Raw genomic sequence first — 112,489 nt, 5'->3', positions numbered from 1 at the left:
TCGCGTCTTCCAGCTGGGCGCGAATGTCGGCCGGCAAACCGTCCCAGAACTTCTTGTTCACGATCACGGCGTAGCCGAGGTAGCCATGGCCCGTCTGGGTCATGTACTTCTGCACCTCATGCATCTTCTGCGTGTAGAAGTTGGACGGCGGGTTTTCGGTGCCATCCACCACGCCGGTTTGCAGTGCCTGGTACACCTCGGAGAAAGCCATCACCTGCGGGTTGGCGCCAAGCGCCCGCATTTCCGAGTCGAGCACCTTGGACGACTGGATACGCATCTTGAGGCCCTTGAAGTCGGCCGGCGTCTTCAGCGGTTTGTTGGCCGAGAAGTCCTTGAATCCGTTGTCCCAGTAGGCGAGCCCGATGATGCCCTTGGGCTCCAGGCGCTTGAGCAGGTCCTTGCCGATCGGGCCGTTCGTCACCCGATGCAGCGCGTCATAGCCATCGAAGATGTAAGGAAGATCAAAAACCTCGAACTCCTTCACGCCGAGCGGGCCAAACTTCGCCAGCGACGGTGCCAGCATCTGGACCGCGCCCAGTTGCAGCGCCTCCATCTCTTCCTTGTCCTTGTACAACTGGCTGTTCGGGTACACCTCCACCTTCACGCGCCCGCCGGTCTTGGCCGCAGCAAGCTGGGCAAATCGCTCGGCGGCCTCGCCCTTCGGCGTGTTGCGTGCCACCACATGACTGAACTTGATCACGATCTGCTGCTGCGCCGCCACAGGCAGAGACCAGGTTGCAAGCGTGAGTAGCAGCGATGCGGCGAGTGTGCGACGTTGCATGGTGAAGTCTCCTTGGGCAATCTCGTGAAATCGGGCCGCGTGTTCAGGGCGGGCTGCGGATACTGGAGTTTTAGGGCCGCCGGCCCTATCGGGCCATTGTGGAGTTCCACAACCATGCGCGGTCCCGGGGAGCGGTGGCGGCTGCGCTAACATGCGCCTCCCGCGCCCCCAACGCCCCCAACGCCCCCGACGCCGAAAGCGATGCGATTCCGCGACACCCCGTTCATCCAGTGGCTCAGGTCATTGGCGCCCGCGCCAGTCACCGCCAACGCCACCGAGCGCCTGCGCGCCTGCGCGGGGGCCCTGCTGGGCATCCTGCTCACTGGCCTGATCACGCATGCGGTGTTGGGCAAAGGCAGCGATCTGCCACTGCTGATCGCACCAATGGGTGCCTCGGCCGTGCTGCTGTTCGGCGTACCGTCGAGCCCGCTTGCGCAGCCCTGGTCGATCATCGGCGGCAACCTTGTTGCAGCCTTGATCGGCGTATCGAGCTGGAAAATCTTCCACGACCCGCTGATGTCGGGCGCTTTCGCAGTGTGCATCGCGATCGGGGCGATGTTTGCGTTGCGCTGCCTGCATCCGCCGAGCGGCGCGGTGGCACTGACGGCGGTGCTGGGCGGCCCGGCAGTCCATGCGATGGGCTTCAGCTTTGCGCTGGCGCCTGTGCTGCTCAATTCCGCCGCGCTGCTGGCGGTGGCACTGGCCTTCAACAACCTCTCCGGCCGCCCCTATCCGCATCGACACCCGCCGGCGAAAACCCCTGAAGCGCCGCCCGATCGCCTAGGCTTCGTCGCCGCCGACCTCGACGCCGTGCTGCGTGAATACAACCAGGTGCTGGACATCGACCGTGACGATCTGCAATCGATGTTCCAGCAGGCCGAGGCACACGCCTACCGGCGCCGCATGGGCGAGATCACGATCGGCGACATCATGACGCGCGATGTCATCACCGCCGAGTTCGGCACCGAACTGCAGGACGCCTGGTCGCTGATGCGCGAACACCGCATCAAGGCGCTGCCGGTGGTCGATCGTGCAAACCGCGTGACCGGCATCATCACGCAGGTCGATTTCATGAAGCAGGTCGATCTTGACGCGTATCCAAGCTTCGACAAGCGGCTCAAGGCCTTGATCCGGCGCACCGCGAGCATGACGTCCGACAAGCCCGAAGTGGTCGGCCAGCTGATGAGCAGTCCGGTTCAGACTGCACACCCCGACATGCACCTCGTTACCCTGGTGCCGCTCCTGTCGGGTGGCGGGCACAGCCACATCCCGGTGATCGACGACGAACGCAGGCTGGTCGGCATCGTCACGCAGAGCGACATGGTCGCGGCGCTGTATCAGGGGCGGCTCGCCGAACCGGCCGCGCGAGCGAACTGAGCACCCAGGGAGTTGACGCGATGAGCATGCCGGCAGCCCCATCCCATCACAGCAGCGAGTGGTACTGGCGCTTGCCCGCACTCGCGCTGATCGCACTGGTGGCAGGCATCGCCGGCTTCGTCGCGCTCACGCTGCGGCAGGATCGAGAGGACCAGCGCGCAACACTCGTCTCCGATGTGCTCTGGATCGAGCAGAACCTGCGCTTCCAGCTTGAACGCAACGAAGGCGTGCTGCGCCAGCTGGCGCCCGACCTGTTCGCGGCCCCAGCGCCAAGCGAGCAAACGATCGCTCGGCTGCGCCAGCTCGCCGGCGGCGACAGCGGCGTGGTGCGTGTGCTGTGGGTGGACGCACGACTGTCGGCACGCGGCGCATGGCCGCCCGAGCTGCGGCCGGAAGACCCGGAGCTGGTGCAGGAAGCGGCGGACATCTCGCGCGCGTTCGGGCGCTCGGGCTACGCCTACCTGCCCGGCCCGCCAAGCGAGCCGAGCTTCGCCGTCGCCACGCCATGGCACGACGGGCGCAGCCTCGTCGGCTACGTCGTCGCCGTCTACAGCTTCCAGCAAATGCTGTCGACGCAGGTGCCGTGGTGGTTTTCGGAACGCTACCGGCTCTCCATCCTCGATCAGCGCGGCACCGTCGTTGCGGCCAAATCGCAGGTCGCCCCGCTCGCGGCGGAACTGAGCTACGAGATCCCCTTCGATCCGCCCGGCCACGGGCTCGCTTTGAAGGTTGAAGGCTACCGCAGCGGCACCCGGCTGGTGCCGCTCGCCTTCGCCGGCGCGGTCATCGCGTTCGCCGCCGCCACCGTGTGGAGCCTCTGGATGCTGCGCCGGCACATGCGGCGGCGGCAGTTGGCCGAACAGGCGCTGCGGCGCGAAATGGCGGTGCGCCAGGCGATGGAGGATTCGCTGCTGACCGGCCTGCGCGCGCGCGACCTGAGCGGCCGCATCACCTACGTGAACCCCGCCTTCTGCCGCATGTTCGGCTGGAGCGCCGAGGAACTGGTCGGCATGGCGCCGCCGATGCCCTACTGGGTGCCGGACGAGCTGGACCGCACCCGCGCCGTTCATGACAGCATCCTCGCCGGCGACGCCCCCTCGCAGGGCGTGGAGCTGCGCTTCCGGCGCAAGAACGGCGAAAAGTTCGACGTGCTGATCTACGAAGCACCGCTGATCGACGCCGACGGCAAGCACACCGGCTGGATGGGCTCGGTGCTGGACATCACCGAACGGCGCCGCGCCGAAGAACTGACCCGCCAGCAGCAGGAGAAACTGCAGTCCAACGCCCGCCTCGTCACCATGGGCGAAATGGCTTCATCCCTCGCGCACGAGCTGAACCAGCCGCTCGCCGCCATCACAAGCTACGCCACCGGCGCGCTCAACGCGCTGCGCAGCGGCAGCTTGCCGCAGAGCGAAATCGAAACCGCGATCGAAAAGCTCGCCCAGCAGGCCACGCGCGCCGGGCAGATCATCCGGCGGGTGCATGATTTCGTGCGCAAACGCGAATCCAACTTCCGCCCCGCGGTGATCAACGCCGCCGTGAAGGAAGCCTTCGAGCTGGTGCAATCGGAAGCACGCCGCCGCGCGGTGCTGCTGGTCAGTGAGCTGACGCCGGATCTTCCCCCCGTGCATGCCGACACCGTGATGCTCGAACAGGTGCTGGTGAACCTGATCCGCAACGGCTTTGATGCGATGCGCGACACCCCACCCGGCCGCCGGGCGCTGACGGTTCGCACGGCGCTGGTGGAGGGCTGGATACGCGTCACGGTCGCCGACCGCGGCAGCGGCATCGCACCGGAAGTCGGCGAGCGCATGTTCGAAGCGCTCTTCACCACCAAGGCGGAAGGCATGGGCATGGGGCTCAACATCTGCCGCTCGATCGCCGAACTGCACCACGGGCGGCTGTGGTTTGAAGCCAACCCGGAGGGCGGTACGCTCTTCCACCTGGCGCTGCCAATCAAGGTCTAGGATGGCAAGCAGCGCCGCATTGATCATCTGCAGTCCGGCCCTTATGCGGGCCGCCGGAGCCTGACATGGAACCGTTGGTACACATCGTTGATGACGACGAAGCCATCCGCGACGCGCTCGCGTGGCTGTTGAAAAGCCGCCGCCTCGCGTGCCGCACCTGGGCGAGCGGCGAAGACTTCCTCGCCGCGCTGGAGCCCTCGATGCGCGGCTGCGTGGTGCTCGATGTGCGCCTTGGCGGCATGAGCGGCCCGGAGTGTTTCGAGCAGATGCTCGCCCGTGGCGTGACGCTGCCGGTACTCTTCCTCACCGGTCACGCCGATGTGCCAACCGCGGTGCAACTCCTTCGGCGCGGCGCATGGCATTTCATGGAAAAGCCTTGCAACGACAACGAGCTGGTCGACCTGGTGCAGGAAGCGCTCGCCTTCGATGCCCGCAATCGCGCCGACCAGGGCTCGCGCGCCAACCTCGAAGCGCGGCTGGCTGCGCTGACACCGCGTGAGCAGGAAGTGATGAGCCGCATCCTCGAAGGCAAGCTCAACAAGCAGATCGCCGACGCGCTGGACATCTCGATGCGCACGGTGGAAGTCCACCGCGCCCGCATCTTCGACAAGATGGGCGTGCGCTCGGCGGTAGAGCTGTCGCAACTGCTGAGCCCGCTGCGCAAACCAACATGAGCACTGTCGCCCGCTGCCCCAACTGCGCCGCCGAGATGGCCCGGCTGTCACTCGCCGCGCACTACGGCGCCGTCGTCGAGATCGACCATTGCGCCGCCTGCCGGCTGCTCTGGTTCGACCAGATGGAAACCGCCAACCTCACGCACGACGGCTTGCTGGAACTCTTCCGCCTGATCGCTGCGAGCGAGGCGGCTGCCGAACGGCCGCTTGGCGAGCGCCTGCAGTGTCCGCGCTGCAGCGGCCCGCTCGAGCGCATCCACAACATGAGCCGCTACGGCCGCATGATCCACTTCCGTTGCCGCAAGGCGGACGGCCATGCGGTGACGCACGCGCAGTTCCTCGCCGAGAAAGGCCTGCTGCGCAACGTGGCCGAGGCGGATCTCGCACAGCCGAACCGACTGATGGCGGTTGCATGCCGGCAATGCGGTGCGCCGCTGCATGCCTTGCGCGACTGCAACTGCCCGTACTGCGGCGCGCCTGTGGTGATGCTGGACATCGAGCGTGCGGTCGAAAGCCTTGCTGGCCACGACCGTGAACGGCAGGACGTCGATGCACAGAAAAACGCCGAGCGCGACGCCCTCATCGAACGGCTGATGGCGACGCTCGACGGCCGCTGAAGCGCGGGCCGGGCGTTAACCGAGTCTCGCGATCTGCGCGTCGTGCAAACGGCGCAACAGTAACAGCCCCACTGCGGCACCGATGCCGGCGAGAAACATGTCGGACTGGGTATCCCAGGGGTCGCCCTGGGTGCCGAGAAACGCGTCTGCCCCCTGCCCGAGCGCCAGCGCGGTCCACCACTCGATCAGCTCGTACCAGGCGCTGATCGCCTCGGCCACGCACAGCGACAGGAAGGCCGCCATGCCGCGATGCGTCAGGTAGCCCTTGCGCAGCAGGATCTCGCGCGCCAGCAGCGCCGGCACCAGCCCCTGCATGAAGTGGCCCAGCTTGTCGTAGGGGTTGCGCGACAGCCCGAACCAGTCCTTCACCCAGAAACCGGCCGGCACCTCGGCGTAGGTCCAGGTTCCGCCCACGATCAGCACCAGCGCATGCAGCGCGATCAGCACGTAGAGCAAGGTCGTCAGCGGGAAGCGCTTGCGCGTGGCCCACAGCAGCGGCAGGGCGATCATCGCCGGCAGGGTTTCGAGCAACCAGGTCGGGTAGTCGTGCGGGTGGATCGCCGACGCCACGAAGGCCAGCATCACCCCAAAGTACAGCGCCGCCACGCCGCGGCCGCTTTGCATGCTCATGCCCATGGCTGCGGCAGCGCTTCCTGTTCGAACGCGCGGCGTACCGCCGGCCGCGCGAACATGCGCTCGATGAAGGGGCCCAGATGCGGCAGGCTGCGCGCAGGTCGCGCAAAGCCGCGCGTCCAGCGGCACAGCATCAGCGCGAAGAAGTCCGCCGCCGAGATGTGCTCACCGAGCAGCCAATCACCCCCATGGCGCGCGAATTCGGCATCCAGCAGATCGAGTTGGTCGCCGATTCGCGCCTCCGCATGCGCCTTCACCTGCGCCACCGCCTCCGGTGTGTCAGCCCAGCGTTCCGGGTAGTAGTAGATGATCAGTGCTGCCTGCAAGGTGTTGGTGAGCCAGCTCATCCATTTGTAGAAGTGCGCGCGCTGCGCGGTGCCCAACGCCGGTGCAAACCCGGCGCCCGGATGCGTATCAACGAGGTGAAGGCAGATCGCGGCGCTCTCGTACAGCACCAGATCGCCATCCACCAGCACCGGGATCAGACCATTCGGATTGAGCTTCAGATACTCGGGCGACTTGTGCGCGCCCTGCGTACGATCGACCAGCCGCAGCGCGTAAGGCACGCCAAGCTCTTCCAGCAGCATGTGCGGTGCCAAGCTCGCGTTGCTCGGGTAGTAATGCAGTTCAAGCATGAAACATCCTCACTGGGAATCCGGTTCAATTCAGTCTTGGTCGTGCTGGCGGCGGGATCGCAGGAAGCGCCATAGCAACCAGGCCGGCAGCAGCCAGACCAGCGCACCGGCAACGAAGGTAATCAGGGCGGACAGGCTGCCCGCGACGGTGTGCCCCACGCCAAGCAGCGCGTCACGCACCGGGTCCAGCATGCCGCGCTCCACGGCGCTGCGCTGTGAAAGGTAGTCGATCTCGAACAACTCGCGATCCGTCTCCAGCGCCAGCACCTTGCGTTGCGCCGCGAGGCTGTCGAGTTCGCCCTGGGTCTCGGCAAGCTGGCGCTCGATCTCAACCAGTTCCTTCACGCCGCTGCGCACATCGCCCATCAGCGCCCGCAAGCGTTCGCGAAGTTGCTGCAGGTTCGCAATACGGGCTTCGACGTCCACCACCTGCAGGGTGCGGTCTTCAGTGTCCGTAACCTGCCGCAGCACCCGTGCACCCGGCCCGGCCAGGCCCGCCGCGAAGGCCGACGCCTGCTTGCGAGCAACCCGCACCGCGATGCGGCCGCTGGGCAGCGAGTCGTTCGCCGGCGAACTGAAGCTCTCGCTTTGCACCACGCAGTCCAGCTCACGGCAGCGCTGAAGGTGTGCATCGATCACCGCCCGCATGCGCTGCGGTGCCGACTCGATCGTGTAGCGATGCGTCAGCGCGAGGTAACGCTGCTGCGCCGGCTCAGCCGATGCGGCCTCGCCCGCATCGGCGCGCTTGCTCAAGGCGGCGGGCGCCGCTGCCAGGTCGCCCGGCATCGGCGCCAATTCCTGCTTGCGACCACAAGCCGTCAGCACGCTCAGTGCAAGCAACAGATACAGGGGTAAAACGCGATAGGTCGGAGCCATTCGGCACGTCCGGGAGACGAAGCCCATGCGGGCAGGGCCGCCAGTTTGGCGCGCATGCGCCATCGCGACAAGACGGATCTCACAGTGCCACGGAGCGACTCATGCTAGCGTTCAGCGCTTTCCGCCTACGCCGACACCGCATTGGCGCAGGCGCTCTCTACACCATCAGATTCGATCGGGCTCCCTCAATGAAACGCATCCTCTCCGTACTGATCGCCAGCACGCTGGCAAGCCCTGTATTCGCCGCTGACCGCGTCGTGCTGCTGGCGCCGGTGACCTACACGCAAGACTCGAGCATCGTGCAGAAGGTCAAGGACGAGTGCCGCCCCGAAGAACAAGTCTCGCGCGCTATGACTTCGGCGCTTAACAAGAAGTACGGTGGCGGCAGCCCCATCAGCACCCAAGCCGAAGCGAATGGCGCTCAGGTCATGCGCATGCAGGTTTCGCATGTGCTGGGCGTTGGCGGTGGCGGCTGGAGCGGCCCGAAGGCAATCACGGTGTACGTCGAGTTGCTGGAGAACGGCAAGGTCGTCCGCAAGACGCGTGCGAACCGCTGGTCCACCGGCGGCATGTGGGGTGGTTTCAAGGGCACCTGCTCGATCCTGGATCGCTGCGCTGTGGCGCTCGCAAAGGATCTGACCCGCTGGGCCGGCGACCCGAGCTACAAGATCGAGGACGAAGCCGCACCCAAGGACGCAGCGCCGGAAGACAAGGCCGCAGCCGAGAAAACCAGCCTCTGAGCCCATGTCGGCATGCCGCGCCGGCCCTTCGCCGGTGTCGGCGTCCCGAAACCGGGGCGGACAGGTAGAATGGGCGGTTTAAATTTTCGCTGGAAGCTCGAACCGTGAGCATCAAATCCGATAAGTGGATCCGCCGCATGGCGGAACAGCACGGCATGATCGAGCCGTTTGCGCCCGAACTGGTGCGTTCGGTCAATGGCAACAAGATTGTCTCGTACGGCACCTCGAGCTACGGCTACGACGTGCGCGTGGCCAACGAATTCAAGGTGTTCACGAACATCAACTCGACGATCGTTGACCCCAAGGCCTTCGACGACAAGACCTTCGTGGACTTCACCGGCGACTACTGCATCATCCCGCCGAACTCGTTCGCCCTGGCCCGCACGGTGGAGTACTTCCGCATTCCGCGCTCGGTGCTGACGGTGTGCCTGGGCAAAAGTACCTACGCGCGCTGCGGCATCATCGTGAACGTGACCCCGCTCGAGCCCGAGTGGGAAGGCCATGTGACGCTGGAGTTCTCGAACACCACGCCACTGCCGGCGAAGATCTACGCGAACGAAGGCGTCGCGCAGATGCTGTTCTTCGAGAGCGACGAGATCTGCGAAACCTCGTACAAGGACCGCGGCGGCAAGTACCTCGGCCAGACCGGCGTAACGCTGCCGAAGATCTGAGCCCCGCGCTCGCGCACCCCGGACGGCCCTGCCTTTTCGCAGGGCCGTTTGTTTTGGATCAGCAGATATGTTCTCGGCGCCGTATCGACGAATTCCGCAAGCAATTGATCTGAAAGCGGTTTCCGCACGAGCACGACACGGTTTTCTGCATCTGCGACACAAGCCGCACCAAGCCACTTCCCCTGCAGCCTGACGCTGTTATCATTCGCGCCTTTCCGACGGGGGGTGCCACCGCACCGGCCCCGTTTTTCTCTTTTGGCTTCGCGGAGAATCCGCCATGCGTTTCGATTTCCCGATCATCATCATCGACGAGGACTTCCGTTCGGAAAACGCCTCGGGCCTCGGTATCCGTGCATTGGCGGAGGCGATCGGTAAAGAGGGCATGGAAGTGCTCGGCGTCACGAGCTACGGCGACCTGACCTCGTTCGCGCAACAACAAAGCCGTGGCTCGGGCTTCATCCTGTCGGTGGATGACGAGGAGCTGACCTCGGACGAAGCGGAAGAGACGATCGGCGAGCTGCGCGCCTTCGTGCAGGAGATCCGCTTCCGCAACCCGGACATCCCGATCTTCCTGCACGGCGAAACGCGCACCAGCCGCCACATCCCGAACGATGTGCTGCGCGAACTGCACGGCTTCATCCACATGTTCGAGGACACGCCGGAGTTCATCGCGCGCTACGTCGTGCGCGAGGCCCGCGCCTACCTCGACAGCCTGCCGCCGCCCTTCTTCCGCGCGCTGGTGCATTACGCCGCCGACGGCTCGTATTCGTGGCACTGCCCGGGGCACTCCGGCGGTGTTGCCTTCCTGAAGAGCCCGGTCGGCCGCATGTTCCACCAGTTCTTTGGCGAGAACATGCTGCGCGCCGACGTGTGCAACGCGGTCGATGAACTGGGCCAGCTGCTCGACCACACCGGCCCGGTTGCCGCGTCGGAACGCAACGCCGCGCGCATCTTCAATTCCGACCACCTGTTCTTCGTCACCAACGGCACTTCCACGTCGAACAAGATCGTGTGGAACTCGACCGTGGCGCCGGGTGACATCGTGGTGGTGGACCGCAACTGCCACAAGTCGATCCTGCACTCGATCATCATGACCGGCGCGATTCCGGTGTTCCTGATGCCGACGCGCAACCACTTCGGCATCATCGGCCCGATTCCGAAGAGCGAATTCAGCTGGGAGAACATCCAGAAGAAGATCGCCCGGAACCCCTTCATCACCGACAAGAACGCCAAGCCGCGGGTGCTGACGATCACGCAGAGCACCTACGACGGCGTGCTCTACAACGTCGAGGAAATCAAGCAGGAGCTCGACGGCAAGATCGACACCCTGCACTTCGACGAAGCCTGGCTGCCGCACGCCGCCTTCCACGACTTCTACGGCGACTACCACGCCATCGGTGCGGACCGCCCGCGCTGCAAGGAGTCGATGATGTTCTCCACGCAATCGACGCACAAACTGCTTGCCGGCCTGTCGCAGGCTTCGCAAATCCTGGTGCAGAACTCGGAGAACCGCCACCTCGATCTGGCGAGCTTCAACGAGGCCTACCTGATGCACACCTCCACCTCGCCGCAGTACGCGATCATCGCCTCGTGCGACGTCGCGGCTGCGATGATGGAGCCGCCCGGCGGCACCGCGCTGGTCGAGGAGTCGATCGCCGAAGCGCTCGACTTCCGCCGCGCCATGCGCAAGGTGGACGAGGAATGGGGCGCGGACTGGTGGTTCAAGGTCTGGGGCCCGGACTACCTCGCCGACGACGGCATGGCGCTGCGCGAAGACTGGATGCTGCGCGCCGAGGACCACTGGCACGGCTTCGGCAAGCTCGCCGAAGGCTTCAACATGCTGGACCCGATCAAGGCGACGATCATCACGCCGGGGCTGGATGTCGAGGGCCACTTCTCGGACTGGGGTATCCCGGCGAGCATCCTCACGCGCTACCTCTCCGAGCACGGCATCATCGTCGAGAAGACGGGCCTGTACTCCTTCTTCATCATGTTCACCATCGGCATCACCAAGGGCCGCTGGAACACCATGGTGACCGAGCTGCAGCAGTTCAAGGACGCCTACGACAGCAACCAGCCGCTGTGGCGCGTGATGCCGGAATTCATCGCCAAGCAGCCGCGCTACGAGAAGATCGGCCTGAAGGATCTGTGCCAGCAGATCCACGATTTCTACGCCACCAAGGACGTCGCTCGCCTGACGACCGAGATGTACCTGTCGGACATGGAGCCGGCGATGCGGCCGACCGACGCGTGGTCGAAAATGGCGCACCGCGAGATCGAGCGCGTGTCGATCGACGAACTCGAAGGCCGCATCACCGCGATGCTGGTGACCCCCTACCCGCCGGGGATCCCGTTGCTGATTCCGGGCGAGCGTTTCAACGCGACGATCTGCAACTACCTGAAGTTCGTGCGCGAATTCAACGAACGCTTCCCCGGCTTTGAGACCGATGTGCACGGCCTCGTCAGCGAAGTGGTGGACGGCAAGAAGAAGTATTACGTGGACTGCGTACGCCAGGGCTGACACCGCGCGAATCACCACACCCGAAAAGCCGCGCAAGCGGCTTTTCACATTTTTGCGGATACGATTCCGCCGGCGCGGGCGCAAAATTCGGCGATTGATCCAGCTGATTGGAGAGCCCCATGCAAATCACCCGACTGGCCTGCCTGCTCGCCGCAGCGAGCCTGACGCTAAGTGCCTGCGCGACCATGGACGAAAGCTCGCAGGAGAAAGCCAAGGGCACTGGCCTGGGTGCGCTCGGCGGTGCCGCAGCGGGCGCAATCATCGGCGCTGTCACCGGCAGCGACAAGATCGGCCGCGACGCCGCGATCGGCGCAGCGGTGGGCGCGGCGGGTGGCTACATCTGGTCTTCGCACATGGAAAAGCAGAAGCGCGAGATGGAAAAAGCCACCGCAGGTACGGGTGTGGCGGTTTCGCAAACTAGTGACAACCAGCTCAAGCTGGAAGTGCCGGGCGACTTCTCGTTCGACACCGGCCGTGCCGACATCAAACCGAACATGCGCCCGGTGCTGGACCGCTTCGCGACGACGCTGAACGAGAACCGCGCAACCCACATCCGCATCATCGGCCACACCGACAACACCGGCTCCGACGCGGTGAACGACCCGCTGTCGCTGAACCGCGCCGCCAGCACCCGCGACTATCTTGCCGACCGCGGCGTGGCCAGCAACCGCATCAGCATCGACGGCCGTGGCGAACGCAACCCATTGGCGAGCAACGACACCGCCGAGGGGCGCGCCCGCAACCGACGCATCGAAGTGTTCGTCGCGGAGCCGGCGGGCCGCTGAACACTCCGAGCATGTGCGGGGCGCTGCGTTGCGTACGCCCCGCCAGCACGGCAAACATGAGAAGGCGCTGAAAAGTTGCAGCTTTCCAGCTGGACTCGTAATTGCCTGAGCAGTAACGTGAGCGCTACCATGCGCTTCCGCTGAACCGAAAAAACACCGTGTTCAAACCCGCCAGCGCCCTCGCTTGCCGCCTTCTCCGCGCCCATTCCTTGCGCCCCGTCACCGCCCTGGTGCTGGGCGTCGGCCTCGCCTGCGCGCAGGCTGAGCCGATGAGTTTTGAAGCCGCCCAGCTGCGTCTCACCGACAAATCCGGCACGCTGCGCGCGGCACGCCTGAACCGCGAAGCCCGCGAACTCGAGGCCGAAGCCACGCGCTCGCTGTCACTGCCGCAGGTGAACGCGACCGTGGCGTACTCGAAGCTGGAGCGCGACTACGAAGTCGACGTCGCGCCGATTACCGGCGCGCTGAATCAGGCGGTCGGGGCGATCGGTGGCGCTACGGGTGTCAAGCTGCCCGCGCTGCCCGCCACCCTCGACTACAAGTACAAGAACGAAGGCGTGCGGCCGATCCTCGGCTTCAACTGGCCGCTGTTTACCGGCGGCAAGATCAGCGCCACGCAGGATCTCGCCACCGCGCGTACCGCCGAGGCTGGCGCCGAACTGCGCCACACCGAGGAAGCGCTCACCACGCAACTGGTGAAGTACTACTACGGCCTGCAACTTGCCGAACACGCGGTGGCGGTGCGCACTGCGGTGCTCGACGCCCTCACCCAGCACCTGCATCAGGCCGAGCGCTTCGAGAAGACCGGCCTGATCGCGCGCGCCGACCGGCTGCATGCGCAAGTCGCCTACGACGAGGCGCAGCGCAATCTGTTCAAGGCGCAGGACGATCGCACACTGGCGCAGATCGCGCTGAACCGCATGCTCGCCGCGACACAGGACGTGGTCCCCTCATCACCGCTGTTCGTACGCAGCACGCCGGTCGAGCCGATCGAGCGCTGGACCCAGCAGGGGCTTGCCGCGCATCCGGGGCTCGCGCTGCTCGACGCCAAGCGCCAGCAGACCACGCAACTCGAAACCATCGCCCGCTCGGCGCTGCTGCCGGAAGTGTTCGCATTCGGCAGCTATCAGCTCAACAAGGAAGTGCTGACACCGGTCGAGCCGGACTGGATCGTCGGCGTCGGCGTGCGCTTCACGCTGCTCGACCGCCTCGACCGCAGCAGCATGATCGCGGCGAGCCAGCGCCAGAGTGCAGGCGTAACCGCTTACACCGAGCAAGCGCGCGACGACATCTCGACGCTGATCGAAAAGCGCTGGCGCGAGCTGGAACAGGCACGCCAGCGCTATCTGCTGCTCGAGTCGAGCATCGCGCTCGCGAAGGAAAACGTGCAGCTGCGCGAACGCGGCTTCGGCGAAGGGCTCAGCACCTCGCTCGATCTGGTCGACGCGCGGCTGTCGCTGTCGCGTGCAGAGATCGACCGTGCCCAGGCCGCGCGCGATTACGTCGTCGCCCTCGCCGAACTGCTCGAAGCCAGCGGCCAGAGTGAGCGCTTCAACGAATACGCCGCCCACGCCGACATCCGTATCGAACGCCCCACCCTTACCGCGGGCCGCCAGCCATGAACGCCAGATCACTTGCCGCCACCACCGTCGGGCTCGCCGCGCTAGGCCTTGTTGCCTGGGGCGTATGGGCCGCCACCCACCCGGCCCCCTTGCCGATCCAGGGCCAGATCGAATCGCGCAGCATTGATGTCGCGAGCAAGGTGCCTGGGCGGGTCGCCCGCGTACTGGTGGAGGAAGGCCAGCGCGTCACCGCCGGGCAGGCACTGTTCGAACTCGAAAGCCCGGAACTCGATGCCAAGCTCGCGCAGGCCACCGCGGCGCACGATGCCGCAGAGTCCGTCAGCACCAAGGCGCAGACCGGCGCGCGCAGCGAAGAGATTCGCATGGCCGAGCTCAACTGGCAACGCGCGGTCGCCGCGGCGGAGCTGGCCGAGACCACGGCCCGGCGCATTGCGTCGCTGTACCGTGAGGGCCTCATCGCCCAGCAGAAGCACGACGAGGCACAAACGCAGGCCCACGCCGCCCGCGCGCAGGCCGACGCGGCACGGGCGCAGTACGACATGGCGCGCAACGGCGCACGCAGCGAAGACAAGGCCGCCGCCGCCGCGCAGGCCAGGCAGGCAGCCGGCGCAATGTCCGAGGTGCAGGCCTATCGGCGCGAGACACGCATCCTTGCGCCGGCCGCGGGCGAAGTGGCGAAAGTACAGATCCATGCCGGAGAAATCGCACCGCAGGGCTTTGCGGTGATCTCGCTGGTCGACCGCAGCGACAGCTGGGCACTGCTGAACGTGCGTGAAGACCAGCTCGCACGCTTCAAGCAAGGCGCCGAATTCGACGCGGAACTGCCGGCACTCGGAAAGACCCTGCGGATGAAAGTCACCTGGTTGGCGCCGCTGCCGGATTTCGCCACCTGGAAGAATGTGCGCGGCACGCAGGGCGTCGATCTGCGTACCTTCGAAGTTCGAGCCAAACCGCTTGTGCCACCGCCCGAGCTGCGGCCCGGCATGAGCGTGATCGTACGCCCCTGAGGCATGACGGCTCCGGCCTTCCGCCGCAGCTTGCGGCGTGAGCTATCACACCTCGCGCGCGACCGTTGGGACCAGGCGCTGCTGCTGTGGTTGCCGCTGCTGACCGGCCTTTTGATCGCCGCGATCTTCAGCGCAGGCCAGATCCGCGATCTACCGGTCGGCCTGATCGACGCCGACCACTCGCCGCTGTCACGCCAGCTCGCGCGTCTGATCGATGCCGCACCTGGGATGCGCATCACCGCAGCGCCCGCCGACCATGCGGCCGCCATGCAGGCAATGCGCACCCGTTCGCTGTACGGCGTGATCGAGATTCCGGAAGGCTTCGAGCGACGCATCAAACGAGGCGAACAGGGTGACGTGCTGTGTTTCTTCAACGCCCAGTTCGCCACCGCGGCCGGCATTCTGGCGAAGGATGTGCAGGCCGCAACGCTGACCTTCGGTGCGGGCATCCGCATGGTCGCGCGCGAAAAGCGCGGTGAATCCGCGATCGCGGTACGCGACAGCGCCCAGCCGATCAGCCTGCGGCTCACCAGCCTCTACAACGAATCGACCGACTACCAGACCTTTCTCGGCGGCGCGCTGGTGCCAGCGATCCTGCAGATCCTGATCATGGTGGTGGGTGCGAGCGTCGTCGGCCGCGAGATCCGCGACCGCAGCCTGCCAGCCTGGCTCGCTGCGGCGGACGGGCAGCACGCCAGCGCGTTGCTCGGCAAGCTGCTGCCTGCCTTTGCCGTGTTCAGTGCGTGGGGCGTCGCCTTCCTGCTCGCCTGGGGCCCCTTGCGGGGTGAGATGGCGAACACATCGCGGGTGATCCTGATCGCCGGCATGCTGGTCATGGTGGCGGCCTACCTGCTGCTGGGCGCGATGGTGGCCGCCGCAACCGCCAACCTGCGTAGCGCGCTCAGCGTGGTCGGCTTCTACACCGCGCCCGCCTTCGCCTACGTCGGCCAGGCTTTCCCCTTGATCGCAATGCCTGCCGCCGCGAAGGCGTGGGCGGCGATCCTGCCGCTGACGTGGTGGATTCAGTTGCAGAACCAGCAATGGTTGATGGGCGCACCGCTCGCCGCGTCCGCAACGCCGCTTGCGACTTTGCTGCTGATGCTGGTGGTAGGTGCAGTCGGCAGCCTGCTGGCGCTGCAACGCGTTGCCGTGCAACCGGAACGCTGGGGGGCGCGATGAGCTTCCTCCGCGCCATGCTCGCCACCTGGCGTGCGGTACTCGCCGACCTCGGCGCGGTGCTGCTCCTGCTCGGTGCCTGCGTGGCGTATTCGTTCTTCTACCCCTTGCCCTACGAACGTGAGAAAGTCGAACGGGTGCCGGTCGCAGTCGTCGATCTGGACGACTCACCGCTGTCGCGCCAGCTGGTCCGCTTCGCGATGGCGAGTCCGCAGCTCGACGTGCTGCAAGTGGGGCGCGACCTGCCGGCCGCCCAGGCGGCGCTCGCCAGCGGCCAAGTGATGGGCGTCGCGCTGATTCCTGCCGGCCTGAAGGCGGATGTGCAACGCGGCAAGCGCACCGAAGTGCAGATTGCCGGCAACGCCGCCTACGCGCTGATCAACAAGACGGTGCTGAGTGGCTTTGCGGCAGCAGCCGGCACGGTGTCGGCCGGCATCGACGTGCGCCGCTTTGCCAGCCACGGCGCTTCGACGCAACAGGCGATCGACGCCGCGCTGCCGGTGAACTACATCGCACGGCCGGTGTTCAACGTCGATGAGGGCTACGGCAGCTACGTGGTGCCCGGCGTGGCGCCGCTGATCGTGCAGCAAACGCTGGTGATCGGCATATCGCTGCTGCTCGGGCTGTGGGCCGAACAACGGCGCGCTGGGCAAGCACCGCTGCCGACACGTCTGCAGGCTCAACCGTGGTCCGGCTTCTTCGGGCTGTGGGCCGCATTTGCCCTGATCGGCCTGCTCAACGCCTTGTACTACTTCGGCTTCGTGTTCCACTTCCAGGGCTATCCGCAAGCACCCCGGCTGGCCGAGATGCTGCTCGTCGCCAGCCTGTTCGCACTCGCCTCCAGCGCCTTCGGCCTGTGCCTCGGGCAGTGTTTCGGCGTGCGTGAGCGGGGCATGCAGTTGCTGCTGTTCTCGTCGATTCCGATGCTGTTCGTGTCCGGCTTCCCATGGCCGGCCGAAGCCCTGCCCGAACCGATCGCGACGCTACGCTGGCTGCTGCCCTGCACGCCTGGCATCCAGGCATCACTGGCGGTGAACCAGCTCGGCGCGCCGTTTTCTGCGATCTCGGCCGAGGTGTTCGCGCTGCTCGCGCACAGTGTCGGCTGGGGCACGGCCGCCGCGTGGCTGTTCCGCCGCCGCTGGGCGCCGCAGTAAGGCGGCTTGCGGCACAATCGCGCTTTGCCTCACTGGCGCCGGCCCGATGCTCGATATCCTTCAGTACGCCGTCAAGAACACCGCACTGATCCTCGCGGCGCTGCTGCCGATCATCAACCCGCCCGGCGGCGCGCCGATTTTCCTGCTGCTCACGCGCGGCGCATCGGCCGACACCCGCCGCTACCTCGCCCGCCAGGTCGCATGGAATGCGTCGCTGCTGCTGCTTGCCGCGATGTTCATCGGCTCCTACGTGCTGGAGTATTTCGGCATCTCGGCCGCCACGGTGAGGGTGGCCGGCGGCATGCTGGTTGCCTCGATCGGCTGGAAGATGCTGCAGACCGACGACGCTCACCACGACGACGCCAGCTCGCATATTGAATGGACCCGCCCGGTGGCCGAGAGCCGCGCCTTCTATCCGCATACCTTCCCGCTCACCGTCGGGCCCGGTTCGATCGCGGTTGCGCTGACGCTGGGCGCAAGCGTGTACCAGGGCGGCAAACGCCCGATCGCCGCACCGCTCGGCGCGCTGCTCGCCGTGCTGATCGTCGCGATCATCATCTACCTCTGCTACGGCTTTGCGGATCGCATCGTCGGCCTGCTCGGCAAGACCGGCACCACCGTGATGCTGCGCCTCACCGCCTTCGTGCTGCTGTGTATCGGCATCGAGATCTTCTGGGGCGGCGCGTCCGATCTGCTGGAGCCATTGCTGCAGCAGCGGCGCTGACGAGACCAATAAAAAGGACCCGGCGGGTCCTTTTTTAATTGCTTGGCCACGCTCGCGTGGCGGCATCAGGTACGCACGTAGTCGACGAACTCGAACGCGTGATCATTGGCCTCGTCGGCCGGATGACCCTCACGGCGAACCTCCGTGAAGCCGGCGTCACGCCAGTCAGGGAAATGGGCATCGCCCTCGACCTCGGCCTGCACTTCGGTCAGACACAGCTCGTCCGCACGCGGGAGCGCCTCGGCGTAAAGCTGCGCGCCGCCGATGACGAAGGCACGCTCGACCTCGCCACACAGCGCCAACGCTTCGTCCAGCGAATGCACGATCTCGGCCCCTTCGAGCTTCAGATCGCGCTGACGCGTGACGACGATGTTGCGCCGCCCCGGCAGGGGGCGGCCGAGCGAATCCCAGGTCTTGCGGCCCATCACGATCGGGTGGCCGAGCGTGAGCGCCTTGAAACGCTTGAGATCGTCACGCAGGCGCCACGGCAGCGCGTTGTCGCGGCCGATCGTTCCGTTGCGGGCAACTGCGGCGATCAGGGCAAGCTTGGTCATTACACAGCCACCGGAGCGGAAATATGCGGATGCGGGTCGTAGCCTTCGAGCGTGAAGTCTTCGAAGCGGAAGGCAAACAGATCCTTCACGTCGGGGTTCAAGCGCATCGTCGGCAGCGGCCGTAATTCGCGCGAAAGCTGCAGGCGGGTCTGGTCGAGGTGATTCGAGTACAGATGCGCGTCGCCCAGCGTATGCACGAAATCGCCCGGCTCGTAGCCACAGACCTGCGCGATCATCAGCGTGAGCAGCGCGTAACTGGCGATGTTGAACGGCACACCGAGGAAGATGTCGGCGCTGCGCTGATACAGCTGGCACGAAAGCTTGCCGTCCGCCACATAGAACTGGAACAAGGCGTGGCACGGCGGCAAGGCCATCTTGTCCACCTCGCCCGGGTTCCATGCGCACACCAGATGGCGACGCGAGTCCGGATTCTTCTTCAAACCCTCTACGAGCTGCGTGATCTGGTCGACGGCGCGGCCGTCCGCGGTTTCCCAACGCCGCCACTGCTTGCCATACACCGGACCGAGTTCGCCGTTTTCGTCGGCCCACTCATCCCAGATAGAAACCCCGTTGTCCTTGAGGTACCGGATATTGGTGTCGCCCTGCAGGAACCACAGCAGTTCGTGGATGATCGAGCGCAGATGCAGCTTCTTTGTGGTGACAAGCGGAAAGCCTTCGGCCAGATCGAAACGCATCTGCCAGCCGAAGACCGAGAGGGTGCCAGTGCCCGTGCGGTCGGACTTGTGGTGACCGCGTTCGAGCACATGGCGCATGAGTTCGTGATACTGCCGCATGGGTAAAGCCCGGCCGAAAAAAGCCGTCATTGTACCGGTGGTGAGGCGTGCAAGCCGGCGCAAGAACAAGATAGTGAGCGCGCCGCCCGCAGCGTAGAATCGTGACGGAGTTCACATAGAGTTGGCATGCTCAAGCTATTCCCATCCAATCCGGAGCACCCCCTGGCCGATCTGCGCGAGTTGCAGCGCGCGGTCACGGAAATCGGCGCGCACACGCCCGATGATGCGTTGCGCGAGGCGACGGGCTGGCTGGAAACCGTCGGCGCCCCGGACGAAGGAAGCGACCCAACCGCCTTGCTGCGCCTGCTGGTCAGCTTCGACGAAGCGATGCAGCCGCACGCCCGCGCGCTGGCCGACCGCTATGTCGAGAGCCGCCTCAAATGGTCGCCGAGCTCCACCGCGCGCTGGCTCGCCACGCGCAGCTTCCTGCGCCTGCTGTGCGAACGCTACGAAGATCTGCTGCGGCTGCTCGGCAACGGCCGCAAACCCTATGTGCAACTGACGGCCGACGTGGCAGTACGTCTGTTACGTGCCGCAAGCGCCGCCCAGCGCTGGGACGCATTGCGTTATGGCCCCTACGATCCGGGCCACTGGCGGCGCTGTGGTCAGGCCTATCTGGCCGCCGCACAGCACGGCCTGCTCGACCAGCCGGTGCGGCTGCGCAGCAACCGCCAGACCGAAACGACCACGGCACGCGAGTACCTGCGCACAGTGGCCTTCGCCACCGCGGCAATGGATGAGCTCGACGAACGCCAGATCCTGCTCGCGGGCCATGTCATTCACTATGTGCTGGGCACCTTGCGCCTGACCGACACCCCGGAGCGCGACAGCGTGTTCTGGGTCGACCCGTCGCTCGGCCAGGCGCCGATGCGGATGGCGCGACCGCCCCAGGCCAGCCCGACGGTGCGTTACTTCAGTGGCGGCGCCACGCTGGACACCTTGTTCGAGATGGAACTGCTGGTCCGCGGCGGTACGCTGCCGCCCGCCCTAGGCATCGAAGCCGACGACGCGCCTTACCTTGCCCCCTTGCTGCGCCACATCGCGCGACACTGGTCCGAAGAGCCGCCAGTGCGGCGCCACCGGCGCCACGCCCTGCCCGGCCAGCTTCACGTGATCGAAGGGCTTGAGCCGCTGGCCGAGCTGCTGTCCGGCAACGCCAGCGCCCCCATGAGCCAGTGGGAGCAGCGCGACGCCAGCCTGCACGGTATCGGCCTCACGCTGCCGGTCGATGAACGCAGTCGCCTGCGCGTCGGCGCCCTGCTGGGCCTGCATTCGCACGACGGCACCCGCTGGCTGGCCGGCATCGTACGGCGCATGCAGCATCTGTCGGACAACACCCTGCATATCGGCGTGGAAGTGATGTCGTGGCACCCAATGGCCGCGCACGCCGACGACGGCGCTCAGCATGTGCGCGTGCTGCTGCTCGATCCCCTGCAGCGCGATGCCACGATCCGCCTTGCCGTGCCGCTGCCGGGCGTGAGGCCCGGCGCTCCGCTGTTCCTGCTGGGGCAGAACAAAGCGCTGAAGTTGCTGCCTGGCGAGCTGATCGAACGCGGTGCGGACCACGAAATCCGCTGCTATCAGGTCGCCACGTCCTGAGCGGGCGCCAAATCAACTGCTTCAGCAGTAACGGAATATCCCTGCGAGCCCATCGGGTACAATCGCCCACCTTTCAAAAAGCGGTATGGCATGAAAATCACTGCCCTCGACTTCGAGCAACCGATCGCGGAGCTGGAAACCAAGATCGAAGAGTTGCGCTTCGTACAGGACGACTCCGCGGTCGACATCTCCGAGGAAATCGCCCGCCTTGAAGTCAAGCGCCAGGCGCTGACCAAGGACATCTACGCCAAGCTCACGCCGTGGCAGATCGCGATGGTCGCGCGCCACCCCCAGCGCCCCTACACGCTGGACTATGTGCAGCACCTGTTCACCGACTTCAAGGAGCTGCACGGCGACCGCAGCTTCGCCGATGACAAGGCCATCGTCGGCGGCATGGCACGCTTCAACGGCACGCCCTGCATGGTGATCGGCCACCAGAAGGGCCGCGACACCAAAGAAAAGATCATGCGCAACTTCGGCATGCCGCGCCCCGAGGGCTATCGCAAGGCCGAGCGCCTGATGCGACTGGCCGAGAAGTTCGGCCTGCCGATCTTCACCTTCATCGACACGCCGGGCGCCTACCCGGGCATCGATGCGGAAGAGCGCGGCCAGTCCGAAGCGATCGGTCGCAACCTCTACGTGATGACGGAACTGAAAGTGCCGCTGATCGCCACCATCATCGGTGAAGGCGGATCGGGCGGCGCGCTCGCGATCGCCGTCGGCGACCAAGTGATGATGCTGCAGTACTCAACCTATTCGGTGATCTCGCCGGAAGGCTGCGCATCGATTCTGTGGAAGAGCGCGGACAAGGCATCAGACGCCGCCGAAACCATGGGCATCACCGCATCGCGCCTGAAGTCGCTCGGCCTGATCGACAAGGTGATCAACGAGCCGGTCGGCGGTGCGCATCGCGACCACCGTGCCATGGCGCAAAGCCTCAAGCGCGCACTGGCCGACGCACTGCGCCAGGTGGCCGATCTGCCGACCAACGAACTGCTCGAACAGCGCTATCAGAAGATCATGGGCTACGGCCGCTTCAAGGAGCAGGCGGTTGCCTGATCCAGAGCGGCCCACGGCGCCCGGCCAACCGGGCGCCGTGCCGCTTCTTGAACCACTTGTTGCGCACGTCCAAGCCCGGCTGGCGCGCATCACGCAGCCCGGCCAGACGCTCGCCGCCGCCTTCAGCGGCGGTCTTGATTCCACCGTACTCCTGCACCTGCTCGCCCGCGTCGCGCCTGCGCTCGGGCTAACGCTGCGCGCTGCGCATGTGCATCATGGCCTGCAGGCCGCTGCCGACGGCTGGGCCGCCCATTGCGCCGCAGTGTGCGAGGCGCTCGCGGTGCCGCTGACCACGCTGCAGGTCAGCGTCGATGTCACACACGGCGGCGGCGTCGAGGCCGCGGCGCGAGACGCCCGCCACAAGGCATTGCGCACCCTCGGCGGCGACTGGCTGGTGCTCGCCCACCACCGTGGCGACCAGGCGGAAACCCTGCTGCACCGGCTCTGCCGCGGCTGCGGCGTGCCCGGCGCAGCCGCCATGCGCGAAGCGGATCTACGCGGCGGCAGACCCGGCCTGCTGCGCCCGCTGCTCGACACGCCACGATCGGCGCTGCACGCTTGGGCCAAGGCCGCGGATCTGAGCTGGATCGAAGACCCAAGCAACGCCGACACACACTTCAGTCGCAACTTCATTCGCCACGAAGTGCTCGCAACGCTGAACGCCCGCTTTCCCGGCGCCGAGGCGGCTCTTGCCCGCGCCACGGGGCACTTCGATGAAGCGGCCAGCCTGCTCGACGAACTCGCGAGCATCGACCACACAGCACTCGCCCGAGAAGGTGGCTTGTCGCGTACGGGACTGCTTGCACTGAGCGATGCCCGACTTCGAAATCTGCTGCGGTCACGGCTCGCCGCCCACGGCTATGCGGCGCCCGATACCGATCAGCTCGCCGAGGCCCAGCGCCAGTTGCGCACCACCGCGGGGCCCTGGCGCGCAAGGTTTGGCGCCTGGGCACTGTGCGTCGAGGACGACAACGTGTGGTTCGAGTGCGCGAGCCTGCCGGCAGCCGGGCCCGCTTGCGTCTGGCAGGGCGAAGCCCTGCTTCGCTGGGGCGACGTCGAATTGCACTTCGCGCCGACGCCAAGCAACGGCCTGCAAGTACAACCCGGTTCCCTCATGCTCTCGGCCCGCCGCGGCGGTGAGCGGCTCCGGCCGGATCCGACACGCCCGGCGCGCGATCTCAAAACGCTCGCGCGCAGCGCCGGCATCCCGCCTTGGTGGCGCGCAGCGATGCCCGTGTTCCGTCAAGCCGGAAAAGTAGTTGGCTGGGGCGGAATATGGGACGCAGGTCTGCGTGGCAGTGACGGATGGCACATCACGATTCGTCGCCCCAACGCAAAATTCTGATTCGTCACACCAGCCGGGCAGCCAGGTCTGCGCTACCCGTCTATCATTCACGCTTTTCCGGCCCCCGCCGGCACAACCGACTACACCGAAAGGCCAGGTATCCCGATGGAAACGCGCTACCGGATCACATTCCGGGGTGAGGTGCTCGATGGGCATGTCCGTGAACAGGTCATGCAGATTGCCGCCGAGCGGCTGGGCGCCACAATCGAACAAGCCGGCCTGATGTTCTCCGGGCGTCTCGCGGTGCTGAAAAAGGGGCTCGACCCGGTCAGCGCGCAGCGCTATGTCGCGGTGCTCGCACGCATCGGCATGAAAGCCTATGCGGAGCCGATGCCTGAACCAGCGCGTGCACCGGCTGTCGCGGCGCCCGCAGCACCCGCTCCGGCCGTTGCGACGCCGCCTGCCGCACCCGCAGCTCAGCCAGCCGCCGCGGCCATCGCCAGCGCACCGGCCCCGCAAGCCGCGGATGATGTGCTGGCGCCGGTCAGTTTGCCGGACACACCCGCGCCGTCCTACATGGCCCCGCCGGAACCGGAACGCAGCGCGGGCCTTGCCGAACCGTTCGACCCCGAGCGCACGCATCTGGCGGGCCCGGCCATCGTCGGCGCTACGCAAGCCGGTTTTGAGCGCAGCGAAGGCATTCAACAGCCCTTCGACGCCCGCCATGTCGATACCGCCACGCACTCGGTGATGCCGACGATGATCGTGCCGCCTGCGGCACGCAAGCCGGTCGCGCCGCAAAGCGAGGTAGCCGAAGCCTTGGCCGACATGCCGACCGACGCGGCTGCCGAACACGGCATGGTCGCCACCTACCTGGAGTCGATCCAGTCGCTGACCGCTGAGCCGAACGACGAACCGGCCGCGGACGAAGCGCCGCCAGAGCTGCCGGACTACTATCGGCCGACGCCTCAGCGCGCCGCCGCGCGGATGCAGGAATTGCCGCGCCATACCACCGGCCCGGCAACGGTGACACCGATCGCGCCACCGCAGCGCGTCAACCGCCTGCCGGATCCGCCCACCGTGATGCCGAACCAGCATGCCGCGACAACGATCATGGTGATGGGGCCGGACAGCGACACCCCGGTACCATCGTCGGCACCGGTTGGTGACGGCGGCGCACGCATCCGCCTGATCGCGACCCTGCTGGGCGGCGCGGCGGTGATTGCGCTGATCGTCTGGTGGGTGTCAGTGCGCTGAGCTCGCCACGCCCACAAGAAAACGCCGGCTTGTGCCGGCGTTTTTCGTTTCAGGTGTTCTGCACCACGATGTTCGGGAATTTGAAGCGCATGTCGCGCTGCCGCTCTGCGATCGAAATCGCCACCTTGCGCGCGATGCCGCGGTAGGCATCCGCCAGCGGCCCTAGCGGATCGGCAACGACCGTCGGCGTACCGGAATCGGTCTGCTCGCGGATACGGATATCCAGCGGCAGGCCACCGAGGAAGGGCACGCCGTAGTCGGCGCACATCTTCTCGCCACCGCCAGCGCCGAAGATGTGTTCGGCGTGGCCGCAGTTCGAGCACACGTGGATGCTCATGTTCTCGACGATGCCAAGGATCGGGATGCCGACCTTCTCGAACATCTTCAGGCCCTTGCGCGCGTCGAGCAGCGCGATGTCCTGCGGTGTGGTAACGATCACGGCGCCGGTCACCGGCACGATCTGCGCGAGCGTCAGCTGGATGTCGCCGGTGCCCGGCGGCATGTCGATCACGAGGTAATCGAGCTCGTCCCAGTTGGTGTCCATCAGCAGCTGGCGCAGCGCCTGCGTGGCCATCGGCCCGCGCCACACCATCGGCTGCTCGACATCGACCAGGAAACCAATCGAATTCGCCTGCAGCCCATGAGCCTGCAGCGGAATCATGGTCTTGCCGTCTTCACTCTCGGGCCGCGCATCGTTCAGACCCAGCATCTGAGGCTGGCTCGGGCCGTAGATGTCGGCGTCCAGAATGCCGACCCGAGCGCCTTCACTCGCCAGTGCCAGCGCGAGGTTCACCGCGGTCGTGCTCTTGCCGACGCCGCCCTTGCCGGACGACACCGCAATGATGTTCTTCACGCCCGGCAGCAACTTTACATTGCCCTGCACCGTGTGCGGCACGACGAGGCTGGCGACTTCCACCGCGACCGATTCAACGCCCGGCAGCGCTTTCAGCGCCCCCTCGATCTGCGCGCGAATCGCCGCGAACTGGCTGCTGGCCGGATAGCCAAGTTCGATCACGACCCTGGCACGCCCGCCATCGAGCGATACCGCCTTGACGGCCTTGGCTGCGGCGTAGGGTTTGCCGGTGTTGGGGTCGGTCAGGCTGCCGACGTGTTCGAGAAGCTGTTGCTGGCTGAGACTCATCGATGCACTCGCTGGAAACGGAACAAACCCGGGCGCAAACCCGACTGATTTGCTCAAGTTTATCACGGCTAAACGGACGACTCTACGCGCGCAATCGCCAAAACCACGCCGCAGCGGCCGCCCCGCAGCACAAACAAGCGCTGACGAAGGCGCTGACCTCGCGCATGAAACCCACGAATTCCAGTGCTGGCGCGGCCGAAGCGCGCGCCGCTTGCTAGAATTCACGTTTTCCCCGCTGTACCGGAACGCACATGACCGCGCCACATCGCAAGCTCTTCGTCACGACCGCCCTGCCCTACGCGAACGCCGCCTTCCATATCGGCCACATCATGGAATACACCCAGGCCGACATCTGGGTGCGGTATCAGCGAATGCGCGGTCACGAAGTGCATTTCGTGTGTGCGGACGATGCGCACGGCGCGCCGATCATGCTGAAGGCCGAGGCTGAGGGCATTACGCCGCAAGCGCTGGTTGCCGGCATTGCGGCGGGCCGGCCGCAGTACCTCGACGGCTTCCACATCAGCTTCGACAACTGGCACTCGACCGATTCGCCGGAGAACGTCGAACTGTCGCAGGACATCTACGTGCGTCTGCGCGAAGCCGGCTTCATCGACCGCAAGGTGATCGAGCAGTTCTTCGACCCGGTCAAGGCGATGTTCCTGCCCGACCGCTACATCAAGGGCGAGTGCCCGCGCTGCGGCGCGAAGGACCAGTACGGCGACAACTGCGAGAGCTGCGGCGCGGTGTACGCACCGACCGAGCTGAAGAACCCGTACTCGGCGCTGTCCGGCGCGACGCCGGTGATCAAGCAGTCGGAGCATTTCTTCTTCCGCCTGTCGGACCCGCGCTGCGTCGAGTTCCTGCGCGGCTGGACACAGGACGGCCGACTGCAACCGCAGATCGCCAACAAGGCCAAGGAGTGGCTGGAATCGGGCGACGGGCTCGCGGACTGGGATATCTCGCGCGACGAACCCTATTTCGGCATTCCGATCCCGGATGCGCCGGGCAAGTATTTCTACGTTTGGCTGGATGCGCCGATCGGCTACCTCGCGAGCCTGAAGAATCATTTCCACAAGCTCGGCGGTGACATGGCGGCCTTCCTCGCCGACAAGCAGACCGAGCAGATCCACTTCATCGGCAAAGACATCGTCTACTTCCACTGCCTCTTCTGGCCGGCGATGCTGCATTTCGCTGGCACGCCCTACAAGGTGCCGAACAACGTCTTCGTGCATGGTTTCATGACCGTGTCGGGCGAGAAGATGAGCAAGTCGCGCGGCACCGGCATCTCGCCGCTGCGCTACCTGGAACTCGGCATGAACGCCGAGTGGATGCGCTACTACATCGCCGCCAAGCTCAACGCAAACGTCGAAGACGTCGACTTCACCTCCGAAGACTTCCTCGCGCGGGTCAATTCCGACCTGATCGGCAAGTATGTGAACATCGCCAGCCGCTGCGCCGGCTTCGTCACCAAGCGCTTCGGCGGCAAAGTGTCGACCGAGTTCGGCACGGAAGGCGCGACGCTGTTGGCGGCCATCGCGGCGGCAGCCGGCCCGGTTGGCGACTTCCTCGAAGGGCGCGAGTACTCGAAGGCGATCCGCGAGATCATGGCGCTCGCCGACCGCACCAACGAATACGTCAACGCCAACGCACCGTGGGAACTCGCCAAGCAGGAAGGCCGTGAAGCCGATCTGCACCGCGTGTGCTCGGTAGCGCTGAACGCCTTCGCACGCCTCACCCGCATGCTGGCGCCGGTGATGCCGGCCGTAGCGGGCAAAGTGGGCCGTCTGTTCAACTGCGATTTCTCGCGTTGGGACGACACCAGCCTGCTGGCAACGATCAACCCCTACGAGCACCTGATGACCCGCGTCGACCCGAAACAACTCGAGGCCCTGTTCCCGCCGCCCGAGAACATCCCGCCCGCCGCGCCGGAGCAACCGCAGCGCCACAGCCAGCACCAGACGCACGAAGCGGTGGAAGAAGCGAAGAAGGCTGACGAGTTCGAGCCCTTCATCAGCATCGACGACTTCGGCAAGGTCGATCTGCGCATCGCGAAGATCGTCTCGGCCGAGCATGTCGAAGGCGCTGCCAAGCTGCTGAAGCTGCAGTTGGATATCGGCGAAGAGAAGCCGCGCCAGGTCTTCGCCGGCATCAAGTCGGCCTACGACCCGGCCACGCTGGTCGGCCGCCTCACGGTGATGGTGGCCAACCTCGCGCCGCGCAAGATGAAGTTCGGCATGAGTGAAGGCATGGTGCTCGCTGCCTCGGACGACACCGGCAACACGCCGGGCCTGTTCATTCTGTCGCCGGATTCGGGCGCAATGCCCGGCATGCGGGTCCGCTGAGGCCACGCAGCGATGCTCAACCGCCCCAAACGCCGCGTCCGCCCGACGCCCACCATCATGATGTGGGCCCTGGTGGACGTGGCGGGCGTGCTGGCGCTCGCCCTGGGCGCCGGCTACCTGGTGCATGGTCCTGGCTTCTTCTTCAACAACGTTCCGGGCTCGACGCTGCAGGCGCTGGTTTTCACCTTCGGCGGCCTTGCAACGATCCTGGTCGCTGCAGTGAAGATGCTCGCCGAAGTCCTGAAGCAAATGCCGCAGGACGGATCGACAACCCAACCTTGATGACACGCTGATGCTGGAAGGCCTGCTCGCCCTGCTCGTATTTCAACTGGTGGGCGAGGGGCTTGCGCGCCTGCTGCATCTGCCGATCCCCGGCCCGGTGCTCGGCCTGCTGGGGCTTTTCGCGGTACTGCGCGCCCGGCCGCACTGGATCGAACGGCTGCGGCCAACGGCAGAAATGCTGCATGGCCATCTCGCGCTGCTGTTCGTGCCAGCCGGCGTGGGTGTCGTGATGTTCCTGCCGCGGCTACGGGCCGAATGGCTGCCGATTGTCGTCGCGCTGCTGGTCAGCACCTCGGTCGGCCTGGTCGTCACGGCCTGGGTCGCGCACCGGCTGGCGCCCGAGCCGGAGTCGCCGCAGGAGGACGAATCGTGACGGTGCTGCCGATCCGCGACGACATCTTCCGGCTGTGGGTCTATCTATCGGCCTCGCCACTGTTCGCGCTGAGCGCGACGCTGGGCGCCTACCTGCTGGCGCTGGCACTGGCGCGCCGCCTCAACAACCATCCGCTGGCCAACCCGGTCGCGATCACGATCGTGCTGCTGGCGACCGGCATCTCGCTCGTTGGCGAGGACTATCAGCGCTACTTCGAAGGTGCACAGTTCGTGCACTTCCTGCTCGGCCCCGCTACGGTGGCGTTCGCGGTGCCGATGGCCGCGATGTGGTCGCGCATGCGGCGCATCCGCCTCGCGCTTGCGGTGGGCCTGATCGGCGGCGGCGCGGCCGGTGCAGCCAGTGCGGTGCTCACCGCGTGGGCGTTGGGCGCCAGCCACGAAACGCTGCTGGCCCTGATTCCGAAGTCCGTCACCACGCCCATCGCGATGGGTATCACCGAGCAGATCGGCGGGCCGCCCTCGCTGACCGCGGTGTTCTGCATCCTCACCGGCGTCGTCGGCGCGGTCGCCGGCCCCAGCCTGCTCGACAACTTCGGCGTGCATCGCCCGGCCGTGCGCGGCTTCGCGCTGGGCACCGCGGCGCACGGCATCGGCACCGCGCGCGCCTTTCAGGAACACCCGGAAGCCGGCGCCTTCGCCGGGCTAGCGCTGGGCATCCACGGCCTCGTTGCGGCGATGCTGATTCCGCTGATCGTCACGATGTGGCTGAAGCTGGTGTGACGCGATGCCGTTGACCCGTACCAAACGCTGGATCACGCAGCACCGGGTCGGCCCCGGCGCCTGCGCCATGCATGACCCCACCTACCGTCAATGCATTGGAGCGCTTTACCGTGATCAACTTCAAACCGAAACTGTTCGTCACCCTGCCCGGCTATAACCGGCAGCAACTCACGCAAGACCTCTCGGCCGGCCTCACCGTCGGCGTACTCGCGCTGCCACTCGCGATGGCCTTCGCAATCGCCAGCGGCATGTCACCCACGGCAGGCATCTGGACCGCCATCGTTGCCGGCCTGCTGATTGCCGCCTTGGGCGGCTCGCGGGTGCAGATCGGCGGCCCGACCGGCGCCTTCATCCCGATCATCTACGGCATCGTTGCGCACTACGGCGTGCAGAACCTGCTGATCGCCACGATGCTGGCCGGCGCGATCCTCGTCGGCCTCGCGCTCGCGCGGCTCGGCAGCCTGATCCGCTTCATCCCGCGCACCGTGGTGATCGGCTTCACCAACGGCATCGCAGTGGTGATCTTCCTCGCGCAGATCAAGGATTTCCTCGGCCTGCCGATCGAAAACCTGCCGGCCGAGTTCTTCGCCAAGGTCCGCACGCTTTTCTATGCGGTCCCCCATGCCGACGTACCAACGGTGGTGCTCGCCTTCGCTTCGCTCGGCGTGCTGCTGGGCTGGAACCGCATGGCCAAACGGGTGACGTGGATGGCGCGGGTGCCCGGCCCGCTGGCGGTGCTGGTCATCGCCACGGCCGCCAACGCCTTGCTGAAGCTGCCAGTGGAAACCATCGGCAGCCGTTTTGGCGGCATTCCGCAGGCGATTCCGCCTATCAGTCTGCCGGAGCTGACGCTATCGGATCTGGGCCGACTGATCTCGCCGGCGATCACGATCGCACTGCTCGGCGCGATCGAATCGCTGCTGTCGGCACGGGTGGCCGATGCCGCGATCGAAGACCGGCATGACCCCAACCAGGAACTGATGGCGCAAGGGCTTGCCAACCTCGCTGCACCGCTGTTCGGCGGTTTCGCCGCCACTGGCGCGATCGCGCGCACCGCGACCAACGTGCGCAGTGGCGGGCGCACGCCGGTGGCTGGCATCGCACACTCGATCACGCTGCTGCTGGTGGTGCTGATCGCGGCACCGGCCGCTGCCTATGTGCCGCTGGCGACCTTGTCGGCGATCGTGGTGCTGGTTGCGGTCAACATGGGCGAATGGCATGAGTTCCGCGAACTGCGGCGCTACTCGCTGAACTACCGCGTGGTACTGCTGGCGACCTTCCTGATCACGGTGATCTTCGACCTGACGCTGGCGGTCGAGATCGGCATGGTGCTGGCAAGCCTGTTCTTCATCTACCGGGTGCAGACACTGTCGGGTGTCGAACGCCTCGCGCTGCCGGCAAAGGGGCCAGACGGCGCCAGCAACGAGGGGATCGCCGCCTTCCACCTGTTCGGCTCGATGTTCTTCGGCTCGGTCGGCAAGATCGAGGACGAACTCGACGTGAAGCAGCTCGAAGGCACGATCGTGGTGCTCGACATGTACAAGGTGATCAACCTCGACACTACCGCGCTGGAGATGCTCGACAACCTGCTGCGCGATCTGCGCAAGGCCAGGGCCGATCTGGTGCTGTGCGGGCTCAACAAGCAGCCGCTGTCGATCATCCACCGCTCCGGCTTCGCCGACCGGCTCGGCGACAACCACTTCTGCGACACGCTGCAGGCAGGCGTGGAAGAAGCACGACTGCTGAGGAAACTCGCGTGACGACACTGCGCACCGAGCATCTGCTGATCACCGGCGTCGTCCAGGGCGTCGGCTACCGTTGGTCGATGATGCAGGCGGCCGAACGGCTTGATGTGGCAGGCTGGGTGCGCAATCGCCGCGATGGCAGCGTGGAGGCCTTCGTGCGCGGCACACCGGAGGCGATCGAGGCGCTCGTCACCTGGGCGCGGCGCGGCCCGCCGGCCGCGCGGGTCACCGATGTGTTGCGCAATCCCGCCGAAGATGACGATTCGGTGACATGGGGTTTTTCCGAGCGCCCGACGGTCTAGAATGAGAGTTTGCTACAGCAAGGTTTGACGCCCTTCAAGGTGTCGGGAATACTCCCGCGCCCAACCCACTTGGAAGCCTGAGCGTCCTGCCCGCAAGCAGTGCGGCCCCCGGCCCGGTGCTCGCACCGGACACATCACGGGGCTCCGCGCGGCAAGACTCCCGGCTTCCCGGACATTCAACAAGGAGAATCAAATGGCTGTTCTCGTCGGCAAGCAAGCCCCGGATTTCGTCGCAACCGCCGTTCTCGGCAACAACGAGATCGTTGAAAACTACAAGCTGTCGGACGCCCTCAAGGGCAAGTACGGCGTGATCTTCTTCTACCCGCTGGACTTCACCTTCGTTTGCCCGTCCGAGCTGATCGCCTTCGACCATCGCCTGGAAGAGTTCAAGCAGCGCGGCGTTGAAGTGATCGGCGTCTCGATCGACTCGCAATTCACCCACCTCGCGTGGAAGAACACCCCCGTCAACAACGGCGGTATCGGCCAAGTCGGCTACACCCTGGTTGCCGACATCAAGCACGACATCTGCCGTGCCTACGATGTGGAAGCCGCCGGCGGCGTCGCGTTCCGCGGCTCCTTCCTGATCGACAAGGCCGGCGTCGTGCGCCACCAGGTCGTCAATGACCTGCCGCTGGGCCGCAACGTCGACGAGATGATCCGCATGGTCGATGCGCTGCAATTCACGGAAGAGCACGGCGAGGTCTGCCCGGCGGGCTGGAACAAGGGCAAGGCCGGCATGAAGGCCTCGACCGCCGGCGTCGCCGAGTACCTGGCAAGCCACGCCAAGGAACTGTAAGCAAACCGCTTCGTCCGGCAGCTGAACAAAGGGGCTCCGCCAAAGCGGGGCCCTTTTCTTTTGGTCACAAAGCCTGGCGGCTGAGGCGACGCCTTCAAGTTCTGCGCCCCCTGACCGTAAACGGAGGTGTCCGCCCGTCACCGGGAGCTTGGCTCGTCCGCCGCATGCACGCTGTACGCCACATCCCGCCCGCCCTTGGCCTTCTGACCGCCGCAGCACCGGCCTTTGCCGGCGATACGGGGAATGGCGCCGTTTGGCTGTGGTTCTCTGTGATCGCCAGCCTTGTCGCTGCGCTGGCGCTTGTTGCCGCCTTTGAAGCGCGCCGTCGCACCGCAGCGCTCAAGCTGCTGCGGGACGAGGCGCGCGCCGAGGCTGGGCGCTTCCGCAAGACGATCGAGGGTACGAACGCGGTAGCCTGGGAGTTTGATCCGGCCACCGGGCTGTGCAGTTACGTATCGCCGCAGGCAGAACTGCTGCTGGGGTTTCCACTCAACGCCTGGGCTCAATCGGGGTTCTGGCGCGAGAACATCCATCCCGAAGACCGCAGCTTCGTCATCGAGTTCTTCCGCGCCCAGACCGAGCTGGGCTACGACCACGAACTCGAATACCGGATGCTGCACGCCGACGGCCAGACCGTCTTCGTGCGCGACATGCGGACGGTGCACCGCAAACCCGACGGCAGCATCGACCGTATCAGCAGCCTGCTGATCAATTTATCGGTGCATAAAGCCACCGAGGCCGCGCTGGAAGACAGTGAAGCACGCTTCCGTTCGACCTTCGAACAGGCCGCCGTCGGCATCGCAATGTGCTCGCTGGCCGGGCGTTACTCCCGCGTGAACCGGCGGTTCACCGAGATCTCCGGCTATTCGGAAGCCGATCTGCTGCAGATGGACTTCCGCGAACTCCTCCATCCGGACGATGCACCGCGCGTCGATGCTCAGCTGGTGACGCTGGCCGGGTCGGCGCGTGAGGTCATCGCTCTGGAAATGCGAATCCGCCGCCGCGACGGTGGGCTCGTCTGGGTGGCCATGACGGTCAGCGTCGTGCGCGCGCTGTCACGCGACCCCAGCCAGTACATGGTCGTGATCGAGGACATCAGCGGCCGCAAGCAGACCGAAGCGGTGCTGCGCGAGAGCGAAGCGCGCATGCGCACGATCGTCAGCTCGATCGACGAGGGCATCGTGATGCGCGACGCCGCGGGTGACGTGGTGGTGTGCAACGACGCGGTGGCGCAGATCTACGACATCTCGCCGGCACAGCTGGCGAAGTTCCGCCTCGATTCCGGGCTGATCGATTTTGTCTTCGCCGACGGCTCCGAGCGCGCGCCGGAGACCCTGCCGCCGATGCGCGCGCTGGCCACCGGCGAGCCGGTCGCCGACATGGTGGCCTTCCGCGCCCGCAATGGAGAAATCCGCACGCTGTGGGTGAAGTCCTCACCGCTTCAACGCGATGAAGACCCCTTCCCGCACGCGGTGGTCACGACCATCACCGACATGACGCAGCGCCTGCAGGCCGAGGCCGAGTTGCGGCTGGCCGCGTCGGTGTTCGAGAACAGCGTCGAAGCGATCGTCGTCGCAGGTGCCGATCGCAACATCGTGCGCGCCAACCCTGCCTTCAGCACCGTCACCGGTTTCGATGTGCGCGAGGTGATCGGCCACAGCCTGCCAGACGTCACCGGCAGCCGCCACGAGACCGGCTTTTTCGAAGGCGTTTGGCGCAGCATCGAACGCGACGGCTTCTGGCAGGGCGAGGTCTGGAATACGCACAAGAACGGCAAGGCTTTCCCTGCCTGGCTATCGATCAGTTCGGTGCGCGACCAGGAGGCGCAGATCTCGCATTACGTGGCGGTCTTCTCCGACATCACCGAGCGCAAGGCCAACGAAGCACGCATTGCCTACCTCGCTCACCATGACCCGCTGACAGGCCTGCCCAACCGCGCACTGATGCAGGATCGACTCTCGCAGTCGCTCGCTCGCGCACACCGCGAACGCACGATGGTCGGCCTGCTCTTCCTCGACCTCGACCGCTTCAAGATGATCAACGACTCGCTCGGCCACCACGCCGGCGATCGGCTGCTGCAACAGGTCGCCGAGCGCGTGCGGACCTGCGTGCGCGACTCGGACACGATCTGCCGCCAGGGCGGCGACGAGTTCATCATCGTCCTCAACGACATGCCCAACACCCGCGCACCGGCGCGCGTGGCGGAGAAGATCCTCGGCTCGCTGGCCGAACCTTTCGATGTGGACACGCACCGCATCGGCACCTCGTTCTCGATCGGCATCGCGGTGTATCCGAACGACGGTCGCGACCCGGAAAGCCTGATGAAGAACGCCGACACGGCGATGTATCACGCCAAGGAAAGCGGCCGGAACACCTTCCGCTTCTTCACCGAAGCGATGAACGCCAATGCGCTCGAACGGCTGCAGCTTGAAAACGCATTGCGGCAAGCACTGGAACGTAACGAACTGACGCTGTACTACCAGCCGCAGGTGTCGTTGAAAGACGGCATGGTGGTCGGCGCCGAGGCGCTGTTGCGCTGGCAACACCCGCAGCGCGGCTTCATTTCGCCGGCCCGCTTCATCCCGATTGCGGAAGATTCCGGCCTCATCGTGCCGATCGGCCGCTGGGTACTGCGCGAGGCCTGCCGCCAGGCGCGCGCTTGGGAAAAACAGGGTCTGCCGCCGATCATGATGGCGGTGAACATGTCGGCACTGCAGTTCCGCCGCGACAACGTCGTCGCGATGGTGCGCGAAGTGCTCGAAGAAACCGGCCATGAGCCAGATCGTGTAGAGCTGGAACTGACCGAATCCCTGCTGATGGAAAACGCCGGCGAAGTGCTATCGACGATCCAGCAACTCAAGGGCCTCGGCGTGCGCCTGTCGATCGACGATTTCGGCACCGGCTATTCAAGCCTGTCCTACCTCAAGCGCTTCGCGGTGGACCGCCTGAAGATCGACCAGAGCTTCGTGCGCGATGTGCCAGTCGATTCGGACGACGCCGCGATCGTGCGCGCGATCATCCAGCTCGGTGAGGCGCTCAAGCTCGACGTGATCGCTGAGGGCGCCGAAACGATCGCGCAGGTCGAATTCCTGCGCCGCGAGGGCTGCACCGAAGCGCAGGGTTACTACTGGTGCCCGCCGGTGCCCCCTGGCGTGTTCGAAAGCATGCTGCATCGCGGGGTCATCACGCCGGAAGCCGACCGAGCGATGCTCAGTTTCAGTTAGGGCCTGCAGGGGTCCGTGCGACAACCAGGGCCTCGACGCGCGCGGCACCCGCCGCCTTCAGCGCACCAGCCAGTTCGTCGAGCGTCGTACCGCTCGTCATCACATCGTCGATCACCAGCACACGCATGCCATCGAAGCGACGCTGCGCAGCAAAGACGCCGCGCAGGTTGCGCTGGCGCTCTTCCAGTGTCAGGCCGGCCTGCGGCGCCACACGCCGCAGTTTGCGCACCGCGTCGCGCAACAGCGGTGCGCCGAGCGCTCGCGCCACTGGCTCGGCCAGCAACACCGACTGGTTGAAACCGCGTGAAGCCAAGCGGTGCGGATGCAGCGGCGCGGGGATCACGGCATCCACCTGCAGGCCGGCGGCCGCAGCAAGCAGCCGCTCAGCGAAATAGCGCCCAACACCGAAACGCGCCTGAAACTTGTACGCCTGCACCAGCTCGCTGACCGGAAAGGCGTAACGGAACACCGCCCGTGTCGCATCGAAACGCGGCGGATGGCTCAAGCAACGCCCACAGACCGCGCCCCCCGGACAATCGATCGCGCAACGCGGGCAGCACTCGCTGGCGACTGCCGATAGTGCCGCGCTGCAAGTGGCGCACAGCACCCGATCCGCCGCCGGTGCTGCGCAAACGAAGCACGCCTGCGGCATCAGGCGGCCGCCGACCCGGTTCCATGCTTGCTGCAGCGCGACAATCACGTTTGACACAGCTCTCGCCTTTCACCGACCATTCGGTGATTGTCACACCGCAGCAGGAAGCATCCCTATGAGCTTGTCCGCAACTGTCACCGAATCAGTCACCACGGCGCCGGCGCCCAAGGCGGCCCAACGCTGGAGCACTGCCGAGGTCCAGGCCCTGTTCGATCTGCCCTTCATGGAACTCGTTTTCCGTGCCGCCCAGGTGCATCGCGAGCATTTCGACCCGAACGCCGTACAGCGCTCGACGCTGCTGTCGATCAAGACCGGCGGCTGCTCGGAGGACTGCGGCTACTGCTCGCAGGCCAAGCGCTACCACACTGGTGTCGAGAGTGAAGAGCTAATGAAGGTCGCCGAGGTGGTCGAGAAGGCCAAGCTCGCCAAAGCCAACGGCGCGAGCCGCTTCTGCATGGGCGCGGCCTGGCGCGGCCCGAAGGACCGCGATCTGGAGCCGGTGATCGAGATGGTCAAGCAGGTCAAGGCGCTGGGGCTGGAAACCTGCGTCACGCTGGGCATGCTGCGCGAAGGTCAGGCCGAGAAACTGAAGGACGCCGGCCTCGACTACTACAACCACAACATCGACACCGCGCCCGAGTTCTACGGCAAGGTCGTCGGCACACATTCGCAGGCTGATCGTTTCGACACCATCGACAAGGTACGCGATGCCGGCATCAACGTCTGTTCCGGCGGCATCGTCGGCATGGGCGAATCGCGCCGCGGCCGCGCTGCGATGATTGCGCAGCTCGCGAACATGGAACCGCCGCCCGAATCGGTGCCGATCAACAGCCTCGTTGCGGTCGAGGGCACGCCGCTGGCCGATCAGCCGAAGATCGACCCGTTCGAGTTCATCCGCACGATCGCCGCCGCACGCATCACGATGCCGAAGAGCTATGTACGCCTGTCGGCGGGCCGTCGCGAGATGACCGATGAGGGCCAAGCGCTCGCCTTCATGGCCGGCGCAAACTCGATTTTCTACGGCGACAAGCTGCTGACAACCGGCAACCCGGACGTCGAAGGCGACCGCTCGCTGCTGGAACGCCTTGGCATGAAGTCGGTGTAAGCGGCCACAAGCCGATCACGAAAACGGCGCCTCACGGCGCCGTTTTTCATGGGCGAACAGCACGTCACGCTCCAGCCAGCGGGCGAATTCACGCGAACGTGCATCGTTGCGCAGTGACAGAAAGCGGCGCAGCGCAGCCTCCGAAAAGCAGATCAAGGTCTCGCCCGGCGGCTCGCGATAGCCGAGCGCGCCGAACTGATTGCGGAAGCGTTCGTGCACCACGCCGTCCACCGGCTCGCCCAGCGCGCGCAGCACATCGTCGGCGCACAGCCAGGTGTGGTCCGGCAGTTCGAAAAGGCGGATCTGGATGCCGTGAAAAGCGTACCAACGCCCGTTCCAGCGCTTGAGGTGGCGCTTGCGCAGCCAGCGCAGCAGATCGAAGCCAGTAAGCGTGAGTGGCACCGCAATCAGCGCGGCCATCGGCACCAGCGCGAGCGCAAGGCCGACCAGCCCCTGCCATCGCACCAGCGGCCATGCAATCAAGGCCGCCAGCAGCAGCCGCAGGATCAGTTGCGCCCAGGTGTGGTCGGCCAACCACGCCTCAACCGCTTGCCAGGCCTCGCGCAACATCGACGGCGCTACGCTCAGGCCACCGCCGGCCCCGGAATCGAGGGCGGCAGCGCAGCATCGTCGTTGCGTTCGATCGCCTCTGCGTCGCAGAAGGTGCAAACACCAATCGCCTGGTTACGGCCGCGCCGCTTGGCGAGGAACAGCGCGAGGTCGGCACGATGCAGTGCGCGTTCCCAGTCGGGCTCGCTCGGGTCACCCGGCAGTTCGAGCGGTGAATAGCCGATGCTGGTCGTGACACGCAGCGCGGGGCCATAGGTCGAGATCGCCGCAGCGCCGACGGTGTGCAAGAGGCGGGTCGCCAACTCGTCGAGATGCGCACGGCGGATCGCGGGCGCCAGCACGAGGAATTCCTCGCCGCCCCAGCGGACCACCGTTTCGCTGTCGCGCAGCGTTTCGCGCAGGCGGCGCGCGACTTCGACCAGCACCGCGTCGCCATCGCGATGGCCGTGGTTGTCGTTGATCTGTTTGAAGTGATCGATGTCGAGCAGGAACACCGCACGCACCAGATCGTCCGCATCCTCCTCGCGCCGATGCGGTAGTTCGGGCGGCAGCGCTTCGAGCAGGCTGGTGAAGTGGCGTCGATTGAACAAGCCGGTCAAGGGATCGTGCTTGCTCATGAATTCCAGATCCGCATTCTTCGCGGCGAGCTGCTGGTTGGCACGCCGCACGCGGCCGTAGAGCAGGATCGCGATGATCGAGGCCAGCGCCAGCACCACCGCCAGCAGCCACGAAGAGCGGCGCGCCATCTGCTGACGGCCCAGCTCGGCGGTCTTCAGCGCGTTGTCGCGGTTGAGCAGCTCGATCTCCTTGCTGCGCTTCTCCGCCTCGTAGCGCTGCTGCATCTCGACCACGGTGCGCTGGCGGTCGCCACGCAGCATCTCGTCCTCGATCGCCTGCGCTTCGCGCACCACCTTCAGCGCATGTCCTGCGTCGCCAGCGCGCTCGAGGATCTCGCCGTACTGGTTCAGCGTGGCGAGCACATCGCTCCTGGAATCGATCTTGCGGTAGTAGGCCACGCCGTGCTCGGCGATGCGGCGCCCTTCCACGATCTTGCCAAGTCCGATCAGCGCGAAGCCGAGGTTCAACTCGGCGGTGGCTTGGCCCGGTTCGTCGTTCAGGGAACGTGCCAGCGCAAGCGCCTGATCGGCCTGCGCACGCGCCGCGGCAAAGTTGCGCACCCGCAGGTTCAGGTCCGACAGATTCAGCAGCACGCCCAGCTGCGCCGCCGGCCCACCCACATCCTTCGACAGCGCGATCGAGGCTTCGGTCGCCTTGCGCTGACGCTCGGTATCGCCCTGCGCCTCGGCCACCAGGGCCTCCAGTGCCTTGGCCTCCGCCGCAAGGCTGAACTGCTTGCCCGCCTGAGCGAAGCGGAAAGCCGCTTCGGCGTGCCGCATCGCCCCGGCCGAATCCTTCAGCGTCAGCAGCAGCGACGCCATGCTGATATGGGTTTGTGCCTGACGCCGGTCGTCCTTCGTCTCCTCCGCCGCGCTCAAGGCGGACTGGAACATCGCCAGCGCCTCCTCCAGCGCGCCGGATTGATAGGCGCCGAAGCCGGCGCTGGTGGCAACCCAATAGCGCAGCGACAGATCAGACGAGTGCAGGGCCAGCGGAACCGCCTTTGCCACCCAGTCGCGTGCGACGCGCGTGCGGCCCTGCAGTTCCAGGATATTGGCGCGCAGGGTGTAGGCGGCGGCAAGGGTTTCGTTGTCCTTGGTGCGCACGCCCTGGTCTTCCAGTTCGCTCGCGGCCGCTTCGGCCACGGCACGCCCGCCGGTCATCGCGTGGGCGTAGCCCCAGGCGGCAAGGAAGACGCGCAGATCCACCCCGCCTGACTTGCGCGCCGCACTCTCCATGCCAGCGATCTTGCTGATCACGACATCGGAGTCGGCACCATGGGCGCGCTCGATTTCGTTGATGTCGTCGGCGACGCCCGCCAAGGCCTGCGCCGACAGCATCGCAGCGAGCAGCGACAGCCCCAGACGCAACAGGGTTCGGAGAACGGCCGGGGGCAATATCATCAGGTGAGGACGCTGGATTCGTAAGCGGCAGTGGTATTGCGGATTATCGGCAGCGCACGCTGCGCGCTTGAGCCCGCAGCGCGCCGTGATCCCCGCTCGCCGTCCAGCATGCTCATCGCCGATAAGCGGCGCACCGGCCAAGCCTCGGCCTGTGCGCTGCTTACCGAGCGAGGTGCAGCGCTACGCGGTGTTCAGCTCGCCAGGCTGCCACGCGAAGCCCGGCGAGCCCGCCTCAGGCGCGGAAAACGCGGTATCGGCATGCAGCCGAACCCGGGCCGCGGCCGCCAACCAGTCGATCACTTCGTCCCAGGCCGAGCGGGGCATCGTCGCGCGGAAGAAGCCGAAGTGTCCAACCTCACGCAGACCCCAATCCTCGGGCGCTCGCAGCGCCAGCTCGGCACTGCCGGGCGTGAAGCGCCGCTGCAACGCGGCCACCGCACTTGCCGGTGCATAGAAATGGTCGTCCGAAATTGCGTACAGGCGAACCGGCGTGCGCATCTGCGCGAAGGTCGTCGCGTGCGGCGCTCCGCGCTCATCGAGGTAGTAGTGCGGGTGGCCACACCAGCGCGCCCACTCCAGCGCAATGCCCGCAGGCAGCGACACGCCGCCCATGAAAATGCCGGGCAAGCGGCCGAAGCTGCGCACCGTGAGCGGCATGCTCAGCGCGGTGATGGCGCGCATCCGCCAGCGCCAGCTGAAGCTTGGCCAGTAGCCCCAGTAGCCGAGTTGCGAGCCAACCGTGACCGCCGCAGCGAGGCGGTCGTTGTTCGGCAGCAGCCCAAGCATCTGCCCGCCAGCCGAATGCCCGACGGCGACGATCGGGTGCCCGGGGGCGATGTCGTGAAGCAGGTCGAGCGCAGCCGGCATGTCCTGCAGGCCCCAGTCGCGGAAGCGCAGCGCGCTGCCGGGCAGCATCGGGTCGACCGAATCACCGATACCGCGATAGTCGAAGCTCAGCACGGTGCAGCCCCGCGCAGCAAGGTGGCGCGCGAAGTTGCGGTAGTAGCGGCGTGGCGCACCGGTGGCACTGCCGATCAGCACCGACAGCCCGGCCGGCGTGTCGGGGTGGAACAGCGTCACCGCGATCGGGTGACCGTCGGGCGCTTCGATGCGGCGTTCTTCTGTCTGCATGGCCGTGGCTCGGTTGTTGGGGGATGCCCGCAGTGTGGAAGCCCCCCGAGCCGGCGACAAACGAGATCGAACACGCGGTCGCATGAACTCAATTCACGCGACGCCCAATCAGAGAATCAGGATCGCGCGAAAGTCGTTCACGTTGGTCAAGGTCGGGCCGGTCACCACCGCATCGCCCAGCGCGCCGAAGAATCCGTGCGCGTCGTTGTCATCCAGGCTCGCCTGCGGCCGCAAGCCGAGCGCTCGGGCGCGCAGCAGCGTGTCAGGCGCGAGCACGGCGCCTGCGATATCGACCATGCCGTCGACGCCATCGGTGTCGCCCGCCAGCGCATGCACCTTCGCCTCGCCGGCAAGCGCGAGGCCCAGTGACAGCAGGAATTCGACGTTGCGCCCGCCGCAGCCTGCGCCACGCACCGTCACGGTCGTCTCACCGCCCGACAGCAGCACGCAGGGCGGCTTGAACGGTTGAGCACGCTGCGCCACCTGGCACGCGATGCCGGCCATTGCCTTGCCCAACTCGCGCGCTTCGCCCTCGATGCTGTCACCGAGGATGTACGGCGTGACGCCGGCCGCACGGGCCACGGCCGCAGCCGCCTCAAGCGCGCGCTGCGGCGTCGCCACGAGCGTTGCCGACGCGCGTGCGAGGCGCGGGTCGCCCGGCTTGATCGATTCGCCGTGGCCGGATTCCAGCACCGCACGCACCGCATCGGGCAGCGCGATCTCGTGGCGTTGCAACACCGCCAGCGCATCGGCGCAGGTACTCGGGTCGGCCACCGTGGGGCCGGATGCGATGTCGCAGGGGTCGTCACCCGGCACGTCGGAGATCAGAAGGCTGACGACCCGCGCCGGGTAACACGCGGCAGCCAGGCGGCCACCCTTGATCGCGGAAAGATGGCGCCGCACGCAGTTGATTTCGCTGATGCTCACGCCGGACTTCAACAGCGCGCGGCTGATCGCCTGTTTGTCAGCGAGCATGACGCCGCTCAGCGGCAAGGGCATCAGCGCGGAACCGCCGCCGGAGATGAGGCACAGCACGGTGTCGTCTGCGCTGAGGCCGCGTACCTTGTCGAGGATGCGCGCGGCCGCAGCCAGGCCGGCGGCGTCCGGCACCGGATGAGCGGCCTCTACGATCTCGATGCGCGTGCAGGGCACGCCGTAGCCCGCGCGGGTGACGACCAAACCTTCGAGCAGCCCGTGCCAATGGGCCTCGACCGCCTGCGCCATCGCGGCCGAAGCCTTGCCCGCCCCCACCACGATCAGGCGCCCGCGCGGGCGTTCGGGCAAATGGGGCGGCACACAGTGTGCCGGCTGCGCGCTGGCGATCGCTGCGTCGAACATCTGCCGCAGCAAGGCACGCGGATCAATCGAGGAAGTCTGGGGTGTCATGGATGACTCGGGGAGGCAATGTCAGCCTGAAGTCATGCGGCAAACAGGGTCTGCAGCCACTGTGCTACGGCCCTCATTGCAGGGCGCTCGGCGTCCGCAGGGCGGCACAGCATCAGGTAGGAAAACGGCGTCGGCATCGGCTCGGCATGCAGCGCCTTGAGGCGGCCCGTTGCGAGCCATCCGGCCGCCACCGGCAAGACCCCCAGCCCCACGCCGAGACCACGTTCGCAGGCCGACAGCAAGGAGCCGTAGCTGTCGAAACTCGGCCCGCGTCGCGGCGCGACGTGCTTCAAGCCCGCCCAGTCGAACCACGCCGACCAGGCCGACGGCAGCTGCGCGATCTGCAGCAGCGCAGCGTCATCCGCAAGCGCCGCCGCATCGAACGCGGGGCTCGCGACCGGCAGCACCGCTACCGACGCCAGCGGCACCACATGCACACCACGGGGTGGCTTGTAGGCCAGGCGCACCGCGATGTCCGCCTCGCCGCGCAGCAGATCGCGCTCTGCCTGCTCGGCCACAACGCGCAGCTCGATCTCCGGATGCGCGCGCTGAAAATCAGCCAGCCGCGGCAGCACGAATTCGGTGCCGATGAAGGTGCCGACCGACATCGTCAGGCGTTCAACGCCGGCGCCGCGGCGCAAATCGTCTGTCGCGTCGCGCAGCGATTCGAGTGCCGCGCGCACTTCGGCAAGGTAGCGCTCGCCCGCATCGGTCAGCGCCAGGCGCCGGTTGTAGCGGTGGAACAGCGGCTGGCCGACAAAGCCTTCCAGCGCCCGCATCTGATGGCTGATCGCCGAGGGCGTGAGATGCAGCACCGCCGCCGCATCCTTGAAGGACAACAGGCTCGATGCGACCTCGAAGGTGTGCAGCACGGCAAGGGGCGGCAGGCGGCGGAATTTCATGCGGCGGATCATGCCCGATGCGGCCGCCGTGGCACAGGTAGAATCCCGCCCCATGACGATCCCGCAGGATTTTTCGCTCGACCGCCTCGCCGCCCGCCACCGCTTCGCACGCAGCGCGCCGCATGCCGACGAGGCCGGCTTCCTTGCGCGCGAAGTCGCGCAACGCATGGCCGAACGGCTGACCTATATCCGCCACGAACCGCGCCGCCTGCTCGATGCCGGTTGCGGCATCGGGCCGGACTTCTCGCTCCTCGGCGAACGCTACCCGCAGGCCGAGCGCATCGGCGTCGACTACGCGCTGCCGCTGGTGCGCATGGCACGCGGTGAGCGCAGCTTCTTCCAGCGCCTGCTCGGCGCCGCACGCGACACCGACCCGCGCCTGATTTGCGGCGACGTGGAAGCGCTGCCGCTGGCACGCGCCTCGGTGCAGATGGTGTGGTCCAACCTGATGCTGAACTGGCTGGCCGACCCGATGCCTGCGATCCGCGAGATGCACCGGGTGCTCGAAGTCGGCGGCATGGTGATGTTCTCGACGCTCGGGCCGGATACGCTGAAGGAACTGCGCGCCGTGATGCCAGCCGGCGCCGGCGAGCGGGTGCACCGGTTCATCGACATGCATGATCTGGGCGACTGCCTCGTCAAGGCCGGTTTCTCGGAACCGGTGATGGATATGGAAACCATCACGCTGACCTATGCCGATCTCGACGGCCTGCTTGCCGACCTGCGCCGCGCCGGCGCCACCAACGTATCGGCGGCCCGCCCGCGCGGCCTTGCCGGCAAAGGCGGCTGGGCACGCGCACGCGCAGCCTATGAGCAATTGCGGCAGAACGGCCGGCTGCCGGCGAGCTTCGAGGTGATCTACGGCCACGCCTGGAAAGCGGCGCCACGCACCAGCGAGGACGGCCGCCCGGTGATCCAGTTCAAACCGCGGCCGGAGCGCGGCGGCTGATGGCGGGCACGCGCTACGCGCAAGCCGCCCGCGTGTGGCTGTTCGATCTCGACAACACGCTGCACGACGCCAGCCCGCATATCTTTCCGCACATCAACCGGTCGATGACCGACTACCTGATGCGCCACCTGCAGCTCGACGAAGCAGCCGCCGACGCGCTGCGCGTCGACTACTGGCATCGCTATGGCGCCACCCTGCTCGGCCTGATGCGCAACCACGGCACCGACCCTGCACACTTTCTGCATGAGACGCATCAGTTTCCGCAGCTGCGCCGCATGCTCGTCTTCAACCGCGCACTCGCCGGCCGCCTGCGGCAACTGCCGGGCCGCAAGGTGCTGTTCTCCAACGCGCCGGCGGCCTATGCGCATGCAGTGCTGCGCGGCATCGGCCTGGAGCGCAGTTTCGAGGCAGTGTTCGGCATCGAGCAGCTCGGCCTGCAACCGAAACCGCAGACCCGCGCCTTCCGCCGCGTACTGCACGCACTGCGCCTGCCCGCACACCGCTGCGTGCTGGTTGAAGACACCCTGCCCAACCTGCGCGCGGCCAAAGCACTGGGCATGGGCACGGTGTGGATCAACCGCGGCAGCGTCCACCCGGCCTGTGTCGACGTGAAGCTGCGCAACATCCTCGATCTGCGTCGCGCCGCCCACCTCGTGCGATAAACACTGCCAAGGCCCGCGTAAGGCTTGCAAATCCATGCCGGGCGTGCCATCAAGAGATTTGGCGCCCATTGTGATCTGACCCTCATGCCCGACTCCGAAGCCCACACGCTCGTCGTCTGCCTCGACGGCACCTGGAACGACGTTGGTTCGCGTACCAACGTCGTACGCTTCTTCGAACAGCTGATGCGCGACGAGCAACAGCTGACCTACTACGACGAAGGCGTCGGCATCCCGGAATCCGCCAAGCGGCGCCGCCGCCTGCACGAACGCATCTTCGGCGGCGCCTTTGGCAGCGGCCTGCTCGACAACGTGATGCAGGCCTATCGCTGGCTGGCGACGCGCTACCGCGACGGCGACCGCATCGCGATCGTCGGCTTCTCGCGCGGCGCCTACACCGCACGGGTGCTGGCCGCCCTGCTTGGCACGCCGGGCTTGCTGCGTGGCGGCGATGCAGCGGCCTTTGATGCCGCGCTCGATGCGGTTACGACTGCGCGCGAAACCCGCAAGCCGCCGGTTCTGCCCGGCAACTGGCGTTGCGAGACGGTGCCGGTCGACTTTCTCGGTGTCTGGGATACCGTCGGTGCGCTGGGCGTGCCCACGCTGAACCTGAGTTGGCCGCCGATCGGCCGCACCCGGCTGCGCTTCGGCAATACGCAATTGCCGGACCATGTGCGCATCGCGCGCCATGCCCTGGCGATCGACGAACATCGGGCCGACTATGCACCGGTGCTGTGGACCTCCGCACGCGACGGCGCCGATGTGCTGCAGGTCTGGTTCCCGGGCTGCCATGCGCAAGTCGGCGGCGGCTACCCAGACGACGCGCTGTGCGAGATCAGCTTGCTATGGATGGCGGCTCAGGCGGCGCCGGTCGTGCGTTTCCGCCAGCATCTGGAAGAGCCCGGCGGCGGCCACTTCGCGCCGCGCCGCCTGCGCCTGGATGGCAGCGAGTACCTGGCACCCACGATAGACGCGTGGCGCGATTTCATCGGCGGCCTCTACCGCCTGTTCTCCCGCCGCCGTCTGCGCCGTATCTGCGTCGAGGGGCTCAACGAAGCGGTGCACAGCGCTGCATGGGACAAGTGGAGCAACGACCCGGATTACCGGCCGCTGAACCTCGCCCACGCCGGACGCGAACAATTGCATTCGGCGAGCGATGCCGACCGCAGCTTTGCCGGGCCGGAGGTGCGCGCATGATGCTCACGATGCTCGATGTGGTGCTGGGGCTGGCGATCCTGTTCGCCGCGCTGTCGGTATTCTGCTCGTCGGTGGTCGAGATGCTCGCGGCGCGAAGCGGGCTGCGCGGGCGCTTCCTGCGCAACAGCCTGTTCCACCTGCTCGGCGAGGAAACCCTCTATCGCCGCCTGCTGCAGCACCCGGCTGTGTCGCATACGGTGCACCACGGCCAGCGCAGCGCCCCCTCCTACCTCGCCACCGAACGCTTCGTCGCGGCGGTGCTGGATCTGATCCCGGCGCGCGCCAACGCGATGGGCATCAGCGGCTTTGCCGAGAAGCCGATGCCCGACAACATGGACCCGGTGGTGGCCGAATTTGCCCGCTCGGCCGCCTTCCTCGGCGAATGCGGCATCGCGGTCGGGGTGCCGCTGTCTCGGCTTGCGATGCGTAACGGCAAATCGCTCGATGATCTGCGCAAGGCGCTCAGCGACTGGTTCGACAGCCAGATGGACCGCACCGGTGGTTGGTACAAGCGCAATGTGCAGCGCCTGCTGTTCGTGGTCGGCCTTGTCGTATCGATCGGCCTGAACGTCGACACCCTGCAGGTCGCGCGCAGCCTCGCACACGACCCGGCGCTGCGGATGCTCGCCAGTTCGCAAGCCTCGCGCATCGCGAGTGAGCGCGAGATCGAACTCAACGCGCTGCTCGATGCAGGCCGCGAGCGCGGCCTGCCGGTTGGCTACAGCTGCCTCGCGGAACCCGATCGCGGCGTTGAGGATTCCACCCGGCTGTGCCTCAAGCAATTCCGCCAGACCAGCTGGCTGGAACGCGCGCTGAAGCTGCTGGGCTTCCTGCTGACGGCGCTGAGCGTGAGTTTCGGTGCGCCTTTCTGGTTCGATCTGCTGCTGAAAGTCAGCAATCTGCGCTCGTCCGGCACGCCGGCCGGCGACAAGAAAGCCTGATCAGGCGGGAATGGCGCGCGCCTTCACGCGCGCGCCCACGCCGTAGCTGCGGTCCAGCACGACGCCCGGAAGCGGCTTCCAGCCAAGCCGCTGCCAGAAGCTCACCGCGTTCACCAGCGCAACAAGCCGGATCTCGCCAAAGCCGTCGCGGCGCCCCTGCTTCTCAAGGGCTGCGATCAGCGCAGCGGCAGCACCCGCGCCGCGCGCTTCCGGCAGCACCGCCAGATCGTGCAGAAACAGATGATCGGCCTGCGCCAGTTTCGACAGCGGGTGGTGCAGCACCGGCGGCGGCCCGGCCCAAGGGTGGGCGAGCAGATAGGCCACGGCATGGTGGCCCCGTTCGGCGACGAAGCAGGTCTTGCGGCCTCGTTCGAAGCGGCTTGCCAGCGCAGTGCGGGATTCGTGGTAATCCGGGGTGTGCGCCCGGCATTGCAAATCAAACACCGGGTCGAGATCACCCGGTGTCATCGGCCTTACATGAAGCATCTGAGTCTTTTGTCGGCGCCGCTTTAGCCTGCCGCGTCTTCCTTCAGCCAGCGGGCCGCGTCGAGCGCGAAGTAAGTGAGGATGCCATCGGCCCCGGCGCGCTTGAACGCCAGCAGCGCTTCGAGCACACAGGCACGCTCGTTGAGCCAGCCGTTCTGCACAGCCGCCTTGAGCATCGCGTACTCGCCGCTGACCTGATACGCGTAGGTCGGCACCTGCAACTCGGTCTTTACGCGGCGCACGATGTCGAGGTAAGGCATGCCGGGCTTCACCATGAACATGTCGGCGCCCTCCGCGATGTCCAGCGCCACTTCGCGGATCGCCTCGTCGGTGTTGGCCGGATCCATCTGGTAGGTGTACTTGTTGCCCTTGCCGAGATTGCCGGCCGAGCCAACCGCATCGCGGAACGGGCCGTAGAAACTCGATGCGTACTTGGCCGAGTAGGCCAGGATGCGGGTGTGGATATGGCCATTTGCTTCCAGCGCGGCGCGGATGCGGCCGATGCGGCCGTCCATCATGTCGGACGGCGCCACCACGTCAGCCCCCGCCTGAGCATGGCAGAGCGCCTGCTTTTCGAGTGCAGCGAGCGTCTCGTCGTTCATCACATAGCCGCGCGGGTCGGCAGCGTCGATCAGGCCGTCCTGGCCGTGGCTGGTGTAAGGGTCGAGCGCCACGTCGGTGATCACGCCGAGTTCCGGGAAACGCGCCTTGAGCGCCTGCACCACGCGCGGCACGAGGCCGTCCGGGTTCCAGGCCTCGGCCGCATCAGCCGACTTCTTGTCGGCCCCCACCACCGGGAACAGCGCGAGCGCCGGCACACCGAGCGATACCGCCTCTTCCGCCACGCGCAGCAGGTTGTCGAGCGACACGCGCGATACGCCGGGCATGGACGCAACCGGCTCGGTCGCCCCCGATCCTTCGAGCACAAACACCGGGTAGATCAAGTCGTCGGCCGACAAGCGATGCTCGCGCATCAGGCGGCGGGAGAAGTCATCGCGGCGCATGCGACGCATGCGGATGTTCGGAAACTGGGATTGCGCAGCGGTCATTGTGGTTCTGGCGAAGAAAGGTTGAGCAATTTTCTCAGGAACTATTCGCGGGGATGGACTATCACAGACAGTGGATGGTGCCCAACCGTCTCCCGCTTCACCTCCCTGAGCGGGTGCCTGTTGCCAGGCGTTCTACCCCCGGCCCGAATCCCCTTCCGCCGGGGGTTTTTCTTGGTCCGGGTCCGGAATCAGCGATTCGAGCCAGTTGGTCACCACACGCTCAGCCTCTTCCATGCCTGTCTTCTTCAGGCTGGAGAAGAGCTGCGCGGTCACCGCTGGCCCCCACTGTGCCAGTTCGCGCCGCACGTCCATCAACGTCTGCGCCGCGGGCCCGCGGGTGAGCTTGTCGGACTTCGTCAGCAGGATATGCACCGGGCGGCCGGAGGGCGTGAACCAGTCCAGCAGCTGGCGATCCAGATGCGTGAGCGGATGGCGCGAATCCATGATGTGAATGAGGCCGATCACATTGGGCCGCCGCGTCAGGTACTTCTCCAGCAGATCTTGCCACTGGCGGCGGATCGGCTCCGGCACCTGTGCGTAACCGAAGCCCGGCAAGTCGACCAAGGCCACCCCCGACGGCAGGCGGAAAAAGTTGATCAGCTGCGTGCGCCCTGGCGTCTTCGACACAAAAGCCAGGCGGTTATGCCCGACCAAGGTGTTGATGGCACTGGACTTTCCGGCGTTGGAGCGCCCGACGAAGGCGATTTCGGGCTCGGACGAATCCGGCAAAGCATTCGGCTTGGCGAAGGATGTCTCGAAACGGGCGTGGCGGAAAATTGACATGGATCGGGCCGGAAATGGCCAAGCCGCCGACGGGCACGAGATTGTGCGGCAGGCGGTACATGGCGGTGCAGCGTGGGGCTGTATTAGAATATCAGGTTTGAAGACCGACACGGGTTTGAGGGGACCATGTTGAAGCCGATTCTCGGGCACGCACTGATTCTGAGCCTGCTTGCCACAACGCAAGCCTTTGCCGCTGACGCGGCCGCCAAACCGGACCTCGCCAAGGCGAAGCAGACCGTGGAAACCGTTTGCGTAGCCTGTCACGGCGCCGATGGCAACAGCACGATCCCGCAGAACCCGAAGCTGGCCGGCCAGCACTGGGAATACCTGTACAAGCAGCTGCGCAACTTCAAGTCGTGGGACGGCAAGCCGGCCGAGCGCGCCAATCCGGTTATGGGGGGCATGACCGCAGCACTCGAAGATGCCGACATGAAAGCGCTGGCGCTGTACTTCTCCGGCCAGAAGCTCACGCTTGGGCAAGCCAAGGACCGCAAGAGCGTGGAAGCCGGCCAGAAGATCTGGCGCGGCGGCATCGCCGCCAAGGGCGTACCGGCCTGCGCCGGTTGCCATGGCCCGGCGGGTGCCGGTCTGCCGGCGCAATACCCGGCGCTGCATGGCCAGCACTTCGAATACACCGAAGCGCAGTTGAAGGCCTTCCGTGCCGGCGAACGCGCCAACGATCCGAACAGGATGATGCAGACGATCGCGTTGAAGCTGACCGACGTCGAAATCAAGGCGGTTTCGGACTACATCGCCGGCCTGCGCTGATCCAGCGGTTCCGGATCTTGGAGAAAGGGGTGGAGCAATCCGCCCCTTTTTCTATTCTGGCTTCGGGAAAGCGCCGTCCGGCCGGGCCAGCGACACCGGCCAATCCGCGGGCAAGGGGGAACCTTCCTGCTTGCCAATGCTCAAGGTGATGGGCGCGGCATGCGCCGCAGACTGCACGCAATGAAAAAAACCTCCAACGCCCGCGCGCTGTACGAGCTGTTCAGCTCGATGCGCTTTGCGATCAGCCTGCTGACGATCCTCGCGATCGCGTCGGTGATCGGCACGGTGCTCAAGCAGAACGAGCCGTACAACGCCTACCTGAACCAGTTCGGTCCGTTCTGGTTCCCGATTTTCGAGAAACTCGGGCTGTACGCCGTTTACAACGCGAGCTGGTTTCTCGCGATCCTGTGTTTTCTGGTGCTATCGACGAGCGCCTGCATCCTGCGCCAAAGCAAACCCATGCTGCGCGAGATGCACGCCTTCAAGGAACACGCGCGCGAAACCTCGCTACGGCTGTTCAAGCTCCACGCGGAAGCCACCGCAGGCCATGCGCCAACGCGTGCAGACGCTGAAGCCTATCTCGCCCGCAACGGCTTCCAGACCCGCATTGCGGAACGTGACGACGGCGTGCTGATTGCCGCCAAGCGCGGCAGCTGGAGCCGCGTCGGCTACTTCTTCGCGCACGGAGGCCTGGTGGTGATCTGTGTCGGCGGCCTGCTGGACGGCAACCTGCCGCTGCGTTTGCAGATGTGGTTGGGCGACAAGCAGGCGACGCAGGCGGACCAGCAGATCGCAGACATCCCCGCCCGGAGCCGGCTCGCAGAAGACAACTGGAGCTACCGCGGCAACGTCTTCATCCCGGAGGGCAAGTCAGCGAGCGTAGCGGTGCTGCGCGAAGGCGACGGGATACTGCTGCAGGAGCTGCCTTTCACGGTGTCGCTGCAGAAGTTCCACATCGAACACTACGACACCGGTCAGCCCAAGCGCTTCGCCAGCGACATCATCGTGACCGACAAGCGCAGCGGCAAATCCGAACGCCGCACGATCGATGTAAACAAGCCCTTCGAGACGCACGGCGTCACGCTCTACCAAGCGAGCTTCGACGACGGTGGCAGCCGGCTCACGCTGCGGTTGCGTAACCTCGCCGCGGGCGACGACACGCCCGTCGAGATCACCGGCGTCGTCGGCGAACGCGGCGACCTCAAAGGACCAGGCTATGCCTACAGCGTCGAATTCACCGACTTTCGCGCGATCAACGTGGAGACGATGGGTGAAGCGCCCGCCGCGCGCAGCGGACTCGCGGGCCTGAACGATCGGCTCGGCAGCGGTGCCCGCAACGCTGCTCACAAGAACCAGCACAACATCGGCCCGAGCTTCACCTACAAACTGCGCGACAGCGCCGGCCAAGCGATCGAGTTCATGAACTACATGCTGCCAGTGGAGCAGGATGGTCGCTGGTTCCTGCTTGCTGGCATCCGCGAGGACGCCGCAGAGGGCTTCCGTTACCTGCGCATCCCGATCGACGAAGACGGTCGCGTCGACACCTGGTACGCCGTGCGCCAGCGCTTGCTGGACAAATCGACCCAGGCAACGCTGGCGAAGCGCTTCGCCAGGCGGGCGTCGGGCGGCGCCGAGAACGCCACGCAGCGGCTTGAGGAAACCTCGCTGCGTACCCTGCAGCTGTTTTCCGACAAGGGTTTCGAGTCGCTCGGCGCCTTCATCGACAAGAGCATTCCGAAGGCGGAGCAGGAGCGCGCCGCCGGCATCTTCCTGCAAGTGCTCGAAGGCATCGCGTGGGAGGCGATGTTGATGGTGCGCGAACAAGCAGGCCAGCCTGCGATCGAAGCCAACGCGGCACGCGCGCAATACGCCCGCGACGTCCTCAAGGCCATCGGCGATGCCTTCCATTACAACGCGCCGCTGATCCTGCAACTCGACAGTTATGAGCAGGTACAGGCGACCGTGCTGCAAGCCACCCGCTCACCCGGCAAGAAGTGGGTCTTCCTTGGCTCACTCTTGCTCACGCTGGGTGTGTTCGCCATGCTTTACGTGCGCGAGCGGCGCCTGTTCCTGCTGTTGCGGCGCGACGGCTCGGCACTGCTTGCGATGAGCGCCAACCGCGTGTCGATGGACGTAGAACAGGAATTTTTGCGTCATCGCGACGCCTTGCTGGGCAGCAAAGCGGCTGCCGGAGACCTTGCACTATGACCGACCTCGCCCAATCCCTATCGACTCAGCCGCGGCTGCGCCCGATCGCTGCCGGTGACTGGCTGGCCGCGCTGGTGCTGGCACTAGGCGCAGCCTTCGCGTGGCGCCAGTACGGCAGCTACATGGATGTTTACGAGAAAGCGATCCTGCTGCTGACGGTTCCTGCCCTCGCGCTGCTGGGCTGGCATTGGCACGGCCTGCGCAATCTGCTCGCCGCGACCGCCTGCGCCGCCTTGCTCGGAATCGGCTTGTACCAGCACGATCTGGCGCGGGCCGAGCAGGTCTTCTGGCTCAAATACTTCTTCAGCAGCCAGACCGCCATTGCATGGATGAGTGCGCTGGTGTTCTTCTCAACCGGCGCGTTCTGGCTCGGGCTGCTCGCGCGCGCGCCATTTGCAGAGCGCGTCGGCACGGCGCTCAGTTGGGTCGCAGCAGGGGCTGGCCTCACTGGCTTGCTGGTCCGCTGGTATGAGAGCTACCTGATCGGCCCCGATGTCGGCCACATCCCGGTGTCGAACCTCTACGAAGTGTTCGTGCTGTTCATCATTCTGACCACTCTGCTCTATCTGTACTACGCGCGTCACTATGCGACGAACCGGCTCGGCGCCTTCGTATTGCCGGTGGTCGCCGCGGCGGTCGGCTTTCTGCTTTGGTACAGCTTCAGCCGCGACGCCCACGAGATCCAGCCGCTGATTCCGGCGCTGCAGTCGTACTGGATGAAGATCCATGTGCCGGCGAACTTCGTCGGCTATGGCGCCTTCGCGCTCGCATCGATGGTCGGCGTCGCCTACCTGTGCGCATCGCGCGGCGTGCTGGCGAGCCGGCTGCCCAGCATCGAGCTGCTGGACGATCTGATGTACCGCGCCATCGGCATCGGCTTCGCCTTCTTCACGGTCGCGACAATCCTCGGTGCGCTGTGGGCGGCCGAGGCTTGGGGCACGTACTGGCAGTGGGATCCGAAAGAGACCTGGGCGCTCATCGTCTGGCTCAACTATGCCGCTTGGTTACACATGCGGCTCACCAAGGGATTGCGTGGTGCCGTGCTGGCTTGGTGGGCCATCATCGGGCTGCTCGTCACCAGTTTCGCCTTCCTCGGCGTTAACATGTTCCTGTCGGGCCTGCATTCCTACGGCTCGCTTTGAGCAACGACCATGCGCGCAACTGCCACCCTGCTTCTGCTTGCCTTGCTGGCGCCGAGCCTTGCGCAGGCAGAAGTGTGGAAGTGGACCGACAGTGATGGTCAAACGCACTACGGCGACAGCCCGCCGTCAGGCGTCAAGGCAAGCAAGGTTGGAGACGCTGGCGTCTCGGTCATCCCGGCGTCGCCACAGCCAGACGCGGCGCCAGCCCCCGCCCAGCCGAGTGCTCCGAAACACGCTCCTGCCGCCGAAAAGGCTGCGGTCGGCGGCGGCAGTGTGGACGCCGCCGCAGAGCGGGAGGCCAAACGTCGGCGCATGATCGAACGCTGTGAGCGGGAACGCGGCGTCGATTGCGAAGATGCGGTTGATGGCATGCTCGATGGCACGCCTCCCCCTGCGCGCAGTGTGATCGAGGGGCCGGTGTGGATCGCCCCTCCCACCCATCCGCCACACAAACCACGGCCTCCGGTCAAGCCGAAGCCCAAACCTGTGACGACGGATGACCCGCTGAATTACCCGATGGCGCCGTTCCCGAAACCCGTAAAACGCAAGTAGCCTGCGCTACTGGGCAAGCACACGGAACTCGATGCGCCGATTACGCGCACGGCCCTCCGGCGTGGCATTCGACGCAACCGGGCGATCCGGTCCCATACCGGTGGTGCTCAACATGCCCTGCTCCGCGCCCTTGGCCACCAGGTAGCGCTGTACCTCATTCGCCCGAGCCTGAGACAGCGCGAGATTGCTGGTACGCGAACCGTCGCTGTCCGTGTGGCCGATGATCTCCACGCGACGACCACGGACGCTCAGCAGCGCCTTCGCCATTTCGTCGAGGATCACCTGACCGGCGGGCGTCAGCGTCGCCTTGCCGCTCTCGAATTCCACAATCCGGTTACCGAGGGTTTCATCGAGCAACTGCTGCTCACCCGCCGCCACGGCCAGACCGTTCTTCACGACGAACTGGTTGTTGAAGCCGCTGGCAACATCGCTGGCGACGGTCTTGCGCTGCGCGTCGCTCGACACCGTGCCGTTGAGCGCAACCTGCGTGCCATCGACACTCAGGCTACCGGCACTCACGGTCTTGAGCTGCGGCCCGATCGAGCGTTGCACCTGCTCGGCCCAGCGCGGCGGCGCGACGACGCCGCCAACCGTGATCTGATCGACCACCCGCGCCGCGCCGAACACTTCACGCAGGCGCGCGAGAATCGCAGCCTTCGACGCATCGTCCGGCACCGCGCCAGTCGCCACGATGGGCGCTTCCTGCGCAACCGTCGCCGAGGCCACTGCCGCCCCGGCAAAGGCGAACCCAGCCAAGAGCACGGCGCCCAGTCGCAGCGTCCTAACGCCCATGGAAGGCCTCGCCGAAAGTGTCTGCGGCCTGACGCAGGGACAGGCGCGGGATGTCGAGATAGCTCGCAAGCTTGCGAATCGCATAGTCGTTGTCCAGATAGTCTTCGACCCACTCTGCATCGCAGACGTTGATCAAGTATTCCTGCGCCGCCGTCGCGGACAGCAAGGCTTCGAGCGCACGCGCATCCGCGCCAGCAAAACTCAGCATCAGTTCAGGCCGCCCGCCGCGATGCACATTGAAGGCGCCCACTTCGAAATCCGAACGGGCGAGGAAAGGCGCCACCGCCGCCACCCACCAAGTGGCCACGACCTGGCGCGCATCACCTTCGGCCGGTAGCGGCAGCACCAGGCCTCGCTGCAAGCGGGCGCTGGCTTGCGTCAGAAGCGGCTCCAGCAACAGGCCAAGTGCGAGCACGCTGCGGCGCAGGACAAGCGGATGGCCCGCTTCGCGCAACCGCCGTTCAACATCGGCAAGCGTGAGGCGGTCGTAGTCGGGCATCAACGCGTCGGCACGCCCCAACAGGGGGGGTGAAAATTCGATCGCGGCGAGCTCATCCAGCGCGGCGCGAGGGTCCTCGGCCGCAAGTGCGGCATCCATCGCCGTGGCGAGTTGTCGCCAGACCGCGTCGAAACAGGCCGGGAACTCCGCCATCAGTCCGATCGGCGACTCGGTCGGCAGCGCGACCGCAGCGATGAACGGGAAGCGCCGCTGAGACGCGTCCTGACTGGGGACAAGCCGCCCCGCCAGCGCGACCGGACTGCGTGCGCCAAGGAACACGAAATCGACAGGCGTGCAGCGGTCGTAGGCCGACTTCCAGCCCGCATCGCTGCCCGCCAGTTCAAGCCCGTGGGCGACCCATGCATCGAGCGGGTCCAGGATCGCAGTGCCGTTGCTGCTGCGCACGAAATCCGCGCGGCCGGGCAGTTTCCCGAAATAGCAGACGCGTCCGGCAAGATCGGTCATTCGCATCGCGACCGTTCCCCTCAAGCGCCGCCGCCGGCAACCGCCGCCGGCAGCTTGATGCCGAGCAGGCCGGATTTCTGCGGCGCGCTCGCGTTCGCCGAGGTATCCGCCTGCGCGCTGCTGACGATGCGCAGATTCACCGTCACCGCCACACCGTTGTTGGTCCAGGTCATCTCGAACGTGCCATCGCTGCGACGCTTCTTCTGTGCGGTATTGATCAGGCGCTCCAGGCCCGCCGCCCCCGGCTGGCTGGCAACCTCGACCGTGCGCCCGTCGTAGGCGACCGCCGTGATGCGGGCGCCCGGCGCCCCCTTGCCTGAAGGCCATACGAAATTGGCCCAGTCCTGCACGCCCATGCGGTAACGCAACACCTGGCCGTCGATCTCGATGGAGTACTCGGTGACGCCGGACACCGGCTGCGGCTGGATCTGGAACACCGTCTGCGGCGTGCCCGCACCCGCGGCATCACCGTTGGAACCCGATGCGGCCCCGGCAACCGGCGCGACGAATCGCGCGAAATTGTCGGCAAACTCGGGCGCGAGTTTCACGCCCATGTCGGCCCAGGTCCGCGCTGCTAGGGTGTCGCCGCGGCGAACGACAAGCGGCCCCATCGAGGTCTGTACGAACTTCGACACCGCGCCCTCGGGGCCGAACACCTGTGCAATTTCGCCGGCGCCGGCTTCGACGCGCGCGTTCTGCGTGAAGGGGTATTTCTCGGCCAGGCTGCGCATGAAGGGGTCGTAGACCTGCGCCGCCCAGGTGCGATTGAGTTCGGTCTCGGCCGGCTTGACGATCACCGCGAACGCCATCATCAAGGGGCGCACCAGCATCGGGCGAATCGTGCCGCGCGCCGAATCCGGGATCGACGCGAGCACCTGCTCATCGACCTGCCGCAGCGCGTCGGAGAGTTCCGAACCAGAGCCCTCAAGCGTCTGCATCATCAGTTGGCGCGCGGCCGGACCAGCGTCACCGGCCGTCTTCATCTGGTTGAAACGCGAACGCACCTTGGCGAGCGACTGCAGATAGCCCTTGAGCAAGGAGCCGTCGCGCGCGTCCGGCCGCTCCACGACGAGATTGGCAATCGCCGCGAACTCGCGCCCCACTGGCCCCATCGGGATCTCGCTCTTGCCCGCCGACACGTTGAGCGTGACCTGCGCCGGCGACTGCCGCAGGATCGTCTGCTTGAACCACTCGACGAAGCCGCTCTGCGCCTTCGCCAGGCTGTCGTTCAACAGCGAAGGGTTATCCCACGACGTCTGCCGATAAACCGTATCGAGGACCTTGCCGATCGGCGAATTGACCGGGTCGCCAAGGCGATTGAGCTGTTTGACGGCATCGTCGAAGCTGGCGAAGTCGGCCACCGTCACGCCCTGCAGGAACTTTTTCCACTCGGCGGCGTAGTCGGTCTTGTACATCAGGGTCAGCGCCTTCTGGATCTGCTCCGGGCTCCCCTCAAGCGACAGATCATCCCGAGCGGCAGTCTTCAGCACCCAGTCGGTGCTTTGCAGCTCCTTGCTGGCAGCTTCCTTGATCGCCGCCTCGACATAGCCTTCCCACGCCTCGCGGGTGAATGTACCGGGGATCGCGTGGCTGCCGGCCACGAGATCGCGCGCCTCGTCCCCGACGATGCGCGCCACCGTCGTCGACGGGAAGCGCGTCGCGGCACGCGCCTTGATCTGCGCGTACACGCGCTCACGCGCCGGCTGCCCCTTCACCACCTTACGCAGCACATCACGCGTCTGGTCGACCAGCGCAAGCCGGGTTTCAACCAAGGGGAAGTCCGGTCGCGCGCTTTGCGCGACAACGAAGGCGAGCATCCGTTCAGCCGAGCGGATCATCCGCTCGCGCGGCATCTCGCCACGGTTGTTCTCCAGCCAGTTGCGCCAGAAGCGCGCCAGTTGATCGTTCAGGTGACCCGGCTCGATATGCTCGCGGCTACCCAGCATCAGGTAGGTCTTGAGCGCGTTGTAGGCGTCCTGCACATCTGTCGGCGAAGCGTCGCGATACGGCTGGGCGCTCGCATCCGGTCGTGCGGCAACCTTCTCGGTGGCGCCCGGCTGCGCAGGCGACAGCTCGGCACTGCGGCGATTGACCTCCGCCAGATAGCTCTCGATCGATTCGGCGACCGGCTTCAACAGAATCTGTCGCACACCATGAAAGTACTCGGCGCGCAGCTTGGCCTCAAGCATGTCGCCCTGATACAGCCCGAAGCCGAGCCCCGCTGGCCGGTCCTCGCGATAGCGTTCGAGCTGTTCGATGCGATCCTGCATCAACTCCAGCGCTTCGACGCGCGACGCGAGATCCTGCCGGCCCTCCTGCAGGCGCACCGCCTTCGTCAGGTCCGCCTGCACATGCGATACGAGGCGCTCGTTCGACACATAGGACCAGGCCAGCGCACCCAGCACCAGTCCGAAGCCCACTACCGATGCCGCGAAAGCCACAGCCCGCATGCGGGTACGCGTGCGGCTCGCGTATTGCCGCACCAAGGCACGGTCGGCAAAGATCACCTTGGAGAACAGGTCACGCAGGAAGAAGCCGCCCTGCGAGGACACGGGCATCTCGACGGCGGGCGCCAGCTTGAGGCCGAACCGGTCGGCAATGCGCTCGCTCGACGTGCCGGCCGCGCGGCCCTCCTGCAACGCACTGGTGAAGTAGAAACCGCGGAAGATCGGCTTGAACTGGAAGGGGTTGTCCTCGAACAGCGTCGCGACGAACGCGCGCAGCGCGGGGCGCACCGCCGAGAACTCCAGCGGAAAAGTCAGCACCCCCGCGCCCAGCTTCTCACCGCGATAGAGCGCCATGCGGGCGACCGATTGTTCGCGCAAGCCCTCGTACAGTCGGTCGAAATGTTCGTCGAAGCGCCCTACCGGATCGGCCGATCCGTCGGCGTCGTAGGCCAGCGTGGCCCCCCACACCCGTGCGCGCTCGGCCGCGTCGCAATCGTCGAAGAACTCGGCGAAACCGGCAATCAGGTCCACCTTGGTGAACACGATGTACACCGGCGCGAACACTTCGAGTTCGGCCGTCAGCTCCTGAACGCGTGCGCGGATCTGCTTGGCGAGCTTGATGCCGTATTCGGGGCGGTTCTGCGTCAGCTCCTGCACGCTGGCCGCGACAACGATGCCGTTGATCGGCGCCTTCGGGCGGTGACGTTTGAGCAGATGCAGGAAGCCGAGCCATTCGCCGCGGTCCTCGTCTTCCACGGCATAGCGCCCCGCGGTGTCAAGCAAGATGCCTTCGGTCGTGAAGAACCAGTCGCAGTTGCGCGTGCCACCGATCCCCTGAATGATGCTGCCGCCCTGATCCGCAAAAGGGAACTGCAAGCCGGAGTTCACCACCGCCGAACTCTTGCCGGCCGCGGGGTTGCCGATCACCATGTACCACGGCAGTTCGTAGAGTGCGGCACGCCCCGACAGCTCGCCGAGCTTCGAGCCCTTGATCGTCGCGATCGCCTCACCCATCCGGCGGCGCAGCACGTCGACCTCACCGCGCTTGGAAGGTGTCGCGCGCGACACTGCGCGTTCCGACTCCTGCGTCAGCATCTGTGTCAGTGCTGCGGCCTCGCGTGCAGCCCGCCGGCGCCGGAGCATCCAACCACCGAGCACAACGAGCCCGATCAGCGCAATCGCGACAACTGCCCACCACATCGCCAGCTTGAGCGTATGGGCGGAGAGCAGCAGGAAGACACTCGCAAGCAAGAGCGCGAGGACCGTCAGGGTCCTGCTGTCAGTAAGGAAATTCCAGAATCCACGCATGGTTTGGGTCGTCGCAGTGTGGCCAGCTTCAGGACGTGGCTGACTCGGGTTCGTAGGCTTGCAGCAGCAGCACGCCGCGCGAGAGCGGGTCCGCCAGCGCAGCAAGCAGCGTCGGCTTTTGTGTTTGTTCGGTATGCGCGGCGGCCAGCGCCAGCGCCAGCGTCGTGCCCGCAGCCCCCAGATCGCCCAGCGCAGCACCGAGACCCACGCGGTCAGCGACCGGATCGAGATGCGGCAGCACGTTGTTCATCGCAGCCGCAATTTCGACCGCACGGGTCGGGCGGACATCACCCTCGCTGAACACTGCCGCAACGGCGTCGGCCGATGTCGCAACACCGTCGAGTGCCGCACTGAGCAGGGATTCCAGCAGCGCGGCATCAGCGCGCCCCGTAGCACGCGGCGGCGCGTCGCGCTGAGCGCTCAGCGGCGGATGCAAGCGCGCGAGGACAGGCCAGCCGTTGGCCGTGGCCGGGCGAGCAAGCAAAACCGCCGCTGCGGCTTCACCGGGCACCAGACCTTCCGGGCGGTCGTGAGCAAACAGCAACCCTTCGCTCGCCGCCCGCTCGATCACGCCCTCATCGATCTGGCTATCGAGGGCGAGCAGCAGCAGATTGCGGATTTGCGTCGTATCCGCCTGCCACGCACGGATTTCGCCGAGCGCCGTACCGCTGTCGCCCGAGGCGGTCAAACGCACGGGTGGCGCCGTTTCGGACCAGACCCGCGCGATCAGGTGCTCGATCCAACGCATGGCGAGCGCCTGATGAGATTCGTTCCAGCTCTGCGGCACCAGTGCCCGCACGACGATTGGCAGCGCGCGCGGGGCGGCGTGACGCGAAACCGGCTCCGGCATTGCCGCAACCACTTGCTCAATCACCGGCAACAGCGCCGCTGGCACGAGCGCCAACGCCCGCAAAAAGCTCGACGGCAAGGCAGAGCACTCAGCGCCCTCGACAGCCAGCCAGTCATGCACGTCGTCAACACCCAGATCCGCCACGCGCTGCATGCGAACCGGCATGCCGTCGAAATCAAGGAACTCCGCTTCCGGCCCGGGCATCAGCTCGCCGCCAGCAATCCCCTCAATCACCGCACTCGCGACGTCACCCCCCGCCGTGCTGATACCCGCGGCAAGCACCAGCACTTCGGTCGGCGCCGCGAGCGCCTTGGGCGATTCATCAGCAGCAGTTGTCGCGATCGGGGCAGTTGCCGCAGCAGGTGCGCTGAAACGACGCCACCCGAGCCAGCCCAGGCCGACTGCAACACAGACGCTGAGCGGCACCAGCAACAGGCCGATCAACAAGTCCGATGACGTGACGATCTGGGGGCTGCATTGCCACCACAGCACAGCCCCAACCCAACACAGGGCGAGCAGTGCAAGAAAGACGAGAGCGACGCGGATACGGCCAGACATGCGACTCAGTTCAATCGGAAGTATTGGCCTGGCCTGCGATCAACACCGCGCCACAGGCGGTTTTGTCGCCGTGTCGCGCAGCAGGGCGCCCGTCGATCATGCAGGTCGGATCACCGCTAACGATGACGGTGGTGCCGCCGTGTCCCTTCTTGGGGCAGGTCACCTTGTCACCGACACGCGCGATCGCCTTATCGCCGGTAACACTCTGCGGGCTGCCCTCGACCACGACGCCGCCGTGGCTGGTCTTGTCCCCGATCACGATAAATGGACGCCCCACCTGCTGCTCCTGTTCATTTGCGGCCGAGCACACCGGCCCGGCGCAGTTCGACGTGTCCGAAATCCATCAACTTCCAACGCCCGCCCCATGTCAGGCCAAGCGCTTCGGCGCGCTCGCCCAGCAGGCGATAGCCTTCCATCGCCCACGGATCGCGTTCGCTGATGACGATCTTGCCGTTGCGGAAGAAGGCGAGGTCCGCGGCGAGACCGAACTGGTGGTAGCTCTGGAAAGCGCCTGCACGCGTCACGTTCGGGCCCATGGCTGCAAGCTCGGCCTGGCGCTCCGGGCTGCGATAACCCTCCAGCAGTGCCAGCTCGTAACCGCGCTCGCTCATCTGCTGGAACAGCACGAGAATGCGCTGGCGGAATTCGCCATCCAGCAACGTCCAGTCACGGCTGGCCGTCGCAATCTCGGGGCGTTCGCTCTGCAGTTCAGCCGTCACGAACACCTCGGGCGGCAGTGCCGGCGGCGGCACCAGGTGCTCGCCATCGAGCAAGGCCGCGAGGACCGGATCCCGCACTTCGGCCCGCTCCTCGAAACCGGCCATCGGGCGCGTCATCGACAGCAGCACCGCAGCGACGACGGGAAGGATCACCGCCGCCAGACTCAAACCGACGACCAAACGATTGGATCGCACCCAGCGCCATGCACGCACCGCCGCGCTGCCGCCACCTGCCCCCACCAGAACCAGCGCATCGCGCCCGCGATTGCCGATCCGGCGTTGCATGCCGCCAACGGACTCAACACGCCGCTGAACACCACGTACAGCGGCGTCGCGCAGCCCCGGGAAGCACATCAGGCTCCCGCCCAGCACGGCGACCAACATCAGGGCGGACAGACCTAAAAACAGTTCCACGAGCGTCGCCACAGCAATCCGGAAAATGACGATCGGATTATACGAGTCGATACATTTGGCATATGCGGTAATTCTTCTCGCATAATCCGATTTGCCCGCAGCTAATATTCATGCCCATGACATCCCCGGAATCGAGCCCGGTCAACACCGGAGCAGCCCGTCGCCCGTCGCTGTTTGAACAGCCTGCCGGCCATGCACGTACGCCGCACCGGGAGATCGCGGTGCTCGCGCCATTCGCCACGCAGAAACCGGCGCAACCCTCGATTCGCTGGGCCACTGCGGGAGTCGCGGCGGTGGCGTCCGCATTTGCGTTGCTGGCCGGCGCAACGCTGTGGGCAGTGGTCAATGGCGGCAACACCGAAGCACCGCCGCCACCGATCGCGCAACGTGCTGCCACCAAAGCGGCACCCGCTGCGGCACCACTTGTTGCAGCGGCCCAATCAGAGGTGGCTGACGCGTCGCTCGTGCAAACAGCTGCCGTCAACGAAGCTGCGACCGGCGCCGCCCTGGTCGATACGCCCCCTGTCTCGGAATCGACAGCTGCCACGTCGCCCGCCAGCGCGGAGCGCGCGATCAACGAGAAGCCCGCCGTCGCGCCGCATATCGAGGCGGCGCACGCTCCGGCGCGCCATCAGGCCTCAAGCGCTACGCCGAAGCCGCCTGCACATAAGTCAGCCGAGACCAAACCGAAGACACGCAGCACGAAGCCAAAGGGCGAGGCGGATGCCGCACTCCTGGCCGCGCTGGTGTCGCACATCGACCACACCGCAGCGCAAACCGCCAACCGTGACGTGGTCGGTGCAAGTTCGCAGCAAGGCAGCACGGCGGAGCTCGTCGCGCGTTGCGACCGGCTGGGTGGGCTCGAAGGTTCGCTGTGCCGCAGGCGCATCTGCAAGGGTTTGTGGGGTACGGACCCGGCCTGCCCGAGTCGTTGAGCGGTCGGCATTCGACCGCGCTGCTCTGGCTTAGTCGAACAGCGAGCGAGTCAGGCCGAGCGGCTCTGCTTCCGCGTCGGTCTGCGGCTCCAGGTCTGCGACCTTCACCCCAAGCAAACGCAACTTGCGCTCGATCGGAACGCGGCGCAGGCAATCGACGGCGACGTCCCGAATCGCCATGAAGTCCGCCGTCGGATAGCTGAGCTTGCGATCGCGGGTGACCTGCTCGAAGTTGTCGAACTTCACCTTCACGCCGATGCTGCGCCCTGCGTAACCTCGCGCAGCCAGATCGGCGGCGACCTGACGCGACAGTTTCACGATCACCGACAGCAGCGTGAGTGGGTCGCGCGTGTCATGCGGAAAGGTGATTTCACGGGAACGCGACTTGGGCTCCTGATGTGTTTCCACCGCCCGCTCATCTCGCCCGGCGCCTGCATCCGCAAGCCAGCGGCCATAGCTCTGGCCGAAGTGGCGCACCAGCATGTGCGGCGAGGCGGCGGCAAGCTCACCGATCGTACGGATGCCAAGCTGTTCGAGTTTCGCATTCGCCTTTGGCCCCACCCCGTTAATCTTGCTCACGGCCAGCGGCCAGATCCGCACAGGGATCGCGGCCTCGTCGATGATCGTCAGCCCGTTCGGCTTGTCCAGATCCGAGGCAATCTTCGCGATCAGCTTGTTCGGTGCAATGCCGATCGAGCAGGTAAGGCCTGTCGCAGTGCTGACGCGTGCCTTGATCGCACGCGCCACCGTCTCGGTGTCGCCGGGTACGTCGGTCAGATCGATGTAGATCTCATCGATACCGCGATCTTCGATGCAATCGGCCACTTCCGCGACGGCGGCCTTGAAGAGGCGCGAGTAATGCCGATAAGCCGCGAAATTGACAGGCAACACGATCAGTTCCGGGCACAGCCGCAACGCAGTTCGAATCGGCTGGCCTGAACGGCAACCGAAGGCGCGCGCCTCGTAGGTCGCGGTGGTCAGCACGCCGCGGCTCGAAAGCAACTGCGCGCGCCCTTCCGGTGTGCGGGAGTCGCCAATGCCGCCGATCGCCACCGGCAAGCCACGCAGTTCAGGCTGGCGCAGCAGTTCGACCGACGCGAAGAAGGCGTCCATGTCGAGGTGGGCGATGCGGCGATGCGGAAACATGGCGAAAGTTTAGCGGAGGGGATTGAACTTTCCCGCAGCGTCACCATCTACACCAGCGTACCGGTTCAGGAGAGCCGGTACGGTAGATGGGGAGTAGCTCACTTCTGCTGCGTCGTCACCACGATCGCTCACCCGATCCGGCGCACAGGCGGTTCCGCAAGGGGCTGCGAGCGAGACCGTTACCGGCATGTCCGGCGCGGTCGCTCGTCCATTCGACAGGGCCTTGTCCGGCAACGGTGCAAGGCCCTTTCCGTTTCACGGGCCCGGCGCCGGATCGATCAACGCGCATTGAAAGGAAAACCTGTGAAACGCGTTCTGCTGCTTGTCGCGACCAACGTCGCGATCGTCATCCTGCTGTCGATCACCGCCCGCCTGCTCGGGCTGGATCGCTACCTCGAAGCCAACGGCAGCCTGAACCTGCAGAGCCTGCTGGTGTTCTGCGCGATCTTCGGCTTCGGTGGCGCCTTCGTGTCGCTCGCCATCTCGAAATGGATGGCCAAGTTCTCGACCGGCGCGCAGGTGATCACCCAGCCGCGCAATCAAGCCGAAGCCTGGCTGCTCGACACGGTGGCACGTCAGGCGCAGGCCGCCGGTATCAAGATGCCGGAAGTCGCGGTGTATGACTCGCCTGAACTCAACGCATTCGCCACTGGCCCGAGCCGCAACAACGCGCTGGTTGCCGTATCGACCGGACTTTTGCACAACATGCGGCCGGACGAGGTGGAAGCGGTGCTCGCGCACGAGGTCAGCCACGTCGCAAATGGCGACATGGTGACGCTGACGCTGATCCAGGGCGTCGTGAACACCTTCGTGATGTTCATCGCACGCATCGTCGGCAACGTGGTCGACAAGCTGGTGTTCAAGAACGAAGAGGGACATGGCCCGGCGTTTTACGTCACGACCATCGTCGCCGAACTGGTGCTCGGCGTACTGGCTTCGATCATCGTCATGTGGTTCTCGCGCAAGCGCGAATTCCGTGCCGATGCCGGCGCCGCAAAGCTGGTCGGCGCCGCGCCGATGATCAACGCGCTCGAGCGCTTGAAGCTCAACGCCGAGGGCGGTGCGCTGCCAGATGGTGTGAAAGCCCTCGGCATCTCGGGTGGGCCGGCGTTCATGAAACTCTTCATGTCGCACCCGCCGCTCGATGAACGTATTGCCGCGCTGCGCGCCAGCCGCTAAGGAGACACGCATGACCCCGATCCGTACCTATCCGGAAAACAGCCCACAGGCCGTCGGCCGCATCGTTGCGATGATGATGGTGGCGGACGGCAGTCTCGCCGAGGCGGAACTGGCGACGCTGTCGGACCCGGAGCACCTCGCAAGCGTAGGGCTCGACGCCCACGAGCTACGCACCGTGCTGGCCGATCATCTGGTCGACGTGGCGCTGGCGAGCCCCACGCCGCACGAGGCGAGGGTGAATGATCCGGCGATACTCGACCAAGTGCTCGCGCCGGTCACTGACCCGGCTTTACGTCTGAAAGCCTGTGCGCTGGCGATCCATGCCAGCGGCGCAGACGAACAGATCGCGCCGGCAGAACAGGCCGTGCTGCACTACATGCTCGGTCAGTGGGGCTTGACGCTTGAACAGCTGCACGACTATCTGGCGCAGCACCTGAACTGATCCTTCTCCGATACGGCGCCCTGCGGGGCGCCGTTTTCATTTCAGGCGCTCGGTCGGCTTACCGACAGCAAACGCAATCCGACGCCGAGGAAAGCCACGCCAGTGATGCGGTTCACCCAGACACGCCAGACGCCCGAGCCACTGAGGCGCGCGGCAAGCCGGCCAGACGCCCAAGCCATGCCGCTGTTATAGACCGTGGACAGGCCGACGAAGATAGCACCGAGGATCAGCAACGCCATCGTTGTGCCGGGCACGTCGGGCCGAATGAACTGCGGAAAAAAGGACACCATGAACAACACGACTTTGGGATTTAGCAGGTTGGTCAGGTAGGCGCGCAACAGCAGGCCACGGCGCGACACCCGCGGTGCTTCGGCGCGCGGTGCAGGCGCTTCACCCTTGTCGCGCAGCATCGAGACGCCAAGCCAGACGAGATAGATCGCACCGGCCACCTTGAGCGTGTTGAACGCGGTTTCCGACGCCAGCAACAGGGCCGACAAGCCGAGCACGGCAAACAGCACATGCGTCGCGCAGCCCAGCGAGATACCCATCGCAGCCAGCAGTCCGGCACGATGCCCGCGCGCGACGCTCTGCCCCACGATCAACATCGTGTCCGGCCCCGGCGTAACGTTGAGCACCATTACCGCCAGCACGAAGAGCCAGGGGCTCGAAATCGCTTCCATCGCTTCTCCCGATTCAGATCAAGGCCTTGCCGTGCGATCAGACTAACCCGCGCTCTGGGCGGGCAACAAGTTCTCGCGGTCACCCCGCGTTGTCGGGCTCGAAACCACGAGGAATGCGACCTCACATTCGAAGGGGTTGCAAAACTGATGCGGCACGCCAGGAGGCACTTCGATGCCCTGCCCGGCCGACAGCACGAAAACCTCGTCCGCGCGCCGCATCTCGGCACGCCCTTCGAGGATGTAGAAGAACTGCCGCGCCACGGCATGGCGATGCACTTGCTCCGACTTGCCGGGCGGCACGCGTTCCTGGATCACGCTGAGCGACGGGTCCTTGAGCAGATGCCAGCCGTCGCAGCCGTCGCCCCAGAGGTAGTGTTCGGCGTTGTCAGTGCTGACGACGCTCATGCCGCACATCCATCATCGCGATAGCGCTGCGGCGCGTAGCGACGCGCGAGGCGGCCGCTCGCTTCTGCCAGATCGATTGTCGTGACCAGCAGTCCCGGGCCTTCATGCCCCAAATGCGCCACACAACGGCCGGCAGGCGAAATCACAGCGCTGCCGGACAGCGAATAGCGCAGACCCACATTCACGCTCGCAAACCAAACCGTGTTCTCTGCCGCGCGGCATTGCATCGCCTTTTCGTAAATCGGCCCGTCCGCAGCGCCCCACTCGCGCAGCGCCTCTCCGGAGAAGTCACTGCCACCGAAGTGCGGATGCAGCACCAGTTGCGCGCCGCGCACCGCGGCCCAACGAACTGTTTCCGGGTAACGCCAGCCTTCATGGCAGATCACGATGCCGAAACGCAGACCATCGAGTTCAAACACATGGCGCTTATCACCCGGCGTGTAGGTGGAATCTTCATCCGGGTCGAGCTGGTTCTTGGTTTGCGCGCCCAGCAATTCGCCATCAGGCCCGATCACCCATGCGAGGTTCAGCAATCCACCTCCTTCGTCCGGCCACTCCATCGGCAGCACGATTGCGATGCGATGCTGCCGGGCGAGCGCGCGCACCTGCGTCAACGCCGCAGCCAGGCCCGCCGGATCGTGCGGCGCTACGTCGAAATCCAGGCTCCGCATACCCGGCACATAGGCCTCGGGGAAGCACACCAGCGCCGCCCCGGCCTTGGCGGCGCGAACCACATAGTCGGCAACATGCTGCATGCCTGCAGCGATCGAACATGCGAGCGGCGGCGCAGCAAGGGCAAGGGTGAAGGGGTGTGTGGTCACAGCATCGGCCCAAGCAAGGGGAGTGCGCGAGGATACGTGATCGGTGCCACGCTGCGGCAAGTGCCCGACGCTTGTCCCCGGTCAGGGACGCCGGTAGCGGCGCCCCGCAGAATCGCGCCCTTTCCTCCCCCCTGGAAATTCCCCATGACCGCCCCCGAACACTTCATCCCGGGCAAGGATGCTTCACTCGAAGCAAGTATCGCGCGCCTGCAGGGTCTGCTGGCCGAGCGTGGCTTCCGGCTCGAAGAGCACGCCTGGCTCAACCCGGTTGCCGACTGCTGGTCGGTGCATCTGCGCGACGCGGATTGTCCCCTGCTCTACACCAACGGCAAGGGCGGCTCGCAGTTGGCTGCGCGCGCCAGCGCGCTGGGCGAGTTCCTCGAACGCGCAAGCTGCAACCACTTCTGGTCGCATTACCACCTGGGTGAAACGCTCGCGCAGCACGATTTCACCCACGGGCCGCAGGAGCGCTGGTTCCCGCTCGGCGACGACGAAAGCTGGCCCGCTGGCCTGCTCGACGCCGCGCTGCAGGACTTCTACAACCCGGATGCGAGCGTGCCGGCATCCAACCTCGTCGAGCACAACAGCGGCAACGCCTCACGCGGTATCTGCGCGCTGCCGCATGTTCGCCAGCGCGACGGCGCAACGCTCTGGATGCCGGTGAACCTGATCGGCAATCTGTACGTCAGCAACGGGCTGGCAGCCGGCAACACCGCCGACGAGGCGCGCACCCAGGCGCTGTCAGAGATCCTCGAACGCCATGTGAAGTTCCGCGTGCTGCGTGAAGACCTCTGCCTGCCCGATGTGCCGGATGCGGTGCTGGCGCGCCATCCGCACATTGCAGCCGGCGTGGCCGCGCTGCGCGACGCCGGCTTCGGCATCCGCGTTCAGGATGCGTCGCTCGGCGGCGAATTCCCGGTAATGACGGTGACGCTGCTGAACCCGGCAGACCACGGCTGCTACGCCAGTTTCGGCGCACATCCGCGTTTCGAGGTTGCGCTGGAACGCGCACTCACTGAACTGCTGCAAGGGCGCGCACTCGACGCGCTGGCGGGCTTTCCGCCACCGGCCTTCGATGCCGAAGAAGTGGCCGACCCGTCGAACATCGAAACGCATTTCGTCGATTCATCCGGCGTCGTCGGTTGGCGGCTGCTCGCTGGCACGCCGGACTTCGACTTTGCGGACTGGGATTTTGCCGGCAGCACAGCAGACGAGTTCCGCCATCTGTGCGACACGATCCACGCCGCCGGGCACGACATCCTGATCGCGGACTTCGACCACCTCGGCGCCTATGCGTGCCGGATCATCGTGCCAGGCATGTCCGAGATCTACCCGATCGAGGATCTGGAATGGGAGAACAACAGCGTCGGCAACCTGCTGCGCCCGGCGCTGCAACGCCTGCCCGAGCTGGACGAAGCCGAGTGCGAAGCGCTACGTGATGCGCTCGACAGCCTGGACCTGGCCGACGAACGCCTGGTCGCCGCGCTGATCGGCCTCGCGCCCGACGCCGACTCCGCCTGGCGCACGCTCCGGGTAGGCGAACTGAAAGCACTGCTGGCGCTTGCTGTGGGCGACACCGAAGACGCCGCGGAACGCTGCGCCTGGGTCAGCCAGTTCGGCCATCTGGATGCGGCGCGAGCGCGCGTCTACCGAGCGCTGGAAGCGGTGCTGCGCCTCCCCGCGGACGAACACTACGGGCCTGCACTGAGTGCGCTGTTCGGGAAAGACGCGCTCGCAACGGCGGAAGCCCTCGCGCACGGTGAGCAGCGGTTCTTCGGGCTCGATGCGCTCGGGCCCAACTTTGAATCCAGCGCCCTGCACCAGCGCCTGCTGGCCGCTTATCGAAAGGTGTGGCCGGCGCTGCGCTAACGGCGGCGACGGCCAGCCCGGTTCGCCTCGGCGAGCCGGGCCTGGGTGGCCCGCTTACTTCGCTTCGGCCTTCGTTTCAACCTTGGCTTCGCCCTTGCCACGGCGATAGGCGATTTCCTTCGTGCCCCCATCGCAGGAGCCGACGATCTTCGCGTCCTTGCCTTCGCCTTTCGCGACGATCTCGAGGCTGTAGTCCTTCACGCCCTTGCTTTCGATCTTTTCCGTGATCTGCCCCTTCAGGGTTTCACAGTCCATCTTGGCAAATGCGGGCGCAACAGCCAGCGCACATGCCAGGCCAAGCACAAGCTTTCTCATCGCCTTCCTCCGTGGTTGCGGCCGAGCGTGGCCGCGTCGGCCAGCGCGCAGGCAGCGCCGCGACTGGCAGGTGCCAGCGTAGCCGGGGCTTGCCGCGAGCGCAGCCCCTCGCCACGGCCGGCATCGTGACGAATACAACACTCGCTGTTGCACGGAGCAGCAGCGTCCGGTGCCGCATAATCCCGACCCTGATCCGCCCCACCGCCATTGCCGCATCGCCATGACCAAAACCTACGAAGTCCGCCCCGGTCAATCCGTCGAACTGCTGAAGGAACTGCACATCCTGACGCGCGACGGCAAGATGAACCAGGACAGCCGCCGCAAGCTCAAACAGGTCTATCACCTGTATCAGTTCATCGAACCGCTGCTGCAGGATGTGCTCGGCAACCACGCGGACGTGAACCTGGTGGACCACGGCGCCGGCAAGTCCTACCTCGGCTTCATCCTGTACGACCTGTTCTTCAAGGAAGCCGCGCCGCAAGGCACGGTGTGGGGCATCGAGACGCGCGACGAGCTGGTGACGCGCTCGCGCGAGCTGGCGGCACGCCTGGGTTTTGGCGGCATGCACTTCCTAAACCTGTCGGTCGCGGACTCGATCACCTCAACCGCGCTGCCGGCGCGCATCGACGTCGTCACCGCGCTGCACGCCTGCAACACCGCCACCGACGACGCGATCCGCTTCGCGCTCGCCAAGCGCGCTCGCCACATCGTGCTGGTGCCGTGCTGTCAGGCCGAAGTGGCCGCCGTGTTGCGCAAGAACAAGGGGCGCGCGCTCAAGTCACCGCTGACCGAACTGTGGCGCCACCCGATCCACACGCGCGAATTCGGCAGCCAGGTCACCAATGTGTTGCGTTGCCTGCAACTGGAAGCGCATGGCTACCAGGTAAACGTGACCGAACTGGTCGGCTGGGAACACTCGATGAAGAACGAGCTGATCATCGCCAGCGACAAGAATCTGCCGCGCAATCGCCCAAGCGAACGCCTGCAGGAGATTCTGCAGACGCTGGGGCTGGAAGAGCTTGGCGAGCGGTTCTTCGTGCCCGCCGCTGCTGCTACGTCGGCGTAGACAAGGGCCGCGATTCACTGAGGAACTGGGTTGCATCGCCCAGTTCGTCATGCGTGCGCGCCATGCGCAGGGCGCGCACGAACTTGAGCCACACCGGATCCGGCTCGACGAGCTTGAACATCGCAATCGCATCGCTACTGCGGCCATGCCGCAACACCCGCGCGCGCAACATGCAACGATCCGCCTCGCCGAGTTCGACGAAGGCCACGCCTTCGGCATCGAGCGGAATCGATTCCTCGCACTGCGCACGGAAGCCGGTACGCGAACATTCGATCACCCGCATCGGGTAGACGCGGGAGCGCTGCCCGTCCGGCTGGCGCACATGGAAACCGGCCGGGCACATCACCGAGAAGCGCTGGTGCTGGCGGCGCTTCAGCTCGGTGCGGAAGGAATCGTCCGGCAACGGCGGCAGGTAGGCCTTGTAGGCGGGCAGATCGTAGATGCCATGCAGCAGCACCTTCTCGCGCTGGCTGGCGCGGCGGAAAGCGTCGGTGCGCTGATTGAAGAAGTAGTTGATCAGCTCCGGCGTCATCACCGGGTCGTTGGTGGTGAAGAAACGCTTGTCCGGGAACTGGAAGTGCTTGAGCTTGAGCTCAAGGAAGTAGCGATGCAGGTTCTTCGACGGTGGCTGGTGCGCGTAGGCGCGCCGGTACAGCTCCGGCATCTTCTTCAGATCAAGGTGCGCCCCGACCGCCGGCGCACCATTGACGAAATCATAGTGGCTGACCGGGTTCTGCTTCAGGCGGCGGAAACACAGCAAGCCCTCGTACATCGGAATATGGCGCGGGTTCACCGCGATCACCAAGTGGCGCGTATCGAAGTACTTCACCGCGTATTCGCGCATGAACTTCATCAACGGGAACAGCACCAGACCGCCGCGCATACGGAAGCGCTTGTGCACCGCGAGTGCAGAAACTTCGGCGATATTGCCGCCTTCCGCGCGGATCGCATCGATATCGAAAATGCGCTGCAGCGGAAAGCCCAGCGAGCTTTCGCGGATCAGCGAAATCGTGCCGACGACCTGATCGTCGTACTTGGCCAGCAGCGTGGTGGTGGTCGGCAGCGCGTGGTAGAGCGTAACGCGCATGCCGGATTCGTCCGGCTGCATGAAGCCGGCGCCGACGTAGGCCTCGTGCAGCAGCTTGAAGCAGGCCTCAAGCTCTTCGCGCGTTTCGGCCAGCTTGAAGACCAGATTGTCCGGCGGCGCCTCCTCGCAACGCACCGCGTTGCGCAACAGCGCGTTGCGCGAACTGCGCGGCAACAAGCCGGCGGCCAGCCTTATCGTCTTGCGTGCAAGGTTGCGAATGCGTCGCTTCATCACCGATCCGGAGTGGGTGCCGAAGAGCCAAAGTCGGTCAGTGTAGGACGATTTCGGACTTCCCGACTACCGTTTCCACCGACATTCACCGCCTACTACGACCCTCGTCAAAGCCTGCCACCGCAGTCTGTCGCCTATCGCCGACAGTCCGTGATGCTCAAGCGCCGATCAAAGCAAGCCCGCATACGCGTACCGTGTTGCCACTCAGGCCGGCGCTGGCGGGCAGCGCGAGGAAGGTGATCAGCTCGGCCACGTCGCGCGGCAAACCGCCTTGCGACAGGGCGTTGAGCCGGCGCCCCGCCTCGCGCGTCATCAACGGGATGCTGGCCGTCATCGGCGTTTCGATAAATCCAGGGGCTACCGCGTTGATCGTGATTCCGCGCGACGCGAGCAGCGGTGCCTGCGCCGCGACATAGCCGATCAAGGCCGCCTTGCTGGTCGCGTAGTTGGTCTGGCCGAAGTTGCCGGCCACGCCGCTGACCGAGGACAGGCAAACAATGCGGCCACCCTCGTGCAGCGTTTCGCTGGAGAGCAACGCGGCATCGATCGCTGCAATCGCGGCGAAATTCACCGCCATCACAGCGTCCCACAGTTCGGGCTTCATGTTCGCGAGAGTCTTGTCGCGTGTGATGCCGGCGTTGTGGACGACGATATCGACCCCGCCGGTCTTGTCGCGCAGGAAAGTCGTGAGCGCCGATGGCGCATCGGGCGCCGCGATGTCCAGCACCAGCGGCAGCCCGCCGACCCGCGTAGCGGTTTCGTACAGGGCGTCACGCGCCGCTGCGACATCCACGCAGACCACGCGCGCGCCCTCTTCCGCCAGTCGCTGCGCCGTCGCCGCGCCAATGCCGCGCGCCGCGCCGGTCACTACAGCAACCTTGCCCGTCAGCTGACTGGCACCAGGCTGCGGCGCCGCTGCCGGCGCCAGCCGGAACACCTGGCCGGATACATAGGTACAGCGCGGCCCGCCGCAGAAGCGCACCAGGCCGGCGAGTTGAGACTCGGCGCCCGGCACCAGCCGTGCGAGGTTGGCAGTGGCGCCACGGCGGCCAATCTCCTTGCCAAGCGCGCGCACGAAGCCTTCGATGCCGCGGGCGACGGCCGCCGCCACCGCGTCATCAAGCGCCACCGGATCGCGCGATACCACCAGCACGCGCCCGTTGCGCGCGAGCCGCCGCAGTTTGGGCGCGAAGAATCCGTGCAGAGCGGCCAGATCGCCGGGTGTGCGGCAGCCGGTCGCGTCGAACAACAGGGTGTCGGCCGCCAGCCCCTCGGCGAGTGCGGCAACGCACTGGGCGCCCGCATCCTCGGCCGCCTGCCTGAGCGACGACTCGGCAACGCCACCGGGCGAAGCACCGCAGACGACGACGCGGCCCGCTAGCGGCGCCGCATCGTAACCGCCTGCTACGCGCGCCAAACGCACTGGCGTCGGCAAGCCGAGCCGGCGAATCAGCCCCGCGGTGCGGCGGTCGTTGGCAAGGCGCAGCAGCAGGTCGGCCATCGGCTTCAGCGCTCCAGGATCGCGGTCACGCCCTGGCCGCCCGCAGCGCAGATCGAGATCAGGCCGCGGCCGGAGCCCTTCTCGGCCAGCAGTTTCGCGAGCGTGGCAACAACGCGGCCGCCGGTGGCCGCGAATGGGTGGCCGGCAGCGATCGAGCTGCCCTTCACGTTGAGGCGGCCGCGGTCGATGCTGCCCAGCGCACCCGGCAAGCCCAGCTTCGTGCGACAAAACTCGTCGCTCTCCCACGCGGCCAGCGTGCACAGCACCACCGCGGCAAAGGCTTCGTGAATCTCGTAGAAGTCAAAGTCCTGCAGCGTCAGGCCAAGGCGGGCGAGCATGCGCGGGATCGCGTACGCGGGCGCCATCAGAAGGCCTTCGCGCTCATCGATGAAGTCCACCGCGGCGACTTCGCCGGTCACCAGATAAGCGAGGATCGGCAGACCCTTCTTCTGCGCCCACGCCTCGCTCGCGAGCAGCACGGCCGAGGCGCCATCAGTCAGCGGCGACGCGTTCGCGGCGGTGATCGTGCCACCGTTGCGGTCAAACGCCGGCGCGAGTTTCGCGAGCTTTTCCAGCGACGAATCCAGCCGCAGATTGTTGTCGCGCTTGAGGCCGTGGTAGGGCATCACCAGATCGTCGAAGAAGCCTTCGTCGTAAGCACGCGCAAGCTTCTGGTGGCTCGCCAGCGCCAGCGCATCCTGCGCCTCGCGGCTGATGCCGTAGCGCTTTGCGGTGATCTCGGCATGCTGGCCCATCGATTTTCCGGTGCGCGGTTCGGCGTTGGCCGGCAGCTCCGGCACCAGGTGTTTCGGGTTAATCGCCCGCATCAGGTGCTTGAGCTTGGCGCTGGTGGTTTTCGCCGCGTTCAGATCCATCAGCGCACGCTGCAGACCGCGGTTGACCGCCACAGGGGCGTCGGACGTGGTGTCGACGCCGCAGGCAATGCCAGCATCGATCTGGCCCAGCGCGATCTTGTTGGCAACGAGGATCGCGGCCTCAAGGCCGGTACCGCAGGCCTGCTGCACATCGAAGGCCGGCGTGTTGGCGTTGAGGCCGGACGACAGCACGCATTCGCGCACCATGTTCCAGTCACGCGCGTGCTTCATCACCGCGCCTCCAACCACTTCACCGAGCAACTCGCCCTGCAGATGGTGTTTCTCCACCAGCCCGCGCAGCGTGTCGGTCAGCATCGTCTTGTTGCTGAGCTGGGCGTAGGCAGTATTTGAGCGGGCGAAGGGGATGCGGTTGGCACCCACAATCGCGACACGGCGCGGTAGCGCGATCGGCATGGCTGAGTCCTTTCAAGGGCGGCGCGGTGCGCACGCCAGGCAGTGTGAAACGCGGTCGACCAGTACGCGGCCGTCGCATTGGCCGGCAATGTACGCAGGCGTACGGAATCCGGTCAAGGCAGTGGTTTCCCTCGCCGCGGGCTCAGGGGCGTTCGCGCGTCGCAGGCCAGGCCGCTTCGGCCAAGGCCTTGTTGATGCGCTCGATCAGCGCATCGGGAACCGCCCTGCTGCAGAACAGGTGCCGCGCCTCGCCACCCGGCAGATCGCGAAAACGCGCCACGGCCATCGAAGCACGCGGCACGCCCGCCTGCGCGATCAGGTATTCGGCTTCTTCTTCCGCGACCAGCATCCAGTCGGCGCGTTCGGCGCGAATCATCTGCACCATGACCGGCGTTTCCACCGATACCGTCTCCATCACGGGCGGATGCTGTCGAATCAAGCGCGACACCGTCGCGCCGTAGGTGAGCCCGCTCTTGTAGAGCATGCGCAGATGACGCTTGCGCAAAAGCTCCACGAAACTCGCGCCGTCACGCCAGCCAGGGCCCGCACGCGCAATCGCCACCACGCCCCTATCCCGATACAGCGGCACCGAAAACTTGCCGATCTGCTCGCGCTGCGGGTTGCGGAACAAACCCACCGCACAGCCAAAACTGTCGCCACGCTCGATCAGCGCGAACTGCCGCGCCAGCGGAGTCAGCTCCCAACGGAAGGGAATGCCGGCACGGCGCAGGGCGGACACCGCGGGTGTTGCAGTGAGGCCGGCTACGCTGCCGTCCGCTGCACTTGCGTTGAAGGGCGGACGCTCGTTGAAGTAGAGCGCGAGCGCATCATCCGCGGCGGCGCCCGTTACGGCCGCGAGGCAGGCGCACAGGGCGAGCAGGCGCCGCAGCAACACGAGGCGGCGCTCAGAGCCGGAAGCGTGCCACCGTCGTCAGCATGTCGGCCGCAATGCGTTCGAGCGCATGAGCAGCTTCACCGCTGCGCGCGGTAGCGGCATTGGTTTCCTCGGCATGCACCGCGATCTGTTCGATGCGTTTCGCCACGTCGGTGGAGGCCGCGGACTGCTCGCGCAAGGCCTCCGAAATATCACCCACGACGGCGGCCACGCGGCGCGCAATATCCTGCAGTTCCCCAATCGCCGCGCCAGCGTCCGTGGTGAGCCGCACGCCACTCTCGACCGAGCTGACGCCATCGCGGATACCCGACACCGCGAGCCGCGTCGACGCCTGAATGCCGCCGATCATCTGCGTGATCTCGCCGGTCGAGTGCGCGGTCCGCTCCGAGAGTTTGCGCACCTCGTCAGCGACCACGGCGAAACCGCGTCCCTGCTCGCCTGCGCGCGCCGCTTCAATCGCGGCATTGAGCGCCAGCAGGTTGGTCTGGTCGGCAATATCCTTGATCACGACCACGATCTCGGAGATGCGGCCGGACTGGCGTTCGAGTTCGGCAATGCGTTCCGCGGCATCCTGCACGACCGACTGCACACGCTGGATTTCCGCCACCGCGGCCTCCACCGTTTCGCGGCCGCTGCGGGCGCGCTGATCCGATTCAAGTGCGAGGCGGCTGGCCTCCTGCGTGTCATCGGACACATGGTTGATCGACACAGTCAGCTCTTCCACGTTGGCAGCGATCGCCGACGCTGCGGCGCTCGCCGCCTGCGCGTTGCCCTCCATCTCATCCACACCATGCGACAGCGCATTGGCCGAGGCCGATACCTGTCCGGCCTGCTCATGGGTGGCGCTGATCGCACCGCGCAACGATTCCTGCATCGCCTGTATCGCTTCGATCAGGCGCCCGATCTCGTCACGCGACGCGGGCGGTAACTTGCCGCTCAGGTCGCCGTCGGCAATGCGGCGCGCGGCCGTGACCGCTTCGGCAAGCCGCTGTTCGATGCGGCGTGAGGTGAGGAATGAGAAGACAATCGCGACGATCACACCGACCACCAGCGCGATCAGACTTCCCCGCGTGGCCAGCGCAACGTTGCGTTCGGCAGACTCGGCTGAGCGCCGGGCGCCTTCGCCGTTGAGCTTGGCGAGCGCATCGGTCTGGTCACGCAGCGCATTCGCAGCCTTGACCCAAGCCCCCTTGCGCAGCTCCTGTGCCTTGGCCTCATCACCGCCGAGCGCCGCAGCCACCGCCTCATTCACCGAACTGCGGTAGGCGTCGAAAGCGTCGGCGACAGCCTGGGTGATCTTCTTCTCGTCCGGCGAGGTGGAAAGCTTGCGGTGAGCACTGATCGCATCGCCAACATCGGCCTCAAGCTTCTTCAGCGAGGCTTCGATCTTCTTCTTTTCGTCCTCCGAGCCGGGCAGCATGTACTCCAGGCTGCGCACACGGTGACGCAGCCGCTCCTGGCTGATCCGTGCCGCCGATTGCACAGACGGCAGCCAGTCATTGGTGATCTCTGCGGTATCACGGCGGATATTCTGGATCTGCAGCACGCAGAAGATGATCGCAATGATCAGCACGCCAGCCGAAACGATGAAGTTCAACAGCAACTTGGCGCGCAGGCTCAAGCTATCGAAGAATTGCATGGTGATTCCTCCGGACATACCCACCTCGGCATGAAGAACGAGCAACGGGCTGCTGTGCCAGCGAATGGGTTCAGCGCACGGCACCCGTACGGCGCATGCTGGGTTAACGGGCCCCGCCCGGACAACTTGAGCGCCGACGGAAGCCCCGCCGTGGCAAGCAACACGCTGTCGTTGCAGCCCCGCGGCTAGACTCGCGGCGTTCCTACACGCCCACCCGAGAACACCATGACCCCTGACTTCATCACCGCCACCGCCTTCAACCTGGGCATGAACCTGCTGCACGCCGTGCTGGGCCTGATTGCCGGCGTGGTCGGGCTGCGCTTCGTCGACAACGTGCTGCTCAAGTCGCTGGACTTCGAGGAAGAACTCAAGAAGGGCAACATCGCCGTGGCGATCTTCGCCTCGACCATGCTGCTGTTCATCGCGGTACTGCTGTCCTTCGGGCTGCGCGGATGACTGCCGGCAAGCCTGGCGCACATCGCCCGCTCCTGCTGCTGACCGGGCTTGCCTGCGCACTGGTTGCAATCGGCGTCTACGGCCGCAGCGAACTGCCCTTGCCGATCGAGCCCGACTGGCGGATCGACTGGCGGGCGGCCACCGCGGCTGGCAATGCGCCGGCGGGCAGCGATGCGGTCGTGCAACTGAGCAATGGCAAGCGTGTGCATGAGCAGCAACTCGACCGCACGGTGTCGCGCCACCAGGGGCCGGATCGCTGGTTGCCCTACCACTTCAGCGTTGGCGGCGCGCCGGTCACGACCGTGGCCCCGGGTACCGACCGGCACCACCACTTCGTCAATCAATTCCTCGAAGGCTACGTGCCGATGCCCAAGGCCGAGCCGTGGGTGCCGCTGTACGTAATCGCGCACCGCAAGACCTACGTCGAGGACCCGCAACAATACGGCGTGCGAGAAATGTGGCAGACCTCGCGCGAATCAATGGGCAATCCGCGCGGAGACTGCGAAGACCACGCGATCGCGCTGGCCGATTGGCTGATCGGGCTTGGCAAGGACGCACGCGTGGTGCTCGGCACGATGAACGGCGGCGGCCACGCCTGGGTCGTCGTGCGCGAGAACGACCAGACCTGGCTGCTGGAAGCCACCCGCAAGCGACGCACGCGGCATTGGTCCTATCCGCTTGCGAGCCTGCATCCGGAATATGTGCCACGCGAGATGTTCGACCGCGAACGCTGGTGGCAAAACACCGGTGGTGCGACGGTGGATTACGCAGGCGGTCATTGGCTGCTCGGTGGTCGCTTCAAGCGCCCGACAGGCTCCGCGGCAAAAGTGGCTTCTGGCGGCTAGCCCTGTGACTCGAAGGCCTTGAATTTGCACCGTTCTGGGGCGGGCGGCGATATTTCGCAGCGCACTGTGAGACAGTACCGTCGCTAGGGTTTTCCCTAGGCCTTGTCATGGCATGCCGAACGAGTATTCTGGCGTCGCCCTTAAAACTATTCCAAAGGCATAACCATGACCGAGGCAATGCAGGCCCAGGTGGAGACCAACTTCATCGAGGGCATCGATCATCTGCTCGCGCAGATGGAAGACGTCGTCCATCCCGCCCCCCACGCCGCCGACAGCGTGCCGCAGCTGTTGCCGCCGGGTGCGACCCACCTGTCGCAGCATCGCGCACGCGGCCGCATCAGCGGCTGGTGGCTCACCACGGAAGAACGCAACGTACAGGTGACCGATGCCGCAGGGGTAATCGGTGCAGTGCTGCGCAGCCATCGTGGCAGCACCACACCGATCGTCGCCTACGATCCGTTGAGCAAACGCATCGAGACTGAATCCGGGAGCATCTACGAGCTCGGCATGCCGGACACCGCCTTCGCGGCGCGTGGCCGTCATGTGCTACGCAAGCTCGGGTTCTGACGCCCAGAATCGACGCTACACATTTCCCCCGAACGGCCGTTAAGACGGCAGAGCCTCACTGGCTCCCCACAACGTTCGACAAAGGAGGGGAAATGAAGATCTTGCGCAACATCCTGATCGCAGGCCTGGTCGCCCTCACGGCCAATACCGCAGCGATCGCACAGGAGAAGGCGACCCGCGAGGAGGCAAAAGCCCTCGTGGACAAGGCGCTGGCCCACATCAAAAGTGCCGGACCGGACGCCGCCTTCACCGACTTCAGCACGCCGGGCAGCAAGCCTTGGCACGACCGCGACCTGTACCTCTTCGCGTACGACTTCAGCGGCAAGAACATCGCTCACGGCGCCAACCCCAAGCTGCGCAACACCAACCTGATTGACCTGAAGACCGCCGACGGCAAGATGCTGATCCGCGAGATGGTCGACATGACCCGCAGCAAGGGCGAAGGCTGGATCGACTACGACTGGCCACATCCGCAAACGAAAGCGCTGGAAAAGAAGAGCGCGTATGTGAAGCGCATCCCGGGCATGGAGGCCTTCGTCGGTAGCGGCGTCTACAACATCGGCAAGTAAGCCCACCGCGGCGGCGCAGGTCGCGTCGCCGCAACTGCGGTAGAGTCCGCCTCTCGCTCGCAGGCCGCCGCACCGTGTCGCACCAGATTCCCTACCATCCGCCGCCGCACCAAGGCCTCGCCATCGTCTTCCTCGACGACACGATGATCGTGCTCGACAAGCCCGCGGGCCTGCTTTCGGTGCCGGGGCGCGGCGAAGCGATGCAGGACAGTCTCGCCAGCCGCGTGCAGGCGGAATTTCCAGAAGCCCTGATCGTGCATCGGCTCGACCTTGCCACCTCCGGCCTGATCGTGATGGCGCGTGGCGCCCTGCACCACCGAACGCTGAGCCTCGCTTTCCAGGGGCGCGACGTGGACAAGCGCTATATCGCAATCGTGGCAGGTGAGCCGGCCGAAGACTCAGGTGCAATCGACCTGCCACTGATCTGCGACTGGCCCAACCGCCCCCGCCAGAAAGTGGACCACGAGATCGGCAAACCCTCGCTGACCCGCTGGCGCGTGCTGGCGCGCGAGGGCGGGCGCACGCGACTGGAACTCGAACCGGTGACCGGGCGATCGCATCAGTTGCGGGTGCATCTTGCCGAGCGAGGCCATCCGATCCTCGGCGATCCGCTCTACGCAGCCCCGGCCGAGCGCGATGCGGCGCCGCGCCTGCTGCTGCACGCCGCGGCACTGAGCCTGCCGCATCCGACAAGCGGCGCACGGCTCGACTTGCGCAGCGAGGCGCCGTTCTGATGCAAGCCATGCCGCCCGACTTCAACCTCGTCGGCTGTGGCCGCCTTGGCCGCGGCATCGCAGCGCTGCTGCACCAACATGCCCAGGTGGGCGTCGCACAGCTGATCGATTGCGAATTCGATCCGGCACGCACGGCGCAGGAATTCATCGGCGCAGGCGCCCCGGGCACGCTGGATTCATTCCGCCCCGCAGCCATCACGCTGATCGCGACGCCGGATGACGCCATCACCGATGTCGCGGCGCAGCTGGCCGCCCGCGTCCGGCACGGCGACATCGTGTTTCATTGCAGTGGCGCGCTGCCGAGCAGCGCGCTCGCGGTGCTGAGTTCGGCCGGTTGCGCGGTGGCGAGCATCCACCCGCTGCGCAGCTTCGCCAGCCCGGCACAAGCGGTGGTGGATTTCGCGGGTACCGCATGCGGATGCGAGGGCGACGATGCAGCGCTGGCGCTGCTTGGTCCGATGTTCGATGCGATCGGCGCGCAACGCTTTGCCATCGACCCGGCCGGCAAGCTGCTCTATCACGCCGGCGCAGTGCTCGCCTGCAATCATCTGGTCGCCCTGATGGAGGCCGCGCTGCGCAGCATGGAGGCAGCCGGCGTGTCGCGCGAAGCTGCTTGGCCGGCACTTCGCCCCTTGATCGATGGCACGCTCGCCAACCTCGACCGCATCGGGCCACGCGCCGCACTGAGCGGCCCGGTGGCGCGCGACGACCGCACGACGGTGCTGGCCGAATGGGCCGCCACGGCAGCCGCGGACACCGAGCTCGGCGAGGTTTACCGCGCCTTGTCGCGCATGGCGATGACTCTGACGGCGCCCGGCGGGCGGCTCAGCCCGCGCGACCTCGAAGCCCCCGCAGCAGGCGATCGCCAAACAGATTGATCGCCAGGCCGGTCATCACCAGGGCTGCCGCCAGCAACTTCCAGCCCGGTAGCGCCTCGCCCGCCAGCAAACTCGCCGCGCCCATGCCGAACACCGGCACCAGCAACGCGCTGGGCGTAACGACCGCCGCCGGGTGCCGCGCCAGCAGCCAGTTCCACACGCCGTAGCCAAACAGCGTGTTGCCCACCGCCTGCCACGCCACGGCGGCCCAGGCGACCCACGACGCGTGCATCAACGCCTGCTGCATCAGGGCCGGCCCTTCGGCCGCCGCACTCAGCGCAAAAAGCGGTGGCACCGCGAACAGGCTGGACCACGCCATGAAGGCGAGCACATCGACCCGGCCGACACTGCGGGCAACCGTGTTTGCGCCTGCCCAGCCAAGCGCCGCGCCAAGCACCAGCACCAGCCCTGTGGCAGTGACCGCAGCCCCCGGCGCTGCGGTGATATGCACCGCGATCACGCCGATGCCGGCCAGCGCCAACGCGAGGGCAAGGCCCTGTTCCCGGCGCAGGCGCTCGCCGCGCTGCCAGCGCGCGAGCCCGATCGTGAAGAACACCTGCGACTGGATCACCAGTGACGCGAGCCCGGGCGAAATGTCGTGCCGCATCGCGAGGAACAGCAGGCCGAACTGCCCCACCCCCAGCAACACACCGAAGGCGGCAAGCTTGCCCCACGGCACGGCGGGCCGCTTGATCAGGAACACCAGTGGCACCGCCGACAGCGAGAAGCGCAAGGCCGCGAACAGGAAGGGCGGCAGCTCATGCAGCCCTAGCTTGATGACAACGAAGTTGGTGCCCCAGACGAAAACCACGGCGAGGGCGAGCAGCAGGTGGGTGACCGGCATCGGGGGCGCTATCGGGGCGGAGAGCCACAGTCTAGGCGCTGATGCCGGGCAAAGAGTGTCGGCGATGTATCAGTCGGCCGGCGCGATCCGCGACAATGGCGGTTTTGCTGCATAGCCCGCCAAATGATCACCCCCGTCGACCTCGCGAAAGCCTACCGACTTCTCAACCACGGCCCCGTCACGCTGGTCAGCAGCGCACACGGCACCCAGCGCAACGTGATGGCCGCCGCGTGGGCGATGCCGCTCGACTTTTCGCCGCCCAAGGTCGCGGTGGTGATCGACAAGCAGACGTTCACGCGCGGCCTTGTCGAAGCCTCGGGCGAACTCGTACTGAACATTCCGTCACGCGGGATCGCCAAGCAGGTCATCGCTTCCGGCGGCTGCAGCGGGCGCAATGGCGACAAGTTCGACGCGCTCGGCATCGCGACCTTGCCATCCACGGTGGTCGCTGCACCACGCGTTGCCGGCTGCGTTGGCTGGCTCGAATGCCGCGTGATCCGAGAGCCGCACAACGAACAGGCCTACGACCTCTTTCTCGGCGAGGTCGTTGCCGCGGCCGCCGACGCACGCGTGTTCCGTGATGGCCACTGGCTGTTCGACGAGGCCACCGATCCGAACCTGCGCACCCTGCACTACGTCGCCGGCGGGCAGTTCTATGTCAGCGGCGAATCCTTGCAAGTGCGGGAAGGCTAAAGCGCCGGTGCTGCGCGGGCTGCGCCCGCAATGCACGCGACGTGCGCCGGGTCGAGGTCCGCGAGGCCGCCCAATCGGCCGCCGTAGTGCAGCCCGAATGACCACGCAGCGGCGTCCGGCGCGCTAAGGTCGTAGCCGATCGCCTGTAAACCCAGCGTCACGTCGAAGCCCCCCGGCGGCTCCGGGTAGGGTTGGTCGCACCACAAGCCGAAACCGCGCTGCGCGAGTTCGCGCCATGGGAACAGCGGTGACGGATCCACCTTGCGACCAGGCGCCACATCGGCATGGCCGACGAAGGCGAGCGCCGTGAGTTGGTGGCGTACCCGCAGATCCTCCAGCAGGCGATACAGCGCCGCCATCAGCGGCTGACCGTAGGGCTCCTGACCATCGTTGTCGAGTTCGATGCCGATCGACGCCGAATTCACATCGCTGATCGCGCCCCAACGTGAACGGCCTGCGTGCCATGCGCGATCGCGCTCGTCGACCAGTTGCACGATGCGCCCCGTACGCGTGATCAGATAGTGCGCGCTGACCTCCGAAAACGGGTTGGTCAGCGTGCGCAGCGCCGGCGCGGCGTTGCCGTTGGAGGTGTGGTGGATCACCACCAGGCTCACCCGCCGCGTGCCGAAGTTGGGCGATGGGAGGACCTCGTCGGCAAGCGGGCCGGGCCTCAGCGTGGGGGTGCAGGCTGAGAGCGCCGACACGACTATCAGCAGCATCAGCGCAGTTCGGCATATCGGAAATCGGAGGGGATGGGCGCGCATCGCCCAAATGGTGCGACAAGCGCGCGCCGCGGCCAAGTCGGCGCTGCACACTTCGCCGGCTTGCGCTGGGTCAGTACCCCTGCATGGCAGCGCGCGGATGCTTGCTGGCACTCGCCGCCATGGCACGCCGTAACCGGAGCCCCAAATGCCGCTCATCGAAACCGAATTCGCCGAATCGATCGGCACGCTGGTGATGAACCACGTCGAGAAACGCAATGCGCTGAGCATGGAATTGATCAACGAGATGCTTGCCGCGATCGAGCATTTCAACGCCAGCGGCGCACGCGTGATCATTCTGCGTGCGCCGGCCGGCTGCCGGGTCTGGTCCGCCGGGCACGACGTGAGCGAACTGCCGGACCGCGGGCGTGACCCACTCGGTTGGGGCGACCCGCTGCGCGTGGTGATCCGTGCAATCCAGGAATCCCCCGCGCCGGTGATCGCGCACATCGAGGGGTCGGTGTGGGGCGGCGGATGCGAAGTTGCGCTGGCCTGCGACATCCTGATCGCCACGACCGAAGCGAGTTTTGCGATCACGCCGGCCAAGCTGGGCGTGCCCTACAACCTTGGCGGCGTACTGACACTGATGAACATGGTGCCGCACCCGGTACTGCGCGAAATGCTGTTCACCGCGCGGCCGATCCCGGCGCGCCAGGCCTTCAACCTCGGCATGATCAACGCGATCTGCGAGCCATCCGAAATCGACGCCCGCGTCGCCGACATGGCCCGCGCCATCGCCGCGAACTCGCCGCTGTCGATCGCCGCCATGAAGGAAGAGATCCGCCTGCTCGCCGGCGCGCATTCGATTTCGCCCGAACTGTTCGAGCGGGTGCAGGCACTGCGGCGGATCGTCTACGACAGCCACGACTACCAGGAAGGGCTCGACGCCTTCCGAGAGAAGCGCAAACCGGTTTTTGTCGGCAACTAGCCAGGTCCAAGCGACGCGTCACGCCCCCCGAGCGCATGCGACGCGACGCGTTGGCGCGAGTCCGGCGGCTCGCTACCATGGGCCACGGCGGGCGTCGGCGTCCGCGCTTTCGCGATTGGATCTGCGATGTCGCCATCGGATGCGTGCGGGGAGTCGGTCGAGACATTCAACAAGCTCGCTGATCGATATGCGGCCAAGTACTTCGACCTGACGCAGTACGACCGCTACTACGCGCTGCTTGCGGAGCGGCTACCAACGGGCGGCTCAGTGATCGACGTTGCGTGCGGCCCCGGCAATGTCTGCGCCTATCTGAAGCGCACACGCCCCGATCTATCCGTCGTCGGCATTGATCTGGCGCCGCGGATGATCGACGAAGCCCGGCAGCGCGTTCCAGGCGCCATCTTTCATGTCGGCGACTGCCGCGATCTTGACGGTATCGATGGAGTACGCGACGGCGCCGTGTTTGCGTTCGGCCTCAGCTACCTCACAGATGCCGATGCGCAGCGATGCTTCGCAGCCCTCCACCACCGGCTCAAACCCGGCGCCCCGTTGCTACTCGCCACCATCACCGGCCCTGCGGCATCACGTTACGAACAATCCAGCTCGGGTGAACGCGTATTCATGGTCTATCGCACGCCAGACGCCGTGCACATGTTGCTGCAAACTGCGGGCTTCCAGACCGCGTTCAGCGAACCGATCGCGAGTCCGGACAATGCATCACTCGCAACCACCGATTTGGTTGTGCTCGCAGTACGCTTGCCCACGCCCGCCCCAAGCTGAGCAGCGCGCCAGGCCGGAGAAGCATGCCCGTTACTGACCGCCGCGTCCGATAGTCCTGCCCCCTCATGCCCATGAAACGCCAACAACTCATCCGCGTCGCGATCGCTTACTCGGTCGCCGTCTTGGTTGCTCTGCTGATGCTCATCGTCAACGTGGGCGGCATGCTGCCGGGCCTGATCCTGTGCGCCGTCGTGATCGGCGCCCTGCATCTGTGCTTCACCGCATTCGAGTTCAGCGACATCTTCGGCAATAGCGGCCGGCGGGAAGTGACGCCGCCGGAGCCAGACTACGTCAGCAAGCGCACGACACCCGACTGACAACCGCACGCCGATGTTTGAGCTGCGGGAGATGCTTGGCAGACACCGTTGCGCCGAGCACTGCGGATTTCGAACAGTTTTTCGAAGTTCGCAATCTGAAGCACCTGAAGCACGTCCCCGGCGGCGCCTTCAATGGCCACTCGCCTGCCGCACTCGAGTGCGCGCGAGCGGGCAATCAGCAACATGCCCAGCGCGGCGCTATCGATGTAGCAGACGTCGGCAAGATCGATCACAAGCTCGGCGGCACCGGGTTGCAAGGCATCGCTCAGCGCCGCGGAGAATTCGCGATGCATCTGAAAGACGAAACGGCCCTTCAGCTGAATCGTCTGCGCACCGTCTGAACGGTTCATGAACCTGCATCGTCATTCACTGCCGGCCCTCTCGTTTCTATTCACACACGCCCTTCCGCGTAATTGACGAGTGCAATTCCATCCGCACTCGCTTTCAGCGCCCTACAACGATCGTAAGGCGTTTGACCGATTCAAATCCGAATTGGATCGGGCCGCCGTGTTACGCCTTGCAAATTTCTTGACCCGTGCAAAGGCGCTGCGTGGCGCGGGTATTTGATGATCAAGCCACTGACACGCCGCAAAGCCCGTGAACATCTGGTCCCGGGCCATTTTCGCGATTTGGCGCCGGCAATAACCATGTAATAGACGTTGTTATTCGGCGTCACCCACGTCGCAAATAACCGTGCAAATGGAATGGTTTTTCGGCGGCGTCACACATGAATAGGGAAGATCGCTGCCGAGCGCGTTTCGGGCTTGCGAAGCACATCAGCCTATGCGACGCGCTCGGGCTCAAGCAATGCGAGAGCGATGCGTCCGTTGCGTGGCGCCGATTCACCCGCTGTCAAACGGAACCCCAAATGGCAAAACGCTTTCCACTTGTACCAAAACACCCGGAGCGCATCTGCTGGGGCTGCGATCGCTACTGCTCGGCCGATTCGCTCAGCTGCGGCAACGGTTCGGAACGAACGCCGCACCCGATCGAGTTCTTTGGCCCCGACTGGTATCAGGACGATCCGGAATTCCAGGCGGCGGCCGAACGCGACATCGCCGCGGCCTGACCAACCATCCGCCGCTCAGGCGTCAGGGGACGGGAGACAGATGGATATCGTCGGTCGAGGTCGCGCCGGCGGTGGACGCCCGGATGTGCTCGATCAGGCTGGCGAGGCCCCCGCTGATGTACTTGTGGCGATGGCGCACGAGGTAGAACGCACGGCCGAGATCCAGATTGCGTACCTGCAAAGGCACGAGGCTGCCGCGGCGGAAGGCATCGCGCAGCGCGAGCCGCGAGATGCAGCCGAGCCCGAGGCCCGCTTCAACCGCCCGCTTGATCGCCTCGGTGTGCTCCAGCTCCAGCCGCACTTTCAGACGCTGGCGGTCTTCGCCAAAGGCGTGCTCCACCGTGCCACGCGTGCCCGAGCCGGGCTCACGCAAAATCCAGTCCTGCGCCAGCACCTGGTCGCGCGTCAGGCTGCCTTGGCCCACCAGGGGATGGCTCGGTGCGGCAAAGACCACCAGTTCGTCGCGCAGCCAGGGTTCGGCGACCACGTCCGGATGCTGCAGATCGCCTTCGACAAGCCCGAGATCCAACTCGAAGCGCGCCACCGAGGCAACGACCGCCGTCGAGTTATGCACCGCGAGCTGCACACGGGATTCCGGATGGCGCTGCAGGAAGTCCGCGACGAACAGCGTGGCGAGGTAGTTGCCGATGGTCAGGCTCGCCCCCAGGCGCAGCGGCCCGACCGCCGTGTGCGCGCTGAGCGATTCTTCCAGCTCATGTGCGCGATCCAGGATCTGCGTCGCCCGCGGCAGCAGCCACTGCCCGGTGTCGTTGAGCCTCAGGCTCTTGCCGACACGGTCGAACAGCACCTGCGAGTAGGCCCGCTCCAGTTCGGCAAGCGCTGTGCTGGTGGCCGACTGCGACAGCGCCAGGCGCTCAGCCGCGCGGCTGGCGGAACCGGTCTGCGCGACCGCAACGAAGATTTCCAACTGCCGGAGTGTGAATCTCATATCGATTTCTTAGATAAGCATCGTCATCATAATCCGTTTAGTAGATCAGTGAGACTTGCCTAGAATGCCCCGCAAACAAGAAGGGTCATTCATGCGGATCATCGTTTCAATCAAGCGGGTGGTGGATCACAACGTCCAGGTTCGCCCGCGCAGTGACGGCAGCGACATCGACACCACCGGCGTACGGATGGTGATCAACCCGTTCGACGAAAACGCCCTGGAAGAAGCGGTGCGACTGCGCGAGCGCGGCATTGCTTCGGAAGTGGTGGTCGTGTCCTTCGGTGACGCGACCGTGCAGGAATCGCTGCGCCAGGCGATCGCGCTCGGCGCGAACCGCGCAATCTGGGGCCAGGCGCCCGCTGCGCTCGATCAACTCGCTGTCGCCAAGCTGCTGCGCCACGTCGCGCAGCGCGAAGAGGCCTCGCTGGTGATGCTCGGCAAGCAGGCGATCGACGAGGACGCTGGGCAAACCGCGCAGATGCTCGCCGCGCTGCTCGACTGGCCGCAGGCGGTCGCGGTGTCCGAACTCGCCGTCGATGGCGACACGCTGCACGTCACGCGCGAGGTGGACGGCGGTAGCGAATCGCTCGAAATCCGGCTGCCGGCCGTGGTGTCGGCCGACCTGCGCCTCAACGCGCCGCGCTTCGTAAAGCTGCCCGATCTGATGAAAGCAAAACGCCAGACGATCGAAACACTCGACTGTGCCGCACTGGGCATCGACCTCTCGCCCCGCCTGCAGCGCGCACGCGTCGAGACACCGCCGCCCCGCCCGGCTGGCCAGCGCGTCGGCTCGGTTGCTGAACTGATTGCAAAACTCCGCAACGATGCACAGGTGATCGCATGAGCGTCCTCGTCCTCGCCGATATCACCGCCACCGGCGTCGCCCTCGCCACACGCCAGGCTGTTCGCGCCGCGCAGCACTGGGGCCTGCCTGTCGACCTGCTCGTGCTTGGCAGCACAGAGGCCGCCGCCCACGCGCAGGTCGCCGGCGTGCGCCGCGTGCTGCATGCCGATGCACCGCAGTTCGCGCAGCCGCTGGCAGAAGATGTCGCTCGCGTGCTCAACAGCCTCGCCGGCGACTACACGGTGATCCTCGCCGCGCACGGCAGCCTTGCCCGCAATGCGTTGCCGCGCGTCGCCGCGCTGCGCGACGTCGGCATGATCAGCGAAGCCGTCGCCCTGCTCGGCCCGAACCGCTATCAGCGCCCGATCTACGCTGGCAACCTGCTCGCCACGGTCGATAACCGCCCCGGCCTGCAGATCCTGACGGTGCGGGCCTCGCGCTTCGAGGCCGCCGCGCTGGGCGGGCAGGCTGAATGTGTTGCGATCACGGCACCGGCCGCCGACGGCCGCAGCCGCGTCACCGGGCAGAAGACGGCCGGCGGTGAGCGGCCTGAACTGGGCAGCGCTCGCGTCGTGGTCTCCGGCGGGCGTTCGCTGGGCAGCGCCGAGCGCTTCCACGCCTGCCTCGCACCACTCGCCGACCGCCTCGGCGCGGCAATCGGGGCCACCCGCGCCGCCGTGGATTCGGGCTACGCACCGAACGAATGGCAAGTCGGCCAGACCGGCACCGTTGTCGCACCGGATCTCTACATCGCAGTGGGCCTTTCGGGCGCGCTGCAGCACACCGCGGGCATCAAGGACAGCCGGGTGATCGTTGCGATCAACCAGGACCCCGAAGCCCCAATCATGCAACTGGCGGACTACTCGCTGGTTGCCGACCTCTTCGATGCCGTACCGGAACTGGTGCGCCATCTGCACACGGAAGCCACCGCATGAGCAAGCTCGCCACCGAAACCGTGATCGACGTCCACCACTGGAACGACACGCTGTTCAGCTTCAAGACCACGCGCGACCCCGGCCTGCGCTTTGCCAACGGCCAGTTCGTGATGATCGGCCTGCAGGACGAAAACCGCCCGCTGCTGCGCGCCTACAGCATCGCCAGCGCCAACCACGAAGAGCACCTGGAGTTCTTCAGCATCAAGGTGCCGAACGGCCCGCTCACCTCGCGGCTGCAACACCTGAAACCGGGCGACGAGATCCTCGTCAGCCGCAAGCCGACCGGCACGCTGATCATCGACGACCTGCTGCCCGGCCGTAACCTGTTCCTGCTCAGCACCGGTACCGGGCTCGCGCCTTTCCTCAGCATCATCAAGGACCCGGAAACCTACGAGCGCTTCGACAAGGTGGTGGTTACGCACGGCGTGCGCAGCGTCAGCGAACTTGCCTATGCCGAACAGATCCAGCGCGAGTTGCCGGAGCATGAGTTCCTCGGCGACTACATTCGCGACCAGCTGCTGTACTACCCCACGGTGACGCGTGAGCCCTTCCGCAACCAGGGCCGTCTGACGACGCTGATCGAATCCGGCAAGCTGTGTGCCGACCTCGGCCTGCCGCAGATCGATCCGGCGCACGATCGCGTGATGCTGTGCGGCAGCCCTGCAATGCTCAAGGAGCTATCGGACATGCTCGACGCACGCGGTTTCAAGGTCTCGCCGAATATCGGCACGCCGGGCGACTACGTGATCGAGCGCGCCTTCGTCGAGAAGTAAGCCGGCCCGCACGCCGGGCCAACGGTCACGCGTTGCCCGGCCCCTGGAAGCCACCGCGGCGGAAGGTGAGCACCAGCGTATCGCGGTGGCCGCCTTGGGCGAGCGGTTGAATCGGCGTCGATTCGTGGATCACCCGTGCGTCATCCAGCAGCAGGGTCGTCCACGGCTCGGTCATCGTGAAGCGCATGCCCTGCGGGCCATCGGCCTCGAACACACGCGTTTCACCACCCTTGATGCCTTCACGGCCAACCAGCAGCACTGCCACATAGTCAACGCCGTCGCGGTGCGCGCCCTCCGGCGTCGGGCGGCCGATGCCGTCGGTGGTATCAATGCGGAACTGGTGTGCCTCGATGAACCATTGCGGCACGCCCGCAAAGCGCCCCAGCCACTGCCCCAGACCGCACAGCAAGGCCTGCCAGTCCGGCGATGCGAGCGTCGCGGTTTCGACGGGTTCGAACCAGCGCTCCAAGCCGCCGTGCAACGCGTTGTAGGCCACCGGCTGCCAGTGCGCGCGATGCGGGGTTTGCGTCAGCTCGCCGCTTGCGATGTCGAGCACGAAGCAGGCGTGGCGGCGAAAGCGATAGCGGCCGCCGTCGCGCAGGAAGGTATCGGGCGGCAGGTTGTTCCAGCCGGGCTGCAGCGCGGCAAGACCGGCAGCAGTCGCGCCACTCAATGCGGACAACCCGGCGGCATCCAGAGCAACGAAGCCTTGCGTGCGGAGCGCGGCATCGAGCTGTTCAGGCGCCGTGATGGGCGGAGGTAGTGGCTTCATCGCGCTCAGTGAGAATCAGAAAGGGCCGCCAGTCTAGCCGGCGACCGGGTCGCCTCGGAAACGCCGGCCGCCTTGCGCGGCCAGATAAGCGCGCCACGCCTCGTAGCCCCCGCTGAGTGGGCGAACATTGCGATAGCCGAGCGCCTGAATTTCCTTGGCGGCATAGACGGCACCGGCGTCTTCCGGGCAGGCACACAGCGTGACGACCAGCGCATCGAGTGGCCAGCCCTGCACCGCACGATCGAGCGCCTCGTAGTCAGCCACGGTGAAACCGTCGAGCTCGCCCCCTTCGGCACGCAGCGTAGCGCCGCGCAGGTCGATCAGGCGCACGGGCTGCCCGGCGGCAAGGGCTTCGCCCAGCGCTTTCGGCGATATGTGCGGCATGCGCGCCATCTGCTCGAAACGCTGCCGCAGCCAGAACTTCCACGCAAACCACAAAGCCACCACAGCGAGCAGGATCAACAGCGCATTCACGCCGTAGCGCAAAGCAAGCTCGATCAGCAGCGCGATCTCGTCGCGCAGCAGCGAGCCAGCCGCCAGAGCGAGCCCAGCCCACAAGGCAGCTCCGATCGCTGCAGCGGTCAGGAAGGCGGGGAGCGGCATGCGCAATGCGCCGGCAATCGGCGGCGCGACGGTCGAGAACCCGGGCACGAACTTGGCGATCACGAGCGACCAAAGCCCCCAACGCAGGAAGCGGCTTTCCGTCTGGCTGACGCAGGAGGCCGGATTGATCGACAGGCGGCACAGGCCGTTGAGCACGCGGTAGCCAAACGCGCGGCCGGCGAAGTACCAGACCGCGTCGGCCAGCACCGACGCGAGCACCGCGGCCACGAGCATCCAGGCCAGCGCCGGCGCGCCGAAAGCCAGGCTGCCCGCGGCGATCAGCGTCGGCACCGCCGGCACCGGCAGGCCCAGCTGTTGCAGCAGCACATTGATGAAGACCAGCAGCGCGCCATCCTGCTGCAAGGCGCGTGCGATATCGGCGTTATCCATCTGACAATGATCGGGGCGCCAGCCCCGAATTTCCAGTGCGGCGCTGCATCGGTGGCGACACGCTCAGCGCGGCGTTGCGTGGTAGTCGGCCCATGGGGTCTCGCCGCGCGCGCCGAACTTGCGGGTGTACATCTCGTGGTCGGCAAAACGCATCAGCGACTCGGCCTCGTCGCCGTCGTCCGGGAAGATCGCCATGCCGACCGCACCACCCAACGCCTGCTCGCCAAGCGGTGTGGGGTCCACGCTGCGCAGCGGCTGGGCCAGCACATGCTCGATATGCGCGCGCACCCGTTCGGCTTGTTCGCGGCTCTCGACGCGGTCGAGCAGCACGACGAACTCATCGCCGGCATAGCGCGCCACAAAGTCGCTCGCGCGCACCGCCTCGCGCAGGCGCTCGGCGATTTCGGTGAGCACCTTGTCGCCCGCGTCGTGGCCGAGGCGGTCATTCACCTGCTTGAAGTGGTTCAGATCGACGAACAGCACCGCAAACGGGCCGATGTCCGCGGCACGACGGTGCCGGCCGACGCGGCCATCCAGCCGCCGCATGAAGGCTTCACGGTTGGCGAGGCCGGTCAGACGGTCGGTACGCAGCCGTTCCTGCATGGTTTCGAACGTGCGTGCGAGCTGCCCGATCTCATCGTTTCGATGCACGTCGACCGGCGATTCGAGATCGCCGTCGCCGATCGCGCGCGCCGACTGCGACAGCCGACGCAGATCGCCGGTCACCCAACCGAGAATGCGCAGGCCCAGCACTACCGCCAGCAGCGCCGCAATGCCGCCCACCAAGCCGGTGCGCACCACGTTTGCGGTGACCCCCTGCATGAAGTCGCTGGCCGGAACCGCCACCACGGTGATCCATTCGAGGCCGGCGTCGTCCTTCACACGATCGAAGGCCGCGTGGATCGTCTGCCCGCCGGGGCCGGTGAAAGTACGCGTCTGCGGCAGTTGCGCCTGCTTGAGCGATGCGAGCGTATCGCGCACCTCGGAGTAAGTTGCCGCCAAGAGTGGATGGCCGCTGTCCGCCGCGGCCAGGCGCTTGTTGCTGCCGTCCGGCTGGCGGGCGATGTTGGCGCTCGCCGACGAGGCGATCAGATCACCGTTCGGCTCGACGATGAAGGCGATACTGTTCTTCGAGAGCGCCAGCTTCGACACGAAGTCGTTGAGCCCCTTCAGCGAAATATCGGTCGCGACGACGCCCTCGAACTCGCCCGCCGCGTTGAGTACGCGCCTCGCACGGGTGGCGACGAGGCCGCCGTGGCGGTAATCGATATACACCGCGGTCCAGGTATGCAGCTTCGCGCTCTCGCCGGCCTTGTACCAGGGGCGAACGCGCGGGTCGTAGACCTTGGTCTCGCGCGAGGCTTCGTGCAACTCACCGTTGATGCCCTGGAAGTTGAAGAAGGTGCGCGGCTCGTCGCCCTTGAGCTTGAGCCGCAGTTCGCCATCATCCAGCGAATTGCGCCAGAGGCCGATGAACTGACCGGCACGGTTGCCGTAGTAGGCGTAGTTGTTCGGATCAATGTGCAGCGACGTTGCGATCCACAGGCGGGTGCGCAGGTTGGCCAGATCGCTGCCAATCGACGCGGGCGCCGGCATTCCGTTCGGGAACACCGCTTCGAGCACCGCGCCCGATCCCACCACATGGCGATCCACCGCCTGCCCGATGCGGCCGACCGTTTCGATCAGCAGGTGATCGGACACGGTGGCCACGGCCCGGCTGCCGGCCACGTACGACAGCGCACCGATCACGATCGCCAGCAACAGCACCAGCGCCACGTAGGGCACGATCAGGACTTGGCGCAGCGAGAGCGCCGAACGGGCGGGTTGACTCATGGTGGATGCTTCAGGTCGCGGGCAGACCGGCATTGTCCCAGCATCGCGGGGTTTTGCGCAGCGTCACCATGGGGTTTTGACGACAACTCATGCGCTGGCGACCAAAGCAGCCGTGATTTCCTCGTAGAACAAGGTGCGCAGCCAGCTATGGGCTGGATCGTGGTGCAAACGCTCGTGCCACAGCAAGGCGTAGCGTACCTGCGGCAACGCGAGCGGTATTTCGCGCTCGACCAACCCGACCGGCCCGGCGTAAAGGCGCGCGAGGGTACGCGGCACGTTCACCAGCATGTCGGTGCGCGCTGCCATCGCCAGCGCGGCCATGAAGTTCGCGACCCGCACCGCAACCCGGCGCTCGCGCCCGATTCGCTCCAGCGCCAGATCAACCACGCCGCGCGGATCAACGCCCCCCATGTGGATCAGGATCTGCGGAATGCGCAGGAAGGCATCCAGATCAAGCGGCTGCGCCAAGGCCGGGTGCCCGGTACGCAGCAGCGTCACGAAATGGTCGTCACCCAACCCGCGTCCGTGGATGCCCGCGGGGGCTTGCGCCACGGAACTCAGCGCCAGTTGCACCGACCCGGCCTCGAGCTCGCGAAACCCCTGGTCGTCGCGCCATACGTCCACCGCGATGTCCAGATACGGCGCTTCCCGGTGCAATCGCGCCAGCACCCGCGGCAGCATCGAATTGGCGCCGTAATCCGTCGTACTGATACGCCAGACGCCGCGGCTGCTGGCTGGGTCGAACCGCGGCGGCGCGATCAGCCCCGCAACATCGGCCAGCGTCGCATCAAGGCGCTCGCGCAGCGCTTCCGCCCGCGGGGTTGGGCGCAACCCGGCCGGTGTGCGCACAAAGAGCGGGTCGTCGAACAGCACGCGCAGGCGACCCAGCGCGCGGCTCATCGCCGGCTGCGTAACACCCAGGCGCTCGGCCGCGCGGGTCACATGCGCTTCCTGCAACAGCGTTTGCAGTGAAACGAGCAAGTTGAGATCGATTCGGCTCAGATCCGCCATACAAGGGCATTACCCAAAGTCATTTAACTCATTCTAGCCATGCATTGGATTGATGGGCATCTGCTCGATAAAGTGGCTGTTCCGGCGCCGAGTGCTGCCAGATCGCAGCGCCCAACGCCATGACGCTCGTGCCAGCGCCAACAGGAATACCCCCGCGCCGGTAGCCGAGTCCTGATTACTGATGCCCTGACGACCCCGCGGCCGACCGCGAGGGTTTGGAGACGACCCATGTTCCTTGAATCGACCCGCGAAGTCCGCCTTGCCTCCCGACCGACCGGCATGCCCACCGCCGCCAATTTCGAAATCGCCACCACGCCGGTGCCGCCGCTGAAGGCTGGCGAGGTGCTGGTGAAGAACCTGTGGATGTCGGTCGACCCGTACATGCGTGGCCGCATGGTCGATCGCGAGAGCTACGTGCCGCCCTTCCAGGTCGGCAGGGCCCTCGAAGGCGGTGCCGTCGGCGAGGTGGTCGAATCGAGCAGTTCGAAGTTCAAGGTCGGCGACATCGTGCTGAGTTCATTCGGCTGGCGCGAACACTTCGTCGCCGCCGAGACGCAGGTGCATCGCGTAGACACCCGTCTTGCACCGCCGCAGGCCTGGCTGGGCGTGATCGGCATGACCGGCATGACCGCCTGGACCGGCCTCACCCGTATCGCCCGCATCCAGCCTGGCGAAACCGTGTTCGTCTCCGCCGCCTCGGGGGCTGTCGGCGCCATCGCGGTGCAGATTGCCAAGCTGCAGGGTTGCCGGGTGGTGGCCAGCGTGGGCAGCGAAGAGAAGGCTGCATGGCTGCGCGAACTGGGGGCCGATGCGGTGATCAACTATCGCACCGCGGGTGATCTCACGGCCGCGCTCAAAGCCGCGGCGCCCGAGGGCATCGATGTGTACTTCGAGAACGTCGGCGGCGCGCATCTCGAAGCCGCCCTCAACCTGCTCAAGCCCAACGGCCGTGTTGCGGTATGCGGCATGATCGAGCAGTACAACGCGACCGAAGCGCCCAAAGGCCCGTCCAACCTTGCGCAAGTGATCATGAAGCGGCTGCGGCTGGAAGGCTTCATCGTCTCCGATCACTGGGATCACTATCCGCAGTTCGTCGGCGAAATGGCTGCCTGGCTTGCGGCCGGCAAGATCCAGACGCGCGAGACGGTGCGCGAAGGGCTGGAAGCCGCGCCGGATGCCTTCATCGGCCTCTTCCGCGGCGAGAACACGGGCAAGATGCTGGTCAAACTCGCCTGAGGTCACGCACGAATCATGGTCCTGACACCCTTCTCCGCTCTGCTCGAAAGCCGCCGACACCTGGGTAACACGGTGTTCTACGATCTGCCGGAAGACTGGCTGCAGGGCCGCACTGCCTTCGGCGGCGTCAGCGCCGCGCTGGCGGTGCAGGCGATGCGCGATGTAGCCGGTGCCGACCGGCCGCTGCGCGGCTTGCAGACCAGCTTCATCGGCCCGGTGCCGGCCGGCGAGCTACGGGTGGAGGTGCGTGTCGTGCGCGAGGGTCGCGCCATGCGGCAAGTGGAAGCCGCGCTGAAGGTGGGCGAAGACACCGCCTGCCTGCTGCTCGGCAGTTTCGGGCTGGCGCGCGAATCGGTGATTCCCGCCTTTGCGCCGGCGCAACCCGCAGCACCGGCGGTCGATGCCTGCCGCCCGATGCGATACATCGAAGGCATCTCACCGGCCTTTACGCAGCATGTGGAATTCCGCTGGGCCGCGGGCGACCAACCCTTCAGCGGCGGCAACGCGCGCGACATGCAGGTGCACATGCGCCTGCGCGACGAAGCGATCGACCACGAACTGCTCTGCGTGCTGCTCGGCGACGCCGCACCGCCCGTCGCCTTCGGCCACTTCGAGCGCCCGACCATGGGCAGCTCCGTCACCTGGGCGTTGGAGCTGCTGCCCTGCGCGCCCGCTCCCTCACCCGACGCATGGTGGCGCCACGACACCGAGATGCACGCCTTCAGCGCCGGTTATTCGCACGAGCGCGCCGCCTTGTGGACACCGCGGGGCGAACTCGCCGCGTTCGGCTACCAGATCGTGGCGGTGTTCGGCTGAACCTGCACGCCAACGCCAGGTACGACCGACACGCTTCGATACAAAGCGCGCCGACAAGCAACGATGCGTTCCGGATAATGCGGCGGCCCGCCCTCACCGGATCGCCCCGTCATGAACCTGCGTCGTATCCTGGCCTTCACCCCGCTGCTCACACTGCTCGCTGCCCTGTTTGCCGCGCCGATGTGCGCTCACGCCGCGGGCGGCGGTTTCGATGCCGAACAGGCCACGCGCGCCTGGCTGGATACGATTCCGCCAGAAGCGCGCGCGCGCTCCGATGCCTACTACGAAGGCGGCTACTGGCTGCAACTCGCGGATCTGGTCTACGGGCTTGTCGTCGCATGGCTGTTCCTGCGCGGCGGCCTGTCGGCCCGGCTGCGCAACTACGCCGAGCGCCTCACGCGGCGCGTGCCGCTGCAGCACATGGCCTACGCCGCGCAGTATCTCGTGCTCGCCACGCTGCTGACCCTGCCGCTCACCTGGTACGAGGGCTACTGGCGCGAACACGCCTACGGCATGTCGAACCAGGGCGCGCTCGACTGGGGCTTCGATCAGCTCAAGGGCATGCTGGTGTCGATCGTCTTTCTGGCACCTGCGGTGGCGGCGATCTGGGCCGCGATCCGACGCGCGCCGAAAACTTGGTGGCTGTGGGGCTCCGGCATCGCAATGGTGTTCCTGACGATTGGCATCGTGCTCGGCCCGGTTTACATCGCGCCGCTGTTCAACGACTACAAACCGCTCGCCGCAAGTCCGATCCGTGACGACATCCTCTCGCTCGCGCGCGCCAACCAGGTGCCGGCAACCGAGGTGTATGAATTCGATGCCTCACGCCAGACCAAGCGCATCAGTGCGAATGTAAGTGGCTTCCTCGGTACCGAACGGATATCGCTCAATGACAACCTGCTCAAGCGCACCAGCCCGGCCGAGATCCGCGCCGTCATGGGGCACGAGATCGGCCACTACGCGCTGAACCACATCTACAAGCATCTGCTCGCCTTCTCCGTGCTCACCGTCATCGGCTTTGCGCTGGCACGCTGGATGATGGATCGCCTGATCGCCCGCTTCGGCGCAGGCTGGGGGCTGCGCGGCATTGGCGACGTCGCCGCCCTGCCGCTGCTGTTTGCGGTGTTCTCGGTGCTCGGTTTCCTGGGCACGCCTATCAACAACACGATCATTCGCACTGCGGAATTCGAGGCGGACCTCTACGGCCTGAATGCCGCCCGCGAACCGGACGGCTTTGCGCAGGCAGCCGTGCACCTGGCCGAATACCGCAAGATGGAGCCGGCGGCGTGGGAAGAGTTCATCTTCTACGACCACCCAAGCGGCCGAACCCGCATCCGCACCGCGATGCAGTGGAAGGCCGAACATCTGAACGACGCGCCCAGCGCAAAGTAGCCGCGCGTTACCCCGCATTGCCGGCGCAAGTCGGCTCAGCCAGAATCCAGCTTTCGTCAGAATCACCCACAAATGCCGCATCCCTTACGCGCCGTAACGCTTGCGGCCCTGCTCGTTGCGCTCACGCCCGGATGTGGCGCTGCCGAAGCGCCGGCAGGCACGCCTGCCGCGTTGGTGGAGCAGGCACGCGCGAACGTGCGGCTGGACCCTGAAGCCAGCCGGCGCTACGCCGAAGCGGCGCTCGACGCCCTCAAACAAACGCCGAATCCGGATCTGGAAGTGGCCGCGCGCCTGGTGCTGTGCGACTACCAGGGCGAGCGCAGCCCGCAGGCCGCGCAAGCGCAGATCGACGCAGCCAATGCCCTGCTGCCGAAGATTCGGCGCCGCGGCTTGCGCGCCGGCGTGCTGGCCTGCGAGGGCCAGTTGCTGGAACTGGCGAACAAGACCCACGAAGCGCTGGCCAAATACGACGAAGCCGCGCAGTTCGCCGAAGGCGCGCAAGACGGCGAAATGCTGGCCGATGCGCTCTATCAGCGTGGCTACATCCGCGCCCTGCTTGGCCAGTACGCCGAGGGTCTGGTCGATCAGCGACGCGCGCTCGCGCTGTACGAAAAGCTCAAGCTGCGCTCACGCGCCCGCACCGCGGTGAACGGCATCGCAATCCTCTACAACCGCATGGGCGACTATGCGCAGGCCAAGCACTACTACCTGCAATCGCTCAAGGGGCACATCGCCGAAGGCGCGCGCCGTGAACAGGCCGTGACGCTGCACAACCTCGGCCGTGCGCACGAGAACCTCGGTGAGTGGAGCGAGGCACGACAGGCCTTTGAACAATCGCTCGCGATCAACAATGAACTGGGCTACCCGCGTGGTGCCGCCTACGCCCACCGCGGGCTTGCCAGCGTGTGCAACGCGCTTGGCGACGCACGCTGTGCCGATTCCGAACTGGACAAGGCCGAGGCCGATGCCAAAGCCGCACCCGACGCCCGGCTGCAAGCGCAGATTCAGTTGCAGCGCGGCATCACACTGCGCTTGCAGAAGCGCTACCCGGAGAGCATTGCCGTACTGCAAAACGCTGCGGACACCTTCGCACGCGGCGAATCGCTCGCCGAATTGCGCGACAGCTATCGCGCGCTGGCGGCCAGCTACGCCGAGTCGGGCGACTGGCGCGCGGCCTACGAACGCCTGGTGGAGTTCAAGAACACCTCCGACTCGCTGTTGCTGCGTCAGCTCGATCAGCGTTTTGCCACGCTGAAGGTTGAATTCGACACCGCGTCCAAGGACCAGGAGAACGCGTTGCTGACGCGCGAGAAGGCGGTCGCCGAACGCGCGCTGGCGCAAGAGCGCACCGTCGGCCGCCTGCAGGCCGCGGTGATCGCGCTCGCCTCCGTACTGACGCTGATCCTCGCCGTGCTGCTGCTGCGTCATCGCCGCACCAGCCGGCACATGGAAGCACTCGCACACACCGACGAGCTGACCGGGCTGCCGAACCGGCGCGACATTCTCAACCGGCTTGGCACCCTGCTGCGTGCTTCGGAACCGCAAGCCTGCGCGGTGCTGATCGCCGATCTTGACCACTTCAAACCGATCAACGATCAGTTCGGCCACCTGATCGGCGATGAAATTCTCAAGGCCGTGGCACTGGCGCTCAACGCAACCGTGCGCGCACCCGCCTGCGTCGGCCGCATTGGCGGCGAGGAGTTCCTGATCCTGCTGCCCGACACCGCGTTGAGCGACGCGATCCTGGTCGCCGAACGCCTGCGCGAACAGATCCAGGCGATCGACGCCACGCGCTGGTTTGCAGACCGCCGCATCACGGCCAGCTTTGGCCTCACGACCGCGGTGGCGGGCGATAGCGTCAGCACCATGTTGCGCCGCGCCGACGAGGCGTTATACGAAGCGAAAGACGCCGGCCGCAACCGCGTGATCGCGCACTGCGCGTGACCACTGCGGGCCGCGCCCCGCATAATCGGCGCATACGACACTGCACAGGAGCGAGCTGTGAACCTCGAAAAGGTGGTCTTCGGTTTCTTCATCGTGCTGGCCGCGACGATGAACTTCGGCTTCTTCATCGGCGACATCGACAACCCGGTCCACCACGATGTGTTCGAGCTATTCGCCGCAATCGTCGTGAACTTGATCGCGACGGTGCTGAAGTTCGGTGACCGCACGCAGATCGGCGCAATCCATCTCGCAACCAGCCTCGTCGCGGATCTGCAGCTGATCGCTGCGGCGATCTACTGGGCCTACTCGGTGCATGTCTCGGGTATCGGCATGACGCCCGGGGTTACGGCGAGCGTCGTCTCGCTGGCGGCCGGCGCAATGCTCGCCAACGTCGTATCGGTCGTGATCCTGATCGCCGAAACGGTAATGATGCGGCGCTGAACGGCGGCCGGCGATGGACAGCGTCATCTTCCTGATGCTGCGGCGCATGCGCGCGCCGCTGATCGTACTGATCGCAATCTACGCGATCTCGATGCTGGGTCTCGCCCTGATCCCTGGCGTCGACGCCAACGGCCGGCCCGCGCCGCCGATGAGCTTCTTCCACGCCTTCTACTTCGTCAGCTACACCGCCACCACCATCGGCTTCGGCGAGATCCCGACGGCGTTCTCCGATGCGCAGCGCATGTGGACCGTGCTATGCATCTACCTCACCGTGGTCGGCTGGACGTACTCGATCGTCACGCTGCTCGGACTGCTGCAGGACAAGGGCTTCCAGGCTGCCTTCGCGAAGATCCGCTTCGCCCGTGCGGTGCGGCGCCTCGGCGAACCCTTCTACCTGATCTGCGGTTGCGGCGAGACCGGCACGCTGATCGGCAGCGCCCTGGATCGTATCGGCACCCGCTTCGTGGTGGTTGAACTCTCCGAACATCGTGTGCAGGAACTCGACCTGCTCGAATGGCGCGCCGACGCGCCCGCGCTGGCGGGTGACGCGCGCGAGCCGGAGCTGCTCAAGCTGGCCGGCCTGACGCATCCGAAATGCCGCGGCGTGCTGGCCGTCACCAACAACGAAGAGGCGAACCTCGCCGTCGCGATCGCGGTGCGCCTGCTGCGCCCCGACGTGCCGGTGCTCGCCCGCGCACGTTCGGAATCGGTCAGCGCCAACATGACCTCCTTCGGCACCGACCATGTCATCAACCCGTTCCGCCGCTTTGCCGACCAGCTTGCGCTGGCGGTGCGCGCGCCGGAGGTGTTCCGGCTCGAACAGTTGCTGACCGGCATCCCCGGCGAAGCGGCGCCGGAACCGCACCGCCCGCCGCGTGGCGACTGGATCGTCTGCGGCTACGGACGCTTCGGTCACGCGATCGTCGCGGCGCTCGACAGCGAAGCGCAGCCGGTCACGCTGATCACGCCCGAACCGCTCACCTTGCCGGATCGGCATTGCATCACCGGCATCGGCACCGAGGCCGAGCCGCTGCTCGCTGCAGGTGTAGACACCGCATCCGGCATCGTCGCCGGCACCGACAATGATGTGAACAACCTGTCGATCGCGGTCACCGCTCGCGAACTCAACCCCTCGATCTTCGTAGTCATGCGGCAGAACCACGCATCGAACAGCTCCCTGTTCGATGCCTTCGTCGGCGATTTCGCGCTGGTACCGAGCCGCCTGATCGCGCAGGAATGCCTCGCCACGCTCACCACGCCCCTGCTGTCGATCTTTCTTGAACACGTACGTCGGCAAGAGAACGCCTGGGCCGCACAACTGATCGCGCGCATCGAAGCGGTATGCCCGGCGCGGGTGCCGGACATTCGCAGCATCACCTTCAATATCTCCGAAGCCCGCGCGGCCTATCTTCACTTGATGGCCGATGCGCCGTTGACGCTCGCCGAAGCCCTGCGCGACAGCGCCAACCGCAGCGTCGACCTGCCGCTTGTGCCACTGATGCTGAGGCGGGCAAAGAACGTCATGTTGCTACCCTCGCCGCAGACACGACTTGTGGCAGGCGATGCCCTGCTGCTGGCCGGCCCGCGCGGCGCACATGCCCGGCTTCAGCTGGCACTGCAGAACGCCAACGCCTTCGACTATGTGCAGCACGGCCGCAACGCGCCGGGCGGTTGGATCTGGCGCGCACGCGCCGCGCGCCGGGTGCAGCGCAAATAAATAAGGCCCGCAAAGCGCGGGCCTTTTTGGTGATGTCGGAAATCAATCGTCCCAGTCATGGCCGCGGCCATGACCGTGATGGTGGTGCTTGCGATGGCCCGGCGGGCGGTGATCGTAGTGATCGTCGTAACGAACGCGCCGTGAGTCGTAGCGGCTGTGGCTGGGCTCGCTGATGTTCTTGCCCAGTACCGAACCCGCTGCACCACCGACGCCTGCGCCGACCACAGCACCCGTCTTGCCACCGGTAGCGCGGCCGACTGCCGCACCCGATGCGCCGCCGATCGCGCCGCCGATCATCGCGCCGTTCTTGCCGCGCTTGTCCGACATCACGCCGGCACCCAGCGCGCCGCCGAGCGCACCACCGATGAGCTCGCCCGACTTGCCGCCGACCGTCTGGCCGATCGCAGTACCTGCCGCAGCCCCGAGGCCGCCGCCTATCGCGGTCTGCCCGTCATTCGCCTGGGCCACGCCCACACATGCCAGCGCGAGCGCCAGCTTGATCATGACCTTGCTGTACATCCGAGACTCCTGCCAATACGAACTGAACATGGAAGATTTTCCCATTCCTATGACGAAAACATCCATGACCGATTGTTGCAATTTGCAATCCGCTGCCGAAGACGTAGCGCCGGCACCAAAAGACGCGGCCCGGGGCTTGCGCCATCGGGCCGCGTAACCCTCATACCACCGGTTCGATCACTCGAAGGACTCATCCTCGCGCAGGAAGCGCCACTGCCCTTGCGGCAGATCGCCCAGTACGACACGGCCGATGCGGATGCGCTTGAGCCCAGTGACCTTTAGCCCAACCAGCTCACACATACGGCGGATCTGGCGCTTGCGGCCTTCGCGCAGCACGAAGCGCAACTGATCTTCGTTCAACCACTCCACCTTCGCCGGGCGCAGTTGCTTGCCGTCTAGCTCGAGGCCGTGATTGAGCAGCGCCAGCCCTTCGGCGCTCAGCTCGCCCTCGACGCGAACGAGGTATTCCTTCTCGACCGTCGAATCCTCGCCGATCAGCTGACGGGCAACGCGGCCGTCCTGCGTCAACACCAGCAGGCCGGTCGAATCGATATCGAGCCGCCCGGCCGGCGCGAGGCCGTGGAAGTGCGCCGGCTTGAGCTCGGGCCCACCGTCGGGCCGGTACTGGCTGGATTGCGTGATCAACGACGCCGCCGGCGGGTAGTCATCCTCTGGCTGGCCAGAGACGAAACCGATCGGCTTGTGCAGCAGGATAGTCATGCGCGTGCCCTGCAGCTTGGCGGCCTCCGGCGCGAGCGTGATCTTGGCATCCGGCTCGGTGCGTCGGCCCAGTTCCTTGACGCGCTCACCGTTGACGAAAACCCAGCCGCGCTCGATGTACTCGTCCGCCTCGCGGCGCGAGCAGATGCCGCGCGCAGCCATCAGCTTGGAGACGCGCACACCCTGCGGCAGATCGTCCTCTTCATCCTCGTCGTCTTCCTCAACTTCGTGGCGTCGGGTGCGCGGGGCAAAGCCGGGGTCGCGCGGTGGCTGCGGGTAACGGCCACGTTCGCCGCTCGGCCGCGGTGGCCGGTCGCCCCAACTTGGGCGTGCCGGCCGATCACCGCGCGGCGCACCACGCTCGTCGCGCGCCGGGCCACGGCTGTCACCCGACGGCCCCTCGCTGCGGCGCGGGCGGTCATCGCGGGCGTAAGCACCGCCGTCACGCGAATAGCCACCTTCGCGGCGGATTTGTCCGTCGCGGTTGTAGCCGCCTTCACGCGGTCGTTCGTCGCGGTTGAAGCCGCCGCCTTCGCGGCGGGGCCGCTCATCACGTTCGAAACCACCGCTGCGCGGCCGCTCGTCACGGTTGTAGGCACCTTCGCGGCGCGGGGCGTCATCGCGGTTGAAGCCGCCGGTGCCACGTGGGCGTTCATCGCGGCTGTACGAGCCTTCACGGCGCGGCGCCTGGTCGCGGTTGAAACCGCCTGGGCCACGCGGGCGTTCGTCGCGCGGATAGCTGCCTTCACGGCGCGGACGCTCATCACGCGCGAAGCCGCCCTCGGAGCGCGGCGGACGATCGCCCCACTGGCGCTGGTCACGCGGACGGTTGTCGTCGCGGCCACCACGATCACCGCGATCGCCCTGAGCGTTACCCTCGAAACGGCCCTCGTTGCGCGGACGATCGCCCTGGTAACGCGGCCGTTCGCCGCCTTCGCGGGGACGATCACCTTCATAACGTGGGCGGTCAGACTGGCTGCGCGGGCGGTCGCCCTCATAACGCGGCCGATCACCCTGGTAGCGCGGACGTTCGCCGTCGCGCGGGCCACGCGGACCTTCACCACGGTAGTCGCCGCGGTTGTCGCCACGCGGCGCACGATCGTCACGCTCGAAACGCGGGCGCTCGTCATCACGGCGCGGCGCCGGCTTGCCGCGCGAGAAATCGTCGCCAGTGCGGCGGCGGACATCGTCGTCACGGTAGCTGCGGCGCGGGGCGTCGCGCTCGTCACGGCCGCCTCGCGGGGCATCGCCCCAGCGCTGCGGTCGATCACGTTCGTCGCCGCGGGGGCCGCCCTGCGGGTTGCGCGAACGCTCGTTCCAGCCACCTTCACGGCGGCCCTCGCGGGCACCCTGGTCGTCGCGCGGATTGCCGCGGCCTTCTTCACGCGGCGGCGCATCACGGCGCGCTGCGATCGCGCGCTCCATCGCAGCCCTGGCACGCGGGCCGGTACGGGTACCGGTCAGCGACGGCCGCTCAGCCTTGGGTTTGCCGGGCTTGTTCACAGCACGTCCAGGAGTTCGACTTCGAACACGAGCGTTGCGTTGGGCGGAATCACGCCACCGGCGCCGCGCGCGCCATAGCCCAACTGCGGCGGAATCGTCAGCTTGCGGGTGCCGCCCACCTTCATGCCCACCACGCCATCGTCCCAACCGCGGATCACGCGCCCGGCGCCAAGCGGGAACTTGAACGGGTCGTTGCGATCCTTGCTCGAATCGAACTTGGTGCCGTTGGTGAGCCAGCCGGTGTAGTGAACGACGACCTGACGGCCTGCAACCGCTTCGGCCCCTTCGCCGACGACGCTGTCCTCGATCTCGACCTCGTTCGACAGCACGTCGAGCAGTTCCACCTCGAACACCAGCGTGGCATTCGGCGGAATCACGCCGCCGGCGCCGCGCGCACCGTAACCGAGGTCCGCCGGGATCGTCAGCTTGCGGGTGCCACCGACCTTCATGCCAGCCACGCCCTCATCCCAGCCACGGATCACCTGACCGCGCCCGAGGTCGAAGCTGAAAGGATCGTCGCGATCCTTGCTCGAATCGAACTTGGTGCCATCGGTCAGCCAGCCGGTGTAATGCACAACGACGGATTGGCCCTTCTGGGCTTCGGCGCCGGTGCCGGTTACACGGTCTTCAATGATCAGGCCGCTGGCGGTGGTGATCGGTTCGCTCATGGGAAATCTCCTGCAGAAAAGGGAAACGCCGGGCACTGCCCAGAAAGGCCGCCCGGCGTGCTACGCGCGGATTATCTCACGCCTGCGGGCGCCACGGACAGGGGCCGCCAGGCCGCACGGCAGCGGCGCCGCACGAGGGTATTCCCTAGGTAGGCATATCGCTACCGCAGCATTTGATCCAAATCGCTTCCCGCGGCGCCGGCAGGAGGCTAGATTGACTCATGAGCGCACGCCAGATTGCGCCGGAGGAGAACGTTCATGAGCTTGCGTCCGATTCGCTCGGTGCCGGAATTCTATGCCAGCGCCATCGCCATCGAACACGATGCGATCGCCTGCTACACCGCGTTCGCCGAACGCATGGAGGCGCTCGGCAATGCCGAGACCGCCGAGCTTTTCCGTGAGATCGCGCGCCAGGAGGAAGGCCACGCGAGCGAGCTGGAACGCTGTGCCGATGGCTGCCAGATGCCCGCGTCTGGCGCGCGCGAGCAGCACACCGCGTTCGTCGACACCGGCGCTGCCAACGGCGCCACGCTCAACCCGCTCGGCGCGCTGCAGATCGCGATCGGCGCAGAGCGGCGAGCCGTCAGCTTCTACCAGAACGTCAGCCTGACCTCGCCGGACCCGATCGTGCGCGAGCTGGCCGAAAGCATGATCCTTGAGGAATTCGAGCACCTGAGGCTGCTCGAACGGCTGTCGGCGCGCATGGGTGGTTGAGGCCGCAGCGGGTGGCGACTTGCGGTGGCTGCACTTACGCGAGATAGTCGCCGCACCGTACCCTTGCCTGGCCCTTGATGTTCGACACCCCCCGCGACGCCCGTGGCGTCCAGATTGCCGCCTGGCTGCTGACCGGCGGCGCCCTGCTTGCAGTGCTGTTACTGCATCTGCTGCCCGCATTGTTTGCCGGCCTGCTCGTCTTCGAACTCGTCGCAGTGCTCACCCCACTGCTGGCACGCGCGATTCCGAACCAGAGGGCCAAGCTGGCTGCGGTCACCCTACTGTCGATTCTTGTCGTCGCAGCACTAGTCGCTGGCGGCTTCGCGCTGGCTCGAGTGCTAGGGCAAGAGGTCGGCAGCGCCGCAGGCCTGTTCCGCAAGCTCGCCACCCTGCTCGAAGACGTGCGCGGTGTGTTCCCACCCTGGCTGCTTGCCTACCTACCGGCCGATCCCGACGCACTGGAGCACGCCACTGGCAAATGGCTCGCCGCCCACGCAACGCAACTGCAGACGGCGGGCACCGCCTTCGGTCGCGGTTTCGTCAAAGCGCTGCTTGGCATGGTGATCGGCGCGATGCTGGCGCTACACGAAGTGCAACCCAACCAGCCGGGGGGGCCGCTTGCGCGTGCGCTGCGCGAATGCGCCACGCATCTGGCCACTGCATTCCGCCGCGTGGTGTTCGCGCAAGTGTGGATCTCAGCGATCAACACCACCTTTACCGGCATCTTCCTGATCGTGGTGCTGCCGCTGTGCGGCGTCCACCTGCCGCTGCTCAAAACCATGCTGGCGATCACCTTCCTCGCCGGGCTGCTACCGGTGATCGGCAATCTGATTTCGAATTCGCTGATCACCTTCATCGGCCTGTCGATCTCGGTCAAGGTCGGCGCAGCCGCGCTGGTCTACCTGATCCTGATCCACAAGCTGGAGTACTTCCTCAATGCGCGCATCGTCGGCGGCCACATCAACGCACGCGCATGGGAACTGCTGATCGCCATGCTGGCATTTGAATCCGCCTTCGGGCTTGCAGGGCTGGTGGCTGCGCCGGTTTACTATGCCTACCTGAAGGACGAACTGCGTCGCCACGGACAGGTCTGACTCCGCTACCCACCATGCCACCGACCCGCGCTACCGCATGATCGACGTTCCAACTCTGCTCGCCGTGTTGTCGGTGGACTGCTTGGTCATCGCCGCCACCGTCTTCGCGACCCGCGTCGGCCGCATGCAGCACGGCCAAGCGAGCTGGGTGGCCGCGCTGCTGACGCAATCGGCGGCGATGTGGCTGTTCGTGCTGATGGCCATGTCGCCACCCGGCACCGTGTTGATCGTGGCGTCGATCGTGCTGCTGTCGGCCAGCATGTCGCTCTTCGCCGCATCGATGGCCGCATTCGCCGAACGGCCTTTGCCGCGGCTTCTGCTGTGGCTGCCGCCCATACTGCTCGGCATCCAGCACACGATCTATGCCGACGACTTCATCACCCGCGCGCAGGTATCGAATGCGGTGGTGGCCTTCCAGCTCGCGCTCTGCGCATGGCCGCTGAGCCGCGCGGCGAGTAACGGCCCCGCGCGCTATCGCTGGATGGTGGCAGGCAGCTTCCTGCTGGGCAGCGTGTCGACCCTGCTGCGCCTCGCCGAGCTGCTGGTGGCGCCCGAGCGCTTGCCCGACCTGAGTGTGGGCGAGCCAATCAACGCGATGAGCTTTCTGCTCAATCATGTGAACCTGATCGTCGGCAATCTGGGCATTGCCTTGATGCACCGCGAGCGCAGCCGCGCCAACGCCGAACGCCTGGTCGCGCGCGATGCGCTGACCGAGCTGTTCAACCGCCGCAGCTTCACCCAGCAGGCAGCGCGTGAATTGCTGCGTGCCGAACGCGGCGCCCAGCCGGTATCCGTGCTGGTCATTGACCCCGACCACTTCCGTCAGATCAACGCCCGATTCGGCGCGCTTGCTGGCGACCGCGTGCTGCGCCAGCTCGCACAGGAAATCAGCGCCGCCTTGCGCGGACAGGACTTATGCGCCCGGCTCAGCGCCGACGAGTTCGCGGTGCTGCTGCCCGATACCGCGCTCGATGGCGCAGAGGTCCTGGCCGAACGGCTGCGCACACAATGCGGCGCACAGCCGGTGGGGCCGGATCTGGTGCATTTCACCGTCAGCATCGGCGTCGCCGGGGCCCTGCCCGGCGAGCGCGACCCTGCCCCCTTGCTGGCGCGCGCGCAGCATGCGCTGGCGCTGGCCAAACAAGCCGGTCGCAACTGTGTCGCGCGCGCGGAGGCCTCCGCATGAAACTGCATGGACTGAGCCTGCTGCTGGCGAACATCACCACCGTCGCGGGCATCGTGATTGCGCTGCTCTTCCTGCGCGACAGCCTGCGGCGCGACGAAGCGTTGCGGCACTGGCTGGTCGGCTGCATCGCGATCGGTTTCGGCCTCAGCGCCTACACCATGCAGGCCGCGCTACCCGCCGTGCTCGGCATCGCACTCTCGAACCTGCTGATCTATGGCGGCATTGCGACCCTGCTGGCGGCCCTGTTGTCGCTCAGCGGCCGTCGCGCCCCGCTGGTGCTACTGGGCCTGCCCATCGCTGCACTGACGGCGGCCCAGGTGCTGCAACCCGAGGACGCCGATTCGCGCCGCCTGCTCAGCGCGATCGTTGGCGTTGCACTCTTTCTTGCCGCCGCGGTGGTGGCCCTGCAGCCGGTGCCCGGTGCTTCGCGCCGTACGCGAGGCGTGCTCGCGGTGAGCCTGCTGTTGGGCGCGGTGGCGTTCTCGATGCGCATCGTCGCGGTGCTGCGGCCGATGCTAGTGGGCGACCCGTCCATCGCGCTGGATGTGAGTCACGGTCTGTTCCTGATCGCCAGTCTGTTGGCCAGCAGCTTCGCGATGGTGCTGGTGCATCTGGAACGCGAGAGCGAGCAAAGCCATCGCCTCGCAACACTCGATCCGCAGACCGGCAGCTACAACCGCCATACGCTGCTGCAACTCGGCCAGCGCGAGCTTGCGCGCGCGCAACGCCGTGAACGCCCGCTCTGCGTGCTGATGATGAAGGTGGATGAACCCGCCGACCGGCAAGTAGTCCGCAGCCCGCAAGAAGACGAGCGCGGCGTGCTGCATCTGGCCGAACTGGTTGCGGCGACGCTGCAACGCCAGGATCTGTTCGGCCGCTTCGGCAGCGCGGAATTCTGCGCCGTGCTGCCCGACACCGCTCTCGACGGCGGCCATCAGGTGGCCGAGCGCTTGCGCATCCGTGCCGAAACGGTGTCAGGCACCGAGTGCGGTGTGCCCTACACGCTCACCTTGAGTGTTGCCGAGCGGATGCCGAACGAACTGTCCTTCCTGCAACTCTCGGCACGCGCCGACGCATCGCTGCACGGCGCCAGCGGGCCCAACCAGATCGTGGAAGCACGCGACGGCGGCCCGATGACGCGCGCTCATGTCAGCCACGCGCTGGGCTGACGGCTCACGCCGCCAGCCCGTCGCAGATCGCATTCAGTGCGTTGCGGCCGCCGCGGCCGGCGCGCTGCCAGCCTTGTGCGGCGGATGCGGCTGCCAGCCGACAACCGCCATCATGACCGTGAAGCCCACCACATACGCCAGCGCGACATGCCAGCCGTGGCGCAGCCAGTTGCCGACCGAACGGGCCTGCGGAAACTGGCTCGACAAGGCAACCCCGGCTGACGAGCCGAACCACAGCATCGACCCCCCGAAGCCCACCGCATACGCCAGCACGCCCCAGTCGTAGCCACCTTGCCGCAACGCCAGCGCGGTAAGCGGGATGTTGTCGAACACTGCCGACACGAAACCGAGGCCGAACGCCGTCTGCCACGAAGCGAGCGGCAGTTTCTCAACCGGCATCAGCGAGGCGCAGCTCACCAGCGAGAGCAGGAAGATGGTGCCCTTCAGCGTCTCGGGCATGATCTCCCAATCCGGCCTGCGCACGCCGGCGGTCAGCAGCAGCACCGCCCACACCGCAAGCCCGATGACCGGCAATTGATCCGCCAGACCCGGGAAGCTCACATTCGCAACAATGTTCGCGATGATCGCCGCAGCGAGAATCGCGCCGACGATGGCGGTACGCAGCCAGTCGATGCGTGTGTGCTCATGCGCATTCTTGATGATCGGCGAGTAGCGCTGCTGCTGGATCGCCGCGGGAATGCCGCACACCACCAGCGCCACGCCGGCTGCAGTGTAGGCATGCAGCACATCGTACGGCGCCACGCCGTCGATCCACATCATCGTCGTCGTCGTGTCACCCACCACCGAGCCCGAGCCGCCAGCGTTGGACGCCGCGACGATCGCCGCCAGGAAGCCGACATGCACACGGCCGCGGAACAGCTGGTGCGCCATCGCTCCACCGATCAGCGCCGCTGCGATGTTGTCGAGAAAGCTGGAGATCACGAACACCATCACCAGCATCACGAAGCCACCTTTCCAATCATCAGGCAGCACCGCCGGCAAGACGACCGGCACCCGCGTTTTCTCGAAGTGCCGCGCGAGCAGCGCGAAGCCCATCAGCAGCAGGAACAGGTTGGCGAGTGTGACCCACTCGTGCGCGAAGTGCATGCCCAGCCCGGGCATGCCGTCGCCGAACTTGAAGCCGGTGAACAACAGCTTGTACGCCACGATCGTGACGAGGCCGGTCAGCGCGACCTTCAGCGTGTGATCGTGAAACAGCGCGACGCCGAGCAGCGTAAGCGCAAAGAGCACGAAATCCAGCGGAATCGGCCCGAGCAGAATGCCGTCGGCGGCAAACGCCGCGGCCGGCGCCACGAGCAGAGCCAGCGGGGCCGATCGTTTCAGCAGGCCTCGGCCTGCGCTGCGGTGGTTCACGACTTACTCCCTTTTGATGTTGTTCTTCGTCCGGCGATGCTGCGGCTGATCGCCTTCTCAATGCCGACCACGGCGCTGATCGCCAGCGCCGCGACAAGTACCTCGCCCCAGCTTTCGGCATCGATCGCGACGCTGCCAAAGGCGGACTGCATCGGTGCGCTGTGGGTAAATGCCAGCTGCAACAGCGTCATCGCGGCAATGCCAGCCCAGATCCATGGGTTCGAGAACACGCCCACCCGCCACCAGGCACGCTGCAACGATCGGCAGTTGAGCAGGTAAGCCATTTCACCGAACACGAACACGTTGACCGCTGTCGTACGTGCGTACTCGATGCTGCGGCCCGCTGCCAGCTCGCGTTGGAAGAGCCAGAAAGCGCCGATCACCAGCAGGGTGCCAGCAAGCGTGATGCGCCCCGTCATCGCACGCGTCAGGATCGGCTCACCGGGTGGGCGCGGTGGCCGCGCCATCACGTCACTCTCGATCGGCTCGAACGCCAGCGCAAGCCCCAACAGCAGCACCGTGCTCATGTTGATCCACAGGATCTGCAGCGGCGTGATCGGCAGCGTAACGCCGGCCAGCACGGCGACCAGGATGATGACGCCCTCGGCGAAGTTGGTTGGCAGGGTCCAGACAATGAATTTGAGCAGATTGTCGTAGACCCCACGGCCTTCTTCGACTGCGGCCTCGATGGATGCGAAGTTGTCGTCGGTGAGCACCATGTCGGAGGACTCTTTTGCAACGTCCGTGCCACCCCGCCCCATCGCCACGCCGATGTCGGCCTGCCGCAGCGCCGGCGCATCGTTCACGCCGTCGCCGGTCATCGCGACCACATCGCCGCGCGCCTGGAGCGCCTCCACCAATCGCAACTTCTGCTCCGGCTCGACACGCGCGAACACCGAGACTTCGCCGGCCACAGCGCGCAGCGCATCGGCGTCGAGCGCTGCCAGCTCGCGACCCGTCATCACCCGCGGTGCGGCG

Annotated in this window: 108 protein-coding genes and 2 pseudogenes (1 of these 110 cut by a window edge); 63 read left to right on the top strand and 47 right to left on the bottom strand. The window is 66.2% G+C overall.

The window, feature by feature from the left end:
• On the bottom strand, window positions 1-781 hold the 5' portion of the coding sequence (locus ACE3P0_RS02740; RefSeq protein ID WP_374399573.1) for a TRAP transporter substrate-binding protein. The gene continues 230 nt to the left of window position 1, outside the view; only the first 781 of its 1,011 coding nucleotides appear in the window; its start codon is at window positions 779-781; its stop codon lies off the left edge, out of view.
• A gap of 201 nt (window positions 782-982) precedes the next feature.
• Here ACE3P0_RS02740 and ACE3P0_RS02735 point away from each other — a divergent pair, with 201 nt between their 5' ends.
• From ACE3P0_RS02735 to ACE3P0_RS02720, 4 genes are all read left to right on the top strand, one after another.
• Window positions 983-2,158: an HPP family protein gene (locus ACE3P0_RS02735; RefSeq protein WP_374399571.1), complete on the top strand. Its 1,176-nt coding sequence runs from the start codon at window positions 983-985 to the stop codon at window positions 2,156-2,158.
• 20 nt (window positions 2,159-2,178) lie between these two features.
• Window positions 2,179-4,125: a PAS domain S-box protein gene (locus ACE3P0_RS02730; RefSeq protein WP_374399569.1), complete on the top strand. Its 1,947-nt coding sequence runs from the start codon at window positions 2,179-2,181 to the stop codon at window positions 4,123-4,125.
• A gap of 65 nt (window positions 4,126-4,190) precedes the next feature.
• Window positions 4,191-4,799 carry a response regulator transcription factor gene (locus tag ACE3P0_RS02725; RefSeq protein ID WP_374399567.1) on the top strand — a complete coding sequence of 203 codons (609 nt, stop codon included), beginning with the start codon at window positions 4,191-4,193 and terminating at the stop codon, window positions 4,797-4,799.
• Entirely contained in the window at window positions 4,796-5,416 is a 621-nt protein-coding gene (locus tag ACE3P0_RS02720; protein ID WP_374399566.1) for a zf-TFIIB domain-containing protein, read from the top strand. Before ACE3P0_RS02725 ends, ACE3P0_RS02720 begins: the two co-directional genes overlap by 4 nt.
• A gap of 15 nt (window positions 5,417-5,431) precedes the next feature.
• Here the strand turns inward: ACE3P0_RS02720 and ACE3P0_RS02715 are convergent, their stop codons facing one another.
• The 3 genes from ACE3P0_RS02715 to ACE3P0_RS02705 are packed head-to-tail and all read right to left on the bottom strand — an operon-like array spanning window position 5,432 to window position 7,560.
• Entirely contained in the window at window positions 5,432-6,046 is a 615-nt protein-coding gene (locus tag ACE3P0_RS02715; protein ID WP_374399564.1) for a DUF2238 domain-containing protein, read from the bottom strand.
• Window positions 6,043-6,684: a glutathione S-transferase family protein gene (locus ACE3P0_RS02710; RefSeq protein ID WP_374399562.1), complete on the bottom strand. Its 642-nt coding sequence runs from the start codon at window positions 6,682-6,684 to the stop codon at window positions 6,043-6,045. The genes ACE3P0_RS02715 and ACE3P0_RS02710 overlap by 4 nt, the downstream gene beginning before the upstream one ends.
• A 30-nt stretch (window positions 6,685-6,714) precedes the next feature.
• A complete protein-coding gene (locus ACE3P0_RS02705) occupies window positions 6,715-7,560 on the bottom strand; it encodes a DUF4349 domain-containing protein (protein ID WP_374399560.1) in 846 nt (281 codons plus the stop codon).
• 188 nt (window positions 7,561-7,748) lie between these two features.
• On the opposite strand from ACE3P0_RS02705, the gene ACE3P0_RS02700 reads away from it, so the two are divergent.
• The 9 genes from ACE3P0_RS02700 (at window position 7,749) to ACE3P0_RS02660 (ending at window position 17,921) form a co-directional block, all read left to right on the top strand.
• Window positions 7,749-8,300: a hypothetical protein gene (locus tag ACE3P0_RS02700; RefSeq protein WP_374399558.1), complete on the top strand. Its 552-nt coding sequence runs from the start codon at window positions 7,749-7,751 to the stop codon at window positions 8,298-8,300.
• Between the two features lie 104 nt (window positions 8,301-8,404).
• On the top strand, window positions 8,405-8,971 hold the full coding sequence (dcd, locus tag ACE3P0_RS02695) for a dCTP deaminase (RefSeq protein WP_172197420.1): 567 nt from the start codon (window positions 8,405-8,407) through the stop codon (window positions 8,969-8,971).
• Window positions 8,972-9,248: 277 nt separating this feature from the next.
• Window positions 9,249-11,492 (top strand): Orn/Lys/Arg decarboxylase N-terminal domain-containing protein, encoded by a 2,244-nt coding sequence (locus ACE3P0_RS02690; protein ID WP_374399555.1) that lies wholly within the window; start codon window positions 9,249-9,251, stop codon window positions 11,490-11,492.
• Window positions 11,493-11,611: 119 nt separating this feature from the next.
• Entirely contained in the window at window positions 11,612-12,277 is a 666-nt protein-coding gene (locus tag ACE3P0_RS02685; protein ID WP_374399553.1) for an OmpA family protein, read from the top strand.
• Window positions 12,278-12,486: 209 nt separating this feature from the next.
• Window positions 12,487-13,899 (top strand): TolC family protein, encoded by a 1,413-nt coding sequence (locus tag ACE3P0_RS02680; protein ID WP_374399551.1) that lies wholly within the window; start codon window positions 12,487-12,489, stop codon window positions 13,897-13,899.
• Entirely contained in the window at window positions 13,896-14,867 is a 972-nt protein-coding gene (locus ACE3P0_RS02675; protein ID WP_374399549.1) for an HlyD family secretion protein, read from the top strand. Before ACE3P0_RS02680 ends, ACE3P0_RS02675 begins: the two co-directional genes overlap by 4 nt.
• A gap of 3 nt (window positions 14,868-14,870) precedes the next feature.
• Window positions 14,871-16,046, top strand: a complete 1,176-nt coding sequence (locus ACE3P0_RS02670; protein ID WP_374399547.1) for an ABC transporter permease — start codon at window positions 14,871-14,873, stop codon at window positions 16,044-16,046.
• A complete protein-coding gene (locus ACE3P0_RS02665) occupies window positions 16,043-17,197 on the top strand; it encodes an ABC transporter permease (protein ID WP_374399545.1) in 1,155 nt (384 codons plus the stop codon). The genes ACE3P0_RS02670 and ACE3P0_RS02665 overlap by 4 nt, the downstream gene beginning before the upstream one ends.
• A 46-nt stretch (window positions 17,198-17,243) precedes the next feature.
• A complete protein-coding gene (locus ACE3P0_RS02660; RefSeq protein ID WP_374399543.1) occupies window positions 17,244-17,921 on the top strand; it encodes a MarC family protein in 678 nt (225 codons plus the stop codon).
• Window positions 17,922-17,986: 65 nt separating this feature from the next.
• Here the strand turns inward: ACE3P0_RS02660 and ACE3P0_RS02655 are convergent, their stop codons facing one another.
• The gene (locus ACE3P0_RS02655; protein WP_374399541.1) at window positions 17,987-18,475 is read right to left on the bottom strand and encodes a dihydrofolate reductase; all 489 of its coding nucleotides are present in this window, start codon (window positions 18,473-18,475) and stop codon (window positions 17,987-17,989) included.
• Window positions 18,475-19,269, bottom strand: coding sequence for a thymidylate synthase (locus ACE3P0_RS02650; protein WP_374399539.1), 795 nt, complete (start codon window positions 19,267-19,269; stop codon window positions 18,475-18,477). The genes ACE3P0_RS02655 and ACE3P0_RS02650 overlap by 1 nt, the downstream gene beginning before the upstream one ends.
• A 126-nt stretch (window positions 19,270-19,395) precedes the next feature.
• Between ACE3P0_RS02650 and ACE3P0_RS02645 the strand changes: the two genes are divergently transcribed.
• From ACE3P0_RS02645 to ACE3P0_RS02630, 4 genes are all read left to right on the top strand, one after another.
• Window positions 19,396-20,868, top strand: a complete 1,473-nt coding sequence (locus ACE3P0_RS02645; RefSeq protein WP_374399537.1) for a hypothetical protein — start codon at window positions 19,396-19,398, stop codon at window positions 20,866-20,868.
• 90 nt (window positions 20,869-20,958) lie between these two features.
• The gene (locus ACE3P0_RS02640) at window positions 20,959-21,927 is read left to right on the top strand and encodes an acetyl-CoA carboxylase carboxyltransferase subunit alpha (protein ID WP_374399535.1); all 969 of its coding nucleotides are present in this window, start codon (window positions 20,959-20,961) and stop codon (window positions 21,925-21,927) included.
• Window positions 21,920-23,272: a tRNA lysidine(34) synthetase TilS gene (gene tilS / locus ACE3P0_RS02635; protein WP_374399533.1), complete on the top strand. Its 1,353-nt coding sequence runs from the start codon at window positions 21,920-21,922 to the stop codon at window positions 23,270-23,272. Before ACE3P0_RS02640 ends, tilS begins: the two co-directional genes overlap by 8 nt.
• Before the next feature lie 105 nt (window positions 23,273-23,377).
• Complete coding sequence (locus ACE3P0_RS02630) at window positions 23,378-24,469, top strand: hypothetical protein (RefSeq protein WP_374399531.1); 1,092 nt, start codon at window positions 23,378-23,380, stop codon at window positions 24,467-24,469.
• 49 nt (window positions 24,470-24,518) lie between these two features.
• Here ACE3P0_RS02630 and apbC read toward each other — a convergent pair whose 3' ends face one another.
• Window positions 24,519-25,610 (bottom strand): iron-sulfur cluster carrier protein ApbC, encoded by a 1,092-nt coding sequence (gene apbC / locus ACE3P0_RS02625; protein ID WP_374399529.1) that lies wholly within the window; start codon window positions 25,608-25,610, stop codon window positions 24,519-24,521.
• Window positions 25,611-25,861: 251 nt separating this feature from the next.
• On the opposite strand from apbC, the gene metG reads away from it, so the two are divergent.
• The 8 genes from metG to ACE3P0_RS02585 all read left to right on the top strand — a co-directional run bounded on the left by metG (window position 25,862) and on the right by ACE3P0_RS02585 (window position 35,414).
• On the top strand, window positions 25,862-27,952 hold the full coding sequence (gene metG, locus ACE3P0_RS02620) for a methionine--tRNA ligase (RefSeq protein ID WP_374399527.1): 2,091 nt from the start codon (window positions 25,862-25,864) through the stop codon (window positions 27,950-27,952).
• Window positions 27,953-27,964: 12 nt separating this feature from the next.
• Window positions 27,965-28,234: a hypothetical protein gene (locus ACE3P0_RS02615; RefSeq protein ID WP_172197363.1), complete on the top strand. Its 270-nt coding sequence runs from the start codon at window positions 27,965-27,967 to the stop codon at window positions 28,232-28,234.
• A 10-nt stretch (window positions 28,235-28,244) separates the two neighbouring features.
• Window positions 28,245-28,607: a CidA/LrgA family protein gene (locus tag ACE3P0_RS02610; RefSeq protein ID WP_206253756.1), complete on the top strand. Its 363-nt coding sequence runs from the start codon at window positions 28,245-28,247 to the stop codon at window positions 28,605-28,607.
• Entirely contained in the window at window positions 28,604-29,347 is a 744-nt protein-coding gene (locus ACE3P0_RS02605; protein WP_374399525.1) for an LrgB family protein, read from the top strand. The genes ACE3P0_RS02610 and ACE3P0_RS02605 overlap by 4 nt, the downstream gene beginning before the upstream one ends.
• 71 nt (window positions 29,348-29,418) lie before the next feature.
• The gene (locus tag ACE3P0_RS02600) at window positions 29,419-31,107 is read left to right on the top strand and encodes a SulP family inorganic anion transporter (protein WP_374399523.1); all 1,689 of its coding nucleotides are present in this window, start codon (window positions 29,419-29,421) and stop codon (window positions 31,105-31,107) included.
• Complete coding sequence (locus ACE3P0_RS02595) at window positions 31,104-31,394, top strand: acylphosphatase (protein WP_374399521.1); 291 nt, start codon at window positions 31,104-31,106, stop codon at window positions 31,392-31,394. The genes ACE3P0_RS02600 and ACE3P0_RS02595 overlap by 4 nt, the downstream gene beginning before the upstream one ends.
• A gap of 193 nt (window positions 31,395-31,587) precedes the next feature.
• Complete coding sequence (locus ACE3P0_RS02590) at window positions 31,588-32,190, top strand: peroxiredoxin (protein ID WP_172197348.1); 603 nt, start codon at window positions 31,588-31,590, stop codon at window positions 32,188-32,190.
• A gap of 164 nt (window positions 32,191-32,354) precedes the next feature.
• Window positions 32,355-35,414: an EAL domain-containing protein gene (locus ACE3P0_RS02585; protein ID WP_374399518.1), complete on the top strand. Its 3,060-nt coding sequence runs from the start codon at window positions 32,355-32,357 to the stop codon at window positions 35,412-35,414.
• Here the strand turns inward: ACE3P0_RS02585 and ACE3P0_RS02580 are convergent.
• Complete coding sequence (locus ACE3P0_RS02580; protein WP_374399907.1) at window positions 35,407-35,919, bottom strand: ComF family protein; 513 nt, start codon at window positions 35,917-35,919, stop codon at window positions 35,407-35,409. The two genes, ACE3P0_RS02585 and ACE3P0_RS02580, sit on opposite strands and share 8 nt — an antisense overlap.
• 9 nt (window positions 35,920-35,928) lie before the next feature.
• Window positions 35,929-36,066 (bottom strand): annotated as a pseudogene (locus tag ACE3P0_RS02575) (ComF family protein); the annotation flags it as partial.
• Window positions 36,067-36,181: 115 nt separating this feature from the next.
• Between ACE3P0_RS02575 and bioB the strand changes: the two are divergent.
• Entirely contained in the window at window positions 36,182-37,171 is a 990-nt protein-coding gene (gene bioB, locus ACE3P0_RS02570; protein WP_374399516.1) for a biotin synthase BioB, read from the top strand.
• A 15-nt stretch (window positions 37,172-37,186) separates the two neighbouring features.
• Here bioB and ACE3P0_RS02565 read toward each other — a convergent pair whose 3' ends face one another.
• The 5 genes from ACE3P0_RS02565 to ACE3P0_RS02545 form a co-directional block, all read right to left on the bottom strand.
• Complete coding sequence (locus ACE3P0_RS02565; RefSeq protein WP_374399514.1) at window positions 37,187-37,741, bottom strand: hypothetical protein; 555 nt, start codon at window positions 37,739-37,741, stop codon at window positions 37,187-37,189.
• Window positions 37,742-37,755: 14 nt separating this feature from the next.
• Window positions 37,756-39,762, bottom strand: coding sequence for a GGDEF domain-containing protein (locus ACE3P0_RS02560; protein ID WP_374399513.1), 2,007 nt, complete (start codon window positions 39,760-39,762; stop codon window positions 37,756-37,758).
• A gap of 180 nt (window positions 39,763-39,942) precedes the next feature.
• On the bottom strand, window positions 39,943-40,893 hold the full coding sequence (locus ACE3P0_RS02555) for an alpha/beta fold hydrolase (RefSeq protein ID WP_374399511.1): 951 nt from the start codon (window positions 40,891-40,893) through the stop codon (window positions 39,943-39,945).
• A gap of 108 nt (window positions 40,894-41,001) precedes the next feature.
• Window positions 41,002-42,279: a glycerate kinase gene (locus ACE3P0_RS02550; protein ID WP_374399509.1), complete on the bottom strand. Its 1,278-nt coding sequence runs from the start codon at window positions 42,277-42,279 to the stop codon at window positions 41,002-41,004.
• Window positions 42,280-42,311: 32 nt separating this feature from the next.
• On the bottom strand, window positions 42,312-43,181 hold the full coding sequence (locus tag ACE3P0_RS02545; protein WP_374399507.1) for a LysR substrate-binding domain-containing protein: 870 nt from the start codon (window positions 43,179-43,181) through the stop codon (window positions 42,312-42,314).
• Window positions 43,182-43,233: 52 nt separating this feature from the next.
• Between ACE3P0_RS02545 and ACE3P0_RS02540 the strand changes: the two genes are divergently transcribed.
• The 4 genes from ACE3P0_RS02540 (at window position 43,234) to ACE3P0_RS02525 (ending at window position 46,927) form a co-directional block, all read left to right on the top strand.
• Window positions 43,234-44,130 carry a methyltransferase domain-containing protein gene (locus tag ACE3P0_RS02540; protein WP_374399505.1) on the top strand — a complete coding sequence of 299 codons (897 nt, stop codon included), beginning with the start codon at window positions 43,234-43,236 and terminating at the stop codon, window positions 44,128-44,130.
• On the top strand, window positions 44,130-44,792 hold the full coding sequence (locus tag ACE3P0_RS02535) for a pyrimidine 5'-nucleotidase (RefSeq protein WP_374399504.1): 663 nt from the start codon (window positions 44,130-44,132) through the stop codon (window positions 44,790-44,792). The genes ACE3P0_RS02540 and ACE3P0_RS02535 overlap by 1 nt, the downstream gene beginning before the upstream one ends.
• A gap of 84 nt (window positions 44,793-44,876) precedes the next feature.
• Window positions 44,877-45,986 carry a DUF2235 domain-containing protein gene (locus ACE3P0_RS02530; protein ID WP_374399502.1) on the top strand — a complete coding sequence of 370 codons (1,110 nt, stop codon included), beginning with the start codon at window positions 44,877-44,879 and terminating at the stop codon, window positions 45,984-45,986.
• Window positions 45,983-46,927 (top strand): hypothetical protein, encoded by a 945-nt coding sequence (locus ACE3P0_RS02525; protein ID WP_374399500.1) that lies wholly within the window; start codon window positions 45,983-45,985, stop codon window positions 46,925-46,927. Before ACE3P0_RS02530 ends, ACE3P0_RS02525 begins: the two co-directional genes overlap by 4 nt.
• Here the strand turns inward: ACE3P0_RS02525 and ACE3P0_RS02520 are convergent, their stop codons facing one another.
• From ACE3P0_RS02520 to yihA, 3 genes are all read right to left on the bottom strand, one after another.
• Complete coding sequence (locus ACE3P0_RS02520; protein ID WP_374399498.1) at window positions 46,928-47,413, bottom strand: GNAT family N-acetyltransferase; 486 nt, start codon at window positions 47,411-47,413, stop codon at window positions 46,928-46,930.
• A 23-nt stretch (window positions 47,414-47,436) separates the two neighbouring features.
• On the bottom strand, window positions 47,437-48,462 hold the full coding sequence (gene hemB, locus ACE3P0_RS02515) for a porphobilinogen synthase (protein ID WP_374399496.1): 1,026 nt from the start codon (window positions 48,460-48,462) through the stop codon (window positions 47,437-47,439).
• Window positions 48,463-48,594: 132 nt separating this feature from the next.
• Window positions 48,595-49,245 carry a ribosome biogenesis GTP-binding protein YihA/YsxC gene (gene yihA / locus ACE3P0_RS02510; protein ID WP_374399494.1) on the bottom strand — a complete coding sequence of 217 codons (651 nt, stop codon included), beginning with the start codon at window positions 49,243-49,245 and terminating at the stop codon, window positions 48,595-48,597.
• A gap of 138 nt (window positions 49,246-49,383) precedes the next feature.
• On the opposite strand from yihA, the gene ACE3P0_RS02505 reads away from it, so the two are divergent.
• From ACE3P0_RS02505 to ACE3P0_RS02490, 4 genes are all read left to right on the top strand, one after another.
• On the top strand, window positions 49,384-50,013 hold the full coding sequence (locus ACE3P0_RS02505) for a cytochrome c (protein ID WP_374399905.1): 630 nt from the start codon (window positions 49,384-49,386) through the stop codon (window positions 50,011-50,013).
• A 180-nt stretch (window positions 50,014-50,193) separates the two neighbouring features.
• Window positions 50,194-52,221: a cytochrome c biogenesis protein ResB gene (locus ACE3P0_RS02500; protein WP_374399492.1), complete on the top strand. Its 2,028-nt coding sequence runs from the start codon at window positions 50,194-50,196 to the stop codon at window positions 52,219-52,221.
• Entirely contained in the window at window positions 52,218-53,363 is a 1,146-nt protein-coding gene (gene ccsB, locus ACE3P0_RS02495) for a c-type cytochrome biogenesis protein CcsB (RefSeq protein WP_374399490.1), read from the top strand. Before ACE3P0_RS02500 ends, ccsB begins: the two co-directional genes overlap by 4 nt.
• Window positions 53,364-53,372: 9 nt before the next feature.
• Complete coding sequence (locus ACE3P0_RS02490) at window positions 53,373-53,915, top strand: DUF4124 domain-containing protein (RefSeq protein WP_374399488.1); 543 nt, start codon at window positions 53,373-53,375, stop codon at window positions 53,913-53,915.
• A 6-nt stretch (window positions 53,916-53,921) separates the two neighbouring features.
• Here the strand turns inward: ACE3P0_RS02490 and ACE3P0_RS02485 are convergent, their stop codons facing one another.
• The 6 genes from ACE3P0_RS02485 to ACE3P0_RS02460 are packed head-to-tail and all read right to left on the bottom strand — an operon-like array spanning window position 53,922 to window position 61,967.
• A complete protein-coding gene (locus tag ACE3P0_RS02485; protein ID WP_374399486.1) occupies window positions 53,922-54,707 on the bottom strand; it encodes an OmpA family protein in 786 nt (261 codons plus the stop codon).
• The gene (tagF, locus tag ACE3P0_RS02480) at window positions 54,697-55,671 is read right to left on the bottom strand and encodes a type VI secretion system-associated protein TagF (protein WP_374399484.1); all 975 of its coding nucleotides are present in this window, start codon (window positions 55,669-55,671) and stop codon (window positions 54,697-54,699) included. Before tagF ends, ACE3P0_RS02485 begins: the two co-directional genes overlap by 11 nt.
• Before the next feature lie 20 nt (window positions 55,672-55,691).
• A complete protein-coding gene (gene tssM / locus ACE3P0_RS02475; protein WP_374399482.1) occupies window positions 55,692-59,426 on the bottom strand; it encodes a type VI secretion system membrane subunit TssM in 3,735 nt (1,244 codons plus the stop codon).
• Between the two features lie 28 nt (window positions 59,427-59,454).
• A complete protein-coding gene (locus ACE3P0_RS02470; RefSeq protein WP_374399480.1) occupies window positions 59,455-60,834 on the bottom strand; it encodes a hypothetical protein in 1,380 nt (459 codons plus the stop codon).
• A gap of 10 nt (window positions 60,835-60,844) precedes the next feature.
• Window positions 60,845-61,111 (bottom strand): PAAR domain-containing protein, encoded by a 267-nt coding sequence (locus tag ACE3P0_RS02465; protein ID WP_172197282.1) that lies wholly within the window; start codon window positions 61,109-61,111, stop codon window positions 60,845-60,847.
• 13 nt (window positions 61,112-61,124) lie between these two features.
• Complete coding sequence (locus tag ACE3P0_RS02460) at window positions 61,125-61,967, bottom strand: M15 family metallopeptidase (RefSeq protein WP_374399478.1); 843 nt, start codon at window positions 61,965-61,967, stop codon at window positions 61,125-61,127.
• A 110-nt stretch (window positions 61,968-62,077) separates the two neighbouring features.
• Here ACE3P0_RS02460 and ACE3P0_RS02455 point away from each other — a divergent pair, with 110 nt between their 5' ends.
• On the top strand, window positions 62,078-62,902 hold the full coding sequence (locus ACE3P0_RS02455; RefSeq protein ID WP_374399476.1) for a hypothetical protein: 825 nt from the start codon (window positions 62,078-62,080) through the stop codon (window positions 62,900-62,902).
• A gap of 30 nt (window positions 62,903-62,932) precedes the next feature.
• Here ACE3P0_RS02455 and dinB read toward each other — a convergent pair whose 3' ends face one another.
• Window positions 62,933-64,048: a DNA polymerase IV gene (gene dinB, locus ACE3P0_RS02450; RefSeq protein WP_374399474.1), complete on the bottom strand. Its 1,116-nt coding sequence runs from the start codon at window positions 64,046-64,048 to the stop codon at window positions 62,933-62,935.
• 303 nt (window positions 64,049-64,351) lie between these two features.
• On the opposite strand from dinB, the gene htpX reads away from it, so the two are divergent.
• Window positions 64,352-65,227, top strand: a complete 876-nt coding sequence (gene htpX / locus ACE3P0_RS02445; protein ID WP_374399472.1) for a protease HtpX — start codon at window positions 64,352-64,354, stop codon at window positions 65,225-65,227.
• 10 nt (window positions 65,228-65,237) lie between these two features.
• A complete protein-coding gene (locus tag ACE3P0_RS02440; RefSeq protein ID WP_374399471.1) occupies window positions 65,238-65,669 on the top strand; it encodes a hypothetical protein in 432 nt (143 codons plus the stop codon).
• 41 nt (window positions 65,670-65,710) lie between these two features.
• Here the strand turns inward: ACE3P0_RS02440 and ACE3P0_RS02435 are convergent, their stop codons facing one another.
• From ACE3P0_RS02435 to ACE3P0_RS02425, 3 genes are read right to left on the bottom strand one after another with little or no spacing between them, the layout of a single operon-like run.
• Window positions 65,711-66,349 carry a LysE family translocator gene (locus ACE3P0_RS02435; RefSeq protein WP_374399469.1) on the bottom strand — a complete coding sequence of 213 codons (639 nt, stop codon included), beginning with the start codon at window positions 66,347-66,349 and terminating at the stop codon, window positions 65,711-65,713.
• 42 nt (window positions 66,350-66,391) lie between these two features.
• Complete coding sequence (locus tag ACE3P0_RS02430; protein WP_374399467.1) at window positions 66,392-66,754, bottom strand: cupin domain-containing protein; 363 nt, start codon at window positions 66,752-66,754, stop codon at window positions 66,392-66,394.
• On the bottom strand, window positions 66,751-67,575 hold the full coding sequence (locus ACE3P0_RS02425; RefSeq protein ID WP_374399465.1) for a carbon-nitrogen hydrolase family protein: 825 nt from the start codon (window positions 67,573-67,575) through the stop codon (window positions 66,751-66,753). Before ACE3P0_RS02425 ends, ACE3P0_RS02430 begins: the two co-directional genes overlap by 4 nt.
• 144 nt (window positions 67,576-67,719) lie before the next feature.
• On the opposite strand from ACE3P0_RS02425, the gene ycaO reads away from it, so the two are divergent.
• The gene (gene ycaO, locus ACE3P0_RS02420; protein WP_374399463.1) at window positions 67,720-69,444 is read left to right on the top strand and encodes a 30S ribosomal protein S12 methylthiotransferase accessory factor YcaO; all 1,725 of its coding nucleotides are present in this window, start codon (window positions 67,720-67,722) and stop codon (window positions 69,442-69,444) included.
• Window positions 69,445-69,498: 54 nt separating this feature from the next.
• On the opposite strand, the gene ACE3P0_RS02415 is transcribed toward ycaO, so the two are convergent.
• The gene (locus ACE3P0_RS02415; RefSeq protein WP_374399462.1) at window positions 69,499-69,759 is read right to left on the bottom strand and encodes a DUF1161 domain-containing protein; all 261 of its coding nucleotides are present in this window, start codon (window positions 69,757-69,759) and stop codon (window positions 69,499-69,501) included.
• A 220-nt stretch (window positions 69,760-69,979) separates the two neighbouring features.
• On the opposite strand from ACE3P0_RS02415, the gene ACE3P0_RS02410 reads away from it, so the two are divergent.
• Entirely contained in the window at window positions 69,980-70,825 is an 846-nt protein-coding gene (locus ACE3P0_RS02410; protein ID WP_374399460.1) for an SAM-dependent methyltransferase, read from the top strand.
• Here ACE3P0_RS02410 and ACE3P0_RS02405 read toward each other — a convergent pair.
• The 5 genes from ACE3P0_RS02405 to ACE3P0_RS02385 all read right to left on the bottom strand — a co-directional run bounded on the left by ACE3P0_RS02405 (window position 70,812) and on the right by ACE3P0_RS02385 (window position 77,467).
• A complete protein-coding gene (locus ACE3P0_RS02405) occupies window positions 70,812-72,143 on the bottom strand; it encodes a hypothetical protein (protein ID WP_374399458.1) in 1,332 nt (443 codons plus the stop codon). The two genes, ACE3P0_RS02410 and ACE3P0_RS02405, sit on opposite strands and share 14 nt — an antisense overlap.
• A gap of 157 nt (window positions 72,144-72,300) precedes the next feature.
• Window positions 72,301-73,644: a 3-oxoacyl-ACP reductase gene (locus ACE3P0_RS02400; protein ID WP_374399456.1), complete on the bottom strand. Its 1,344-nt coding sequence runs from the start codon at window positions 73,642-73,644 to the stop codon at window positions 72,301-72,303.
• Between the two features lie 5 nt (window positions 73,645-73,649).
• Complete coding sequence (locus ACE3P0_RS02395; RefSeq protein WP_374399454.1) at window positions 73,650-74,933, bottom strand: acetyl-CoA C-acetyltransferase; 1,284 nt, start codon at window positions 74,931-74,933, stop codon at window positions 73,650-73,652.
• Between the two features lie 142 nt (window positions 74,934-75,075).
• Entirely contained in the window at window positions 75,076-75,828 is a 753-nt protein-coding gene (locus ACE3P0_RS02390; protein ID WP_374399452.1) for a substrate-binding periplasmic protein, read from the bottom strand.
• 10 nt (window positions 75,829-75,838) lie between these two features.
• Window positions 75,839-77,467, bottom strand: coding sequence for a methyl-accepting chemotaxis protein (locus ACE3P0_RS02385; protein ID WP_374399450.1), 1,629 nt, complete (start codon window positions 77,465-77,467; stop codon window positions 75,839-75,841).
• A gap of 225 nt (window positions 77,468-77,692) precedes the next feature.
• On the opposite strand from ACE3P0_RS02385, the gene ACE3P0_RS02380 reads away from it, so the two are divergent.
• From ACE3P0_RS02380 to ACE3P0_RS02355, 6 genes are all read left to right on the top strand, one after another.
• Window positions 77,693-77,923 carry a hypothetical protein gene (locus ACE3P0_RS02380; RefSeq protein WP_374399448.1) on the top strand — a complete coding sequence of 77 codons (231 nt, stop codon included), beginning with the start codon at window positions 77,693-77,695 and terminating at the stop codon, window positions 77,921-77,923.
• Window positions 77,920-78,768, top strand: coding sequence for a hypothetical protein (locus ACE3P0_RS02375; RefSeq protein WP_374399446.1), 849 nt, complete (start codon window positions 77,920-77,922; stop codon window positions 78,766-78,768). The genes ACE3P0_RS02380 and ACE3P0_RS02375 overlap by 4 nt, the downstream gene beginning before the upstream one ends.
• 165 nt (window positions 78,769-78,933) lie before the next feature.
• The gene (locus ACE3P0_RS02370) at window positions 78,934-79,335 is read left to right on the top strand and encodes a hypothetical protein (RefSeq protein WP_374399444.1); all 402 of its coding nucleotides are present in this window, start codon (window positions 78,934-78,936) and stop codon (window positions 79,333-79,335) included.
• A gap of 92 nt (window positions 79,336-79,427) precedes the next feature.
• Window positions 79,428-79,904, top strand: coding sequence for a cache domain-containing protein (locus ACE3P0_RS02365; protein WP_374399442.1), 477 nt, complete (start codon window positions 79,428-79,430; stop codon window positions 79,902-79,904).
• Between the two features lie 143 nt (window positions 79,905-80,047).
• A complete protein-coding gene (locus ACE3P0_RS02360) occupies window positions 80,048-80,638 on the top strand; it encodes an RluA family pseudouridine synthase (RefSeq protein ID WP_374399903.1) in 591 nt (196 codons plus the stop codon).
• The gene (locus ACE3P0_RS02355) at window positions 80,638-81,516 is read left to right on the top strand and encodes a Rossmann-like and DUF2520 domain-containing protein (protein WP_374399441.1); all 879 of its coding nucleotides are present in this window, start codon (window positions 80,638-80,640) and stop codon (window positions 81,514-81,516) included. The genes ACE3P0_RS02360 and ACE3P0_RS02355 overlap by 1 nt, the downstream gene beginning before the upstream one ends.
• Here ACE3P0_RS02355 and ACE3P0_RS02350 read toward each other — a convergent pair.
• Window positions 81,464-82,360: an EamA family transporter gene (locus ACE3P0_RS02350; protein WP_374399439.1), complete on the bottom strand. Its 897-nt coding sequence runs from the start codon at window positions 82,358-82,360 to the stop codon at window positions 81,464-81,466. The genes ACE3P0_RS02355 and ACE3P0_RS02350 overlap by 53 nt on opposite strands.
• 123 nt (window positions 82,361-82,483) lie before the next feature.
• Here ACE3P0_RS02350 and ACE3P0_RS02345 point away from each other — a divergent pair, with 123 nt between their 5' ends.
• Window positions 82,484-83,053: a flavin reductase family protein gene (locus ACE3P0_RS02345; protein WP_374399437.1), complete on the top strand. Its 570-nt coding sequence runs from the start codon at window positions 82,484-82,486 to the stop codon at window positions 83,051-83,053.
• Here the strand turns inward: ACE3P0_RS02345 and ACE3P0_RS02340 are convergent.
• The gene (locus ACE3P0_RS02340; protein ID WP_374399436.1) at window positions 83,050-83,772 is read right to left on the bottom strand and encodes an N-acetylmuramoyl-L-alanine amidase; all 723 of its coding nucleotides are present in this window, start codon (window positions 83,770-83,772) and stop codon (window positions 83,050-83,052) included. The two genes, ACE3P0_RS02345 and ACE3P0_RS02340, sit on opposite strands and share 4 nt — an antisense overlap.
• A 190-nt stretch (window positions 83,773-83,962) precedes the next feature.
• On the opposite strand from ACE3P0_RS02340, the gene scpB reads away from it, so the two are divergent.
• From scpB to ACE3P0_RS02325, 3 genes are all read left to right on the top strand, one after another.
• Window positions 83,963-84,742, top strand: a complete 780-nt coding sequence (scpB, locus tag ACE3P0_RS02335; protein WP_374399434.1) for a methylmalonyl-CoA decarboxylase — start codon at window positions 83,963-83,965, stop codon at window positions 84,740-84,742.
• 126 nt (window positions 84,743-84,868) lie between these two features.
• Window positions 84,869-85,522, top strand: a complete 654-nt coding sequence (locus ACE3P0_RS02330; RefSeq protein WP_374399432.1) for a trans-aconitate 2-methyltransferase — start codon at window positions 84,869-84,871, stop codon at window positions 85,520-85,522.
• A 65-nt stretch (window positions 85,523-85,587) separates the two neighbouring features.
• Window positions 85,588-85,839 carry a hypothetical protein gene (locus ACE3P0_RS02325; RefSeq protein WP_374399430.1) on the top strand — a complete coding sequence of 84 codons (252 nt, stop codon included), beginning with the start codon at window positions 85,588-85,590 and terminating at the stop codon, window positions 85,837-85,839.
• Here ACE3P0_RS02325 and ACE3P0_RS02320 read toward each other — a convergent pair.
• A complete protein-coding gene (locus ACE3P0_RS02320) occupies window positions 85,809-86,189 on the bottom strand; it encodes an STAS domain-containing protein (RefSeq protein ID WP_374399428.1) in 381 nt (126 codons plus the stop codon). The genes ACE3P0_RS02325 and ACE3P0_RS02320 overlap by 31 nt on opposite strands.
• Window positions 86,190-86,707: 518 nt before the next feature.
• Here ACE3P0_RS02320 and ACE3P0_RS02315 point away from each other — a divergent pair.
• Complete coding sequence (locus ACE3P0_RS02315; protein WP_374399426.1) at window positions 86,708-86,908, top strand: DUF3079 domain-containing protein; 201 nt, start codon at window positions 86,708-86,710, stop codon at window positions 86,906-86,908.
• Between the two features lie 22 nt (window positions 86,909-86,930).
• On the opposite strand, the gene ACE3P0_RS02310 is transcribed toward ACE3P0_RS02315, so the two are convergent.
• Window positions 86,931-87,857, bottom strand: coding sequence for a LysR family transcriptional regulator (locus ACE3P0_RS02310; RefSeq protein ID WP_374399424.1), 927 nt, complete (start codon window positions 87,855-87,857; stop codon window positions 86,931-86,933).
• Between the two features lie 91 nt (window positions 87,858-87,948).
• Between ACE3P0_RS02310 and ACE3P0_RS02305 the strand changes: the two genes are divergently transcribed.
• Genes ACE3P0_RS02305 through ACE3P0_RS02295 form a run of 3 tightly spaced genes read left to right on the top strand, consistent with a single transcriptional unit; the run spans window position 87,949 to window position 90,409 of the window.
• Window positions 87,949-88,701, top strand: a complete 753-nt coding sequence (locus ACE3P0_RS02305) for an electron transfer flavoprotein subunit beta/FixA family protein (RefSeq protein WP_374399422.1) — start codon at window positions 87,949-87,951, stop codon at window positions 88,699-88,701.
• A complete protein-coding gene (locus ACE3P0_RS02300) occupies window positions 88,698-89,636 on the top strand; it encodes an electron transfer flavoprotein subunit alpha/FixB family protein (protein ID WP_374399420.1) in 939 nt (312 codons plus the stop codon). Before ACE3P0_RS02305 ends, ACE3P0_RS02300 begins: the two co-directional genes overlap by 4 nt.
• Window positions 89,633-90,409, top strand: coding sequence for a ferredoxin--NADP reductase (locus ACE3P0_RS02295; protein WP_374399418.1), 777 nt, complete (start codon window positions 89,633-89,635; stop codon window positions 90,407-90,409). Before ACE3P0_RS02300 ends, ACE3P0_RS02295 begins: the two co-directional genes overlap by 4 nt.
• 25 nt (window positions 90,410-90,434) lie before the next feature.
• Here the strand turns inward: ACE3P0_RS02295 and ACE3P0_RS02290 are convergent, their stop codons facing one another.
• From ACE3P0_RS02290 to ACE3P0_RS02275, 4 genes are all read right to left on the bottom strand, one after another.
• The gene (locus tag ACE3P0_RS02290; RefSeq protein WP_374399416.1) at window positions 90,435-91,181 is read right to left on the bottom strand and encodes a 2OG-Fe dioxygenase family protein; all 747 of its coding nucleotides are present in this window, start codon (window positions 91,179-91,181) and stop codon (window positions 90,435-90,437) included.
• 33 nt (window positions 91,182-91,214) lie between these two features.
• A complete protein-coding gene (locus tag ACE3P0_RS02285; protein WP_374399414.1) occupies window positions 91,215-92,174 on the bottom strand; it encodes a VTT domain-containing protein in 960 nt (319 codons plus the stop codon).
• A 63-nt stretch (window positions 92,175-92,237) separates the two neighbouring features.
• Window positions 92,238-94,007: a diguanylate cyclase domain-containing protein gene (locus ACE3P0_RS02280; protein WP_374399412.1), complete on the bottom strand. Its 1,770-nt coding sequence runs from the start codon at window positions 94,005-94,007 to the stop codon at window positions 92,238-92,240.
• 87 nt (window positions 94,008-94,094) lie between these two features.
• A complete protein-coding gene (locus ACE3P0_RS02275; RefSeq protein WP_374399410.1) occupies window positions 94,095-94,988 on the bottom strand; it encodes a LysR family transcriptional regulator in 894 nt (297 codons plus the stop codon).
• A 258-nt stretch (window positions 94,989-95,246) separates the two neighbouring features.
• On the opposite strand from ACE3P0_RS02275, the gene ACE3P0_RS02270 reads away from it, so the two are divergent.
• The 6 genes from ACE3P0_RS02270 to ACE3P0_RS02245 all read left to right on the top strand — a co-directional run bounded on the left by ACE3P0_RS02270 (window position 95,247) and on the right by ACE3P0_RS02245 (window position 102,564).
• Window positions 95,247-96,254, top strand: a complete 1,008-nt coding sequence (locus tag ACE3P0_RS02270) for an NADP-dependent oxidoreductase (protein WP_374399408.1) — start codon at window positions 95,247-95,249, stop codon at window positions 96,252-96,254.
• Between the two features lie 15 nt (window positions 96,255-96,269).
• Complete coding sequence (locus tag ACE3P0_RS02265; RefSeq protein ID WP_374399406.1) at window positions 96,270-97,070, top strand: acyl-CoA thioesterase; 801 nt, start codon at window positions 96,270-96,272, stop codon at window positions 97,068-97,070.
• 111 nt (window positions 97,071-97,181) lie between these two features.
• A complete protein-coding gene (locus ACE3P0_RS02260; protein WP_374399404.1) occupies window positions 97,182-98,462 on the top strand; it encodes a M48 family metallopeptidase in 1,281 nt (426 codons plus the stop codon).
• Between the two features lie 72 nt (window positions 98,463-98,534).
• Complete coding sequence (locus ACE3P0_RS02255) at window positions 98,535-100,406, top strand: diguanylate cyclase (protein WP_374399402.1); 1,872 nt, start codon at window positions 98,535-98,537, stop codon at window positions 100,404-100,406.
• A gap of 57 nt (window positions 100,407-100,463) precedes the next feature.
• Window positions 100,464-100,847, top strand: coding sequence for a DUF6394 family protein (locus tag ACE3P0_RS02250; RefSeq protein WP_374399400.1), 384 nt, complete (start codon window positions 100,464-100,466; stop codon window positions 100,845-100,847).
• Between the two features lie 13 nt (window positions 100,848-100,860).
• Window positions 100,861-102,564 (top strand): TrkA family potassium uptake protein, encoded by a 1,704-nt coding sequence (locus ACE3P0_RS02245; protein ID WP_374399398.1) that lies wholly within the window; start codon window positions 100,861-100,863, stop codon window positions 102,562-102,564.
• Window positions 102,565-102,606: 42 nt separating this feature from the next.
• Here the strand turns inward: ACE3P0_RS02245 and ACE3P0_RS02240 are convergent, their stop codons facing one another.
• From ACE3P0_RS02240 to ACE3P0_RS02225, 4 genes and pseudogenes are all read right to left on the bottom strand, one after another.
• Entirely contained in the window at window positions 102,607-103,083 is a 477-nt protein-coding gene (locus ACE3P0_RS02240; protein ID WP_374399397.1) for a glycine zipper domain-containing protein, read from the bottom strand.
• Window positions 103,084-103,260: 177 nt separating this feature from the next.
• The gene (locus ACE3P0_RS02235; RefSeq protein WP_374399394.1) at window positions 103,261-105,306 is read right to left on the bottom strand and encodes a pseudouridine synthase; all 2,046 of its coding nucleotides are present in this window, start codon (window positions 105,304-105,306) and stop codon (window positions 103,261-103,263) included.
• Window positions 105,303-105,644 carry an FKBP-type peptidyl-prolyl cis-trans isomerase gene (locus ACE3P0_RS02230; RefSeq protein WP_374399901.1) on the bottom strand — a complete coding sequence of 114 codons (342 nt, stop codon included), beginning with the start codon at window positions 105,642-105,644 and terminating at the stop codon, window positions 105,303-105,305. The genes ACE3P0_RS02235 and ACE3P0_RS02230 overlap by 4 nt, the downstream gene beginning before the upstream one ends.
• Window positions 105,630-105,974 (bottom strand): annotated as a pseudogene (locus ACE3P0_RS02225) (FKBP-type peptidyl-prolyl cis-trans isomerase); the annotation flags it as partial. The pseudogene ACE3P0_RS02225 and the gene ACE3P0_RS02230, both read right to left, overlap by 15 nt.
• Window positions 105,975-106,232: 258 nt before the next feature.
• On the opposite strand from ACE3P0_RS02225, the gene ACE3P0_RS02220 reads away from it, so the two are divergent.
• The 4 genes from ACE3P0_RS02220 (at window position 106,233) to ACE3P0_RS02205 (ending at window position 110,137) form a co-directional block, all read left to right on the top strand.
• Window positions 106,233-106,688, top strand: a complete 456-nt coding sequence (locus ACE3P0_RS02220) for a ferritin family protein (protein ID WP_374399392.1) — start codon at window positions 106,233-106,235, stop codon at window positions 106,686-106,688.
• Window positions 106,689-106,765: 77 nt separating this feature from the next.
• The gene (locus tag ACE3P0_RS02215) at window positions 106,766-107,782 is read left to right on the top strand and encodes an AI-2E family transporter (protein ID WP_374399390.1); all 1,017 of its coding nucleotides are present in this window, start codon (window positions 106,766-106,768) and stop codon (window positions 107,780-107,782) included.
• A 37-nt stretch (window positions 107,783-107,819) separates the two neighbouring features.
• Window positions 107,820-108,968, top strand: a complete 1,149-nt coding sequence (locus ACE3P0_RS02210) for a diguanylate cyclase (RefSeq protein ID WP_374399388.1) — start codon at window positions 107,820-107,822, stop codon at window positions 108,966-108,968.
• Window positions 108,965-110,137: a GGDEF domain-containing protein gene (locus tag ACE3P0_RS02205; protein ID WP_374399386.1), complete on the top strand. Its 1,173-nt coding sequence runs from the start codon at window positions 108,965-108,967 to the stop codon at window positions 110,135-110,137. Before ACE3P0_RS02210 ends, ACE3P0_RS02205 begins: the two co-directional genes overlap by 4 nt.
• A gap of 33 nt (window positions 110,138-110,170) precedes the next feature.
• On the opposite strand, the gene ACE3P0_RS02200 is transcribed toward ACE3P0_RS02205, so the two are convergent.
• Window positions 110,171-111,511, bottom strand: coding sequence for a citrate transporter (locus ACE3P0_RS02200; RefSeq protein WP_374399384.1), 1,341 nt, complete (start codon window positions 111,509-111,511; stop codon window positions 110,171-110,173).
• A partial coding sequence (locus tag ACE3P0_RS02195; protein ID WP_374399382.1) for an HAD-IC family P-type ATPase occupies window positions 111,508-112,489 on the bottom strand: 982 nt, incomplete at its 5' end. The genes ACE3P0_RS02195 and ACE3P0_RS02200, both read right to left, overlap by 4 nt.

This window comes from Niveibacterium sp. (assembly GCF_041909475.1).
Taxonomy (GTDB): Bacteria; Pseudomonadota; Gammaproteobacteria; order Burkholderiales; family Rhodocyclaceae; genus Niveibacterium.
The sequence above is the reverse complement of the archived record's forward strand: the minus strand, read 5'-3'. Positions and strand labels throughout refer to the sequence as shown.

Coding starts and splice junctions, on each gene's coding strand:
- ACE3P0_RS02415 (WP_374399462.1), bottom strand. CDS start 69,759: ATGAGAAAGCTTGTGCTTGGCCTGGCATGTGCGCTGGCTGTTGCGCCC.
- ACE3P0_RS02545 (WP_374399507.1), bottom strand. CDS start 43,181: ATGAAATTCCGCCGCCTGCCGCCCCTTGCCGTGCTGCACACCTTCGAG.
- ACE3P0_RS02365 (WP_374399442.1), top strand. CDS start 79,428: ATGAAGATCTTGCGCAACATCCTGATCGCAGGCCTGGTCGCCCTCACG.
- ACE3P0_RS02630 (WP_374399531.1), top strand. CDS start 23,378: ATGGAAACGCGCTACCGGATCACATTCCGGGGTGAGGTGCTCGATGGG.
- ACE3P0_RS02690 (WP_374399555.1), top strand. CDS start 9,249: ATGCGTTTCGATTTCCCGATCATCATCATCGACGAGGACTTCCGTTCG.
- ACE3P0_RS02455 (WP_374399476.1), top strand. CDS start 62,078: ATGCCCATGACATCCCCGGAATCGAGCCCGGTCAACACCGGAGCAGCC.
- ACE3P0_RS02210 (WP_374399388.1), top strand. CDS start 107,820: ATGATCGACGTTCCAACTCTGCTCGCCGTGTTGTCGGTGGACTGCTTG.
- ACE3P0_RS02685 (WP_374399553.1), top strand. CDS start 11,612: ATGCAAATCACCCGACTGGCCTGCCTGCTCGCCGCAGCGAGCCTGACG.
- ACE3P0_RS02205 (WP_374399386.1), top strand. CDS start 108,965: ATGAAACTGCATGGACTGAGCCTGCTGCTGGCGAACATCACCACCGTC.
- ACE3P0_RS02735 (WP_374399571.1), top strand. CDS start 983: ATGCGATTCCGCGACACCCCGTTCATCCAGTGGCTCAGGTCATTGGCG.
- ACE3P0_RS02315 (WP_374399426.1), top strand. CDS start 86,708: ATGGCAAAACGCTTTCCACTTGTACCAAAACACCCGGAGCGCATCTGC.
- ACE3P0_RS02520 (WP_374399498.1), bottom strand. CDS start 47,413: ATGCTTCATGTAAGGCCGATGACACCGGGTGATCTCGACCCGGTGTTT.
- ACE3P0_RS02380 (WP_374399448.1), top strand. CDS start 77,693: ATGACCCCTGACTTCATCACCGCCACCGCCTTCAACCTGGGCATGAAC.
- ACE3P0_RS02370 (WP_374399444.1), top strand. CDS start 78,934: ATGACCGAGGCAATGCAGGCCCAGGTGGAGACCAACTTCATCGAGGGC.
- ACE3P0_RS02610 (WP_206253756.1), top strand. CDS start 28,245: ATGCTGGAAGGCCTGCTCGCCCTGCTCGTATTTCAACTGGTGGGCGAG.
- ACE3P0_RS02725 (WP_374399567.1), top strand. CDS start 4,191: ATGGAACCGTTGGTACACATCGTTGATGACGACGAAGCCATCCGCGAC.
- tagF (WP_374399484.1), bottom strand. CDS start 55,671: ATGACCGATCTTGCCGGACGCGTCTGCTATTTCGGGAAACTGCCCGGC.
- ACE3P0_RS02525 (WP_374399500.1), top strand. CDS start 45,983: ATGATGCTCACGATGCTCGATGTGGTGCTGGGGCTGGCGATCCTGTTC.
- bioB (WP_374399516.1), top strand. CDS start 36,182: ATGAGCTTGTCCGCAACTGTCACCGAATCAGTCACCACGGCGCCGGCG.
- ACE3P0_RS02385 (WP_374399450.1), bottom strand. CDS start 77,467: ATGCAATTCTTCGATAGCTTGAGCCTGCGCGCCAAGTTGCTGTTGAAC.
- yihA (WP_374399494.1), bottom strand. CDS start 49,245: ATGTCAATTTTCCGCCACGCCCGTTTCGAGACATCCTTCGCCAAGCCG.
- ACE3P0_RS02295 (WP_374399418.1), top strand. CDS start 89,633: ATGAGCAAGCTCGCCACCGAAACCGTGATCGACGTCCACCACTGGAAC.
- ACE3P0_RS02310 (WP_374399424.1), bottom strand. CDS start 87,857: ATGAGATTCACACTCCGGCAGTTGGAAATCTTCGTTGCGGTCGCGCAG.
- ACE3P0_RS02355 (WP_374399441.1), top strand. CDS start 80,638: ATGCAAGCCATGCCGCCCGACTTCAACCTCGTCGGCTGTGGCCGCCTT.
- ACE3P0_RS02640 (WP_374399535.1), top strand. CDS start 20,959: ATGAAAATCACTGCCCTCGACTTCGAGCAACCGATCGCGGAGCTGGAA.
- ACE3P0_RS02655 (WP_374399541.1), bottom strand. CDS start 18,475: ATGACCAAGCTTGCCCTGATCGCCGCAGTTGCCCGCAACGGAACGATC.
- ACE3P0_RS02645 (WP_374399537.1), top strand. CDS start 19,396: ATGCTCAAGCTATTCCCATCCAATCCGGAGCACCCCCTGGCCGATCTG.
- ACE3P0_RS02730 (WP_374399569.1), top strand. CDS start 2,179: ATGAGCATGCCGGCAGCCCCATCCCATCACAGCAGCGAGTGGTACTGG.
- metG (WP_374399527.1), top strand. CDS start 25,862: ATGACCGCGCCACATCGCAAGCTCTTCGTCACGACCGCCCTGCCCTAC.
- ACE3P0_RS02280 (WP_374399412.1), bottom strand. CDS start 94,007: ATGAGTCAACCCGCCCGTTCGGCGCTCTCGCTGCGCCAAGTCCTGATC.
- ACE3P0_RS02245 (WP_374399398.1), top strand. CDS start 100,861: ATGGACAGCGTCATCTTCCTGATGCTGCGGCGCATGCGCGCGCCGCTG.
- dinB (WP_374399474.1), bottom strand. CDS start 64,048: ATGTTTCCGCATCGCCGCATCGCCCACCTCGACATGGACGCCTTCTTC.
- ACE3P0_RS02325 (WP_374399430.1), top strand. CDS start 85,588: ATGCCCATGAAACGCCAACAACTCATCCGCGTCGCGATCGCTTACTCG.
- ACE3P0_RS02340 (WP_374399436.1), bottom strand. CDS start 83,772: ATGCTGCTGATAGTCGTGTCGGCGCTCTCAGCCTGCACCCCCACGCTG.
- ACE3P0_RS02720 (WP_374399566.1), top strand. CDS start 4,796: ATGAGCACTGTCGCCCGCTGCCCCAACTGCGCCGCCGAGATGGCCCGG.
- ACE3P0_RS02240 (WP_374399397.1), bottom strand. CDS start 103,083: ATGTACAGCAAGGTCATGATCAAGCTGGCGCTCGCGCTGGCATGTGTG.
- ACE3P0_RS02675 (WP_374399549.1), top strand. CDS start 13,896: ATGAACGCCAGATCACTTGCCGCCACCACCGTCGGGCTCGCCGCGCTA.
- apbC (WP_374399529.1), bottom strand. CDS start 25,610: ATGAGTCTCAGCCAGCAACAGCTTCTCGAACACGTCGGCAGCCTGACC.
- ACE3P0_RS02590 (WP_172197348.1), top strand. CDS start 31,588: ATGGCTGTTCTCGTCGGCAAGCAAGCCCCGGATTTCGTCGCAACCGCC.
- ACE3P0_RS02665 (WP_374399545.1), top strand. CDS start 16,043: ATGAGCTTCCTCCGCGCCATGCTCGCCACCTGGCGTGCGGTACTCGCC.
- ACE3P0_RS02305 (WP_374399422.1), top strand. CDS start 87,949: ATGCGGATCATCGTTTCAATCAAGCGGGTGGTGGATCACAACGTCCAG.
- ACE3P0_RS02535 (WP_374399504.1), top strand. CDS start 44,130: ATGGCGGGCACGCGCTACGCGCAAGCCGCCCGCGTGTGGCTGTTCGAT.
- ACE3P0_RS02330 (WP_374399432.1), top strand. CDS start 84,869: ATGTCGCCATCGGATGCGTGCGGGGAGTCGGTCGAGACATTCAACAAG.
- ACE3P0_RS02265 (WP_374399406.1), top strand. CDS start 96,270: ATGGTCCTGACACCCTTCTCCGCTCTGCTCGAAAGCCGCCGACACCTG.
- ACE3P0_RS02565 (WP_374399514.1), bottom strand. CDS start 37,741: ATGTTGCGCGAGGCCTGGCAAGCGGTTGAGGCGTGGTTGGCCGACCAC.
- ACE3P0_RS02700 (WP_374399558.1), top strand. CDS start 7,749: ATGAAACGCATCCTCTCCGTACTGATCGCCAGCACGCTGGCAAGCCCT.
- ACE3P0_RS02435 (WP_374399469.1), bottom strand. CDS start 66,349: ATGGAAGCGATTTCGAGCCCCTGGCTCTTCGTGCTGGCGGTAATGGTG.
- ACE3P0_RS02270 (WP_374399408.1), top strand. CDS start 95,247: ATGTTCCTTGAATCGACCCGCGAAGTCCGCCTTGCCTCCCGACCGACC.
- ACE3P0_RS02395 (WP_374399454.1), bottom strand. CDS start 74,933: ATGCCGATCGCGCTACCGCGCCGTGTCGCGATTGTGGGTGCCAACCGC.
- ACE3P0_RS02600 (WP_374399523.1), top strand. CDS start 29,419: ATGACCCCACCTACCGTCAATGCATTGGAGCGCTTTACCGTGATCAAC.
- ACE3P0_RS02560 (WP_374399513.1), bottom strand. CDS start 39,762: ATGATATTGCCCCCGGCCGTTCTCCGAACCCTGTTGCGTCTGGGGCTG.
- ACE3P0_RS02555 (WP_374399511.1), bottom strand. CDS start 40,893: ATGCAGACAGAAGAACGCCGCATCGAAGCGCCCGACGGTCACCCGATC.
- ACE3P0_RS02650 (WP_374399539.1), bottom strand. CDS start 19,269: ATGCGGCAGTATCACGAACTCATGCGCCATGTGCTCGAACGCGGTCAC.
- ACE3P0_RS02255 (WP_374399402.1), top strand. CDS start 98,535: ATGCCGCATCCCTTACGCGCCGTAACGCTTGCGGCCCTGCTCGTTGCG.
- ACE3P0_RS02220 (WP_374399392.1), top strand. CDS start 106,233: ATGAGCTTGCGTCCGATTCGCTCGGTGCCGGAATTCTATGCCAGCGCC.
- ACE3P0_RS02285 (WP_374399414.1), bottom strand. CDS start 92,174: ATGGATAACGCCGATATCGCACGCGCCTTGCAGCAGGATGGCGCGCTG.
- ACE3P0_RS02400 (WP_374399456.1), bottom strand. CDS start 73,644: ATGGCCGACCTGCTGCTGCGCCTTGCCAACGACCGCCGCACCGCGGGG.
- ACE3P0_RS02350 (WP_374399439.1), bottom strand. CDS start 82,360: ATGCCGGTCACCCACCTGCTGCTCGCCCTCGCCGTGGTTTTCGTCTGG.
- ACE3P0_RS02490 (WP_374399488.1), top strand. CDS start 53,373: ATGCGCGCAACTGCCACCCTGCTTCTGCTTGCCTTGCTGGCGCCGAGC.
- ACE3P0_RS02715 (WP_374399564.1), bottom strand. CDS start 6,046: ATGAGCATGCAAAGCGGCCGCGGCGTGGCGGCGCTGTACTTTGGGGTG.
- ACE3P0_RS02500 (WP_374399492.1), top strand. CDS start 50,194: ATGAAAAAAACCTCCAACGCCCGCGCGCTGTACGAGCTGTTCAGCTCG.
- ACE3P0_RS02320 (WP_374399428.1), bottom strand. CDS start 86,189: ATGAACCGTTCAGACGGTGCGCAGACGATTCAGCTGAAGGGCCGTTTC.
- ACE3P0_RS02215 (WP_374399390.1), top strand. CDS start 106,766: ATGTTCGACACCCCCCGCGACGCCCGTGGCGTCCAGATTGCCGCCTGG.
- ACE3P0_RS02410 (WP_374399460.1), top strand. CDS start 69,980: ATGACCAAAACCTACGAAGTCCGCCCCGGTCAATCCGTCGAACTGCTG.
- ACE3P0_RS02540 (WP_374399505.1), top strand. CDS start 43,234: ATGACGATCCCGCAGGATTTTTCGCTCGACCGCCTCGCCGCCCGCCAC.
- ACE3P0_RS02300 (WP_374399420.1), top strand. CDS start 88,698: ATGAGCGTCCTCGTCCTCGCCGATATCACCGCCACCGGCGTCGCCCTC.
- ACE3P0_RS02360 (WP_374399903.1), top strand. CDS start 80,048: ATGATCGTGCTCGACAAGCCCGCGGGCCTGCTTTCGGTGCCGGGGCGC.
- ycaO (WP_374399463.1), top strand. CDS start 67,720: ATGACCGCCCCCGAACACTTCATCCCGGGCAAGGATGCTTCACTCGAA.
- ACE3P0_RS02345 (WP_374399437.1), top strand. CDS start 82,484: ATGATCACCCCCGTCGACCTCGCGAAAGCCTACCGACTTCTCAACCAC.
- ACE3P0_RS02550 (WP_374399509.1), bottom strand. CDS start 42,279: ATGACACCCCAGACTTCCTCGATTGATCCGCGTGCCTTGCTGCGGCAG.
- ACE3P0_RS02530 (WP_374399502.1), top strand. CDS start 44,877: ATGCCCGACTCCGAAGCCCACACGCTCGTCGTCTGCCTCGACGGCACC.
- ACE3P0_RS02470 (WP_374399480.1), bottom strand. CDS start 60,834: ATGTCTGGCCGTATCCGCGTCGCTCTCGTCTTTCTTGCACTGCTCGCC.
- ACE3P0_RS02705 (WP_374399560.1), bottom strand. CDS start 7,560: ATGGCTCCGACCTATCGCGTTTTACCCCTGTATCTGTTGCTTGCACTG.
- ACE3P0_RS02710 (WP_374399562.1), bottom strand. CDS start 6,684: ATGCTTGAACTGCATTACTACCCGAGCAACGCGAGCTTGGCACCGCAC.
- scpB (WP_374399434.1), top strand. CDS start 83,963: ATGCCGCTCATCGAAACCGAATTCGCCGAATCGATCGGCACGCTGGTG.
- ACE3P0_RS02290 (WP_374399416.1), bottom strand. CDS start 91,181: ATGAAGCCACTACCTCCGCCCATCACGGCGCCTGAACAGCTCGATGCC.
- ACE3P0_RS02375 (WP_374399446.1), top strand. CDS start 77,920: ATGACTGCCGGCAAGCCTGGCGCACATCGCCCGCTCCTGCTGCTGACC.
- ACE3P0_RS02405 (WP_374399458.1), bottom strand. CDS start 72,143: ATGAAGCGACGCATTCGCAACCTTGCACGCAAGACGATAAGGCTGGCC.
- ACE3P0_RS02615 (WP_172197363.1), top strand. CDS start 27,965: ATGCTCAACCGCCCCAAACGCCGCGTCCGCCCGACGCCCACCATCATG.
- ACE3P0_RS02670 (WP_374399547.1), top strand. CDS start 14,871: ATGACGGCTCCGGCCTTCCGCCGCAGCTTGCGGCGTGAGCTATCACAC.
- ACE3P0_RS02485 (WP_374399486.1), bottom strand. CDS start 54,707: ATGGGCGTTAGGACGCTGCGACTGGGCGCCGTGCTCTTGGCTGGGTTC.
- ACE3P0_RS02440 (WP_374399471.1), top strand. CDS start 65,238: ATGACCCCGATCCGTACCTATCCGGAAAACAGCCCACAGGCCGTCGGC.
- hemB (WP_374399496.1), bottom strand. CDS start 48,462: ATGACCGCTGCGCAATCCCAGTTTCCGAACATCCGCATGCGTCGCATG.
- tssM (WP_374399482.1), bottom strand. CDS start 59,426: ATGCGTGGATTCTGGAATTTCCTTACTGACAGCAGGACCCTGACGGTC.
- ccsB (WP_374399490.1), top strand. CDS start 52,218: ATGACCGACCTCGCCCAATCCCTATCGACTCAGCCGCGGCTGCGCCCG.
- ACE3P0_RS02430 (WP_374399467.1), bottom strand. CDS start 66,754: ATGAGCGTCGTCAGCACTGACAACGCCGAACACTACCTCTGGGGCGAC.
- ACE3P0_RS02260 (WP_374399404.1), top strand. CDS start 97,182: ATGAACCTGCGTCGTATCCTGGCCTTCACCCCGCTGCTCACACTGCTC.
- ACE3P0_RS02585 (WP_374399518.1), top strand. CDS start 32,355: ATGCACGCTGTACGCCACATCCCGCCCGCCCTTGGCCTTCTGACCGCC.
- ACE3P0_RS02660 (WP_374399543.1), top strand. CDS start 17,244: ATGCTCGATATCCTTCAGTACGCCGTCAAGAACACCGCACTGATCCTC.